General features: G+C 67.3%; 104 protein-coding genes and 1 pseudogene (1 of these 105 cut by a window edge). 40 read left to right on the top strand and 65 right to left on the bottom strand.

Going from position 1 to position 113,409, the window contains the following annotated elements; all coding sequences use genetic code 11:
• Positions 1-636: 636 nt before the first annotated feature.
• The 4 genes from ACN22W_RS31355 to ACN22W_RS31340 form a co-directional block, all read right to left on the bottom strand.
• Positions 637-1,074 carry a hypothetical protein gene (locus ACN22W_RS31355; protein ID WP_343494678.1) on the bottom strand — a complete coding sequence of 146 codons (438 nt, stop codon included), beginning with the start codon at positions 1,072-1,074 and terminating at the stop codon, positions 637-639.
• Positions 1,075-1,451: 377 nt separating this feature from the next.
• Positions 1,452-2,111: a methyltransferase family protein gene (locus tag ACN22W_RS31350; RefSeq protein ID WP_419688379.1), complete on the bottom strand. Its 660-nt coding sequence runs from the start codon at positions 2,109-2,111 to the stop codon at positions 1,452-1,454.
• 140 nt (positions 2,112-2,251) lie between these two features.
• Positions 2,252-2,410: a hypothetical protein gene (locus ACN22W_RS31345; protein WP_164992061.1), complete on the bottom strand. Its 159-nt coding sequence runs from the start codon at positions 2,408-2,410 to the stop codon at positions 2,252-2,254.
• Positions 2,411-2,663: 253 nt separating this feature from the next.
• Positions 2,664-3,083: an HIT family protein gene (locus ACN22W_RS31340; RefSeq protein WP_343494676.1), complete on the bottom strand. Its 420-nt coding sequence runs from the start codon at positions 3,081-3,083 to the stop codon at positions 2,664-2,666.
• A 284-nt stretch (positions 3,084-3,367) separates the two neighbouring features.
• On the opposite strand from ACN22W_RS31340, the gene ACN22W_RS31335 reads away from it, so the two are divergent.
• Both ACN22W_RS31335 and ACN22W_RS31330 read left to right on the top strand, forming a co-directional pair.
• Positions 3,368-4,525: a hypothetical protein gene (locus ACN22W_RS31335; RefSeq protein WP_193099665.1), complete on the top strand. Its 1,158-nt coding sequence runs from the start codon at positions 3,368-3,370 to the stop codon at positions 4,523-4,525.
• A gap of 192 nt (positions 4,526-4,717) precedes the next feature.
• Positions 4,718-6,130: a serine hydrolase domain-containing protein gene (locus ACN22W_RS31330; protein WP_419688378.1), complete on the top strand. Its 1,413-nt coding sequence runs from the start codon at positions 4,718-4,720 to the stop codon at positions 6,128-6,130.
• Positions 6,131-6,187: 57 nt separating this feature from the next.
• Here the strand turns inward: ACN22W_RS31330 and ACN22W_RS31325 are convergent, their stop codons facing one another.
• Positions 6,188-6,811, bottom strand: coding sequence for a glutathione S-transferase family protein (locus tag ACN22W_RS31325; RefSeq protein WP_419688377.1), 624 nt, complete (start codon positions 6,809-6,811; stop codon positions 6,188-6,190).
• Between the two features lie 216 nt (positions 6,812-7,027).
• Here ACN22W_RS31325 and ACN22W_RS31320 point away from each other — a divergent pair, with 216 nt between their 5' ends.
• Entirely contained in the window at positions 7,028-8,161 is a 1,134-nt protein-coding gene (locus tag ACN22W_RS31320) for an RNA-guided endonuclease InsQ/TnpB family protein (protein ID WP_419688376.1), read from the top strand.
• 58 nt (positions 8,162-8,219) lie between these two features.
• Here ACN22W_RS31320 and ACN22W_RS31315 read toward each other — a convergent pair whose 3' ends face one another.
• The 5 genes from ACN22W_RS31315 to ACN22W_RS31295 all read right to left on the bottom strand — a co-directional run bounded on the left by ACN22W_RS31315 (position 8,220) and on the right by ACN22W_RS31295 (position 13,078).
• Positions 8,220-9,719, bottom strand: coding sequence for a TIGR01777 family oxidoreductase (locus tag ACN22W_RS31315; protein WP_419688375.1), 1,500 nt, complete (start codon positions 9,717-9,719; stop codon positions 8,220-8,222).
• Positions 9,716-10,585, bottom strand: coding sequence for a thiol-disulfide oxidoreductase DCC family protein (locus ACN22W_RS31310; RefSeq protein ID WP_419688374.1), 870 nt, complete (start codon positions 10,583-10,585; stop codon positions 9,716-9,718). Before ACN22W_RS31310 ends, ACN22W_RS31315 begins: the two co-directional genes overlap by 4 nt.
• A 96-nt stretch (positions 10,586-10,681) precedes the next feature.
• A complete protein-coding gene (locus ACN22W_RS31305) occupies positions 10,682-11,152 on the bottom strand; it encodes a DUF2269 family protein (RefSeq protein WP_419688373.1) in 471 nt (156 codons plus the stop codon).
• A complete protein-coding gene (locus ACN22W_RS31300; RefSeq protein ID WP_419688372.1) occupies positions 11,149-12,456 on the bottom strand; it encodes an SDR family oxidoreductase in 1,308 nt (435 codons plus the stop codon). Before ACN22W_RS31300 ends, ACN22W_RS31305 begins: the two co-directional genes overlap by 4 nt.
• Before the next feature lie 88 nt (positions 12,457-12,544).
• Positions 12,545-13,078, bottom strand: a complete 534-nt coding sequence (locus ACN22W_RS31295) for a GbsR/MarR family transcriptional regulator (RefSeq protein ID WP_048245976.1) — start codon at positions 13,076-13,078, stop codon at positions 12,545-12,547.
• A 161-nt stretch (positions 13,079-13,239) separates the two neighbouring features.
• Between ACN22W_RS31295 and fabV the strand changes: the two genes are divergently transcribed.
• Entirely contained in the window at positions 13,240-14,442 is a 1,203-nt protein-coding gene (gene fabV, locus ACN22W_RS31290) for an enoyl-ACP reductase FabV (protein WP_343494670.1), read from the top strand.
• A gap of 62 nt (positions 14,443-14,504) precedes the next feature.
• On the opposite strand, the gene ACN22W_RS31285 is transcribed toward fabV, so the two are convergent.
• Positions 14,505-15,209, bottom strand: a complete 705-nt coding sequence (locus ACN22W_RS31285) for an SDR family oxidoreductase (protein WP_419688371.1) — start codon at positions 15,207-15,209, stop codon at positions 14,505-14,507.
• Positions 15,210-15,544: 335 nt separating this feature from the next.
• On the opposite strand from ACN22W_RS31285, the gene ACN22W_RS31280 reads away from it, so the two are divergent.
• Entirely contained in the window at positions 15,545-16,129 is a 585-nt protein-coding gene (locus tag ACN22W_RS31280; RefSeq protein ID WP_419688370.1) for a TetR/AcrR family transcriptional regulator, read from the top strand.
• A 33-nt stretch (positions 16,130-16,162) separates the two neighbouring features.
• Here ACN22W_RS31280 and ACN22W_RS31275 read toward each other — a convergent pair whose 3' ends face one another.
• The 3 genes from ACN22W_RS31275 to ACN22W_RS31265 all read right to left on the bottom strand — a co-directional run bounded on the left by ACN22W_RS31275 (position 16,163) and on the right by ACN22W_RS31265 (position 18,326).
• Positions 16,163-16,741, bottom strand: a complete 579-nt coding sequence (locus ACN22W_RS31275; RefSeq protein WP_419688369.1) for a hypothetical protein — start codon at positions 16,739-16,741, stop codon at positions 16,163-16,165.
• Between the two features lie 257 nt (positions 16,742-16,998).
• Positions 16,999-17,784, bottom strand: a complete 786-nt coding sequence (locus ACN22W_RS31270; protein WP_419688368.1) for a YhfC family intramembrane metalloprotease — start codon at positions 17,782-17,784, stop codon at positions 16,999-17,001.
• An 11-nt stretch (positions 17,785-17,795) separates the two neighbouring features.
• Positions 17,796-18,326, bottom strand: a complete 531-nt coding sequence (locus ACN22W_RS31265; protein WP_419688367.1) for an N-acetyltransferase family protein — start codon at positions 18,324-18,326, stop codon at positions 17,796-17,798.
• A gap of 193 nt (positions 18,327-18,519) precedes the next feature.
• Between ACN22W_RS31265 and ACN22W_RS31260 the strand changes: the two genes are divergently transcribed.
• From ACN22W_RS31260 to ACN22W_RS31250, 3 genes are all read left to right on the top strand, one after another.
• Positions 18,520-18,885: an ArsR/SmtB family transcription factor gene (locus tag ACN22W_RS31260; protein ID WP_129515941.1), complete on the top strand. Its 366-nt coding sequence runs from the start codon at positions 18,520-18,522 to the stop codon at positions 18,883-18,885.
• Positions 18,857-19,342 carry an SRPBCC family protein gene (locus ACN22W_RS31255; RefSeq protein WP_129515942.1) on the top strand — a complete coding sequence of 162 codons (486 nt, stop codon included), beginning with the start codon at positions 18,857-18,859 and terminating at the stop codon, positions 19,340-19,342. The genes ACN22W_RS31260 and ACN22W_RS31255 overlap by 29 nt, the downstream gene beginning before the upstream one ends.
• 125 nt (positions 19,343-19,467) lie before the next feature.
• Positions 19,468-19,944, top strand: coding sequence for an SRPBCC family protein (locus tag ACN22W_RS31250; protein ID WP_047902268.1), 477 nt, complete (start codon positions 19,468-19,470; stop codon positions 19,942-19,944).
• A 30-nt stretch (positions 19,945-19,974) separates the two neighbouring features.
• On the opposite strand, the gene ACN22W_RS31245 is transcribed toward ACN22W_RS31250, so the two are convergent.
• The 4 genes from ACN22W_RS31245 to ACN22W_RS31230 all read right to left on the bottom strand — a co-directional run bounded on the left by ACN22W_RS31245 (position 19,975) and on the right by ACN22W_RS31230 (position 24,773).
• The gene (locus ACN22W_RS31245) at positions 19,975-21,105 is read right to left on the bottom strand and encodes an amidohydrolase family protein (protein WP_419688366.1); all 1,131 of its coding nucleotides are present in this window, start codon (positions 21,103-21,105) and stop codon (positions 19,975-19,977) included.
• Between the two features lies 1 nt (position 21,106).
• Complete coding sequence (locus tag ACN22W_RS31240) at positions 21,107-22,414, bottom strand: MFS transporter (RefSeq protein ID WP_419688365.1); 1,308 nt, start codon at positions 22,412-22,414, stop codon at positions 21,107-21,109.
• Positions 22,415-22,497: 83 nt separating this feature from the next.
• Entirely contained in the window at positions 22,498-23,790 is a 1,293-nt protein-coding gene (locus tag ACN22W_RS31235) for a CaiB/BaiF CoA transferase family protein (RefSeq protein ID WP_419688364.1), read from the bottom strand.
• Positions 23,787-24,773, bottom strand: a complete 987-nt coding sequence (locus ACN22W_RS31230; protein ID WP_419688363.1) for a hydroxymethylglutaryl-CoA lyase — start codon at positions 24,771-24,773, stop codon at positions 23,787-23,789. Before ACN22W_RS31230 ends, ACN22W_RS31235 begins: the two co-directional genes overlap by 4 nt.
• A gap of 172 nt (positions 24,774-24,945) precedes the next feature.
• Between ACN22W_RS31230 and ACN22W_RS31225 the strand changes: the two genes are divergently transcribed.
• The 3 genes and pseudogenes from ACN22W_RS31225 to ACN22W_RS31215 all read left to right on the top strand — a co-directional run bounded on the left by ACN22W_RS31225 (position 24,946) and on the right by ACN22W_RS31215 (position 27,713).
• On the top strand, positions 24,946-25,758 hold the full coding sequence (locus tag ACN22W_RS31225) for an IclR family transcriptional regulator (protein WP_419688362.1): 813 nt from the start codon (positions 24,946-24,948) through the stop codon (positions 25,756-25,758).
• A 119-nt stretch (positions 25,759-25,877) separates the two neighbouring features.
• Positions 25,878-26,536 (top strand): annotated as a pseudogene (locus tag ACN22W_RS31220) (2-hydroxychromene-2-carboxylate isomerase).
• 484 nt (positions 26,537-27,020) lie between these two features.
• On the top strand, positions 27,021-27,713 hold the full coding sequence (locus ACN22W_RS31215; RefSeq protein ID WP_419688361.1) for a phosphatase PAP2 family protein: 693 nt from the start codon (positions 27,021-27,023) through the stop codon (positions 27,711-27,713).
• A gap of 100 nt (positions 27,714-27,813) precedes the next feature.
• Here ACN22W_RS31215 and ACN22W_RS31210 read toward each other — a convergent pair whose 3' ends face one another.
• Positions 27,814-28,473 carry a glutathione S-transferase family protein gene (locus ACN22W_RS31210; RefSeq protein WP_419688360.1) on the bottom strand — a complete coding sequence of 220 codons (660 nt, stop codon included), beginning with the start codon at positions 28,471-28,473 and terminating at the stop codon, positions 27,814-27,816.
• A gap of 127 nt (positions 28,474-28,600) precedes the next feature.
• Positions 28,601-29,671, bottom strand: coding sequence for a rhodanese-like domain-containing protein (locus ACN22W_RS31205; protein ID WP_193099642.1), 1,071 nt, complete (start codon positions 29,669-29,671; stop codon positions 28,601-28,603).
• A 1,550-nt stretch (positions 29,672-31,221) separates the two neighbouring features.
• Here ACN22W_RS31205 and ACN22W_RS31200 point away from each other — a divergent pair.
• The 3 genes from ACN22W_RS31200 to ACN22W_RS31190 all read left to right on the top strand — a co-directional run bounded on the left by ACN22W_RS31200 (position 31,222) and on the right by ACN22W_RS31190 (position 33,327).
• The gene (locus ACN22W_RS31200) at positions 31,222-31,824 is read left to right on the top strand and encodes a hypothetical protein (RefSeq protein WP_412023621.1); all 603 of its coding nucleotides are present in this window, start codon (positions 31,222-31,224) and stop codon (positions 31,822-31,824) included.
• 264 nt (positions 31,825-32,088) lie between these two features.
• Positions 32,089-32,346, top strand: coding sequence for a tyrosine-type recombinase/integrase (locus ACN22W_RS31195; RefSeq protein WP_419688359.1), 258 nt, complete (start codon positions 32,089-32,091; stop codon positions 32,344-32,346).
• Positions 32,347-32,424: 78 nt separating this feature from the next.
• Entirely contained in the window at positions 32,425-33,327 is a 903-nt protein-coding gene (locus ACN22W_RS31190) for an HTH-type transcriptional regulator ArgP (protein ID WP_415927176.1), read from the top strand.
• A gap of 32 nt (positions 33,328-33,359) precedes the next feature.
• Here the strand turns inward: ACN22W_RS31190 and ltaE are convergent, their stop codons facing one another.
• From ltaE to ACN22W_RS31175, 3 genes are all read right to left on the bottom strand, one after another.
• Positions 33,360-34,373, bottom strand: coding sequence for a low-specificity L-threonine aldolase (ltaE, locus tag ACN22W_RS31185; RefSeq protein WP_129515954.1), 1,014 nt, complete (start codon positions 34,371-34,373; stop codon positions 33,360-33,362).
• Positions 34,374-34,536: 163 nt separating this feature from the next.
• Positions 34,537-35,076 (bottom strand): hypothetical protein, encoded by a 540-nt coding sequence (locus ACN22W_RS31180; RefSeq protein WP_419688358.1) that lies wholly within the window; start codon positions 35,074-35,076, stop codon positions 34,537-34,539.
• 13 nt (positions 35,077-35,089) lie between these two features.
• Complete coding sequence (locus ACN22W_RS31175) at positions 35,090-35,422, bottom strand: hypothetical protein (protein WP_419688357.1); 333 nt, start codon at positions 35,420-35,422, stop codon at positions 35,090-35,092.
• Between the two features lie 503 nt (positions 35,423-35,925).
• On the opposite strand from ACN22W_RS31175, the gene ACN22W_RS31170 reads away from it, so the two are divergent.
• From ACN22W_RS31170 to ACN22W_RS31160, 3 genes are read left to right on the top strand one after another with little or no spacing between them, the layout of a single operon-like run.
• Positions 35,926-37,338, top strand: a complete 1,413-nt coding sequence (locus tag ACN22W_RS31170) for a cytochrome ubiquinol oxidase subunit I (protein WP_193099629.1) — start codon at positions 35,926-35,928, stop codon at positions 37,336-37,338.
• A 29-nt stretch (positions 37,339-37,367) separates the two neighbouring features.
• A complete protein-coding gene (cydB, locus tag ACN22W_RS31165) occupies positions 37,368-38,375 on the top strand; it encodes a cytochrome d ubiquinol oxidase subunit II (protein ID WP_419688356.1) in 1,008 nt (335 codons plus the stop codon).
• Entirely contained in the window at positions 38,347-38,526 is a 180-nt protein-coding gene (locus ACN22W_RS31160) for a hypothetical protein (protein ID WP_034187692.1), read from the top strand. The genes cydB and ACN22W_RS31160 overlap by 29 nt, the downstream gene beginning before the upstream one ends.
• Positions 38,527-38,632: 106 nt before the next feature.
• Here the strand turns inward: ACN22W_RS31160 and ACN22W_RS31155 are convergent, their stop codons facing one another.
• A complete protein-coding gene (locus tag ACN22W_RS31155; RefSeq protein ID WP_419688355.1) occupies positions 38,633-39,232 on the bottom strand; it encodes a hypothetical protein in 600 nt (199 codons plus the stop codon).
• A 176-nt stretch (positions 39,233-39,408) separates the two neighbouring features.
• Here ACN22W_RS31155 and ACN22W_RS31150 point away from each other — a divergent pair, with 176 nt between their 5' ends.
• The gene (locus ACN22W_RS31150; RefSeq protein ID WP_419688354.1) at positions 39,409-40,314 is read left to right on the top strand and encodes a LysR substrate-binding domain-containing protein; all 906 of its coding nucleotides are present in this window, start codon (positions 39,409-39,411) and stop codon (positions 40,312-40,314) included.
• A 39-nt stretch (positions 40,315-40,353) separates the two neighbouring features.
• Here ACN22W_RS31150 and ACN22W_RS31145 read toward each other — a convergent pair whose 3' ends face one another.
• The 6 genes from ACN22W_RS31145 to ACN22W_RS31120 form a co-directional block, all read right to left on the bottom strand.
• Positions 40,354-40,548, bottom strand: coding sequence for a YqaE/Pmp3 family membrane protein (locus ACN22W_RS31145; RefSeq protein WP_419688353.1), 195 nt, complete (start codon positions 40,546-40,548; stop codon positions 40,354-40,356).
• Positions 40,549-40,801: 253 nt separating this feature from the next.
• On the bottom strand, positions 40,802-41,257 hold the full coding sequence (locus tag ACN22W_RS31140) for a TIGR00725 family protein (protein ID WP_419689859.1): 456 nt from the start codon (positions 41,255-41,257) through the stop codon (positions 40,802-40,804).
• A gap of 70 nt (positions 41,258-41,327) precedes the next feature.
• The gene (locus ACN22W_RS31135) at positions 41,328-42,158 is read right to left on the bottom strand and encodes an ABC transporter permease (RefSeq protein ID WP_419688352.1); all 831 of its coding nucleotides are present in this window, start codon (positions 42,156-42,158) and stop codon (positions 41,328-41,330) included.
• Positions 42,159-42,168: 10 nt separating this feature from the next.
• Positions 42,169-43,257: an extracellular solute-binding protein gene (locus ACN22W_RS31130; RefSeq protein WP_412023615.1), complete on the bottom strand. Its 1,089-nt coding sequence runs from the start codon at positions 43,255-43,257 to the stop codon at positions 42,169-42,171.
• Positions 43,258-43,291: 34 nt separating this feature from the next.
• Complete coding sequence (locus tag ACN22W_RS31125; protein WP_343495616.1) at positions 43,292-44,323, bottom strand: ABC transporter ATP-binding protein; 1,032 nt, start codon at positions 44,321-44,323, stop codon at positions 43,292-43,294.
• Positions 44,324-44,330: 7 nt separating this feature from the next.
• Entirely contained in the window at positions 44,331-45,182 is an 852-nt protein-coding gene (locus tag ACN22W_RS31120; protein ID WP_129515964.1) for an ABC transporter permease, read from the bottom strand.
• 162 nt (positions 45,183-45,344) lie between these two features.
• Between ACN22W_RS31120 and ACN22W_RS31115 the strand changes: the two genes are divergently transcribed.
• Complete coding sequence (locus ACN22W_RS31115) at positions 45,345-46,241, top strand: LysR family transcriptional regulator (RefSeq protein ID WP_419688351.1); 897 nt, start codon at positions 45,345-45,347, stop codon at positions 46,239-46,241.
• A gap of 118 nt (positions 46,242-46,359) precedes the next feature.
• On the opposite strand, the gene ACN22W_RS31110 is transcribed toward ACN22W_RS31115, so the two are convergent.
• Complete coding sequence (locus ACN22W_RS31110; RefSeq protein ID WP_419688350.1) at positions 46,360-48,036, bottom strand: alkaline phosphatase family protein; 1,677 nt, start codon at positions 48,034-48,036, stop codon at positions 46,360-46,362.
• 249 nt (positions 48,037-48,285) lie between these two features.
• Here ACN22W_RS31110 and ACN22W_RS31105 point away from each other — a divergent pair, with 249 nt between their 5' ends.
• On the top strand, positions 48,286-48,507 hold the full coding sequence (locus ACN22W_RS31105; protein ID WP_048246048.1) for a hypothetical protein: 222 nt from the start codon (positions 48,286-48,288) through the stop codon (positions 48,505-48,507).
• A gap of 57 nt (positions 48,508-48,564) precedes the next feature.
• Here ACN22W_RS31105 and ACN22W_RS31100 read toward each other — a convergent pair whose 3' ends face one another.
• Positions 48,565-52,326 (bottom strand): DUF748 domain-containing protein, encoded by a 3,762-nt coding sequence (locus tag ACN22W_RS31100; RefSeq protein ID WP_419688349.1) that lies wholly within the window; start codon positions 52,324-52,326, stop codon positions 48,565-48,567.
• A 148-nt stretch (positions 52,327-52,474) separates the two neighbouring features.
• Complete coding sequence (locus tag ACN22W_RS31095; RefSeq protein ID WP_419688348.1) at positions 52,475-53,911, bottom strand: DUF1254 domain-containing protein; 1,437 nt, start codon at positions 53,909-53,911, stop codon at positions 52,475-52,477.
• Positions 53,912-54,237: 326 nt separating this feature from the next.
• Here ACN22W_RS31095 and ACN22W_RS31090 point away from each other — a divergent pair, with 326 nt between their 5' ends.
• The 3 genes from ACN22W_RS31090 to ACN22W_RS31080 all read left to right on the top strand — a co-directional run bounded on the left by ACN22W_RS31090 (position 54,238) and on the right by ACN22W_RS31080 (position 58,040).
• Positions 54,238-54,489: a toxin HicA gene (locus tag ACN22W_RS31090; RefSeq protein ID WP_419688347.1), complete on the top strand. Its 252-nt coding sequence runs from the start codon at positions 54,238-54,240 to the stop codon at positions 54,487-54,489.
• Entirely contained in the window at positions 54,486-54,809 is a 324-nt protein-coding gene (locus tag ACN22W_RS31085) for a type II toxin-antitoxin system HicB family antitoxin (RefSeq protein ID WP_047902238.1), read from the top strand. Before ACN22W_RS31090 ends, ACN22W_RS31085 begins: the two co-directional genes overlap by 4 nt.
• Positions 54,810-54,992: 183 nt before the next feature.
• Positions 54,993-58,040, top strand: coding sequence for a heavy metal translocating P-type ATPase (locus tag ACN22W_RS31080; RefSeq protein WP_419688346.1), 3,048 nt, complete (start codon positions 54,993-54,995; stop codon positions 58,038-58,040).
• A 130-nt stretch (positions 58,041-58,170) separates the two neighbouring features.
• Here the strand turns inward: ACN22W_RS31080 and ACN22W_RS31075 are convergent, their stop codons facing one another.
• From ACN22W_RS31075 to ACN22W_RS31065, 3 genes are all read right to left on the bottom strand, one after another.
• Positions 58,171-58,650 (bottom strand): GNAT family N-acetyltransferase, encoded by a 480-nt coding sequence (locus tag ACN22W_RS31075; protein ID WP_419688345.1) that lies wholly within the window; start codon positions 58,648-58,650, stop codon positions 58,171-58,173.
• Between the two features lie 159 nt (positions 58,651-58,809).
• The gene (locus ACN22W_RS31070) at positions 58,810-58,965 is read right to left on the bottom strand and encodes a hypothetical protein (RefSeq protein WP_164992063.1); all 156 of its coding nucleotides are present in this window, start codon (positions 58,963-58,965) and stop codon (positions 58,810-58,812) included.
• A gap of 175 nt (positions 58,966-59,140) precedes the next feature.
• Positions 59,141-60,562, bottom strand: coding sequence for a flagellar hook-length control protein FliK (locus tag ACN22W_RS31065; RefSeq protein WP_419688344.1), 1,422 nt, complete (start codon positions 60,560-60,562; stop codon positions 59,141-59,143).
• Positions 60,563-60,977: 415 nt separating this feature from the next.
• Between ACN22W_RS31065 and ACN22W_RS31060 the strand changes: the two genes are divergently transcribed.
• Complete coding sequence (locus ACN22W_RS31060; protein ID WP_419688343.1) at positions 60,978-61,184, top strand: hypothetical protein; 207 nt, start codon at positions 60,978-60,980, stop codon at positions 61,182-61,184.
• A 463-nt stretch (positions 61,185-61,647) separates the two neighbouring features.
• Here ACN22W_RS31060 and ACN22W_RS31055 read toward each other — a convergent pair whose 3' ends face one another.
• Positions 61,648-61,893, bottom strand: a complete 246-nt coding sequence (locus ACN22W_RS31055) for a hypothetical protein (protein ID WP_419688342.1) — start codon at positions 61,891-61,893, stop codon at positions 61,648-61,650.
• Between ACN22W_RS31055 and ACN22W_RS31050 the strand changes: the two genes are divergently transcribed.
• Together ACN22W_RS31050 and ACN22W_RS31045 are read left to right on the top strand one after the other, a co-directional pair.
• A complete protein-coding gene (locus ACN22W_RS31050; protein WP_419688341.1) occupies positions 61,885-63,726 on the top strand; it encodes an amidohydrolase in 1,842 nt (613 codons plus the stop codon). The two genes, ACN22W_RS31055 and ACN22W_RS31050, sit on opposite strands and share 9 nt — an antisense overlap.
• Before the next feature lie 67 nt (positions 63,727-63,793).
• A complete protein-coding gene (locus ACN22W_RS31045) occupies positions 63,794-64,783 on the top strand; it encodes a patatin-like phospholipase family protein (protein ID WP_419688340.1) in 990 nt (329 codons plus the stop codon).
• Positions 64,784-65,121: 338 nt separating this feature from the next.
• Here ACN22W_RS31045 and ACN22W_RS31040 read toward each other — a convergent pair whose 3' ends face one another.
• Entirely contained in the window at positions 65,122-65,820 is a 699-nt protein-coding gene (locus tag ACN22W_RS31040) for an MgtC/SapB family protein (protein WP_129515979.1), read from the bottom strand.
• A 114-nt stretch (positions 65,821-65,934) separates the two neighbouring features.
• On the opposite strand from ACN22W_RS31040, the gene ACN22W_RS31035 reads away from it, so the two are divergent.
• Entirely contained in the window at positions 65,935-67,044 is a 1,110-nt protein-coding gene (locus tag ACN22W_RS31035) for an AGE family epimerase/isomerase (protein ID WP_419688339.1), read from the top strand.
• Here the strand turns inward: ACN22W_RS31035 and ACN22W_RS31030 are convergent.
• The gene (locus ACN22W_RS31030; protein ID WP_419688338.1) at positions 67,017-68,636 is read right to left on the bottom strand and encodes a methyl-accepting chemotaxis protein; all 1,620 of its coding nucleotides are present in this window, start codon (positions 68,634-68,636) and stop codon (positions 67,017-67,019) included. The two genes, ACN22W_RS31035 and ACN22W_RS31030, sit on opposite strands and share 28 nt — an antisense overlap.
• 278 nt (positions 68,637-68,914) lie before the next feature.
• Between ACN22W_RS31030 and ACN22W_RS31025 the strand changes: the two genes are divergently transcribed.
• Entirely contained in the window at positions 68,915-69,358 is a 444-nt protein-coding gene (locus ACN22W_RS31025) for a PaaI family thioesterase (protein WP_129515982.1), read from the top strand.
• 56 nt (positions 69,359-69,414) lie between these two features.
• Here the strand turns inward: ACN22W_RS31025 and ACN22W_RS31020 are convergent, their stop codons facing one another.
• The 7 genes from ACN22W_RS31020 to prpB all read right to left on the bottom strand — a co-directional run bounded on the left by ACN22W_RS31020 (position 69,415) and on the right by prpB (position 77,603).
• Positions 69,415-69,696, bottom strand: coding sequence for a type II toxin-antitoxin system RelE family toxin (locus ACN22W_RS31020; protein WP_193099612.1), 282 nt, complete (start codon positions 69,694-69,696; stop codon positions 69,415-69,417).
• Entirely contained in the window at positions 69,686-69,934 is a 249-nt protein-coding gene (locus tag ACN22W_RS31015; RefSeq protein WP_193099611.1) for a type II toxin-antitoxin system Phd/YefM family antitoxin, read from the bottom strand. The genes ACN22W_RS31020 and ACN22W_RS31015 overlap by 11 nt, the downstream gene beginning before the upstream one ends.
• Before the next feature lie 118 nt (positions 69,935-70,052).
• Positions 70,053-71,105: a CaiB/BaiF CoA transferase family protein gene (locus ACN22W_RS31010; protein ID WP_419688337.1), complete on the bottom strand. Its 1,053-nt coding sequence runs from the start codon at positions 71,103-71,105 to the stop codon at positions 70,053-70,055.
• 484 nt (positions 71,106-71,589) lie between these two features.
• Positions 71,590-72,783 carry a 2-methylaconitate cis-trans isomerase PrpF gene (gene prpF, locus ACN22W_RS31005; RefSeq protein ID WP_343491246.1) on the bottom strand — a complete coding sequence of 398 codons (1,194 nt, stop codon included), beginning with the start codon at positions 72,781-72,783 and terminating at the stop codon, positions 71,590-71,592.
• Positions 72,784-72,807: 24 nt separating this feature from the next.
• The gene (gene acnD / locus ACN22W_RS31000; protein WP_419689858.1) at positions 72,808-75,405 is read right to left on the bottom strand and encodes a Fe/S-dependent 2-methylisocitrate dehydratase AcnD; all 2,598 of its coding nucleotides are present in this window, start codon (positions 75,403-75,405) and stop codon (positions 72,808-72,810) included.
• A 79-nt stretch (positions 75,406-75,484) separates the two neighbouring features.
• Complete coding sequence (prpC, locus tag ACN22W_RS30995; protein WP_419688336.1) at positions 75,485-76,657, bottom strand: bifunctional 2-methylcitrate synthase/citrate synthase; 1,173 nt, start codon at positions 76,655-76,657, stop codon at positions 75,485-75,487.
• A 52-nt stretch (positions 76,658-76,709) separates the two neighbouring features.
• Positions 76,710-77,603, bottom strand: coding sequence for a methylisocitrate lyase (gene prpB, locus ACN22W_RS30990; RefSeq protein ID WP_419688335.1), 894 nt, complete (start codon positions 77,601-77,603; stop codon positions 76,710-76,712).
• Between the two features lie 170 nt (positions 77,604-77,773).
• Between prpB and prpR the strand changes: the two genes are divergently transcribed.
• Complete coding sequence (prpR, locus tag ACN22W_RS30985) at positions 77,774-79,756, top strand: propionate catabolism operon regulatory protein PrpR (RefSeq protein WP_419688334.1); 1,983 nt, start codon at positions 77,774-77,776, stop codon at positions 79,754-79,756.
• Positions 79,757-79,804: 48 nt separating this feature from the next.
• Here the strand turns inward: prpR and ACN22W_RS30980 are convergent, their stop codons facing one another.
• On the bottom strand, positions 79,805-80,425 hold the full coding sequence (locus tag ACN22W_RS30980; RefSeq protein WP_226800283.1) for a CGNR zinc finger domain-containing protein: 621 nt from the start codon (positions 80,423-80,425) through the stop codon (positions 79,805-79,807).
• A 281-nt stretch (positions 80,426-80,706) separates the two neighbouring features.
• Between ACN22W_RS30980 and ACN22W_RS30975 the strand changes: the two genes are divergently transcribed.
• Entirely contained in the window at positions 80,707-81,090 is a 384-nt protein-coding gene (locus ACN22W_RS30975) for a VOC family protein (RefSeq protein ID WP_048246227.1), read from the top strand.
• A gap of 131 nt (positions 81,091-81,221) precedes the next feature.
• Here ACN22W_RS30975 and ACN22W_RS30970 read toward each other — a convergent pair whose 3' ends face one another.
• Positions 81,222-82,070 carry an ureidoglycolate lyase gene (locus ACN22W_RS30970; protein WP_048246084.1) on the bottom strand — a complete coding sequence of 283 codons (849 nt, stop codon included), beginning with the start codon at positions 82,068-82,070 and terminating at the stop codon, positions 81,222-81,224.
• A gap of 664 nt (positions 82,071-82,734) precedes the next feature.
• Here ACN22W_RS30970 and ACN22W_RS30965 point away from each other — a divergent pair.
• Positions 82,735-83,556 (top strand): IclR family transcriptional regulator, encoded by an 822-nt coding sequence (locus ACN22W_RS30965; protein WP_419688333.1) that lies wholly within the window; start codon positions 82,735-82,737, stop codon positions 83,554-83,556.
• A 173-nt stretch (positions 83,557-83,729) separates the two neighbouring features.
• Positions 83,730-84,281 carry a hypothetical protein gene (locus ACN22W_RS30960; RefSeq protein ID WP_129515993.1) on the top strand — a complete coding sequence of 184 codons (552 nt, stop codon included), beginning with the start codon at positions 83,730-83,732 and terminating at the stop codon, positions 84,279-84,281.
• Between the two features lie 652 nt (positions 84,282-84,933).
• Here the strand turns inward: ACN22W_RS30960 and ACN22W_RS30955 are convergent.
• From ACN22W_RS30955 to ACN22W_RS30935, 5 genes are all read right to left on the bottom strand, one after another.
• The gene (locus tag ACN22W_RS30955) at positions 84,934-87,291 is read right to left on the bottom strand and encodes a GNAT family N-acetyltransferase (RefSeq protein ID WP_419688332.1); all 2,358 of its coding nucleotides are present in this window, start codon (positions 87,289-87,291) and stop codon (positions 84,934-84,936) included.
• A 604-nt stretch (positions 87,292-87,895) separates the two neighbouring features.
• The gene (locus ACN22W_RS30950; RefSeq protein WP_193099602.1) at positions 87,896-88,195 is read right to left on the bottom strand and encodes an H-NS family nucleoid-associated regulatory protein; all 300 of its coding nucleotides are present in this window, start codon (positions 88,193-88,195) and stop codon (positions 87,896-87,898) included.
• 103 nt (positions 88,196-88,298) lie between these two features.
• Positions 88,299-88,571 carry a hypothetical protein gene (locus ACN22W_RS30945; protein ID WP_226800279.1) on the bottom strand — a complete coding sequence of 91 codons (273 nt, stop codon included), beginning with the start codon at positions 88,569-88,571 and terminating at the stop codon, positions 88,299-88,301.
• Between the two features lie 61 nt (positions 88,572-88,632).
• Positions 88,633-89,160 (bottom strand): BON domain-containing protein, encoded by a 528-nt coding sequence (locus tag ACN22W_RS30940; protein ID WP_129515997.1) that lies wholly within the window; start codon positions 89,158-89,160, stop codon positions 88,633-88,635.
• A gap of 54 nt (positions 89,161-89,214) precedes the next feature.
• Positions 89,215-90,702: a sigma-54 interaction domain-containing protein gene (locus tag ACN22W_RS30935; RefSeq protein WP_419688331.1), complete on the bottom strand. Its 1,488-nt coding sequence runs from the start codon at positions 90,700-90,702 to the stop codon at positions 89,215-89,217.
• 316 nt (positions 90,703-91,018) lie between these two features.
• Between ACN22W_RS30935 and ACN22W_RS30930 the strand changes: the two genes are divergently transcribed.
• Both ACN22W_RS30930 and ACN22W_RS30925 read left to right on the top strand, forming a co-directional pair.
• Complete coding sequence (locus tag ACN22W_RS30930; protein ID WP_412023589.1) at positions 91,019-92,422, top strand: GntP family permease; 1,404 nt, start codon at positions 91,019-91,021, stop codon at positions 92,420-92,422.
• A 386-nt stretch (positions 92,423-92,808) separates the two neighbouring features.
• Positions 92,809-93,060: a DUF4148 domain-containing protein gene (locus ACN22W_RS30925; protein ID WP_129516000.1), complete on the top strand. Its 252-nt coding sequence runs from the start codon at positions 92,809-92,811 to the stop codon at positions 93,058-93,060.
• A 39-nt stretch (positions 93,061-93,099) separates the two neighbouring features.
• On the opposite strand, the gene ACN22W_RS30920 is transcribed toward ACN22W_RS30925, so the two are convergent.
• Positions 93,100-94,695, bottom strand: a complete 1,596-nt coding sequence (locus ACN22W_RS30920) for a thioredoxin family protein (RefSeq protein WP_419688330.1) — start codon at positions 94,693-94,695, stop codon at positions 93,100-93,102.
• 273 nt (positions 94,696-94,968) lie between these two features.
• Entirely contained in the window at positions 94,969-95,469 is a 501-nt protein-coding gene (locus ACN22W_RS30915) for a GNAT family N-acetyltransferase (protein ID WP_419688329.1), read from the bottom strand.
• Positions 95,470-96,290: 821 nt separating this feature from the next.
• On the opposite strand from ACN22W_RS30915, the gene ACN22W_RS30910 reads away from it, so the two are divergent.
• Complete coding sequence (locus ACN22W_RS30910; RefSeq protein ID WP_129516003.1) at positions 96,291-96,560, top strand: hypothetical protein; 270 nt, start codon at positions 96,291-96,293, stop codon at positions 96,558-96,560.
• A gap of 154 nt (positions 96,561-96,714) precedes the next feature.
• Entirely contained in the window at positions 96,715-97,707 is a 993-nt protein-coding gene (locus tag ACN22W_RS30905) for a DedA family protein/thiosulfate sulfurtransferase GlpE (RefSeq protein WP_193099595.1), read from the top strand.
• Between the two features lie 55 nt (positions 97,708-97,762).
• Here the strand turns inward: ACN22W_RS30905 and ACN22W_RS30900 are convergent, their stop codons facing one another.
• The 7 genes from ACN22W_RS30900 to ACN22W_RS30870 all read right to left on the bottom strand — a co-directional run bounded on the left by ACN22W_RS30900 (position 97,763) and on the right by ACN22W_RS30870 (position 105,719).
• Positions 97,763-99,220 (bottom strand): OprD family porin, encoded by a 1,458-nt coding sequence (locus ACN22W_RS30900; RefSeq protein ID WP_129516005.1) that lies wholly within the window; start codon positions 99,218-99,220, stop codon positions 97,763-97,765.
• A gap of 165 nt (positions 99,221-99,385) precedes the next feature.
• The gene (locus ACN22W_RS30895; RefSeq protein ID WP_164992065.1) at positions 99,386-100,405 is read right to left on the bottom strand and encodes an ABC transporter ATP-binding protein; all 1,020 of its coding nucleotides are present in this window, start codon (positions 100,403-100,405) and stop codon (positions 99,386-99,388) included.
• Positions 100,402-101,394 carry an ABC transporter ATP-binding protein gene (locus ACN22W_RS30890; protein WP_129516007.1) on the bottom strand — a complete coding sequence of 331 codons (993 nt, stop codon included), beginning with the start codon at positions 101,392-101,394 and terminating at the stop codon, positions 100,402-100,404. The genes ACN22W_RS30895 and ACN22W_RS30890 overlap by 4 nt, the downstream gene beginning before the upstream one ends.
• Positions 101,395-101,478: 84 nt before the next feature.
• Positions 101,479-102,381, bottom strand: coding sequence for an ABC transporter permease (locus tag ACN22W_RS30885; protein WP_129516008.1), 903 nt, complete (start codon positions 102,379-102,381; stop codon positions 101,479-101,481).
• Between the two features lie 13 nt (positions 102,382-102,394).
• Positions 102,395-103,333 carry an ABC transporter permease subunit gene (locus ACN22W_RS30880; RefSeq protein ID WP_129516009.1) on the bottom strand — a complete coding sequence of 313 codons (939 nt, stop codon included), beginning with the start codon at positions 103,331-103,333 and terminating at the stop codon, positions 102,395-102,397.
• An 11-nt stretch (positions 103,334-103,344) separates the two neighbouring features.
• The gene (locus ACN22W_RS30875) at positions 103,345-104,958 is read right to left on the bottom strand and encodes a peptide ABC transporter substrate-binding protein (protein ID WP_412023585.1); all 1,614 of its coding nucleotides are present in this window, start codon (positions 104,956-104,958) and stop codon (positions 103,345-103,347) included.
• A 179-nt stretch (positions 104,959-105,137) separates the two neighbouring features.
• Positions 105,138-105,719, bottom strand: coding sequence for a cupin domain-containing protein (locus tag ACN22W_RS30870; protein ID WP_129516011.1), 582 nt, complete (start codon positions 105,717-105,719; stop codon positions 105,138-105,140).
• 789 nt (positions 105,720-106,508) lie between these two features.
• Between ACN22W_RS30870 and ACN22W_RS30865 the strand changes: the two genes are divergently transcribed.
• A complete protein-coding gene (locus ACN22W_RS30865; protein ID WP_419688328.1) occupies positions 106,509-108,029 on the top strand; it encodes a peptide MFS transporter in 1,521 nt (506 codons plus the stop codon).
• A 117-nt stretch (positions 108,030-108,146) separates the two neighbouring features.
• On the top strand, positions 108,147-108,353 hold the full coding sequence (locus ACN22W_RS30860) for a hypothetical protein (protein WP_419688327.1): 207 nt from the start codon (positions 108,147-108,149) through the stop codon (positions 108,351-108,353).
• A 46-nt stretch (positions 108,354-108,399) separates the two neighbouring features.
• Here ACN22W_RS30860 and ACN22W_RS30855 read toward each other — a convergent pair whose 3' ends face one another.
• From ACN22W_RS30855 to ACN22W_RS30845, 3 genes are all read right to left on the bottom strand, one after another.
• The gene (locus ACN22W_RS30855; RefSeq protein WP_419688326.1) at positions 108,400-109,524 is read right to left on the bottom strand and encodes an OpgC domain-containing protein; all 1,125 of its coding nucleotides are present in this window, start codon (positions 109,522-109,524) and stop codon (positions 108,400-108,402) included.
• 407 nt (positions 109,525-109,931) lie between these two features.
• The gene (gene rarD / locus ACN22W_RS30850; RefSeq protein WP_412023583.1) at positions 109,932-110,831 is read right to left on the bottom strand and encodes an EamA family transporter RarD; all 900 of its coding nucleotides are present in this window, start codon (positions 110,829-110,831) and stop codon (positions 109,932-109,934) included.
• A gap of 15 nt (positions 110,832-110,846) precedes the next feature.
• The gene (locus ACN22W_RS30845) at positions 110,847-111,143 is read right to left on the bottom strand and encodes an acylphosphatase (RefSeq protein WP_034187849.1); all 297 of its coding nucleotides are present in this window, start codon (positions 111,141-111,143) and stop codon (positions 110,847-110,849) included.
• A gap of 191 nt (positions 111,144-111,334) precedes the next feature.
• Between ACN22W_RS30845 and hpnA the strand changes: the two genes are divergently transcribed.
• Positions 111,335-112,342, top strand: coding sequence for a hopanoid-associated sugar epimerase (hpnA, locus tag ACN22W_RS30840; RefSeq protein ID WP_048246118.1), 1,008 nt, complete (start codon positions 111,335-111,337; stop codon positions 112,340-112,342).
• A gap of 108 nt (positions 112,343-112,450) precedes the next feature.
• Positions 112,451-113,409 carry the 5' portion of a phage tail protein gene (locus tag ACN22W_RS30835; RefSeq protein WP_419688325.1) on the top strand. The gene runs 373 nt beyond the window's last position, so 959 of the gene's 1,332 nt are visible here — the first part of the coding sequence; its start codon is at positions 112,451-112,453; the stop codon falls past the right edge of the window.

The following is a 113,409-nucleotide window of genomic DNA, read 5'->3' as shown; positions in this document are numbered from 1 at the left end:
TCGCGACAGGCGGCGAGGTGTGCGGCTGACGGCACGGTTCGACTCCGTACGCGGGCATCGTTGACGATAGCGAAGTCGATCGCCAGCGACCAATTAAATGTTGCGATGATATCCATTCGATTTCCCACTACCTGCGGGCACCCACGATGCGCGGTGACGCGGTGTTGCGCGGCGGTCTGCCTATCAGGGAAATCCTGACGGTCGCGGCAACACGAACGATCGCCCCGACGCCGGATGCGACGTATCCGGTCGCGGCAACACGGTTTGCGCGTGCGGTTCGCGATACATCTGGTTACGCGGATTGCAGGCGGTCGATGCGCGCGTGGCCCCGCGAGCCCTCGTCAGGCCGGAGCCGGCGGACGTGTCGAACAGAATCTGAGTCGTGGCGTTCGCCGATCCTGCGCTGACGCGTTCACGCGCAACAGGCGATGTAGTCGGGAAGCGGGGAATTACGTCGAGGAGGGAAATTGCCGGCCCATCGATCGGGCGTATGGCAGCGGCTGATGAAGCCGGAAAGGGTCGCCGGGCTGGCCGGCGATGGCGGCCCGGCAGGCCGCCGGGCCGAATCTCGCGTCGGGTGCCGACGCCGTCGGCGCGCCGGTGCGCTGTTCGCGCACCGTGCCGCGCCAGCGGCAATCAGTCCCAGTCGCGGTGGTGATGATGCTTGCGGTGACGGTAGTAACCGCCGCCGTGATCGCGCTCGTACGAGCTGCGCGACATGTTGCCGCCGAGTGCCGCGCCGGCGCCGCCGCCGACCGCTGCGCCCAGCAGGCCGCCCGTGCGGCCGCCCATCGCGTTGCCTGCCGCGGTGCCTGCGCCGCCGCCGAGTGCGCCGCCGATGATCGCGCCGGTGCGCTCGCGACGATTCGACGTCACCGCGCCACCCGCGCCGCCGCCGATGGCGCCGCCGATGACCGAGCCCGTGCTGCCGCCGAGCGCACCGCCGACTGCTGCGCCGGCTACCCCGCCGAGCGCGCCGCCAAGCGCATTGTTCATGTCACCGGCCAGGGCCGGCAGCGCAGTCGCGCCGGTCAGCGCGGCGACGACGAGAGCGGGGGCGATTTTCTTCCACATTCCCGTATTCTTCCTTGTTCGCAATCTGGTTATCGAGGGTCCGCTCGGTACGGCGATCTGAATCGATCGACGTCGGTTCAGGCATTGTGCCGAACCCCGGACCAATTCATTTCATTGAGCTTGCGGTGAAGAATAGCACCGGTCCCACACCGTTGCCGTGGACATTCTGGTAACAAGTTGTTTACGAATAACAGACGTCGAACGGTGGCCCCGGGATTCCCGGAAACCCGCGCCGGCATTGGCTTCGGCAGAAATCCGGCGGTGCGGAACGGCAGGCCGGCGACACGTGGCGTCGCACGTTTGAGACACACGTGGCAACACATCGGGCACGCGCCGTGAGCGCGCGCCGAAACGCCAGTCGGGAAGAGTCGAGAGGGTCAGTACACGCCGGGCAGCAGCCGCCAGGTCCGCGCGCAATACGCGTCGTATTCGGCCCCGAATTGGGAGCGCAGCAGCGCCTCTTCGGAACGGATGCGCGCGACGAGCGGCACCATCATCAGCACGACCAGCAGCACGCCGACACTGGAGCGGAACGCCAGCGCCCAGCCGACCGAATTGACGAGCAGGCCGAGATAGCTCGGATTGCGGATGCGGCGGTAGATGCCGCCGGTCACGAGCGTATGGCCCGGCTGGATCGCGACCAGCCCGCTGAAGCGCTTGCCGAGCACGAACACGGGCCAGATGCGCAGCGCACCGCCCGCGATGTACAGCACGACGCCGAACCATCGCACCGCATCGCCGCCGAAGGTCCAGAAACCGAGCCGGTCGGTCAGCGCGGGCAGGTACGCGAGCAGGAACCCGCTCACCGCGAACGCCGCGAGCACCCAGCGGTTGTCGCGGTTCTCGCGCTCGCCGGCGCTCAGGTTGCCTTCGGTGAACATCGCGACGGCGGCCATCACGAACGTCGCGACGACCACCACGGTCAGCGGCGGATGCGAGAAGAACGCGGCGAACCCGCCGCTGCCGAGCACGGCGAGCCCGAGATAGACGAGCGTGGATACGCCCGACACGACTGCGACCTTGCGGGTGACTGACATGGCTGCCTCGCCGGGATGCGCTTTCCTGTGAAGTATAGGAACCGCGCGCACGCCGCGCAGCGCGCCGTCGTCATGCGGCGCGCGAACCCGCGCGACTCGTCCGGCGCAAGGCGGCGGCCCGGGCCACGCCCGGTGCCGGATCAGCGGATGCGGAAGTTGCCGCCGATCCCGACGCTGACGGGCGGCGCGTAATACGCCGGCGCGTAACCGTAGTAGGCCGGCGCGTAGCCGTACGGCGGCGCGACATAGCAGCCGGACAGGCCGCCGATCAGGGCAAGCGTGATGAGAAGTCTGGACATGGCTCGATTCCCGGCGCGTAAGACGAATGGCACCTCGCGAAGACCCCGCCGCCGCGATGTGCGACGGCCGGCACGAAGAGGCGATCCGCCCTTCCTGTCGCTCGATGTAGCAATGCGCCGAGTCTAGCGCCGGGCTTGCCGGGCCGAGTTTCGCGGGCGGTTACACGTGTTACCTCGCGTGACCGCCGAAACAAGCGATGACGACGCCGCGGCAAGCCGGTTCCCATCCGTCGTGCCGCGTGCCGTCGATCCGTTACACGAAGCGCGCGCGAATGCGCTGTGCGATCGCTTCGAGCGTCGCCGCGTCGGCGATGTCGCGTGCATGCATCCGCAGCTCGGCGCCTTCCCAGCGCGGGATCACGTGGAAGTGCACGTGCGGGACCGTCTGGCCGGCCGCCGCGCCGTTGAACTGGCCGATGAACACGCCGTCCGGCTCGAGCGCCGCGCGCACTGCCGCCGCGACGCGCTGCGTCATGCGGATGCCGGCCGCGGCCGCGTCGCCGGACAGATCGAAGATCTGCGCGGCCGGCTCCTTCGGGATCACGAGCACGTGACCGTCGGCCTGCGGCATCAGATCCATGATCGCGAGGGTCGCGTCGTCTTCCGCGACTTTCACGCACGGCAGTTCGCCGCGCAGGATTTTCGCGAACGGGTTGTTGTTGTCGTAGGACATGGCGTTTTCCGATAACGGTTGGATTGGGTGAGCGTTCGATGCCGGACGATTATCGGCCGACGGCGGCCGTCATTTCAACTTGTCGGGCCGTGTCGTCATCGCGGCGAACCATCGCTGCCGGCACGCATGCGACGACGCAACCGGATGGAATAAGCGGCCGTCGCCATCCGTTTATTTCGAGCGTGGGTGCGCGCGGCACGATCGCGAACCCGCGCCGGACACCCGTCGGCTGCGCTGGCCGGCAGCCGGGATGACTGCTCGCGCTCATCAACCGGAGTCATGCCATGGACCCTCTCCCCACCTGTCGTTCCCCCGCCACGCCCGTCTTCGCACGCACTTCCCGCGCGATCGCGCGCACGCTATGCCGCGCGCTTTGCGGCGCCGGGCTGGCCGCGTTGTCGTCGACCTTCGCATGGGCCGGCAGCAGCGACATCATCCTGCCACCAGCGTCGGTCACTGCATCGACCGTGCCCGCCAACGGCGATCTCAACCCGTACGGCATCGCGTTCGTACCGCCCGGCGTGCCGTCCTGGAGCACGCTGAAACCCGGCGACGTCGTCGTGTCAAACTTCAACGCGGCGTCGAACGCGCAAGGCACCGGCACGACGATCGTGAAGCTGTCGCCCGGCAATACGCCGGCGACGTTCTTCCAGGGCCACAATCTCGGCCTGACGACCGCGCTCGCGGTGCTGCGCAGCGGCTTCGTGCTGGTCGGCAACGTGCCGGCGCCGGACGGCAAGACCGTGGTCGCGCCGGGCTCGCTGCTCGTCATCGGTCCGCAAGGCAATCTCGTCACGCAACTGGTCAGCGCCACGCTGCTCGACGGGCCATGGGACATGACCGTGATCGATCGCGGCCCGCGCGTGACCGCGTTCGTGTCGAACGTGCTGAACGGGACGGTCGCGCGGATCGACCTGACGATCGACACCAACGGCGTCACGATGCTGCCGAGTTCGCGCATCATCGCGTCGGGCTACGTGAACCGGACCGATCCCAATGCACTCGTCGTCGGCCCGACCGGCCTCGCGTACGACCCGAACATCGACGTCCTGTATGTCGCTTCCACCGGCGACAACGCGGTGTTCGCGATCCAGAACGCCGCGTCGACGAACCGCAACGGCGGCGTCGGACGGATGATCTACTTCGACACGAAGCACCTGCACGGCCCGCTCGCGCTGGCACTCGCGTCGAACGGCCATCTCGTGACCGCGAACGGCGACGCGGTCAACGCCGACCCGCTGCATCCGAGCGAGATCGTCGAATTCACGGTGGACGGGCGCTTCGTCGCGCAGATGCAGGTCGATACCGCGCCGGGGTCGGCCTTCGGCCTGGCATTCGGGCGAGGCAGCAAAGGCCAGCCGCAATTCGCGGCCGTCGACGACAACACGAATACCGCGACAGTCTGGACCCTGCGTCCGGACAACGACAACAACGCGCAATGACGCGCCACGGGAACGGGCCGCTTGCGGCCCGTTCGACCATGGCGATCGACACGTACGATTCGCACATGCCGGGCACTATGCGTCCGAGCGGCACCACCCGGCGCCGCATGCACCCGCGATTGCCAGCGCTCGCCGGAACCTGCGACACTGCCGGTTCATGGCCCGCCTGCAGACAACCGAGGACGCTCGCGCATGACGACACCCATCAAGACGTTGATCCTGCGCGGCGCGGCCGTCGTGCTGCTCGCCGCGGTCGGCTATGCCGGTTACATGCTGTCGCGGCTCGCGCCGATCGCCACCGGCTACGCCGCGAAGGCATTGTGTTCGGGCGTGTTCGTATCGGGCCGCCCGGCCGCCTCCGTGATCGACATCGACATCATGGCCGGCGTGCATCCGCTGCTGAAACTGGTGCGTCCGTCGCTCGATCCCGACCATCACCGCACCACGGCGACCTTCGCCGGCTTCGCCGAGCGCGAAGCCGACTTCCGGCCCGGGCTCGGCTGCACGCTCGCGCTCGGGCCGTCGCCCGGCGCGTTGCCAGCCACCTTACCGGCCGCGTTGCCGACTCTCCCCGATCCGCCGCCCGCGCAACCGGCACCGGCTGTGCCGCCCACCGGCATCGACGCGCACAAGCTGCAGACCGCGCTCGACCGCGCGTTCGACGAGCCCGATCCGGCACGGCCGCGACGCACGCGCGCGGTCGTCGTGATGTGGCGCGGCCAAGTGATCGCCGAACGCTACGCACCCGGCTTCACGGCCGACACGCCGCTGCCCGGCTGGTCGATGACGAAGACCGTGACGGCCGCGCTGGTCGGCACGCTCGTCGCGCAGCACAAGCTGTCGCCCGATGCATCGGCGCTGTTGCCGGAATGGCGCGGCAGCGGCGACCCGCGCGCGGCCATCACGCTCGACGAGCTGCTGCGGATGACGAGCGGCCTGCAATTCAACGAGGACTACGACGACCCGCTGTCCGACGTCGCCGTGATGCTGTTCACGCAACCCGATACCGCGCGGTTCGCATCGGCGAAGCCGCTCGCCGCGACACCCGGCACGCGGTGGTACTACTCGAGCGGCACGAGCGCGATCGTCGCGCGCGTGATGCGCGAGGCGCTGGGCGGCAGCGAGGACGACTACCTCGCGTTTCCGCGCCGCGCGCTGTTCGCGCCGCTCGACATGCGCAGCGCGGTGTTCGAGCCCGACGCGTCCGGCACGCTCGTCAGCCCGTCGTACATGTATGCGAGCGCGCGCGACTGGGCGCGCTTCGGGCAGTTTCTGCTGCAGGACGGTGTGTGGAACGGGCAGCGGCGGCTGCCGGCGGGCTGGGTGCACTACCTGACGCGTGCGACGCCGCTATCGACGCGCCAGGAATTCGGCGCGCAGCTGTGGGTCAAGGTACCGGAGCCGTTCAACGATCGCGATCCGCATGCGGCCGCGATGCCGGCCGACGCGTTTCATGCGGTCGGCCATGAAGGCCAGTTCGTCAGCGTGGTGCCGAGCCGCCAGCTGGTGGTCGTGCGGCTCGGGCTGTCGCGGCCGGAATCCGCGTGGAATCACGAGGCGTTTCTCGCGCGCGTGCTCGACGCCGTGCCGGCGCCCGGCGCGTGACGGCCGCGACGCGGCGGCGGCCATCGCGCCGCCGCGTCGCGCATTACCTGCGATGCATCACGGATTCGCGCTGCCCGCGTAGGTCTTGAAGCCTTCGCGCGTCGCAAGGCGTTCGATATAGCGCGACACCGCCGGGAAATCCGGATGCTCGAACGGCGTGCCGAACCAGCGGTTCGCCGACAGGCCGATCGGAATGTCCGCGAGCGTGAAGCTGTCGCCGGCCACGAACGCACCGGTCGATTCGAGATGCGCGTTCAGCACGCGCATGTGCTTCGTCCAGCCCGCGATCGACTGCGCGATCGTCGCCGGATCCTGATGATCGGGCGATTTCCGCACGAGGCCGAGGAACGCGCCGATCCACGAACGGTTCAGGTCCGCGCCCTGCCAGTCGATCCATTGATCGACCCGTGCGCGCGCCCGCGGCTCGGCCGGATAGAGCGCGTCGTCGCCATAGCGGTTCGCGAGGTAGCGGATGATCGTGTTCGATTCCCAGAGCACGAAATCGTCGTCCTTGATGACGGGCACGAGCGCGTTCGGATTCAGCGCGAGATAGGCCGGATCGTTGGTCGTACGAAAGCCCGCGCCCCAGTCTTCCTGTTCGAACGGCAGGTTCAGCTCGGTGCACAGCCACAGCACCTTGCGAACGTTGATGGACGGGATCTTGCCGAGGATGTGCAGCATGCAGTCTCCTTGTGAGGTCGGATGCGGAGCGTCCGGGACGTACGAAACGTCCCGGACGCGTTCACGTCGAATTTATCAGGTTTGCTCCGAGAACCCTCGTGCTTTTCCCCAAAGGGACTTCCTTCGGGGCGCCGGGCGGGGAGTGAAAGGAGTGCGGCCGCACTGCCGCTTCTCCCAAGGCTTGAGGCAAACGCAAGCCTATGACATGTTCAAGGCATGGACATCAAGCGCGCCTACCGATTCCGGTTCTACCCGACGCCCGAGCAAGAAGCGATTCTTGCCCGGACGTTTGGGTGCGCGCGCTTTATGTATAACCACATGCTGAGAATGCGCACCGACGCATGGCAGCAGCGTCAGGTGCGTGTTGGTTATCACGAGACTTCCGCCGCGCTCACCGCGCTGAAGAAAACCCCCGAGCACGCGTGGCTGAACGAGGTCAGTTCGGTTCCGCTCCAGCAGGCGCTGCGCCATTTGCAGACAGCATTCGCGAACTTCTTCGCCAAGCGGGCGAAGTATCCAAACTTCCGGCGCAAAGACGGCGCGCAGTCGGCCACGTACACGGCAAGCGCCTTCAGGTGGGACGGCACTTCGCTGAAGCTGGCGAAGATGGATACGCCGCTCGCGATCCGCTGGTCGCGTACGATTCCCAAAGGCGCGAAAGTGACGACCGTCACAGTGTCGAGAGACGCTGTCGACCGATACCACGTGTCCATGCTTTGCGACGACGTGGTCTCCGCAAAATCTGAATCGACAAACAAGATCGGCATCGACTTCGGGTTGACAGATTTTGTCGTTCTTTCGACGGGCGAGAAGGTCGCTGCACTGAACGAGTTTCGCAAGAACGAAGCCAGGCTCGCCAAGTTGCAACGGCGGTTGGCGAAGAAACAAATAGGCTCGGCCAATCGCAGGAAGGCCAGGCTCAAAATCGCCCGCATGCATGCTCGGATAACGGACCGCCGCAGGGATTTCCTGCACAAGCTTTCGACCCGGCTGATCAACGAAAACCAAGTGATCGCCATCGAAAGCCTTGCCGTCAGCCACATGCTGAAGAATCGAAGACTCGCGAAATCGATCAGCGATGCAGGCTGGTCGGAATTCGTGCGGCAACTGACGTACAAAGCCAAATGGTACGGCCGCGTACTGATCGGCATCGATCGCTGGTATCCGTCCAGCAAGCGATGTTCCGGCTGCGGGCATATCGTAGCCGAGCTGCCGTTGAAGGTGCGCGCGTGGGTTTGCCCCGAATGCGGGACGCCCCACGACCGCGACATCAACGCAGCGCGTAACGTTTTGGCCGCCGGGCTGGCGGCGTCAGCCCATGGAGAAAGCGTAAGTCCCATGTCTCTTTGAGGCGATGTCGGGTTGCATTCAGTGAAGTGGGAATCTCCTTCTCTCAGGGGGAGAGCAGTCAAACACGACCCTGCGGCAAACGACAGGCCGGGTGCGCAAAATCGCCATGCGGCCGATGCGTCAGGTCGCGCAGTGCATGCTCGGCCGTCGGGAACCGGAACATGAATCCGTCCTGATGCAGCCGCGCGGGCATCACGCGTTGCCCGTCCAGCAGCAGCTCGGCCATCTCGCCCATCGCGACGCGCAGCGGCGCGGCCGGCACGTGCAGCCATGCGGGACGGCGCAGCACCTTCGTCACGACCTGCACGAACTCGCGCTGGGTCAATGCGCCGGGCGCCACCGCGTTGTACACGCCGTGCATGACCGGGTTCGACATCGCGCGCGCGATGATCCGCAGCACGTCGTCCCGGTGAATCCAGCTCATCACCTGCGCGCCGTCGCCGAATCGTCCGCCCATCCCGAAGTAATGCGGCAGCAGCATCGGGCGCAACGCGCCGCCGGGGCCGAACACGACACCCAGCCGCAGCACCACCGAGCGCACCCCATGGCGCTCGAGCGGCTGCGCGGACCGTTCCCACTGCCGGCACAGCTCGGACATGAAGCCGGTGCCGGCGCTGCTGCCCTCGTCGAGCCGTTCGTCGGCCGGACGCACGCCGTAATAGCCGATCGCGGAGGCCTGGATCCACGTGCGCGGCTTGACGTCGGCGGTCTCGACCCAGCGCATCAGCGACTGCGTGACGCCGACGCGGCTGGCGAGCAGCAGTGCGCGACGGCGCTTGCTCCAACGCGCGCCCAGCACCGGCGCACCCGCAAGATTGATCACCGTGTCGAAACGCTCGTGCGGCTGCAACTGTTCGACGGACGTCACGCTACGCACGCGGCCGTGAAACTGGTAAGCCACGCGCAGCGGATCGCGCGCCAGCAGCGTGACCACATGCCCCGCATCGAGCAGCTGGTTCACGAGGGTTTCGCCGATGAAGCCCGTGCCGCCGGTGACGAGCACGCTACCGGGCGGCTGCCCCGCGAACGGATTGGCGGCCGGAACGCGTCGCGCGATACGGCAGGCGGCCATCCCGTCGCGGAGACCCGACACCGTCACGCCGACGGCAAACAGGCTGAGCAGCCAGCCGCGCCAGCCGAGGTCGATCGCATGCAGCCCGGTCGGTTCGTGCGCCCAGACGGCCCACTGCATCGCGAGCATCCCGAACAGCGCACCACCGTTGACGGCCAGCAGCGTGTGCAGCACGCGCTCGGTCGCCGGCAGCTTGCGGCTTTGGTCCTCGACGACGAAGTCCCACAACGTCAGCACCACTTCGACGAGGACCACCGCCGCGATGGCCGCGACCCATGCGCCGTGAAAGGCGACGTTCGCGATCGACGCGAACACGAGACCGTAGAGCACGGAACGCACCGCATGAATCGCCAGTTCGAGCCGCGCGCGCGGACTGTGCGGCAGGTCCTGCGTGAGTTCGTGGTGATAGAGCGTATCGAATGCGCCCATCGCGCCCTGCACGATCAGCAGGTTGAGCGCCCAATTGAAGGCAGGCAAGGTGTTCATACGGTATCCCTCTTCCACAGCCAGACAAGCGGCGGAACCATCGCGACGAGTGCGGCCGCGTCGATCGCCACGTGGCCCCATACACGGGCCTGAAATGAAAACAGCAGGTCCTGCGGCGCCCAGATCAACAGGCCGGCCAGCAGCCATCCCCACACTTCGCGCATGCGCAGCCGGTTGCCGAGATGAACGAGCGCCAGCATCCAGACCGACGCGCACTGCACCGTCGCGCCGATCAGCGACATCCACCAGATCTGCTGGGCGCGCGCCGGTTCGGGCGCCGCGCCGGCCCAGAAATGCAGTTCGACGGCGCGGTGATACGCGTCGACGAACGACGCGCCGGCGATCCACGGAACGGCCACGCCGACGAACAGATGCACGATCGCCGCGCCGTACATCCAGCTCACGACGATGCGGCGCGCGTTGTCGTGCGCGGAGCGATCCGCCGCCGTGCTTTCGGCGGCCGTGCCGATGCCGCACGCCTGCCCGTCGCAATGCGCTTCGGCGTGATAGCCAAGCCAGCGCGAAACGGCATGCCGGTTGCGTGCGACGCATCGATACAGCGGCGCCAGCGCGTCGCGCATGGCCGGCACGCGCAACGGCCACACGAGCCAGCTGCGCCCGACCAGCGCATAGGCGGCGAAGACGCTGTCCACGCCGGTCAGCATGCGTCCGTCAGGCAGCCGCGCATGCAGTTCGCGGTTCAGCGCGCGCAGGTCGGCCCCCAGCGGGGCGGGATCGAAACCCGGCTCGGCGATATCGACGAAAGCCAGCTGGTGTCGCGTATTCCAGGCCTCGAGACGCCGCATTTCCGCGACGCATAACGGACACCGCCCGTCGAAGTACAGCACCAGTTCACTTGTGTTCATGATTTGCACTCCTTCTTTTTATCTCAAGCATCATGAATCGATCGGTCGACTGCTTTCGGATGTACCGCATGCCACTCCCGCGCGGCGCCGCCGCCCCTACATCGGCTTGAGCACCATCAGGAAGTAGACGGACAGCATCGCGAAAAACGCCGGATAACCGAGCAGTTCCCAACGCTTCGCATAGCGCCAGTACCGCTCCGGCAACGCGGCGGCGCCGTTCGCATGCGCGAGCTTCGCCATCGCCGCGAGTTCGATCTGCAGCCACACGACCGGCAGCCAGCACGCGCCGGCGATCGCATACAGCACGATCGACGCGACGAGCCACGGCGTATGCCACGGCCAGCCGGCCGTGTGCGCGAGCCACAGCCCGGATGCCGGCTGGAAGATCACGGCCGGCGTCGTGAACCACCAGTCCGCGCGCACCACGAGCCGCGACACGGCCGCGATCGCGGGCACCGACCGCGTGCGGTTCGCGAAGAACAGGTAGAACGCGGTGCCGAACCCCGTGCCGACCAGCAGCACCGAGGACAGGATATGCAGCGCCTTGATGACGAGATAGGTATTCATGCGTGTTCTTCTTCTGAAAACAGGATCAACAGGATCGCGAGAATCGGCGCGTTCTTGAGCACGGGGCCGAACGGTTCGGCCAGCAGGCCGGGCATCGTGACCGCGATGACGGCCGAGTACGCGACGATCAGCGCGGCTTGCGCGACCCACAGGCGACGCGACGGCGCGACGACGGTCGCGATGCCGAATGCGAAGTCCAGCGCGCTCGCCGCGTAGAGCGCGATCAGCGCAGGCAGCCCCGTCAGGTGCGCGGGAGCGAGCAGCGCGAGGCTCGCGTCAAGCGGATGGATGAACGCGCTGGCGATGGCCGTCCAGATCCAGACGATCGCGAGTGCGCCCAGCAGCAACGGGCGCCGCCACATCGCGAGCGCATCGCTGCGCAGCCGGGCGGCGTCCGCGCCGATGAAGCCGTCGATGCCGCGCGGCGGCCGGCCGAGCACGGCCGTGGCGGCCGCCGGATCGCCGGTGTTCCCGCCGCGCAGCATCGTCCACGTGTCGCGCGTGAATATCGCGCCCGGCAGCGCGCCGAGCAGCACGGCCGCCGCGCCGGCCAGCGGGCCCGGCAGCGTCACGCCGGCAGCCGGCGGAAACCCCAGCGCGGTGCGATAGCGCGCCAGCATCCCGCGGTATTCGACTTCGTCGCTGCCAACCACGTCGATCACCGGGCTGCCGGCCGCCGGCGAATCGACGAGCCGCGCGACCAGTTCGGCGAGATCGTCGATGTGCACGGGGCGCAGCCGCTGATGACCGCCCGCCGGCAAGACATGCACGGGCAGGCTCGCGAGCATCCGGAAAAACCGCGCCGACGTGCCGGACGCACCGTAGACGAGCGCGGGACGCACGATCCGCGAATCGATCGGCAGCGTCTGCAGGAAACGATCGGCCGCGTACTTGCTTGCGAAGTAGCGCGTATCGCCGCGCTCGACGCCGAGTGCCGAAATCTGGATCACGCGCCGTACGCGCGCACGGCAGCACGCGGTGAAGAGCGCGCACGGCGCGGCGCGATGCACGGCGTCGAGCGTCGCGCCGCGTTGATCGGCAAGGATGCCGACCGCGTTGATCACCACGTCGACGCCATCCAGCCGCGCGCGCCACGATTCGGGATCGACGTCCTTCGCGAAGTCGATCGCGACGTCGCGCGGGCCGGCCGCATGACGCACGCCGCGCAGCACGCGATGGCCGCCGGCTTCGAGCTGCGTGCACACCGCCCGCCCGATGAAGCCGTTCGCACCGCACACGAGGACGGTCATGCTGCGTTCCCCGGTGCGGCCGCGCTGGCCGGTCGACGGCAGGACTGCGTTCATTTTCATCCTCTCTTTACAGTTATTTCTGTAACGACAGAAATAACAACCCCAAAAAAAGCGGGCTGCCTGCCCGCATTCCCTGTCGCGCTTACTTCGACGACTTGCGCCTGACCGTCTGGCTGATCTTCGCGCCGATGCCGAGCGCCTTCATCAGCGTATCGGGCTTGAGCCGCAGCATCTCGTCCGACCAGGTCGTGAGCGTCTCGACGAACTGCAGCGTGTCGCGGATGCGCTGTTCGGTCTCGCGGCTCTCGTTGGCGATCTCGGGGCTCGTCAGGCAATCGCGCAGCACCGTGAGCGTCGGTTCGATCTCGCGCTGCCGCCGCCCTTCGACGATCAGCTTGAACAGTTCCCAGATGTCGGTCGACGTCTCGAAATGGTCGCGGCGGTCGCCCAGCACATGCACGACTTTCGCGAGCCGCCACGCCTGCAGCTCCTTCAGGCTCGTGCTGACGTTGGAGCGCGCGACGTTGAGCGTCTCGGCGATCTCGTCGGCCGCGATCGGCCGGCCGGCCAGATAGAGCAGCGCGTGAATCTGCGAGACGGTTCGGTTGACGCCCCACCGCGAGCCCATTTCGCCCCAGTGGAGAATGAATCGTTCGGCAATCGGTGTGAGTTCCATGTCCAGAAATTTAGTTATTTCAGTTATTTCTGTCAAGAGAGAAATAACCGGACGATCCGGCAGGTTCCGCCCGTGCCCGCCCGCGATCGGCCGCTTCCTTTACAATGCGCGGGAATTTTCCGATTTCAGGCTGTTTCTGCCTTTCTGACAAGAGGGTCTCCATGATCATCAAACCGCGCGTGCGTGGCTTCATCTGCGTGACGACTCACCCCGTCGGCTGCGAAGCCAACGTCAAGGAACAGATCGACTACGTGACTTCGCACGGCCCGATCGCCAACGGCCCGAAAAAGGTGCTCGTGATCGGCGCGTCGACCGGCTACGGCCTCGCCGCCCGGATCTCGGCCGCCTTCGGCTCGGGCGCGGACACGCTCGGCGTGTTCTTCGAGCGCGCCGGCAGCGAATCGAAGCCCGGCACGGCCGGCTGGTACAACAGCGCCGCGTTCGAGAAATTCGCGGCGGAAAAGGGGCTCTATGCGCGCAGCATCAACGGCGACGCATTCTCCGACAAGGTCAAGCAGGTCACGATCGACACCATCAAGCAGGATCTCGGCAAGGTCGATCTCGTCGTCTACAGCCTCGCGGCACCGCGCCGCACGCATCCGAAGACGGGCGAAACCATCAGCTCGACGCTCAAGCCGATCGGCAAGGCGGTGACGTTCCGCGGCCTCGACACCGACAAGGAAGTGATTCGCGACGTCGCGCTCGAACCGGCGACGCAGGAAGAGATCGACGGCACCGTCGCCGTGATGGGCGGCGAGGACTGGCAGATGTGGATCGACGCGCTGGCTGAAGCCGGCGTGCTGGCCGACGGTGCGAAGACGACCGCGTTCACGTATCTCGGCGAGCAGATCACGCACGACATCTACTGGAACGGCTCGATCGGCGAAGCGAAGAAGGATCTCGACAAGAAGGTGCTGTCGATCCGCGACAAGCTGGCCGCGCACGGCGGCGATGCCCGCGTGTCGGTGCTGAAGGCCGTCGTCACGCAGGCAAGCTCGGCGATCCCGATGATGCCGCTCTACCTGTCGCTGCTGTTCAAGGTGATGAAGGAAACCGGCACGCACGAAGGCTGCATCGAGCAGGTGTACGGGCTCCTCAAGGACAGCCTGTACGGCGCGACGCCGCACGTCGACGAAGAAGGCCGCCTGCGCGCGGACTACAAGGAACTCGATCCGCAGGTGCAGGGGAAGGTCGTCGCGCAGTGGGATCACGTGACGAACGAGAACCTGTACGAGCTGACCGACTTCGCCGGCTACAAGACCGACTTCCTGCGGCTGTTCGGTTTCGAGATCGCCGGCGTCGACTACGACGCGGACGTGAACCCGGACGTGAAGATCCCGGGCATCATCGACACGACGGTCTGACGGCCTGAGGACCGGACCCGCCGCGCGCGAGCGCGGGCGGCGGGCCGTGCCGCCCGGCGGCGTCAGCGCGGCGCCGGCGCTTCCAGATAGACACCCGCCGACAGCGTGGCCTTCACTTGCCGCGTGAACTCGTCGGTGGACACTTCCTCCGCCCCCGCTTCGATCGCTTCATAGGCCTGGCGCACGACGTCGGCCGGCGTTGCCTTCGGCACGTCGAGGCCGCGCGTCAGATCGGTGTCGATGAAACCGGCATGCAGCCCGACGACCTGCGTGTGCTGTTCGCGCAGAGAATGGCGCAAGCCGTTGGTCAGCGCCCACGCGGCCGATTTCGACACGCCGTAACCCGACAGGATCGGCCGGTTCACCCAGCTCGCGACGGACAGGATGTTCAGGATCGCGCCGCCGCCATGGCCGGCGAGGGTTCCTGCAAACGCCCGCGACATCGCCAGCATCCCGAACACATTGGTTTCCAGGTGATCGCGCAACGCGTCGAGCGCACCGTCGTCCGTCAGGCTGCCGAGCCGCGCGATGCCGGCGTTGTTGATCAGCAGCGTGACGTCGCGCGCCGCGTCGGCAGCCGCGGCGACGGCCGCCGGATCGGTCACGTCGAGCTTCACGGGCACGACGCCCGGCAGCGTCACGGTGGCCGGGTCACGCGCGGCCGCATAAACCTTCCGCGCGCCTCTTTCGAGCGCCTGCTTCGCGAACTCGAGCCCGAGCCCGCGGTTCGCGCCCGTCACGAAAACGACTGCACCTTCGATCTTCATGATCCTTCCTTTCGCATGATGAATCGCATGCGCGCCGGCTCGCCGCGCGCGTGAAATCCGGTGAAAAAACAGGCTGCCATTGCATGGCGTATCGAACCGTTGCGCCCCGGGTGAGCCGTCCGCTGCCCGCCTCCCCGCGGCGCCAAAGACGCCGACCGATCTCCATCCGTGCTCCGGCAGTCGCTTCGCACCGCCCGCCAAGTCGGCTACACTGGATATCAATGTCGATCACCATTGTCTTTGCGGTGCATTGTGTTCGCGCAGTTCGACCATGTCAATGGTGATCGACATTGTGTTTTTCAATCGACGCGATCAGCAAAATCAGGGAGGGATCGATGGGCGTGTCAAGACAGCAGGCTGCCGAGAACCGGAGCGCGATCGTCGCGGCCGCCGAGCGGCTGTTCCGCGTGCGCGGCGTCGACGCCGTGGGGTTGACGGAGCTGATGAAGGAAGCCGGCTTCACGCAGGGCGGCTTCTACAACCACTTCAAGTCGAAAGACGCGCTGGTCGCCGCGGTGATGGAAAAAGCGATGCAGGACCGCGCGGATTCGCCGAACGCCGGCAGTGTCGCTGCGCAGGTGGCGTCCTATCTGTCGGTCTCGCATCGCGACAACGTCGAGGCCGGGTGCCCGCTGTCGGGCTTCGCGGGCGACGCGCCTCGACTGACCGATGCGGCGCGCGCGTGTTATGCGCACGGCGTCGCCGCGTATCTCGACCGGCTGGAGCGGATGGTGGCCACGGACGGCGCGACGTCGGCGCAGACGCGTCGCGATGCGCTCGCGGTCTTCAGCCAGATGGTCGGCGCGCTGGTGTTGTCGCGCGCGATCGCCGGCACCGATCCCGCGCTGGCCGACGAGATCCTCGACGCGGGACGGGATACGCTGACCGGCACACGCGCCGATCCGGTCGCGCCGGCGTAACGGTGCGCGCGGTGGCGCGCCACCGTTGCCGCGCTACTCGACCGCCCGCGCGGCCTCCCACAGCGGCTGCCCGCCCAGCGCCGCATGCCACGTGTCGAAACGCGTGCGCCACGCTTCGAACGGCTCGGTCAGCGGATGGCGCGGATCTTCGCTAAGCGAATACGCCATCCCTTCGATCAGCCAGCGCGGCTTGGTCACGACGGCCAGGTTGCCGAGCACTTCCGCCTGGCGGTGATGGATCAGTTCATGCGCGAGAAAGTAGGTCTGCCAGCCGCGCGGCGCGATGACCACGCCGAAATTCCCGAGCGTCAGCGCCGCGCGCGTGCCGAGGCCGAATGCGTCGGCGCACGCGCGCGTCGAGCAGAACACGACGTGCGGCGCGTCGCGGAACGCGCCGACGGCGGCCGCTGCGCGCGCATAACCGTCGCGATAGAGTTGCTGCGCGTCGCCGAGCTTCGCGGCATCGTCCGTGCAAATGTCGGCGCTCGGGCAGGACACGCCGGGGATCAGTGCGGGCGCGACGACGCGCAGCGGCTTGACGAGCGCATACGCGGCAATCGGCAGCGCGACGAGCAGCCCCGTGAGGGCGAAAGCGACGTGGGAGCGTTTCATCGAGGCGGCGGTTCCGTGGCGTTCGGTGGGAGTCTTCCTGCGAGAATATATCGGACCGGCGACGCGCCCGGCCCTGCTTTTCTTTCCGGCCGCCTGCTGGCGCTCATCGCGATCGGGGAGCCGTCCCGACGCTCGCCGGCATCGCGATCGTCACGGCCGGCATGGCCGTCAGCCTCGCCAACCGGTGGCGCGCGGGAGAACAGCCGGCCATCCGGCAGCCGAACTCCGCCGCGCCTGGCTGAAACGGGCGACACGCGTCACGCGGCGTGCTCCGGGCGCGTGCCGCCGGCACCCGTCCCCCAGCGGCTCCGACGAATGCCAAACCACAGGAGCGCGGCGCTGCACGCGCACAGGATCGCCTCGATCAGCACGGTATCGACGTGCCAGTACCGCGACAGCAGCACCGCGACGAGGTCGAACAGGAAATGGAACGCGATCGCATACACGAGCCAGCGCTTCGTGCCGCGCACGAACGCCTGCAGCACGATCAGCGACAAGCCGACATGCGCGGCCAGCGCGCTCACGCGTTCGAGCAGCGCGAAAAACGGCGACGCGAGCGTCATGCCCGCGAACTGCGACCCGATCAACGACTGCACGCCGGCAGGCACGACGACGCCCGCGTGCGCGAGCAGGTAGCCCGTGCCGATCGCGAGAAACCCGACGCCGACGAGCAGCATCGCCTCCAGCCCGCCGTGCCCGAGCCCGAGCATCACGGCCGTCTGCGCGTCGCGTCGCTTCGGCAGCAGATACCGGAATGCGACCCAACGCCCGCATTCCTCGAAGAGCCCTGCCGTCAACGCCGCGAACACGAGCATCGGCAGATGCCAGCGCGGGTCGGTCCCGAGCCAGTGGAACAGCGGCGCCTGCCACGACAGGCGCAACACCGGCTGGAACACGAAGAACGTCAGCATGCCGTAGCAAAACACCCGCAACGGCACCTGCGTGCGGCGTCGCCACGCAGCCGCGAGCAACACCGGAGCGAGCAGCGCGACGACACCGGCCGCGAGCGTGGCGAACAGGAGCGCCGGGGTGACGGGATGCATGACGCCCGCCGCTATGCGAGCTGCTTGTGGAAAAACGTCGTCGCGCAGAGCGCGCCGTCGGGCATCAGCGCAAAGTTCGGCACGACGCCGACGCGCTGCCAGCCGGCCCGCTCGTAAAGCCGCTCGGCGTCGCCGCCCGTCACGGTGTCGAGCACGAGCACGGTCTTGCCGGCGTCGCGCGCGGCCGCGTCGGCCGCCGCCATCAGCTGCGCGGCGACGCCCTGCCGGCGCGCGTGCCGCGACACGAGCATCTTCGCGATATCGGCGCGATGCGGCTGGTTCTCGGGCTGCGAGGTCACGACCTGCACGGTGCCGACGATCCGGCCGGCCGCGTCCTCGGCGACGAGCAGGATGCGCTCGCCGTTCTGGACGCCCTCGGCCACGCGCGTCCAGAACGCAACGGCGGTCGTGCGCTCGATCGGCAACATGAAACTGACGGATGCGCCGCCCTCGACGCAGTCGATCAGCACATCGGCCAGCGCGTCGACGCAGGCGCTCGCATCGCTCGCGCCGACGCGGCGGACGGTAACGGGTTCAGTCATGCCATCTCCGGTAGTCAGGCGTACCGCACCGCGTGAGCGCGGCGTGCGCCTGGATCGAAAGGAACACCGGCCGATCGTCGCGGCTCACGCGACGGCGGCAGGCTTTCGGCAACGCGGCGCCCGGTCGGCGCGTGTTGCCGCCCCATCATCGTACGCGACGAAAATTCCCGCTGCATCGCCTATACTTAGCCACATGGCTAACTTTCAACCCGGCATCAGCGACGTCTTCCACGCACTCGCCGATCCGACGCGCTGCGCGATCGTCAGCGCGCTCGGCCAGGGCGAGCGGACCGTCTCCGCGCTGGCCGCGCCGTTCGACATGGCGCTGCCGTCGTTCATGAAGCATGTGGCCGTGCTCGAGCGCAGCGGCCTCGTCCAGACCCGCAAAACCGGCCGCTCGCGCACCTGCGCGCTGGTCGGCAGCCGGCTGACGGAGGCCGAGCAATGGCTCGCCGCGCAGCGCGCGCTGTGGGAAGCGCGATCCGATCGTCTCGTCGAATTCGTCGAACGCCGTCACCAGGAGGTCCAAGATGTCAGCAAGCCACGTCGAACCCGCTGAAGCCCACGATCTCGTGATCACGCGCACGCTGCGCGCGCCGCGCCACGCGCTGTGGCGTGCCTGGACCGACCCCGAGCTATTGAAGGAATGGTGGTGCCCGAAACCGTGGACCACCGAAGTGCGCGCGTTCGACCTGCGGCCGGGCGGCGCTTTCCACACGTTCATGCGCGGCCCCGATGGCGGCACCAGCGACAATCCCGGCTGCTTCGTCGAAATCGTGCCGGAGTCGCGCATCGCGTTCACGTCGATGCTCGCCGGCGGCTGGCGGCCACAGGTGCCGTGGATGGGCTTCACGGCGATCATCACGATGGCCGACGACGAAGCGGGCAGCCGCTACGAGGCGCGCGTGATGCATCCGGATGCCGCGACGCGCGAGCGCCACGAAGCGCTCGGCTTCTTCGAGGGCTGGAACACCTGCATCACGCAACTCGACGCGTTCGCGGCCGCGCTGCGCTGAACGCGGGCGCGTGCGCGTGCGCGGTCATTGCGTGCCGCCCCGCCCGCGCCTACGATTCCTGAAGGAAGCACGACGACACGCCGGCATCCGGCGTGCACCGTCGCGCGCGCTCCGCGGGAGGCGACATGTTGCACACGCACACGCATTCGACCCGGGTCAGCCGGCACCTGAACGCCCCGCGCGGGCGCGTCTACCGCGCGCTGCTCGATCCGCACGCGGTCGAGCAATGGAAGGTGCCCGACGGCATGACGTGCCGCGTGGACGCGTTCGATGCGCGCGAAGGCGGCGCGCTGCGCGTGTCGCTGAGCTACGACGTGCCGTCAGCCGGCACCGGCAAGACCACCACGCACACCGATACCTATCACGGCCGCTTCGTCACGCTCGTGCCGGACGAGCGGATCGTCGAGATCGACGTGTTCGAGACCGACGATCCGATGCTGCGCGGCGCCATGACGATCACGATCACGCTGTCCGACGAAGCGGGCGGCACGCGCGTGGACGCCGTGCACGACGGGGTGCCGCCCGGCGTGCCGGCCGCCGACAACGAGACCGGCTGGCGCATGGCGCTGGCGAAGCTCGCGGCGCTGGTGGAAGCGGGGTGAGCACGCACAAACCTGTTGTCGCGATACGCGTCAGCCGAGCCGGTATGCGCGCGTGACCGTGCCCCGGAACAGCGCGTCGCGCTCGTCCGGGCTCGCCTGCGCGGTCAGCCGCTTGAACGCATTCCAGCCGTTCACGTACGAATACGAGCCCTTGTCGACCGGGAAATTGCTCTCGAACATGCAGCGCTCGGCGCCGAACGCGTCGATGCAGGTCAGCATCCACGGCTTCCACGCGTCGGCAAGCTGCACGGAAGACGGCGGCCGCGCGCCCTTGTCGAAATCGAAGCCGTTGATGCGCATCCCGAGCCCGCCGACCTTCACGTACACGTTCGGCAGCCGCGCGAGCGCGCGCATCGACGCCGACCAGCGCTCGAACACCTCCGGCCGCCGATCCGCATAGCTCGCGATCCGCACGACACCGCCGCAGTGATTGACGATGATCCGCGTATCGGGGTTGGCCTTCGCGAGATCGAACAGTTCGGGCAGTTGCGGAAAGAACAGCCACGCGTCATACGACAGCCCGAGCGGCGCGAGCTGCGCGACGCCGGCCCGGTACGCGGGATCGAGCAGCAGCCCGCGCGGCACCGCCGACAGCGGATTGGCGAGCGTCGGATCGGCGTCCCACGTGGTCAGGTGCCGAACCCCGCGAAACCGCCCGCGCCCCGCTTCGAGATGCGCTTCCAGCACCTCGCGCACGCGCTCGCCGCGGCGCAGGTCCGCGTGGCCGACGATGCCTTTCGCGACCGCCGGATGGCCATGCTGGAGCGGCTCGGTCACGCCGGCGACATAGGCCGTTTCACCCACCGGCTTCAGTTCGGCCGGGCCGGCATCGCGATAACGCGTCTGCGCCTGCATGTAGACGGATGCCTGGATGTTGTGGCCCGACCGCGCGTCCTGCAGATAGTCGTCGAGCATGTAGATCCAGCCCGGCCGTTCATAGAAGTGATGATGCGCGTCGACGATCGGCAGGTCGGGCTCGAGCGCGGGTTCGAGCGCCGACGCGAGCCAGTCGGGCCGGACCGCGAGATAGTTGCCTTGCGTGGTCATGCGGGAAGCTCCATCGTGGGCCGGTGCGTGCGTATCGACGCACGCGGGCAGCGCGAGCGACGCGGCGGCCGCGCCGAGCAGCCGGCGCCGCTTGATCGAAATCGTCGTGTCCATGTCACTCGCTCCGGTCGAACGCATACAGCGACAGCGTGAGCAGCGTCGTGATCGCCAGCACGATCGCCAGGCCCAGCATGCCGGCCGTAAAGGTGCCGAAGCTGTCCTTCAGGTAGCCGACGAGATAGGGGCCCGCGAAGCCGCCGAGCGCACCGATCGAGTTGATCAGCGCCAGCCCGCCGGCCGCGGCCTGGCCGGACAGGAAGCGCGACGGCAACGTGTAGAAGATCGTGCGGCCGGCAATCGTGCCGATCAGCGCGAGCGTGATGCCGACGAGCGCCGGCCCGAGCGTCAGGAAATGCGTCGACACGCCGAGCGCCACCGCGCCGATGAACAGCCCGATGGCGAGGTTCGCGACCGGGCCGCCGCGACGGTCCACCCGCTTCGCCCACCACAGCAGCGCGATCGTCGCAAAGAAGTACGGCACCGCGGACAGCCAGCCCGTCTGCATCGTCGTCATGCCGTGCGCCTTCAGCATCTGCGGCAGCCAGATGCCGATCCCGTACGAACCCATCGTGAAGCCGAACGAGATCAGTGCGAGCAGGTACACGCGCACGTCGCGCAGCGCGACGCCGAAGCGCTTCTTCCGGCCGGCGGCCGCGCCCTCGCGCTCGAACGCACGGCGCAATGCGGCGCGCTCGTCGTCCGACAGCCACGCGGCATCCGCCGGCGAATCGGACAACAGCTTCAGCACGAAGAAACCGAGCGCGCACGCGGGCAGCCCTTCGACGATGAACATCCACTTCCAGCCGGCGAGCCCGAGCACGCCGTCGAGCTGCAGCAGCCATGTCGACAGCGGGCCGCCGATCAGCGACGACAGCGGCGTCGACACGGTGAACCACGCCAGCACGCGCGTGCGGTAGCTCGCCGGAAACCAGACGGCGAGGAAGAAGATCACGCCCGGAAAGAAGCCGGCCTCGCCGATGCCGAGCAGCAGCCGGATCGCGTAGAAACTCGTCGGCCCGGTCGCGAGCGCGGTCGCGGCCGCCATCAGCCCCCACGTGATCATGATGCGGGCGAGCCAGCGGCGCGCGCCGAAGCGGTACAGCGCGAGATTGCTCGGCACCTCGAACACGCAGTAGCCCGCGAACATGATCCCCGCACCCCAGCCGAACTGCGTCGCGGTCAGCCCGAGATCGCGGTTCATCGTGAGGGCCGCGAACCCGACGCTCGTGCGATCCAGATAGTTGAAGAAATATGCGAGCGCGAGCAGCGGGATGAAGCGCCACGCGGCCTTGCGCACGGCCCGTTGCTCGATCGACGCGTCGGTCTCGCGATCGGCGGCCATCGCCGGGGAAGCGGATGTCATGGTTGTCTCCGTGGATACGGCGATCCGTGTCCGCGCGGTGCGCGCCCCGGTCGCCTTTGTTCGTTCGATGGATCGCGACCGCGCTACGCGCTCGCCACTTCGTTCGGCGACGGCGCGCCACCCGGCCCGTCGCCGTGCGCCGCGTCGTCCGCGCCGTGCCGCCCCGCGACGACACCGGCGTCGATCAGCGCACGCGCTTCGTCCGGTGTGTAGCCGAGCTCGCCGAGCAGCGCGCGCGTGTCCTGGCCGAGTGCGGGCGGCGCCGAGCGCAGCCGCAGGCGCTCGCCCGCGAGCGTCAGCGGCAGCAGCGCGGTGCGCGTGTCGACCGGACGTCCGGCGCTGCTCGCGTCGGCCGGCAGCGTCACGGCTTCGAGGCCGCCCGTCGCGAGCAGATGCGGATCGTCGAACAGGTCCTGCGGCTTCGTGATCGGCGCATAGGGCAAGCCGATCGATTCGAAGATCGCGCCGATCTCCGCGGCCGAATGCGGCGCGAGCCGCGAACGCAACGCGGGCAGCAGCCACTCCCTCGCCTGCACGCGCAGGTTGTTGGTCGCGAGGCGCGGATCGTCCTTCAGCGCCGCAAAGCCGAACGCATCGCAGAACAGCGCCCACTGCGTGTCCGACACCACCGCGAGAAAGATCTGCTCGCCGTCTTTCACGGCGAACACGTCGTAGACGGCCCACGCGGAAATCCGGCTCGGCATCGGCGACGCGGCCTGCCCCGTCACCGCGAACTGCATCATGTGCTGCGCGACGAGGAACACGTTGTTCTCGAACAGCGAACTCTGCACCTGCTGGCCGTGGCCGGTGCGCTCGCGCTGCGCGAGCGCGGCCATCGCGCCGATCGCGCCGAACATGCCGCCCATGATGTCGTTCACGCTCGAGCCCGCGCGCAGCGGCCGGCCCTCGGGGCCCGTCATGTAGGCCAGCCCGCCCATCATCTGCACGACTTCGTCGAGCGCGGTGCGATGCTCGTACGGCCCCGGCAGGAAGCCCTTGTGCGACACGTACACGAGGCGCGGATTCAGCGAATGCAGCGCGGGATAACCGAGGCCCAGCCGGTCCATCGTGCCGCTCTTGAAGTTCTCGCTGAAGACATCCGCCGTCGCGACGAGCCGCAGCACGATCTCCAGCCCGCGCGGGTCCTTCACGTCGACCGCGAGGCTCTTCTTGTTGCGGTTGAACATCCCGAAGAAGCCCGCGCCGGAACCGCGCAGCGCACGCGTGCTGTCGCCCGCGATCGGCTCGATCTTGATGACTTCCGCGCCGAGATCCGCGAGCAGCATCCCGCAGGTCGGGCCCATCACCATGTGCGTCATCTCGATCACACGCACGCCTTCGTACGGCAGCGTCGAAGCAGGTAGCCGGTCGTTCATTGCGCGACTCCCGTCAGGCAGCCTTCCGGTTGAGGCGCCGTCGGCACGCGGCCGTCCGCGTAGCGAAAGCCCTTCGGCAACCCGGCGTCCGGTACATGGCCATACAGCGCCTCGGACGGCAGCGCGTCGTGCAGGATCGCGCGCGCGGCGAGCAGCGCGTCGACGTCGACGCCCGTGTCGAGCCCCATCGATTCGAGGAGGAACACGAGATCCTCCGTGACGATATTGCCGGTCGCGCCCGGCGCATATGGACAACCGCCGAGGCCGCCCTGGCTCGCGTCGATCGTCGTCACGCCCGCGTCGAGCGCCGCGACGACGTTCGCGAGCCCTTGCCCGCGCGTGTTGTGGAAATGCGCGCCGCCGGCCTTGTCGCCGACCTCACGACGCAGACGCGCGAACAGCCGGCGCACCTGTGCCGGATTCGCATAACCGCTCGTATCGGACAGCCCGATCTCGTCGACGCCGCACTCGGCCATCGCGACGGCCATCGCGATCGTCTCGTCGTCGCTGACGGCGCCCGCGATCGTGCAGCCGAACGCGACCGACACGCCCGCCTCGATCTGTATCGACGGATACCGCGCATCGCGCAGCGCGACGATCGCGCGCACCTCGTCGATCATCTGCGCGGGCGTCTTGCGGATGTTCGCCAGCGAGTGCGCTTCCGTCACCGAGACCGGCAGCGTCAGCTTGTGCACACCCGCCACGAACGCGTGTTCGGCGCCGCGCAGGTTCGGCGCCAGTGCGGCGACGTGCAGCCCGGGAATCGCCAGCGCGTGCACGACGACATCGGATACATCGGCCATCTGCGGCAACAGCCTGGCCGGCACGAACGACCCCACCTCGATCTCGCGCAGGCCGGCCGCGGCCAGCGCGGTGATCCAGCGCAGCTTGCCGGCCGTCGGCATCACGGTCCGGATGCTCTGCAGGCCATCGCGCGGCCCGACCTCGCTGACCAGCACCTTCGGATATTCGGAAACGCTCATTCGACACCTCATCGTTCTATCTGAAAGAACATCGTTCTATTTGATAGAACTTTAGGCGCACGTCGAACGAGCAGTAAGCGGGGTATACCCGTGAAAACGTGATTTTCTGGAACTTGAGTTCTGCCAGACAGAACGATATAGTCGACCGCACATCATTCGAAGGAAGCAGGCAGTGCCTACGACTCCAGCAGATCACGCCGACGACGGGCCCGATGCGGCGACCGAAGCCTCCAGCGGCGTCGCCGTTCTCGATCGCGCGTTCGCGATCCTCCGTGCGTTCGGACCGACCGACGACCGGCTGTCGCTTGCCGAGCTGTCGCGCCGCACCGGGCTGTACAAGAGCACGATCCTGCGCCTGCTCGCCGCGCTCGAGCATGGCGGCTTCATGCGCAAGCTCGACGACGGCCAGTACGCGGTCGGACACGAGCCGCTGCGGCTCGCCGCGCTGTACCAGCGTTCGTTCCGGGTCGGCCCGGTGGTCGAGCCGCTGCTCGAGACGCTGAGCCGCGAACTCGGGGAAACCGCGTCGTTCTACGTGCGCCAGGGCGACACACGCTCGGTGCTCTACCGCGTCGAGCCCGCACGCGCGGTGCGCGTGTCGATTCGCGTCGGCGAGGAATTTCCGGTTCGCCAGGGCGCGTCCGGGAAGGTGCTGCTGGCGTTCACCGATGCGCAGGACGCACGCTGGGACGACGTGCGCGAACAGATGTGGGCCGCGTCGTACGGCGAGCGCGACCCCGAGACGGCGTCGGCCTCCGTGCCCGTGTTCGGCGCGGCCGGCGAATGCGTCGGCGCGCTGACGGTGTCGGGCCCGAAATCGCGGCTCGCCGCCGCGCCCGCGATGGCGGCGGCGCTCGCGATGCTGCTGCCGCTCGCGCAAAAGGCGACCGTTGCACTCGGTGGCGCGGGTGCCCGCTACGACGCGGCCGCCGTGCGCGACAGTCTCGAGCGGCTTGCGTCGGCAGCGGACGACGCCCGGTCGTAGCCGGCCGCGCGCGGGCGGCAGTGCGGCAGCGCGAAAGGCGGCCGCATGCGACACTGGCCGCCGATGCACGCATCGCGCGCCGCCCGTGGGCGCACCCTGCGCGCAACCGCCAACCCGACATGCATGAGGGGCATCCGCCATGAACGCCGCGCGCACCGCCACCTGGTATTTCGATTTCGTTTCGCCGTTCGCGTACCTGCAGCAGGAACAGTTCGACCGGTTGCCGCCCGCGGCCGCGTTCGACGCGCGGCCGATCGTGCTCGGCGCGCTGCTCACGCACTGGGGCCAGAAAGCGCCGGCCGAGATCGCGGCGAAACGCGTCTTCACCTATCGCCACGCGCAATACCGCGCTGACAAGCTCGGCATTGCGTTCCGGATGCCGCCCGCGCACCCGTTCAACCCGATCAAGCCGCTGCGCCTCGCGATCGCGATGGGCAGTACGCCCGATGCGATCCGGCGGATCTTCCGGCATATCTGGCGCGACGGCCAGGACGTGTCGACGCCGGAAGGCTTCGCCGCGCTGTGCGAAGCCGTCGGTTTTCCGGAAGGCGTGACGGCCGTCGAAGCACAGCCGGTGAAGGACGCACTGCGCGCGAACACGGATCAAGCGATCGCGCACGGCGTATTCGGCGTGCCGACCTTCGAACTCGACGGCGACCTGTTCTGGGGCGAGGATGCGACCGACATGTTCGCCGACTGCGCCGCGTCGCGCGCGTGGCTCGACTCGCCCGAGGTGCGCCGCATCAGCGCGCTGCCCGAAGGGATCCGGCGCGGCTGACCGCGCGGCCTTCGACACGCGTCGGCGCGGCCTCGCGCATCGGCGCGACGAACCGCACGAACGCGTCGCGCACGCAAAACGGGCAGGCTCACAGGGCTTGCCCGCCTTTTCTTTTATTTTCGATCGGCGCACGCATCGCGCTGCGCGGCCCGGCAGATTCGCGCGGTCGGCAACCCGCATTCGTGCATCCGGCGCAAGGTCCGCACCGGCCCGCCGAATTGTCCAGTTGAACCAAATATTTTTCCGGCGGCCGTGCCAATGCGCACGCAAACGTCGGACGATTCGACCCTGCCGCGCCGCACGGCGCGCTCCCATCCGGCCCCGCCACGCAGCCCCGTTTTATCAGGGGATTCCCGGTATTTTTTCGGATTTTCTTCGAAATAACGGGTGACATACTTGCCCCCCGTTGCGCTCCGGTGCGAGCGCGCTTTCAGATCCTGCCGGCCGCATGTCTTGCGCTGCGCATCCGTCGGGGTCGCAGAACATGAACCATTTCGACACCACGATCCAGATCTTCCTCACCCACGTGACGTTCGGCCCGCTGATGAATCATGCGATCCGCGTGGTCGCGGGCCTGTACACGTTCAAGGGCTTCGTGCTCGTTCCCGTGCTGTGCTGGCTGTGGTTCCAGCCGGGCCCGAACCGCGAGCGGCAACGCGAGCTGGTCGTCGCGACGATCGCGAGCGGACTCGTCGCGCTCGCGATCGGCCGGCTGCTCGCGCAGGTGCTGCCGTTCCGCGTGCGGCCGATCTACAACCCCGACCTGCACCTGCAGTTTCCGTCGGCTGGGCTGCGCGCGGCGACGTTGCAGGCATGGAGTTCGTTTCCGAGCGATCACGCGATGCTGTGGATGGCGATCGCGACCGGCATCTTCATCATCGCGCGCCGCGCCGGCGTGTTCGCGCTGCTTTATTCGGCCGTATTCATTTGCCTGCCGCGCGCGTATCTCGGCTTTCACTACCCGACCGACCTGATCGCGGGCGCCGCGATCGGCATCGCGATCGCCTGGCTGCTGACGCGCGACGCGGTCCGGTCGCGCTTCGCGCCGCAGGTGCTGGAGATGATCCGGCGCTTCCCCGCGCCGGCCTATACGCTCGCGTTCCTGCTGTGCTTCGAGTTGATCACGCAGTTCGACGAACTGCTGACGCTCGCGCAGTCGGCCACGCACACGATGTGACGGACGGGCGCCGCGATGCTGCCGTTACTGTCCTTCCGTCGGCCGGGCTCGCGCTGCCGGCCATGCGCGGCCGCGGCACGCCGCGCGACGGCCGCGCATGTCAGTCTCGATCCGGCGCGCCGAGCGGAAAGAACGAGCGAAACGGCCGCGCCTCGTCGACCGCGCGCGCGAACGACGGCCGCGCCAGCAGACGCTTGCGATACGCAATCACGTTCGCGAACGACGGATCGATCCGGTGGGTCCAGTCCGCGTAGAACAGGAACGGCGCCGCGCCGCAATCGGCGAGGCTGAAGCGGTCGCCGGCCGCCCATTCGCGATCGGCCATCTTCTTGTCCAGCCACGCATACGACGTGTCGAGCATCGCGCGCGCATCGGCGACGCCGCGTGCATCGCGCTCGGCTTCCCGGCGCAGCGCGTCGTGCACGACCTTCTGCTGCGGCGTCGACACGTAGTTGTCGAAGAAACGATCCATCATCCGCACCTCGAGCGCGGCGAGCGGATCGTCGGGCAGCAGACGCACGGGGCCCGGATGGTTCAGGCCGAGATACTCGATGATGATCGACGCCTCGACCACGGTGCGGCCCGCATCGACGAGCACCGGAAAGCGCTTCAGCGGCCACAGCGCGGTCAGTTCCTGCATCGGCTTCGGATCGTCGTGCGCGAGCAGGCGATACTCGAACGGCGTGCCGTTCTCGTACAACGCGGTCAGCACCTTCTGGCAGTAGGACGAAAAGGGATGGGCGTAAAGCGTCGGCATCATCGCGTGACCTCTCAGGGGTTTCGGCGCCGCGCCATGCGGCACCCTATGAACGGATACCTTGACGACGAACGGCGCCGGGCCGTTTCGACATCGGTCCGGATTTTTTTTGTCGCGCAACCTCGGGCCGCTACGACCGGCCGTCCATCACGACGCGCCCTTCCGCGCGCCAGCGCAGCATCCCGCCGCCGAGGTTCGCGACCGCGTCGAAGCCGGCCTTCAGCAGGATCACGTTCGCTTGCGCGGACCGTCCGCCGGCCCGGCACACGGTCACGACCGGCCGGTCGCGCGCGATCTCGCCGGCGCGCGCGGCCAGTTCGCCGAGCGGGATCGGCGTCGCGCCGGGCAGGTGGCCGAGCGGGCCCGTGAATTCGTCCGGTTCGCGCACGTCGACGACCTGCACAGCCTGCAGATGATCCTCGAGCCATTGCGGATCGATTTCCCAGAAGCCGGCGAACGTGTAGACGAGCGGCGCCCAGTCGGGCGCCGCCTGCGCTTCGGGTGCGTTCGCGGCGACGCCGCATTGCAGGTTCGCCGGCACCGCGACGTCGATCTGGCGCGGGTGCGCGAGGCCGAGGTTGTGCATGTAGCCGGCGAAATCGTCTTCGCTGAGATCGCCGCCGAGCCGCGGATTGAAACGCCGCTCCTCGCCGACGCTCGTCACCGTGAGCCCGCGATAGTCGTGCGCCGGATACAGCAGGCACGCGGCCGGCAGCGTGAAGAGCCGGCCGTGCACCGCACGATACAGCGCGCGCGGGTCGCCCTGCTGGAAGTCGGTGCGGCCCGTGCCGCGGATCAGCAGGCAATCGCCGGTGAACGCCATCGATTCGTCGTCGAGCACGAGGCTGATGCAGCCGCTCGTGTGGCCGGGCGTCGTGCGCACGGTCACGTAGCGCGCGCCGAAGGTGCAGCGGTCGCCGTCGTTCAGGTAGCGGTCGGCACCCTGCGCGCCGCTCGCGGCCGAGATCGCGATCGCGCTGCCCGTGCGCTGCTTCAGCAGCCACGCGCCCGTCACGTGATCGGCGTGCACGTGCGTGTCGACGGTCGCGACGAGCCGCAGCCCGAGCTCGTCGAGCAGCGCCACGTCGCGGCGCACCTGCTCGAACACGGGATCGATCAGCAGCGCTTCGCGCGACCCGCGGTCGGCGAGCAGATAGGTGTAGGTTGACGATTGCGGGTCGAAAAGTTGCCGGAAGATCATCGCGAAATTGCTCCGTCGCCTGTTCAGGTGGATGGTGTACGGCCCACGTGCCGTGCGTCGCCGACGCGCGTGCAAGTGGGTGCGAGTGCCGCCCCGTTCGTATGCCGGCCGCGCCGCATGATCCGGACGTTCACGGCTGCGTCTGCTGCGCATCGACGTCCGGCATCGACGTCGGCATGATGACATCGCCGCCGGGCAACCGGCATCGTGCCTGCTGCGTTTCACACATCCATATAGCGTAGATCAAAATGCACACGCCGCCGGCGTCCCATACACGGCAACCGATTCCGATGACGAATGTCGCGCGGCGGGACGGTTCGCCGGGCCCGGACGGTGGCGTGCTCTGCCTTGTACTACGGCCTGTTCTCGTCCCCGTTCACAGGAATTCCGTCGACGTGTCGCTGACGATCGATCACGGACAAAGACGTGTGAACAAGGGACCAAGGATCGGCTCGTCGCGAATGAAGCTCGACTTCTTCAGCCGCCATCAACGACAAATCCGGATCCGGCGGGATCTCTCGATTTTTATCGAATTTATCCACAAATCGTTGGCTTGACTTCGGGCGATCAGAGTGTTTTGCATTTTTTGACGTCTGCAATTTTCACCTGTTGCCAGTCGTCAGCGATCTTCTTCCAATCGACCGCACGATCCACTTCGATTTCTTGTTCTGTTTTTTTCAATCACTTGCCGAACCATACCCAAAAAAATCCGGGGCATCCGATTTTGGCCGTTTCGACTCGGGCATTTTCTTCATTTCCACCAGTACCGGTAGTTCCGACGCTCAACCCGGCAAAGCGGCGTGACGCGAAGGAGGAGGCGCGATATCGCTCGGCAAACCGCGCAGATTTTCAGGTACCAGTCGGTGCATCAATGCCCGATGCTGTCGGCGTTTCGTCTGAAAATATCGATATTCGATATTATTTCGAGTGGCCGAAATTTCTCTATTCCACATATGAAATTTTCGCAACGTGCATTGTGAACTGCGACCCCGTTAGTATTTACCGATCAAATGTAAAAGGAAGCGACCCATCAATCAGTGCCCGAATCCAAGTCAGAACAATTCTGCATACTCCAGCTTGGCGGAATTCGCGCCCGGGTCGGACCCTTCTCCCACCCCATTTCTCGCTCGTTACGCTCTTTGCATTTCGTAACAAGTCGAGTTGATTCGTCAGGGCGTGCTGTTTTAAATTTCGCCGGTCGCCCAGCAGCATCCGGCAGTCGGGCGACGTTTCATTCTACAAATCGCAACATGCCGGATACCTGGGTGGCCAGCCATCCGACACTACAAGTCTGCGCGCTGTGCGGGCTTGATCAAGCGGTCGAACTCGCAATGGGTATCGATTCGACTACGTACAGCCCGTTGGAACCCGACGCGCCGTAGTGGGCTCGCCGAGTTGTTCATGTCATGCCGAACTGGAGCCAGCTTGATAGTGGAATCCACGATCGAATTTTGATATTTGCATCGTACTCCTGAACGTATCGCCGGGATTCACCCAGATTTTCGACGGTACGACTTAACTTTGCGCAATGCGCCGAAAGAGGACAGAAAATGGAATTCGTACGAATGGGAATCGTCTTTGTTCATCTCATAGCCTGCTGTGTCGCGATTGGTCTCGTGCTGACCAGCGACATTGCCATGGTCAGGCAACTTTTGGATTCTGACGCACCTACCGATTCTGCCCAGGTCCACCTGGCCAGCCTGCAGCGCACCGTCACGTTGGCGCTGACGGTGCTTTGGATCACCGGTATCGCGATCATTGCGTTCGATATGCGGACTCAAGGTCTCGGGTATCTCGGCAATCCCAAGCTGCAGGCCAAGATAGGCATCGTCGCCTTGCTGACCTTCAACGGTATCGCTTTGCACTCCGCGGTCCTCCCGGCAATGCAGAAAGCGGGATCCTTGCTGAAGCTTTCCTTCGAACGACGCATGGTTGCCATTTTCGCGGGCGTGATTTCCGCCGTTTCGTGGTTCTACGCGGCAATGCTTGGCGTCGGTCGCCCGTTGAGCTGGAAGTATTCGTTGATCCAGATCCTGGCGGCTTACCCGGCACTGATTGCGGGTGGAATCGCCACCATGTTGCTTATCACGGCAGTGGCGAAATCCAGGGCGCCCGTTGAACGACGGAATACTGAAAAGGTGGCGGCCTATTGAGCGCCGACACCCGAGGGATGCGCACTGCTCGCGGCAGTGCGCATCCTGTCGTCGCACATTCCGCGCTTTGGCCAGCGTCGGATCCCGAATTTTCGGGCGCACGCGAGCACTTGCCGGAGTGACCTGCCTGATTTCTGCGGGTCATTTCAATCTTGTGGAACGGCCTCGGTTGATCCGCTTGGGTTTTCCGGACCAGATCCAGAGCGAGTTTTGTGGCGTTTTGATCCGATACGGCAAGCGGATCACGTCGTGAGATCGAGAGCAATGGCTCGCCGCATGTGCGCGGGGAACGTCGAGAATTTTCGATTCCACGAAGTGCGGCACATTTGGGCCAGCTGGCACGTTCAGAGCGGCACACCGCTTGAGCAACCGAAGGAACCGGGTGGATGGTCGAGTGACGACTTGGTTCTCCGGTATGCGCACCTTGCACCAGACCATCCGGCACAACCTGCGGAATCAGTCGCGGTTTGGTCCCAAGGCGGGACCGATTTCGATGTCACAATCGATCGCCACGCGTCATAATCGGCCGCAACGCCATGACTAGCAGGGCTTCATCGTTTTGAACATCACAATCTGTCTCAGTCCTCCTGATCCATGTCGCTGACGATCGATCCGAAGCAGGCCGCCGCGCTGCTGGCCGTCGCCGACACCGGCAGCTTCGAGCAGGCGGCCGTGCGCCTGCACGTGACCGCGTCCGCCGTCACGCAGCGGGTCCGTGCGCTGGAAGCGAGCCTCGGCACGCCGCTCGTACTGCGCACGCGCCCGTGCCGCCCGACGGTGGCCGGGCAGCGCGTGCTGCAGCACCTGCGCCGCGTCGCGCTGCTGCAGGCCGACCTGCAAAGCACGCTCGCGACCGAGCGCGCATCGCCGATCTCCGTGACGATCGCTCTGAACGCCGACAGCCTCGGCACGTGGTTCCTGCCCGCGCTGACCTCCGTGCTCGCGGGCGAGCGCATCCTGTTCGAGCTGATCGTCGAGGACCAGGACCACACGTTCGCGCTGCTCGAAAGCGGGATGGCCGTGGGTTGCGTGACGACCGAGCCGAAGCCGATGCGCGGCTGCATCGCGACGCCGCTCGGCACGATGCGCTACCGGCTGCTCGCGGCCGCCGCGTTCGCGGTGCGCTGGTTTCCGCGCGGGCTGAACCGCACGAGCGCGCGCAAGGCGCCCGTCGTCGCGTATTCGCGGCGCGATACGCTGCAGTCGTCGTTCCTGAAGGAGAAGTTCGGATTGCCCGAAGGCGCCTACCCGTGCCACTACGTGCCGGGCACCCATTCGCATTTTGCGGCGGTGCGGCACGGGCTCGGTTACGCGATGGTGCCGGAGCCGCTGATCGGCACCGCGCCGCTCGACGCGCAGGGGCTCGTCGATCTCGCGCCCGCGCATCCAACCGACGTCACGCTGTACTGGCACGCATGGACCGTGCAGTCGCCGACGATGGCGTCACTGTCCGCGCGGGTCGTCGAAGCGGCGCGCCGGTTGCTCGCACCGCTGCCGAAATGACATGAGCCGGTGACGGGCCCGGCCCGCGGCCGTTACGCGCGACGCTGCGAGAAATACGCGCCAACCGCGTCGAGGAACGTGTCGATGTCCGCGCGCGACACGTCGCAGTGGGTGACGAAGCGCGACGCGTACAGCATCTGCGTGAGGATCCCGCGCGCCTTGAGCCACGCCTCGAGCGGCGCGCAATCGGCTTCGGGGAATTGCGCGAACACCATGTTCGTCGCATGCGACATCACCTTCACGCCTTCGATGCGCGCGAGGCCTGCCGCGAGATGCGCGGCATTCGCGTGATCGTCCGCGAGCCGCTCGACGTTGTGGTCGAGCGCATACAGGCACGCCGCCGCGAGAATGCCCGACTGCCGCATCCCGCCACCGAGCACCTTGCGCCAGCGCGCCGCGCGCTCGATCAACGCAGGGCTGCCGACCAGCACCGAGCCGACCGGTGCGCCGAGCCCTTTCGAGAAGCAGATCGACACGCTGTCGAACGGCGCGCACAGCTCGGCGATCGGACGGCCCGATGCGACGGCCGCGTTGCACACGCGCGCGCCGTCGAGGTGCGCGGACAGCCCGCGGCTGCGCGCGAACGCGACGGCTTCCTCGACATAAGCTTCCGGCAAGACCTGGCCGCCGATCGTATTCTCGAGCGCGAGCAGGCGCGTGCGGGCAAAGTGATTGTCGATCGGCTTGATCGCCGCGGCGATCTTCGCGAGCGGCAGCGTGCCGTCCGGCGCGTTCTCGATCGGCTGCGGCTGGATGCTGCCCAGCACGGCCGCGCCGCCGCCTTCGTACTTGTAGGTGTGCGCGAGCTGGCCGACGATGTATTCGTCGCCGCGCTCGCAATGGGCCATCAGTGCGGCCAGGTTGCTCTGCGTGCCGCTCGGGAAGAACAGGCCTGCTTCCTTGCCCGCGCGCTCGGCCGTGACCGACTGCAGGCGCAGCACGGTCGGGTCGTCGCCCCACACGTCGTCGCCGACTTCGGCGGCAGTCATCGCGGCCAGCATGGCCTGGCTGGGACGTGTCACGGTATCGCTGCGTAAATCGATCATCGCTGTGCCCTGAGTAAACGCGGACCGGAACCGATGCGCCCGGCCCTGCCGAAACGAGACTCAAAGTGTACGCAATTCACGCAGCGCCTGCCCACGGTCGATCGTCGATCGCGCCCCGGCGCGTGCGGTACGCCCACGCCGGCGCCCCCGGCGAACGCCGCCGTCAATACCGCGGCGGCGGCGGTTGGACACCCGCCGGAGGCATCGGCGGCGCCGCGCGCGGCGCGCCCCCGCCATATCCGCCGCCACCGCCGCCGCTCATCCCGCCCGGCACCGGCACCCGGTTGCCCGTCGCATACATGCACTGCAGGTACGCGTAGTCGTAGCGGCGCTGGATGTCGTAGGCCGAGCCCTGCGCGGCGCCCGCGCCGACGACGCTGCCCGCGAGCAGCCCCGCACCGGCGCCGACGGCCGCACCGGTACCGCCGTTGAACGCGGCGCCGGCCGCGGCACCCAGCGCGGTGCCGACGGCCGCGCTGCCGACCGCGCTCGCGGTCGCGGCCTGCCCGGCGCTCACGCCGCCCGATTGCTGGAATGCGTACTGGCGGCAGCTTCCGTCGTCGGCGCGGAACTGGTCGAACGACTTGCCGGTGCCGGGCAGCGCCATCACGCTCGGCCCGGTCGGCATGTATGCGCATGCGCCAAGGAGGCCGGCCAGCGCCAGCGCGGCCGGCATGCGCACGAATCGAAATGCGGATTTCATCGTCGCGCCTCCGTCACTGCGGCCGCGCCGGCACCGATCGCCAGCCCGACTTGCAGGTCTTTACGTACGGGTAGTAATGCCTCGACGCGTCGCAGTAGTACCAGAGGTTCGCGTCGCCGTTGTCCTGCGGTTGCCCCTTCTCGACGTACTCGGGCGGCGGAGGCGGATCGACCGGCACCGCGACGACGGGCGGCGGGTAGTAGTAAGGCGCGGGAACGACAGGGTAGTAATACGGGTAGCCGAAGCCGGGGCCGACATAGACCCCGACCCGGGCGGCATGCGCCACGCCGCCCGTCGCGAGCGCCGCCGCGGCTGCCGCGCCCAGCGCGAGCTTCAATCCATTCACGTCACGTTCTCCGACAGGCCGGTTCGCCGATGCGAACCCGATACCCCGCACGCTACGCCGCGCGCGATGCGGCATCCATTACCGGCGAACACGCGAATGTTGCGCGACGTTACCAATGTGACAGACCCCACCCGCGACGCCCCTTCCGCGCGGTCGTCCGCATTACGCGGCTAACGCAACGAAACGGATCGGCCGCACCTGGCGCCGCGCGCCGGCCGCCCGGCGCGCCACTTCCGCACACGCGAATCCGTTCCGTTGACGCGACGCGCCATATTGACGCACGTGCGTCAGACCGCCGCGCCGCGGCCGCGCGCGCGGCGGACAGCCTTCTTGATACGAATCAACGATTTATCCCGAAATCGCGCGCGGCGGGCTGGACATCTGCGACGAGTTGGCACATTTCGCGGTGCAACATCGCGGCACATACTCCAGCCAACCCCGACGCCTGTCCGCCGGGGTCCGCCGGCACCCGTCGGCGGGTATCGTCAGCTTCGGTCAACTGTATGGACACCGCACTTTCGGCCCTCGATCTGGCCCGCCTGCAATTCGCGTTCACCGTCTCCTTTCACATCGTCTTCCCGGCGCTGAGCATTGGCCTCGCCAGCTTCATCGCCGTACTCGAATATCGCTGGCTCAAGACCGGCAAGCAGTACTACAAAACCCTCTGTCTGTTCTGGTCGAAGATCTTCGCGGTCGCGTTCGGGATGGGCGTCGTCTCCGGCGTCGTGATGAGCTACCAGTTCGGTACCAACTGGTCGGGCTTCTCGAGCTTCGCCGGCGCCGTCACCGGCCCGCTGCTGATGTACGAGGTGATGACCGCGTTCTTCCTCGAGGCCGGCTTCCTCGGCATCATGCTGTTCGGCTGGAACCGCGTGAGCCCGCGCGCACACTTCGGCGCGACGCTGATGGTCGCGATCGGCACGCTGATCTCGACGTTCTGGATCCTCGCGTCGAACAGCTGGATGCAGACGCCGCAGGGCTTCGAGATCGTCGACGGCCGCGTCGTGCCGACCGACTGGTTCGCGATCATCTTCAACCCGTCGTTCCCGTACCGCCTGTTCCACATGGCGATCGCCGCGTTCATCGTCGCCGCGCTGGTCGTGGCCGCAACCGCCGCATGGCACCTGCTGAAGGGCCGCCGCGACAAGAGCGTGAAGAAGATGTTCTCGATGGCGCTGTGGCTGCTGCTCGTGCTCGCGCCGCTGCAGGCCGTGATCGGCGACCAGCACGGCATCAACACGCTGAAGCACCAGCCCGCGAAGATCGCCGCGATCGAAGGGCTGTGGGAAACCGAGAAGGGCGGCACGCCGCTGAACCTGTTCGGCATTCCGGACATGAAGGCGGAAACGACGCACTACGCGCTGAAGGTGCCGCACCTCGGCAGCCTGATCCTCACGCACAGCTGGGACGGCGAGATCCGCGGGCTGAAGGATTTCCCGCCCGAAGACCGCCCGAACTCGACGGTCGTGTTCTGGAGCTTCCGGATCATGGTCGGCCTCGGCTTCGCGATGATCGGCCTCGCCGCGCTCGCGTGGCTGCTGCGCCGCCGCGGCCGCCTGTATGAATCGAAGGCGTTCCAGCGCTTCGTGCTCGTGATGGGGCCGACCGGCTTCGTGTCGCTGCTCGCGGGCTGGGTGACGACCGAAGCGGGCCGCCAGCCGTGGGTCGTGTATGGCGTGATGCGCACCGCGCAGGCCGTGTCGCCGCTGTCGGTGCAGCAGGTCAGCCTGTCGATGATGACGTTCGTGATCGTGTACTTCCTCGTGTTCGGCACCGGCGTGTACTACATGCTGAAGCTGATGAAGGCCGGCCCCGCGCTGCCCGACGTGAAGCACGACGACACGCCCGACACGCGCCCCGATCACACCGCGCGCCGCCCGATGTCGGCCGTCGACGAGCTGATCGAGACCGTCTGAGCCCACCCCATCCGCATACGAGAAAACCTATGGACGTCACCGTAATCTGGGCCGCGATCATCGCATTGGGGCTCTTCATGTACGTCGTGCTCGACGGCTTCGACCTCGGCATCGGCATCGTCTTCCCGTTCTTCCCGGACGAGAAGGAACGCGACCTGATGATGAACACGGTCGCCCCCGTGTGGGACGGCAACGAGACGTGGCTCGTGCTCGGCGGCGCCGGGCTGTTCGCGGTGTTCCCGATCGTCTATTCGACCGTGCTGTCGGCGCTGTACCTGCCGCTGATCTTCATGCTGGTCTGCCTGATCTTCCGCGGCGTGTCGTTCGAGATCCGCGCGAAGGCGCGGCGCACGAAACACCTGTGGGATCTCGCGTTCATCGGCGGCTCGGCCGGCGCGACGCTGTTTCAGGGGATCGCGCTCGGCGCGTTCCTGCAGGGCATCGACGTGAAGGACGGCGTGTTCGCGGGCGACGCGTTCGACTGGCTGACGCCGTTCAGCCTGCTGACCGGCCTCGGCCTGATCGTGACCTATGCGCTGCTCGGCTGCTGCTGGCTCGTCGCGAAGACCGAAGGCGACCTGCAGCGCCGGCTGCATCGCGTCGTGTGGCCGCTGACCATCGTGCTGCTCGGCTTCATCGCGGTCGTCAGCCTGTGGACGCCGCTGCAGGATCCCGCCATCGCGCAGCGCTGGTTCGATTCGGGGCTGTTCTGGCGCCTGCTGCCGGTGCCGTTCCTGGTCGCCGGGTGCGCGGTGTGGATGCGGCGCGCGGTGCGCGACCGGCACGACATGACGCCGTTCGTGCTCGCGCTGGCGCTCGTGCTGCTCGGCTACGTCGGCCTGCTCGTCACGCTGTTCCCGTACGCGATTCCTCAAACGATGACGATCTGGGAAGCGGCGGCGCCGCGTTCCAGCCAGACCTTCACACTGGTCGGCGCAGCGGTTATCCTCCCGATCATCATCGCCTACACGACGATGGGTTACTGGGTATTCCGAGGCAAGGTGCGCCATGAAGACCAGCATTACTACCACCACTGATTCCGCCGACCGCCCGCCCGAGGCACCACGGCCGCGGATGCGCGGCTGGATGTGGTTCGTCGTGCTGTGGGCGGGCGGCGTGATCGGCGCCGTCACGCTCGGTTATGCGTTCAAGATTTTCATGAACCTGACGCTGTTTGCGGTGAAATAAGCCTTTCGGCCGGGCACGGTGCCCGGCCTCCCCTCCGTTCGTCACCGGGCGGCAGCCCTCCCCCTCCGTCCGTCCACGCTCCCCTGCGTCGGCGCACGCGCGCCACTCACCGCTCGCACGACGTCGTGCACATCGCCTTGTCCATGTCGCCGAAGAAGGTCTGGTAGTACGCGGGCTCGACGACGGTCTTCGTGCGCGAATCGCCGTTGCTGTCCCACACCGTGCGGTCGAACCGCGCGCGCACGATCGCACCGCGCGTGTCCGGCGCCGTGCGGACCGTCACGACGGCGGCCACGCGCTCGTGGTCCGGCTTCGCGGGCAACGCGCCGATGCGCGCCTTCAGCGCGCCGCGCAGCAGTTGCCGCCACTTCGGGATCAGCGTGTCGCTGCGCCCGCCTTCGATCAGCCCCACGTCCCGATCGACCGTCACCGGCGCGTAGCCCTGCGCGCGCAGCACGCCGGCCACCGCGTCGAGCGCGCGCGCCTGCGAGATGCCCGCATAACGACGGTCGCTCAACATGCGCAGCGTCTGCTGTTCGGTCTCCGTCAGGTCGACCTCGGTCTGGCTCGAGCTGTAGCGCACCAGCGACCCGCCGCTGCCGATCTGGCGCTCGGTGTCCGGCTTCGCCGCACACCCGGTCAGCGCCGCGAACAACCCGGCACAGGCAAGCGTCAGTGCGCCGCGACCGCGCGCCGCCGGCAGCACGGCGCGCCGCGCTCGTCGTTGGCGAAGGCGGTGGCGAATTCCAGTTGATCGGCAATCGGGCGGCGCTATGATCGTCATCGGGGCATTCTCCTGTCGGCGCCATGATAGGGAGACGCCCGGGCCGCCACAAACGACATTTTTTGACCCACTGTTTAGCTTTTCTTCGCGATCTCACGATGCGCCGATTACCGCCCCTGAACGCGCTGCGCAGCTTCGAAGCCGCCGGCCGCCTGCAGAGCCTTACCCTCGCCGCCGAGGAACTGAACGTGACCCAGAGCGCGATCGCGCAGCAGATCCGCGTGCTCGAATCGTTCTTCGGGCAGAAGCTGTTCGAACGCGACGGGCGTTCGCTGCGGCTCACGCCGCGCGCGCGGCATTACCTCGTCGACGTCGCGAGTTGCCTCGGCCGGCTCGCGCAGGCGACCGGGCAGATGTTCGAGCCGGAGGGCGGCCAGCCGGTGCGGATCAATGCATCGGTGTCGTTCGCGCACGGCTGGTTGCTCACGCAACTGGCCGTATTCGAGGCCGCGCATCCGGAGATCGACGTGCAGCTCGTCACGACCGCCGACGCCGAACGCGACCAGATCGACGAATCGTGCGACATCGTGATCCGCCGCTATACGCCGGAGCTGCGCCGCAAGGGCTTCATGTCGCGCCCGCTGCTCGCGACCGTCGCGGTGCCCGTGTGCGCGCCCGGCCATCCGGTGCTCGAACGGGTACGCGTGCCGGCGGACCTGCGCAACGCGCCGCTGCTGCACTTCGCGGGCATGCCGCAGGCGTGGCAATACTGGTTCCATCAGGCCGGCTCGGACGTCACCGAGACATTGCGCGGGCCGTTCTATCGCGAGTTCTTTCTGATGGTGAAGGCCGCCGCGAGCGGGCTCGGCGTGTGCCTCGCGCCGCGCGCGGTCGTCAGCGACGACATCGCGAACGGCCGGCTCGTCGCGCTGTTTCCCGAGGTCCACCTCGAAGGGCCGCCGTTTCATTGCCTGTATCGCAACGACGACGATCCGTCGCTGCGCACGTTCGTCGACTGGCTGTTCGCGCGGGCCGAGGAACTGGACGGGCCGCCACCGCAGTAACCGGCGACGGGCGGGCAACGTGGCCCGTTGTCGTTTGCGTCAGCGCCGCTCGCGCAGCGCCGCTTCGATCTTGCGATCGGTCTTGTACTGGCTCAGCGCGTACACCGACCAGATCGCGGCCGGCAGCCAGCCGATGATCGTGATTTGCAGGATCAGGCAGATGACCCCGGCGATCGGGCGACCGATCGTGAAAAACTGGAACCAGGGCAGCAGCAGGGCAAGCAGAAGGCGCATCGAGAATCCCTTTCGATTTCGTTGAAACGAAGCATACGCGGCCAATATGGCGCGTCGTGCGCGTCATTTCAAGCCCCGCTCCGCGAACGCGCGCCCCGCTTGCCATGGAACGTGACGGTACGTTGCGCATGCGCCGCCGCGCAGAGACCGCCGGCCGCGCAACGCGCGGCCGTGATCTTCGTCATGCAGAGGATTCCTGCTCATTCGGCCGATGCCGTTCGAACCCATGCATCGCGTCAACCGGCACGCCGCCCTACCCCGGACCGCACAGCCAGCGCGCGACCCGCGCGACGAGCGCGTCCGCTTCGTCGAAGCGCTCGACACCCGCCACCTGCGGTGCGTCGCAAATCGCGAACACCGGCTTGCCCCATTGCAGCCCCAGCGCGATTTCGGACAGCGTGCCGAGGCCACCGCCCACCGCGACGAGGCAAAGCGACGCACGCGCGATCAGCGCGTTGCGCGTGATGCCGAGCCCGGTCGGCAGCGCAACCGACAGATAGGGATTCGCTTCGCGCGCATCGTCCTCGGGCAGCAGCCCGATCGCGCATCCGCCCGCCGCGTGCGCGCCGCGCGCGGCAGCCTCCATCACGCCCTGCTTGCCGCCGCCGACGATAACGACGCCCGCCCCCGCGAGCCCGTGCGCGATCCGTTCGGCCGCTGCAAGCTGGGCCGCCGTCGCATCGCGCGGCCCGATCACGCCGACCGGCATCCGGTGCCGGGTCGCGCCACGCTGCCGTTGCGCGAGTTGCGCCAGCGCGTCGCGCGCGTCGTTCGACCATTCAATGATGCCGTTGCCGTACAAGTCCTTCCCCCAATGCAAGCACACAGGTGCAGAGCGCCGTCAGCACGATCGACAGCACGGCGGCCTGCGAGAAATCGGTCTGCCCGTCGGACAGCTTCAGGTACATCAGCAGCGGCAGGATGTTGATCTGCGTACCGGCCAGCGCGAGCGCCGTGCCGTACGTGCCGAGCGCGATCGCGGCGACGAGGCACCAGGCCGACGCGATCGACGGCCACAGCTCGCGCCACGCGACGTCGAACCAGGCGCGCCACGGCCGCGCGCCGAGCGTCAGCGCCGCCTCGAGCGGCCGCCGGTCGAGATTCGCGAGCGCCGGGTAAAGCATCAGCGCGACGCGCGGAATCAGGTAGTACGCGTAGGCGAACGCGAGCCCCGGCATGGTGTAGATCGCGCCGCCGACCACGGCCGGATCGGCGCCGAGCGACGCGAGCAGCATCGTCACGAAACCGGCGCGGCCGAACACGAGAATGAAGCCGTACGCGATCACGAGACCGGAAAACGCCAGCGGCACGCCGAGCAGCGCGAGCGACCAGCGGCGCCGCGCCGGCGACTGCGCGGCCAGCACGAACGCGACCGGCACGCCGACCGCGACGGACAGCGTGCCGGCGGCGATCGCGAGCGCCACCGAGCGCACGATCGCGTCGGCGACGAGCGGATCGCCGAATACCGCGGCGAAAGCACGGCCGCCGCCGTCGAACGCGGCGCCGACGAGCGCGGCGAGCGGCAGCGCGAAGCACACCGCGAACAGCGCGGCGGCCGGCACCGCGCCGTAGCGACGCAGGATGCCGCGCTGCATGGACGAGACCCGCATCGTGCGCCCCTTATTTGCCGAGCGTGGCCTGCGACCAGAGCTGGTCGACCTCGGCCTTGCGCGTCGCGGCCTTCGCGACGTCGAGCGGACGCACCTGCGGCGCGTTCGGCAGCTTCGCGGCGACGTCCTGCGCGACCGGCGTGCCGGGCACGGCCGGCCGCACGTAGCCCTGCGCGAACAGCGCCTGGCCGACATCGCTCATCACGAGGTTGAGCCACAACTGCGCGGCGGCCGGATTCGGGCCGTTCTTCACGAGGCTCATCGCGTACGGCGCCGACACGCTGCCGTCCTGCGGAATCACGACGTCGGCCGCGTCGCCCATGCCGTCCGTGTACTTGGCCTTGAGGCCGTCGTTCTCATAGCCGATCAGGATCGGAATCTCGCCCTTGACGAACTTCGCGTACGGCGTCGTGCCCTCGACGCGCAACACGTTGCCCGCCTGCTTCAGCTTGCCGAAGAAATCCGCGCCCGGTTTCGGGTTGTCGACGCTGCCGCCGTTCGCATAGGCGGCCGCGAACACCGCGACCTGCCCCTGCCCGGTCGAGCGCGGGTCGAGATAGACGACCGCGTTGCGGTACTCGGGCTTCAGCAGGTCGGACCAGCGCTGCGGCACGTTCTTCACGAGCTTCCGGTTGACGAGGAACGCGATGTTCAGCGAATGCACCGCGAACCAGCGCGCGTCCGGCGCGCGGAACACCGTCGGCAGCTTGTCGAAATTGACCGGCTTGAACGGCGCGACGACGTCCTTGGCCGTCGCGTCGAGCGCCGATGCGGCGAAGTAATACGCGGTGTCGGCCTGCGGGCGCCGGCGCGACTTGTCGAGCGCGACGACCGTCGCCGCCGAGCCGATGTCGTTGTACGTGATCTCGACCTTCGGGTAGCGCTTGCGGAATTCGGCGAACAGCGATTTCCAGTTTGCCCATTCCGGGCCCGTGTCGAACGATACGACGAGCCCTTCGTCGGCGGCCTTCTCGTACAGCGCGTCCTCGCCGGGGTACAGCGGCGCGGCATGGGCGAGCGCCGGCGCGAGCATCGCGAACGCACCGAGCGCCAGCAGGCGGCGGCGCATGGCATGGAGGAACAGGCGGCGTGCAGACATCGTGATTCTCCGTTGAATGAATGGGGTAACGCGCTTACGCGGCGGGCAGCACGAGCAGATGGCGCGGTTCGATCGACACGCAGCGCGCGGGCAGTTCGCGCCCTTCGCCGAGCAGCGCGTCGGTCGCGCCCGCCGGCATGAAATCGAAGCGCTGCGTCGCGCCGAAATAGCGGACCTCGCCGACCCGGCCGTCGATGCGGTTCGCGGCCTGCTCGGGCGGATCGGGCTGCAGGTGTTCCGGCCGGACCAGCACGTCGACCGTATCGCCCGGCCGGTGCGTGCCCGTATCCGCGCGCAGCATCGCGAAGCGCACGTCGACGGTGCCGTGCGCGAGCACGCGGCCGCGCAGCAACGTCGAGTGGCCGACGAAACGGGCGACCTGCGCGGTCGCCGGACGCTCGTACAGTTCGCGCGGGGTGCCGGCCTGCAGCACGCGTCCGCCGTCGACGATCGCCACGCGATCGGCCATGCTGAGCGCCTCGTCCTGGTCGTGCGTGACGAGCAGCGTCGTCGCACCGCACGCACGCTGCAGCGCGCGGATCTCGTCGCGCAACTGGTGCCGAATCCCGGCATCGAGCGCCGCGAGCGGCTCGTCGAGCAGCAGCAGCTTCGGTTCGATCACGAGCGCGCGGGCCAGCGCGACGCGCTGCTGCTGGCCGCCGGACAGCATCGCCGTGCCGCGCTCGGCCTGCGCCGCGAGGCCGACGCGTTCGAGCATCTCGAGCGCACGGCGCCGCCGCGGCGCTGCCGCCACGCCGCGCATCTTCAGCCCGTAGCCGACGTTGTCGACGACCGACAGGTTCGGGAACAGCGCGTAGTGCTGGAACACCATGCCGACCTCGCGCCGCCACACCGGCACGCCGGCCATGTCGCCGCCGCCGATCGCGATGCGGCCGGCGTAACCGTCGAGCAACCCGGCGGCAAGGCGCAGCAGCGTCGATTTGCCGGAGCCGCTGCGGCCCATCACCGCGAGCAGTTCGCCCTGGGTCGCGGACAGCGTGACCGCGTCGACGCCGTGACGGGCGCCCGGATACTGGAAGCTGACGTTTTCGAAATCGAGGCTCATGACGGTTTCACTTCAGGCGTTGCACGGTGCAGACGGACACAAGCGTCGCGAGCACGGCGAGGACGAGCAGCACGACGGTCGCCGCGCACGCCATCCCCGACGCGCCGTAGAACGCCTGCAGCAGCACGATCGGATAGTTGCGATAGCGGAAGCCCGCGATCAGGTTCGAGATCTGGAATTCGCCGATCGACAGCGCGGCGACCATCACGAGCCCGGAAAACAGGCTGTGCCGCAGGTTCGGCAGCACGATCGTGAAGAACTGGCGCAGCGGCGTCGCGCCGAGCGTCGCCGCGCACGCTTCGAGACGCTCGAGGCCGAGATGGCGCAGGTCGCTCAGCAGCGTTTGCAGCAGATAAGGCAGCGTCAGCACCGCGTGGGCCGCGACCATCAGCGGCAGCGTGCCGAGCCACGGCAGCGTGTCGCCGCTGAAGATCGCGATGTAGCCGAAGCCGAGCGTCAGCGCCGGCACCGCGATCGGCATCAGCATCACGACGCGCGCCGCGAAGCCGCGGCCCGCCACCGCACGGTGATGCAGCGCATACGCGAGCGGCAATCCCAGCGCGGCATTGATCGCACAGCACGCGAGTGCGACCACGAGGCTCACGCCGAATGCCCGCGTGAAGCTGCGGTTCGCCGCGAGATCCGCGAACCAGTGCGACGTGATGCCGGTCGGCAGCAGCGTGTTCGTCCACGACCCGCCGACCGAGCCGATCAGCAGCAGCGCGATCGGCAGCGCGAGGTACAGCGCGAAGGCCGCGACGAATGCGTGCAACAGCAGGCGTCCCGCCAGCGCGCGCGGTCGTTTGTTACGACGAATCGGAACACCTGCGGCTGCGGCAGGCGCGGTTGACGGATGCATGGACGGGCTCGCTGACGGAAACGGAACGGGCCGCGCAAGGTCCGCCGGACGTGACCGGCGGACCTTGTCGTGACAGGCGCAGTGTGCGGACGCGACATGGCATCGTCATGAAAAAAACGTACAACGCCCGCATCGATCTGTGCGCGCAAGGAATAGTTCGCCATGAAGCACCTGTTTCCGAACGTCGCGGAACTGCACGCGTTCGCGACTTCCGTGAAGTACCTGAACTTCTCGTATGCGGCCCGCGAGCTGGGGCTGACGCCGAGCGCGGTCAGCCGGCAGATCGCGAATCTCGAGGCGCTGTTCGGCGTGAAGCTGTTCGTGCGCGAAGGGCGCAATCTCGCGCTGACACGGGCCGGACAGGTCTATCACGCGCGCGTGATCGGTCCGTTGCGCGAGATCGGCAACGCGTCGATCGAACTGCTGAGCGCGCGCGAGAACAGCGACCTGCTGACGATCGCGAGCGTGCCGACCTTCACGACGAAATGGCTGGTGCCGCGGCTCGCGCGTTTCCTGGCCGACGCGCCGGGCGTCACTTTGAGCTTTCGCCGCCATCTGGCGCACGGCGACGTGTTTCCGTTCGGGCTCGACGCGGCGATCCGTTATGGCGACGGTGCATGGGAAGGCGTCCGGTGCGATTACCTGGACGGCCGCACGTTCGTGCCGGTCTGCTCCCGCGAATTCGCGGCACGGCATGCGCTGCGCGCGCCCGCCGACGCGGTGTCCGCGCCGCGGCTCGTGCACGAGCAGGCGGAGATCGCGTGGTCGATGTGGGCGGAGCGCCATCGCGCGGCCCACATGAACGCGCTGGCGGGGCCGCGCTTCGAACAGTATTCGGTGCTGATCCAGGCCGCGCAGGCCGGGCTCGGACTCGCGCTCGTGCCGCGCTTCCTGATCGCCGACAATCTCGCGGCCGGCACGCTCGTCGAACCGTTCGACGCGCCCGTCGACGTCGACGCGCAGGGGCACTACCTGTGCTACGCGCCGGAGCGCCTGGAGACGAGCGTCGCGTTGCGGCGCTTCAGGGAATGGATGCTCGGCGAGTGCGCGAGCGCGTGAGCGTCGGCGTAGCCGGCATCGTCATGCAAAAAAAGCGCGGCGCCGCCGGCCATCGGCCGAACGGCACCGCGCGTCCGGTACCGGAAGCCGCCGCGAAGGCGGCCACCGGCACGCTCCATCAGCGCCCGATACCGAGCCCCGGCAGCACGCGCGTGTTCTCGGCCACGACCGCATGCAGCAGACGCGGTTCAGCACCGAGCAGTTCGAGGATCGTCGGCGCGACCTGCTTCGTGCCGACCAGATCGTTCACGGTACGCGCGCGATGGATGCCCGGGTACGACACGAGCAGGCCGAGGTGGCTGTCGTCCGGCGCGTTGCCGCCGTGCTCCTCGTCCTTCTTCGTGCTCGACGTATAGATCACGCCCGGATTCGGCTGGACGATGATGTCCGGCGTGCGGCCGTTGGCCGGATCGCCGAAGCGGTCGGCGAGCGCCGCGCCGTACAGGATGTACGCCTGCGAGCCGTCCGCGCAGATCCCCGGCGCATTGCAGCTCAGGTTCGCCTTCAGCGTCTGCACGACGGCCGTGCGCTGGTTGCGGTCGCGCAGCCAGATCAGGCCGACGTCGTCGGTCTGCACGAAGCCCGTGCCGACCAGGCCCGAACCGTCGTTCAGGTTGCCCGTCGTCGTGTTGTTCTGGCCGAAGTTGCCGTTCGGGTCGAGGTAGTTGTTCGCTTCGAGCAGCTTCGTCAGCGTGTCGCCGTTCTTCACGAGCTTCGTGTGATCGGTCGGCGACTGGCCGTGCTTCGACGTGACGATCACGGCCGTCGACGAGTACAGGTTGGCCTGCTTCAGCGCCGCGACGATATGGCCGATCGAGTTGTCGACGTACGTGATCGCGTTCGCGACCTGCCCGCTCGGCGTGAAGTTCGCGTCGAGATAACCGCCGCCCGTCGCGACCGTCGCCTTCTGCGCGACGCTGAGCGTCTGGAAGTCGGCGCCGAACAGCGTCGGCACCGGCGCGCTCTTCATGCCCGTCGAATCGCGGCCTTCGATCTGGTTGATCAGCGCCTGCACGTGGAGGTTGTCGAAGCGCGCGGTATGCGAGTAGACGTCCGTGTAGTTCGTGCCCGTCGCCGGATCGATCGAGTTGATCTCGGTGCGCGCCAGATCGTCGACGCCGGTGCCCGACGGCCCGTTCAGCCAGTCGTAGCCCCACGCGTGCTTGTCGGCCCACGCCGTATGCGCATTCGGGATCCCCGCCTTCACGGCCTCGAACACCGTGTTGGTCTTCACGTAGTTGTGCGGGTAGACCGGCACGCACTGGCCGCCCACGCGCGCATGCGGGATCGCCTGCGGGTTGAACGCGCCGCCGCCGTTCAGGTGGATCAGCGCGCCGCCGTTCTGGGCGTCGATGCCCGTGGTTTCGTCGAACACGACGTTCCAGCCCTGCTTGCCCGAACACGTCGTGTCGCTCGGCGCATACAGGTTGCGGTCATACGACACGTCGTAGAACAGGCCGGCCGTCTTCGGCGAGCCGCCCGTCACGAGCGCCGCGAGGCCCGGGAACGAATCCGACAGGCCGGGCGTGTACGCGTTCGTGTACGTCACGCCGTGCTGCGCGAGCACCGCGATGTTCGGACACGTGTTCGCGCCGATGCAGCGCGCGAGATCCTGCTCGTGCAGACCGTCGACGCTGATCAGCAGCACGTGCTTCACGACGCGGCTCGCGTGGCCACGGTCCTCGCCCTGACTGTCGCCGTCCTGCTGCGCCGCGTGCGCACCCATGCTTGCGAGCGCCAGCGCGCCCGCCACCATCACGGCCATCTTCCGCTGCTTACCGAAAAACGAAATCATCACCCCACCTCATCGATTGATGTTGAACTGCGTGACTTGCCATCAGGCGCGCAAAATATCGCCGGATCGTGCGGCGGTCGGATGAAGCGGGGCTTTCTGTTCTCTGTCAAACGTAACCAATCGCAAGTGACATGAAGTCGTCGCAATGCGTTGGCGCGCCAGGCATCGGCGCGCGCCCGGAATTTTTTTCGGCTTGGCCCGCGACTATTGGCGTGTGATAAAGGGTTTTCCCTGACCCGGAGCACGAGTATGTCGACCCTGGAAGCTCTCCGGTTCGTGCTGGACGATGCACGCACCCCCGAAATCATTCGCCATCACGTCGTCGACGCGCTGCAGTACGCGCTGCGCAATTACGGACAGGTGTTCACGGCGAAGGAAGTCGAATGGCTGACGCACTGGGATGATGCGCGTCTGCCGTTGGCCGCGAAGAAGGAGCTGGACAAGCGCGAACCGGCGATCGCCGCGCGCTGAAAAAAAGCCGCCGCGCCCGGCAGGTGCGGGCGCGGCGGCAGCAGATGAAACGACGCGTTACTGGAGCCCGAAGTCGACGCGGGTCGTCGCGCCCTTGTCCTCGATGCCCTTCGCATCGAGCTTCGGTGCGACGACGAACACACGGCTCGAATCGATCTTGCCGTCGAGGTACTGGCGCACCGACTCGGCACGCTGCTGCGCGAGCGCGCGCAGCGCGTTGTCGTCGGCCGGCGCGTGATCGGCCAGCGCCTGCTTCATGTCCGCATCGGGCAGCGTCTTCTGCAGGCCGACCAGATTGCGTGGCTTCTTGAAGTCCGCGGCCTTGTACGCACGCGTCAGGTACTTGCTGTATTCGGCCGGCTCGACCTTCACCGACATCGGATCGATGCTCTCGCCCTGGCCGACCACGTCCTTCAGCTTCTGCTGGCGCACCAGCCGGTCGACGTACGCGTCGCGCAGCCCCGGCGTGTCCTTCGCCGGATCGACGCGGCCGATCAGGTCGAGGCGGATCGACGGCTTCTCGGTCAGCATCTTCACGACGGTGTCGAGCTTCTTCTGCTGCGTGTCGGTCAGCGCGTAGGTACCCGGCGCGAACTCGACGTAACCGAGATCCTCGCCGCCGCCGCCGAACGCGTTCGCGAGCAGCGTGAACGGCGACGTGACGGCCTTCGCGATCAGGTTCAGCACCGCATGCCAGATCAGCCCGCCGACGCTGAACTCCGGATTCGCCAGCGAACCCGACACCGGCAGGTTCACGTCGATCTGGCCGCGCGTGTTCTTCAGCAGCGAGATCGCGAGCTTCACCGGCAGCTTCGTCGCCGTGTCGTTTTCGACGCGATCGCCGAACGTGAGCTGGTCGATGAAGATGTGGTTGTTCGCCTGCAGTTGGTCGTTCACAAGCTGGTAGTGCAGATCGACGTTGAGCTTGCCCTTCGTGATCGGATAACCCGCGTACTTCGCCGAATACGGCGTCAGGTTGGTCAGCTCGATGTCGTGCGCGGTCGCCGTGAGGTCGAGCGCCGGCTTCTCGATCAGCGGGTTCACCGAGCCCTTGATCGAGATCGGCCCGTTGCCCGACAGGTTCGCGGCGACGTCGACCGGCGCGGACGTCGTCGAATCCGTGCCGAACGCGCCGATCGTGCCCGTGATCGCGACGAGGTTCGCCGTGTAGTTCGGCTTGATGAAGTTGTCGGTGTACGTGACGCGGCCGTTCTGCAGCAGCAGCTCGCCGAAATGCATCCGCACCGGGTTCTGCGGCGGCGTCGCGGCCTTTACGACCACCGTCGCGGACGCGGCCGATGCGGGCTGCGCCACCGCCGGTGCCGACGCGGCCTGCGGCGACAGCGGCACCGGCTCGCCCTTGCTCGCGTCGCGCGTGAGCGACTGCGCGGGGCCCGTCTCCTTCGCGACGACGTCCTTCAGGTTCAGGCGCCCCTGCGCGTCGAGCAGCACGCGGCCGTAGAAGTTCGAGAACGTCACGCGCGCGGCATCGACGTCGGTGCCCTTCTCGTCGTAGTTCGCCTTCAGGTTCGTCAGCGCGAGCGAGCGCCAGCCCGCGAACGGGTCGGAGGTCGCCTTGTCGAGCATCCGCACGTCGACCAGCGCGACGTCGCCGCGATAGGTCGCGCGCGGCGCGTCCTTCACCTGCGTGAACGTCAGGTTGCCCTGCGCGTTGAGCAGCGCGCTTGCGATCGTCGCGTTCAGCGCGCTGCCGAAGTACGGCTCGAACGCGGCCGCGTCGAGGCGGTTGCCGTTGATCTTCAGGCCGAGCTTCAGCGGCTGCGCGGTCACGTCGCCCGTCACGTTCAGCGAGCCCTTGCGGTTCAGCGTCGCCTTCAGCTGCACGGGCAGCGGCTTCGTCATGTCGTCGCTGAGCTTCTGCACCGACAGTTCCAGCGGCTTGATCGCCAGCTTCACCGGGCGCGGCGTCGACAGGTCGGTGAAGTTCGCGGACGAATCCTTCACGTTCAGCGCGTCGATCCGGTAATGCCACGACGGCGCGGCCACCGCGGCCTTGTGCGCGACCGTGCGCTTGGGCACCGACGCCTGCGCCGGTCCGGCCAGCGCCGCGAGGTCGATGTTGCCGTCCTTCAGGCGCTTCACGTCGAGCGCGAGCCCGCTCGCGTCGACGCTCGCGATCTCCGCGTTGCGCGTGGCGACGTCGACCTTCGCGATCTTCGCGCTCGCATCGGGCAGCACGATCGCGGGCGTCTTGCTATCGGGCGTCGCGATCTTCAGCGATTTCAGGCTCACCGTGCTGTCGGCGACCTGCGCTTCGAGCGGCGTCTTGCCCCAGTCGGTCTTCGCGTTGATCGTCGCGCCAAGCGTGCCGTCGAGCACACGCGCGCGCGTCGCTTCGCCGAGATACGGCTGCAACGCCGGCAGCGCGAGCGCGTCGATCGTCAGCTTCGTGTCGGCCTGCTTCTCCGCGAGCGTGAACGCGCCTTCGGCCCGCACGTCGCCGCCGCGCGACAGCGACGTCGACAGCGTGTATTTGGCGGGCGTCTTGCCCTGCAGCGAGAAACCGTCGAGCGTCGCGGCGAGCTTCGTCAGCGAGACCGCGTTCGGCGTGGCCGGCACGCGGTCGTCGACGTTGATCGTGCCGCCGTCGATCGCGAAATGACGGATCGTCAGGTCGAGCGGCGGCGCTTCCTTCGCATCGGCCTCGGCCTTCGCGCCGCTCGCGGCATCGGCGGAGGACGCCGCCGCGCCCGATGCCGCCGGCTTGCCCTCGGCGGCCTTCGGTGCGGCGGCCGGCTGCGCGGCGAGCTTCTCGACGTTCAGCACGCCTTGCTTGTCGCGCGACAGGTCGACGACGGGCTGGTCGATCCGGATCTCGTCGAAATGCAGCGCATTGCGCAGCGGTTCGAGGCTGGTCGCCGCGACGTGCACGCCGCGCGCGGCGAACAGCGGCTCGGACGCCGGGCTCGTCACCTTCGCGTCGTTCAGGTCGACGGTGCCCGACACGCGCAGCGCGGGCGTTTCGCCGTTCATCGCGAAGTTGAGCGTGAGGTTGCTGCTCAGCAAGCCGCTCGCCACGGCCACCGGCAGCTTGGTCGGCGCATACGAGATCAGCTTCGGCACGTCGAGCCGGTCGAATTTCAGCGCGATTTCCGATTCACGCGACTGCGCGAACGGCTTGGTCTTGCCGTCGATCGCGATCGGGCTGCCGTCGAAACGCATCCGCAGCGTCGGCTGGACGAAGATGTCGGTCTTCGACGCCAGCGTCGCGATATACGGGATGCCGAGCATCCAGTTGTCGACGACGTGCTTTTCGTTCAGCAGGCGGTCGTCGAAATCGATCCGGCCGTCGTTGACCTGGATGTTCGACACCGAGAATTGCGTCGGCTTGCTCGCCGGCTTGGACGGTGTGGAGAACTTCTCGATCAGGTCGGTGAAGTTGAAGCGCTGCGCGTCGTAGCGAACGATATGAAAGCGCGGCGAATCGAGCAGGATTTCGTTGACGATCGGCGCGCCGCGGAACAGCGACGACCACGACGGCCTCACGACGAGCTTGCCGATGTCGATGAAGTCGCCCTGGCCGCCGCGCTCGCCGACGTGAATGCCGTCGGCTTCGAGATTCAGCGTGTACGGGTTCAGCGCGATGCGCTGGATCGTGGCTGGCCGGTCGAGCTGTTGGCTCAGTTGCTGTTCGGCGATATGGCGGATCAGCGGCGGCGCCGCGAAGAACCCGAGCAGTCCGAACAAAACGAGGAAGATCAGCACGCCGATGCCGATACGCCGGGTCCGGCGCGAGCGTGCAACGCCGCCGAGGGCATGGAGGGTCGAGGATACGGTTTTTTTGTCTGCGCTTGCCATGCTTGAATGCCTCGGGAACGGATGCATGGCCGCACCGGAGAACCGGGCGGCCATGCACGCTATCCCGAAAGTATAGGCTCAGGAGGTGACGGTACGGAATCGGGGCGCCACCGCGCCCGCCGGTCGGACAACGGCGGCGGTCATCCGTTCATTTCCGGACCACGACGGGCGGCATCCACGACCCGTCGCTCGCCTGCGGCTTCGGCGCGTACAGGCGCAACGCGAGCGCGAAATCGGTGCGCGGCGCCGGCAGCCAGTTGGCCGCATTCGTGCCGCTAGGTGACGCCGACACGACGATGTCGATCGAGCCGTCGTGGTTGCGGCGCAGCCGGTCGCGATCGCCGAGCGAGCGACGTGCCGCTCCGACGTCGGGCAGTGCGCCGTTCGTCGTGTAGGGCGTGAGCGTCCAGAACGCGCGCACCGGCGGCAGCGCACCCGGCGCGAAATGCAGCACGTAGCGGTTCGCGCCGTTCAGCGCATGACCGTCGCTGTCGACGCGCACGACCGCGAGCGTCTCGTCGTCGCGCGTCGCGGTGCCGAACTGCGTGTAGGCCGCATACGCGCGCAGCGCGTAGTCCTGGCCGTACTTGCCGGCCGCGTCGCCGATCCAGCTCCAGCCGTTCGCGTTCAGCAGGTTCGACGGCGGCGCCGCGAGCCGCGCGCGCGCCTCGGCCACGCCGGCCGTCGCGGCTGTCAGGCGGTCGCCCGTCCACAGCACCGGGTAGCCGGCCGATACACCGATGTCGCCGAGCAGTTCCTGCGCGTGCGCGTCGTCGGCCGGCGCCGGGTTGTCCTGCTGCGCTTGCGCGAAGCGTGCGAAGAACGCCTTCGGGTCGAGCGCGGCCACCTGCTCGGCCGGCGTGCCGCCGCTCAGCGCTTCGGCCGGCGCGCTGCCCGCATGGACCGCGACCGACGCGCCGCGCGTGGCGCCTGTGTAAACGGACAGCGGCACCACGCGGATCGCACGCTGCAATTTCTTCACGTTCGTGAGGTCGCGCCCGCCGCTCGTCTGCAGCCGCACTTCGAGCCACGCATTGGCCGACGGCACGTCGACACGCAGCGCGCCCTTCGGCAGCGTGCCCTGCCAATCCTTCGCGGCGAAGGCAATCGTTTGCGATCGCGCGCCGCCGCGAGCACCGCGTGCGGCCACGCTCGACGACGACCACAGCACGTTCGTCCACATGTCGAGCGCACGCGCGTCCCAGTAGCGGCCGCGCGTGTCGGGCAGCGTGACGATCACGGGTTCGGCGGCGACGTCGAGCCAGCCGGTCGAGTCGAGCGTGTCGACGCCCGGCAGCGGCGGATTGACCGCGCCGACGGGCGGCAGCGCCTGCGCGTGGCGCAGCGTGTTGAGCGGCGCCTGCCCCGGTTGCGCGCCGTCGCCGCCCGTCGCCGCTTCCTTCGCGACGTCCATCAGCACGAGCGGATACGCATAGACATAGGAGTCGGCGACTTCCGTGCGCATCCAGCCGGTTTTCCGCTGGATTGCATCCGGTTGCGACGCGCACCCCGCGAGCAACGCCGCCATGGCGAGCGACGCGCACGCGCGCCGCAGAGAAACTGCTTCCTGCTGGTTTTCAATCATCGATTACTGGCCGAATATCGTTCTTTTCAGTCAACGCCTTGTTCGTCTCGCGAACGGCGAAAGCAAGGCACCCCAGCCTGCCCGGATCGCCGTTTCGCTACGATGGGCGCTGATGTCAGGCCGGTATCATAGCGCCTCGGGGCAATCCCTAATATGCCGAATAGCGGGGAGAACGCTGGCCGCACTGTCGACGAATTCGAAATAGTTCGCGAGATTCGCCACAAAATCGGAGATATCGGAACGACACGCGCACGCGCCGAAACAATCGCGGATGGAAGGGGCGAATTCCGGGTTGACGAATGGTGTCAATATTGACACCATTCTGTATGGCTAGCGTATCGAAGATCCTCGAACTGATGAGGCGCGAGCCCGCGAATGTGCGATTCGACGATCTGTTCAAGGTCTGCGAGACACACTTCGGAGCGGCCCGCCAATCCGGTTCGAGCCACGCTATTTTCAAGACACCGTGGCAAGGCGATCCTCGAGTGAATATCCAGAATGATCGCGGGAAAGCAAAGGCCTATCAGGTGCGGCAGGTTCTCGACGCGATCGATCGACTGAAGGAACAGCAATCATGACCCAAGACCACTTTACGTACCGCGTAACGTGGTCCCCGGAGGACGGGGAGCACGTCGGCCTGTGCGCGGAGTTCCCGTCTCTTTCGTGGCTCGACGAAACGCCGGAAGGCGCGCTGGCCGGCATTCGCCGGCTCGTCGCCGATGTCGTGCGCGACATGGCCGCGAACGGGGAGAAGGTGCCCGAGCCGATCGCCGACCGGACCTACAGCGGCGAATTCAAGGTTCGCATCCCACCGCAGGCGCACCGCGCGCTGGTGATCCAGGCCGCCGAGCAAGGCGTCAGCCTGAATCGCCTCGCGAGCGCCAAGCTCTGCGCCTGAACGCGTAGTCGAGCGCAAAAATACGACCCGCCCGGCTCTCCGTCTGGAAGCCGGGCGTCTGCTTTTTCCGCGTTGTGACAACCGGTGTGCTTCAACAGCGTGATCGCCGCTTGACCTTACCACCATGGGAATGTTGATACTGGATTCATTCGCGGCATGAACCGCGCTTTTGGGGAATCCGACATGACTGAACCACTTGCCTCCGCAGCGCTGCAAACGATCGAACTGAGCGTCGACGGCATGCATTGCGGCGGCTGCACGGGCCGCGTGCAGCGCGCGCTGGCCGCCGTGCCGGGCGTCGTCGAGGCGACGGTCGATCTCGATGCGCACGCGGCGACGGTGATCGCGCAGGAAACGGTCGAGCCCGGCCAGCTCGTCGACGCGGTCGGCGCGGCCGGGTACCGTGCGGCCGTGCGGGAAGCGGCGGTCGAGGCCGTCGCGACCCCGCATGCGTTGCTCGACGAAGCGCCGCCTGTCGCAGTGCCGGCGCTTCCCGCAGCCGGTGCCACGATCGAACTCGACATCGACGGGATGACCTGTGCGTCCTGCGTGTCGCGCGTCGAAAAGGCGCTCGCGAAGGTGCCGGGCGTCACGCGTGCGTCGGTCAACCTGGCAACCGAACGGGCCACGATCGACGCCGCGGCTGACGTTTCCGCGTCTCAACTGGCGGACGCCGTGAAACAGGCCGGCTATGGCGCGACGCCAACTACGCCGGATACGACCATCGCGGCCACCTTGCCTGCTGCCTCGATCGAACTCGACATCGACGGGATGACCTGCGCGTCCTGCGTGTCGCGCGTCGAGAAGGCGCTCGCGAAAGTACCGGGCGTCACGCGCGCGTCGGTCAACCTCGCGACCGAACGGGCCACGATCGACGCCGCGGCGGACGTTTCCGCCGCGCAACTCGCCGACGCCGTCAAGCAGGCCGGCTATGGCGCGACACCGGTCGCCGACGCCGCCACCCCACCCGCAGCATCCACCGGCTCCACCGATCTCGAACTCGACATCGGCGGCATGACCTGCGCATCCTGCGCCGGCCGCGTCGAAAAAGCGCTGGCCGCCGTGCCGGGCGTCGCGCGTGCGTCGGTCAATCTCGCGACCGAGCGCGCGTCGGTGCATGGCGCCGACGCACTCGACGCCGCCACGCTGATCGCGGCGGTCACGACGGCCGGCTACCGTGCGTCGCTCGCTGCCGCGCCCGCGGCCGGCGCCGACGCGCAACCGGCCAGCCCCGCGCAGGACCCCGATGCCCGCAAGCGCCGCGAAGCGGTTCGCGAACGCAACCTCGTGATCTGGTCCGCCGTGCTGAGCACGCCGCTCGTCGCACCAATGCTCGTCGCGCCGTTCGGCTTCGACCTGATGCTGCCCGGCTGGCTCCAACTCGTGCTCGCGTCGATCGTCCAGTTCGGCTTCGGCGCGCGCTTCTACCGCGCGGCCTGGCATGCGGTGAAGGCGCGCGCCGGCAACATGGACCTGCTCGTCGCGCTCGGCACGTCGGCCGCGTACGGGCTGAGCCTGTGGATGCTGCTGCGCGATCCCGCGCATCCCGGCCATCTGTATTTCGAGGCGTCGGCCGTCATCGTCACGCTCGTGCGCTTCGGCAAATGGCTCGAATCGCGCGCGAAGCGCCAAACCACCGACGCGATCCGCGCGCTGAACGCGCTGCGTCCCGACCGTGCGCGCGTCGTCGAGCACGGCGTCGAACGCGACGTGCCGCTGTCGCAGGTGCGCGTCGGCACGAAGGTCGGCATCCGCCCCGGCGAGCGCGTGCCCGTCGACGGCCGGATCGTGTCGGGCCGCTCGCATATCGACGAATCGCTGATCACCGGCGAAAGCCTGCCGGTGCCGAAGGACGGCGGCGATCCCGTCACGGCCGGCTCGATCAACGGCGAAGGCGCACTCGTCGTCGAAACCACCGCGATCGGCGCGGAGACGACGCTCGCACGCATCATCCGCCTCGTCGAATCCGCGCAGGCCGAGAAGGCGCCGATTCAGCGGCTCGTCGATCGCGTCAGCGAAGTGTTCGTGCCGGCGATCCTCGGCATCGCGCTGCTGACGCTGGTCGGCTGGCTGATTGCCGGCGCCGGCATGGAAACGGCGATCCTCAATGCGGTCGCGGTGCTCGTCATCGCGTGCCCGTGCGCGCTCGGCCTCGCGACGCCCGCCGCGATCATGGCCGGCACCGGCGTCGCGGCGCGGCATGGCGTGCTGATCAAGGATGCACAAGCGCTCGAACTCGCGCAGCGCGCGACCGTGATCGCATTTGACAAGACCGGCACGCTGACCGAAGGCAAGCCGTCCGTGACGGCGTTCGAGGCCGTCGGCGTGCCGCGCGACGAAGCGCTCGCGCTCGCGGCGGCGGTGCAGCGTCAGAGTGACCATCCGCTCGCGCGTGCGGTGGTCGCCGCACACGATGCGGACGTTGCCGCGCGCGGTAACACGGCGCCGGCGGCCGCTGCGGTCGCTGCCGCCGATGCCCGCGCGGTAGCCGGGCGCGGCGTGGAGGCGCGCGTCGGCGCGCAGTTGCTCGCGCTCGGCAGCACGCGCTGGCGCGACGAACTCGGCATCGCGGTGCCGCCCGCACTCGACGCGCGCGCGGCCGAACTCGAGCGCGCGGGCAATACGATCTCGTGGCTGATGCGCGCCGACGCGCCGCGCGCGTTGCTCGCGCTGATCGCGTTCGGCGACACCGTGAAGCCCGGCGCCCGCGATGCGATCGCGGCGCTGTCGGCGCGCGGCGTCGCAAGCGTGCTCGTGACGGGCGACAACCGCGGCAGCGCCGCGGCCGTCGCGGCGTCGCTCGGCATCGGCGAGGTGCATGCGCAGGTGTTGCCCGACGACAAGGCACGCGTCGTCGCCGAACTGAAGCGCACGCACGGCGGAATCGTCGCAATGGTCGGCGACGGGATCAACGATGCGCCCGCGCTCGCCGCGGCCGATGTCGGCATCGCGATGGCGACCGGCACGGACGTCGCGATGCACACAGCCGGCATCACGCTGATGCGCGGCGATCCGGCGCTCGTCGCCGACGCGATCGACATCTCCCGGCGCACGTACCGGAAGATCCAGCAGAACCTGTTCTGGGCGTTCGTCTACAACCTGGTCGGCGTGCCGCTCGCGGCGCTCGGCTGGCTGAACCCGGTGATCGCGGGCGCGGCGATGGCGTTTTCCAGCGTCAGCGTCGTGACCAACGCGCTGCTGCTGCGGAGATGGAAAGGCCGCGCGCGCTGACGCGGCCGGCCGTGATGGCCGGGCGGCCGAACGGCCGTTCGGCGCTCAGCGGACAGGAAGGATCGGGAGGATTGCCGGCGTTGGCGGCAGCGGCGTGCCGAATCGCCGGCACATCGCAACGCAGATGGATTCAGCCCGGGATAACCGGCTTGATCAAGGTCGTCGTGATCGGCGCAAAGCCGCACGCGCGATACAGCGCGCGGGCCGCCGCGTTGTGATTGAAGACCGACAGCCCGATCTCGGTGACACCGTACCGGCGCGCCTCGGCGTCGAGCGCATCGAGCGTACGCGTGGCCCATCCCTGGCGGCGTCGGGACGGGACGATGTCGAGGTCGTAGATGAACAGCGTGCGGTTCGGCCCTTCGGGCACGATCGCGTACCAGAGGTCGCCCACCGCGTCGCCGCTGGCGCCGTCGATCAGCACGACGAGTGTCTGGCCGGATGTCCGCAGGCCGTCCGGCAGCAGCGTGTCGAAACAGGCGCGCGCACGATCGGCCGCGTCTTCGACAGCATTTTGTCCGGATGAAACAAGATCGCGCGCGTAGCCGTCGATGGCTCGCGTGCGGTACGCGTGGAATTCGCCGGCTGTCATCGGCCGCATCTGCAGCATGGCCCGGTCACCGTGAGGGAAATCGAACTTCCAGTGTAGCGGGACGGTCGCGCCGGCGCGCGATGCAGCGGCGGAAAACGGGCAGGCAGGTGCGGCGGGCGCCGCGCCGAATCAGCGAATCAGCGAATCAGCGAATCAGCGAATCAGCGAATCAGCGAATCAGCGACGATACAGGACGATCGGCACGAGATGCGCACGGCGCACGCGCTCGGCTTCGGCGCGACGCGCAGCGTACGAGTAGTCGGCGTCGAGCGGGAGGTGCGGCGACACGAACAGGTCGTCGATCTTTTGCAGCAGGGCGAAGATGAAGCTCATGTGAGACTCCTGACAGATGTTTCTAGGGTTTTCCCTTAGACAGACTTCATTCTAAGGGTTTTCCCTGAATTCTGCCAGTGCGCCGCATCAGTTTGCCGCACGCGTGTTGTCGCCAGTCGCGGGCTCGGAACGACAATCCTTGCCCCGCCGGGCTTTCAGGATAGGGTCTGAACAATCAACGGGTGCGGCGGGCGCGCTTGGCCACGGCCGCCTCGCGGTTCGCACTGCGCTGAAGCCGGTCGACCTGCGACAGCAGCGCTTCGTGGTGCTCCTCGAGCGTCATCAGCGTCGCCTGCTGCGTCGACAGATCGGCCGCGAGGCGATCGATCCGCTGTTGCTTGGCTGCCGCGTCCTGCTTCAGGTGCGCGATCTGCCGCGTTTGCAGCATCAGCGCGACGAGCCCCGCCAGCACGACGACGGCCAGCGCCAGCAGCAGGCGGTTGACGCGGCGCATCTCGCGATCGGCCGCGCGCGTCAGACCGTCCACGTCGGACTGCAGCACCGCGAGCCGGTCGGTCAGCGGGCGCAGGTGCGTGTCCGGATCGAAGGCCGGCGCGGCCGGTTGCGCGCGTTCCACCGACGGCTTGGTCACGAAGGACGCGGCGGAAGCGACGGGCTGTGCGACGGGCGACGGTGAGGCGTCGGCGGGGGCAGCGTCACGGGGGTTCGCGGTGTTCGCGGTGTTCGCGGTGTTCGCGGTGTTCGCCGCCTCGACCAGCAGTGCCGGCGTCTGCGGCTCGACCGTCGAAACAGCGTCCGGCGTCGGGTTCGATCCGGCCGTTTCCGGCGGCGTGTCGACGCTCGCCGCAACCGGCACGGATTGCACCGCCGTCGCTTCGCTCGCACCGGCAGCCGCCCGGCGTTTGCCACCCGACGACGAGCGGCGCTCCTTCACGGCGTCGCCGGAAGATCGCCCTTCGCGAGACTTGACGGCCGCGGCTTCGACAACAGGCTTCGCGACTTCGCTATCTGCCGCTTGCAGTTCGGACGTCTTCGCCGAAGCGGCGTCGGCCGCTTGCAGTTCGGACATCTTCGCCGAAGCGGCGTCGGCCGCTTGCCGCTCGGTTGCCGACACCGTAGCGCCATCGACCGCAGGCACATCGGCCAGCTTGATTGCAACACCATCGACCACAGGCACATCGCCGGCGTTCGAGGCATCACCGCCTTCAGACGCCGAAACGCCATCGGCGGCCACCGCGACATCCGGCGTTACCGGGCGCTCAGCTTCCGCATGCCCCGCCGCACTCGCGGCCTCCGGCACGCTGAACCCGTCCAGCGCCGCTTGCCGCCCTGCGGCCACGTCATCGGCGACACTCGCCGCCGTCTCGGCTTCCGCAACCGCTTCGTCGCGCGCGGCGGCCGGCAGACGCTCACCCGGCTCAAGCACCGGATCGCCGAACAGGTCGAACGTCCGCTCGTCCCGCGACGCATCGCCGGCCGGCGCGCTACCGGACCGCGCCGTCGCCCTCGCGGACGTACTGCCCGCGGCAGCAGCCGAGCGCTGGCGGGCACGGGTCGACGAACGGTTGGAACGGGAGGGGGAGCGAGGCGTGGAAACGAATTCGGTCACGTCTGCGAAATCATCGTCCGAGAACATCAATCGATAGCCCAATTATCTTCAAACAAATCAATAATTTGCATAACAAATTCGCCCACTATGCGCTCACGCCATCCAGCGCTATCCGTTGATTCCCGATGGGCTGCATGATGGGCTGAAAAGCGATGCTAACCGACAAACAAGCCAAAACGCTCAAACCAGCCGACAAACCCGTCTTCGACGGGAAAGTGACTGGACGGCGGCCAACCCCGACCAGGTCTTCGCCCAATGCGTGCGCGATCTGGTCGATATCACTATCACTACCTTCGGGACACCGCGCATCCGGGGCGCGCCGGACGATCCGTGATCCACACGCCAGCTACGCTCTACCGAGCCCTGCCACCAGCGGAGGCTCGCTACATCCCGCAGCAAATCGAATGCCGCTGGCACGCCCAAACACGCCAGTTGGCTCAACATGGTCGAGATCGAAATCGGCGTGCTGCAAAGCCAATGTCTGGATCGCCGCATCGGCTGCCGCGATCGGCTGATCACGGAGATCGCGGCCTGGAAGCAACTGCGGCACGCCATCGGCACTCGCATCAACTCGATATTCTCTACCGAAACGGCCCGGCGAGAATTGGACAAAGCCCAACCAGCATCGACCTTTGATAAACCGTCATAACATCTGTGCGAAGGTACTGGTGCTGTCGCCACTGCCCTGACGTTCGAGAAAGCTGCTCGCCAATTTCATGAAGAGCTGAAACCAGGCTGGAAAAGCGAGAAGCACGCAATCCAATAGATCAGCAGTCTTGAAACTGATGTCTTTCCCAAGCCAGGCAATCGCAAGCTCGATGCAATTCGCCGTGATGACTGTGCTGACATCCTGCGCCCATTCCGGCTGACGAAGACTGCTACAGCCAGCTGCACGTGTCGACGTATTCAGCAGTCATGCAGTGGGCCTGGACACACGGGCACATCGCAGCGAACCCTGTCACGGTCGTCGACCGGAGCTTGCTCCATTTCCATTCAACGCATATACATATGATTGCGCTCGAACGTTTCACCTGATTCACGCCGTCACATTGATTTCGGAATCCGCATCATTCGTAAAACAGGCTTTATAAAACAGCATTGCCGCTTCTGCATCACGATATTCGACGCATTATCCCTCTCGGCGTTTTTATATCAGAAACAATCCGCAGCGGATATTGACAGCGACGCGGCACCGTTATCCTCGCGAAACCGATACGCAGGCATGCATCGATTTCGTCGCTTCCTGCGCGCAACGATTCACGGATTCCACGTACTGCCTCGCCGGTCAACTTGATGCTCCTTTTGATAACAATTTCGGGTAATGCAATAAAACTGAAAAGGATCTGAATATGTTCCATCGACACCAGCTCGGATGTGCATGCTGCAGCCCCCATTTGTTGGCGGGCGCCCTTGGACAAAACGAGAGCGAATGGCAGGAACTGCTCAAGGAATTGAGCCAGCTTGAAGCGCAAAGCGCGCCCGAGGCCGTCATCTTTCACGGCGGGCACATCTACCCGGACCCGGAGGATTGCAACACGCGCGTCGAAGCACTGGGTATCGCCGAGCACAAGGTCATCGCCACCGGTACGCTCGACGAGGTGCGCCGACGCATGCGGGACAGCTACCCCGACGCACGCGAGCAGGGGCTCGAACCCGGTCAGACCTTGCTTCCCGGCTTGATCGAACCGCACGCACATCTGCTGCCCAGCGCGGTTTTCCTTACCCCGCCCTGGCACAACCTGTCACCGTTCGACGGTCAAAAACTGAATCCCGACTACAGCGCCGAGGCTATCCGTGACAAGCTCAAGGAATTGGTCCGCGACGCGCAAGGCAGGGGGGAAAAGTGGGTATGCGGCAGCGGCGTCGACCCGTCGCTGATGCGCGATTGGGTGGATATCGACCGTGACTGGCTGGATGGGATCAGCAAGGACGTGTGCCTGTTCCTGATCAACGCCTCCGGGCATCTCGGCTATGCCAACGGCGCCGCGTTGCAGGCCGCCGGCCTCGAAAACAGTTTCCCCAAGGGCGTGCTGACCGAATCGCAAGTCACCCTGATGACGAACACCGTCCCGCGCGCGCAGCCAGCCGATCTGCTGATCGCCATGCGGCAGGTGATGTCGACCGCGAACCAGTACGGCATTACCACCCTGTTCGACGCCGGCGTCGGGATGGGTCTGGGGTTCTATGAAGTCGTCCTGTTGCAGGCGCTGGCGAGCACGCCATGGATGACGGTTCGCATGGGCGGGGCGTTGTTCGGCAATAACGACCTCTGGCCGTTGTGGCTCAACCAATTCAAACCGCAACTGAACAGCCCGCCCGAGTCGTTATTTACCATCCGCGCGATGAAACTGATTGCCGATGGCTCCAACCAAGGCTTGACCGGCTTGCAAAGTACGCCATACAAATGCTGCGCCGAGCACAGCGTTCCCGGCGTCGGGCCGAATGGTCTTTTCAACTTCACGCCGATCGAATCGCTGGCGCAGATCATGCAGCAGGTCGATGCGGCGGGATGGCCGATCATGGTCCATGCGAATGGCGACGAGGGAATCGCCAATGTATTGGCCGCATACCAGCTGGTGCTGAGCCAGGTTCCCGAGCCCGTCTCGTGCCCGCCCGGGCCGGAGGCGAAACGGGAGCCGTTGCGCCATCGGCTCGAGCATGCGTCGCTGCTGGACGACGACGATCTCCGCACCATGAAGCGGCTGGACATCTCGCCCAGTTTCCTGATCGGCCACGTGGGCTATTGGGGACGCGCGTTCCGGAACACCATTCTGGGTGAAGAACGCGCGCAGAAGCTCGATCGATGCAAGTCGGCGCTGCGCGAGGGCCTGCGTGTCAGCCTGCACAGCGATCACTTCGTCTCTCCGCTGGGGCCGTTGCGCTATATGGATCAGGCAATGTGGCGGGTAATGGAAGCCGACCCGGAGCTTGCGGTACTCAACGAAGCCGAATGCCTGAGCGCGCCCGAGGCGCTGCGCGCGGTGACCATCGACGCGGCGTGGCAATGCCACCTCGATGATCAGGTCGGTTCCCTGAAAGAGGGGAAACAGGCCGACCTCGTGATTCTGCAACAGGATCCGCTGCACGTTGAACCGGCCGGTCCTTATCAACTGCGCGAAATCGACGTGCACGAAACATGGGTCAGCGGGCGCAAGGTTTACGCAGCCCCCAAGCCGGCGGAAAACAAATAGGCGGTCGCGCCCTGTGCGCGGCCCGAAGCGACATTCGTATCCCTCTTACTGGACAAGGAGAAGCACGATGACCTTCAAAATTCTCAGTTGCGACGGCGGCGGTATTCGCGGGTTGATCACCGCCCTGCTCATCCAGGACCTCGACAAGCGAAGCCAGATCATCGCGAAAGCGGACGGCTTTGCCGGCACGTCCACGGGCGGCCTGATCGCCCTGGGGCTCGCGCGTGGCGCACCCATTGCGGAAATCGTCGACATCTACCGCACGCAGGGCTCGGCGATCTTCAAGGAAAACGACGCGTGGTTGACGCAACAGCAAGCGCCCGGGCAGGACGCCGAGCTGGCCGGACCGGGCCTGTTCGCGTGCCAGTATGTCAACACCGGGCTTCTGCAGATCGCCGGGAAGCTGCTCGGCACCGGCAAGCTGGCCGATCTGTCCCGCTTCGTCGTGGTCAACTCGGCGCGCTTGTGGGATCCGTCCGCGAAAAGCTGGGCGCCCTGCACATTCTCCAACGGCAGCAAGAACCCCTATCGGGACATCCGCATGCTCGACGCCGCGCTTGCGACATCGGCCGCGCCGTCCTATTTCCCGCCGTACGAAGTCAACGGCCTCGGCTACTTTGCCGACGGCGGCGTGTTCGCGAACAATCCTTCCGTGGCCGCCATTGCCGAAGCGTTGGGCAACGGGCAGGCAGGCAACCTGAACGACATTCGCCTGCTGTCCCTCGGCACCGGGATGAGCCCGCAAGGCATTGCGCCGGATGCGATCGGCACCCCGCTGAACTGGGGCGTGTCGAAGTGGCTGTGGCCGGCCGCGAGCGAGAACGTTCCAGCCGCGGCGTTGCTCGGGCTGACGATGGACACCACGGCGGCGATTGCCGCACGCCAGGTCGAACAGATACTGAACAGCGGCTATCAGCGCGGAAATTTCCTGCTCGGACAACCCATCGGTTTGGACGAGTGGGAAAAGGTGCCGGCGATGGAGAAGGAAACCCGGGCGTACATGAATTCCCCCGCGTGGCAACACGTTTGCGATTGGGTGGAGACGAACTGGCGTTGATCGCGCGTTGATCACCGGCCGTCGCTCGCGACTGGTGACGGCCGGTGTCGCCGACGCCGGCACTGCTCGACACGCACTTCAACCGAATCCCTGGGCACCGTCAGCCGCGTGCGGCCGGGCTGCCATTGGGGGTCAACGGCCGCAATGCCGCCCATCACCGATCATGAGATCGCTTGGGCGGCTGAACTGATTATTGATTGACGGGCCTGGCGAGCCCCCCAAAAAACCATCGAAATCCATTGAATTTACGTGAATTTCCGTCAAATCACGGCGAAAGTCATGGGAATCGAACGGAATCGGCGGTCGGCGATTGCCGCACGCCCCGCAACCGATTCAGCCTATTCGTCGCCCGACAGCCCGTTCCCCTCTTCGAAGCGCGTGACGCCCCGCAGCCCGCGCAGCTTGTCGCAGATCGCCCGGTATTCGAGTTCCGACACCCGCGCGAGCGCAATGCGCACCTCGTCGTGCTCGCCGGTGTCGTCGGCACGCTGCAGGATGAACTGCTTCACCCGCGCGCTGTCGGCACCGAGCGCCGCGTGCAGCGAATCGAACGTCAGCGCGCCGCTTACGACCGTCAGCGCGAGCTGGCGCCGCTGGCGTACCGTGAAATAGCGCCGCTCGAGCGGCTTGATGCCGGCCAGGATGATCAGGATGATGATCGTCGCCGAAATCGACGCGACGTAGAGCCCGCCGCCCACCGCGAGGCCAATCGCGGCGACCGACCACAGGCTCGCGGCGGTCGTCAGCCCGCGCACGATCTCGCCGCGCAGCAGGATCGAGCCCGCGCCGAGGAAGCCGATGCCCGACACGACCTGCGCGGCGATCCGCGACGGATCGAGCACGATGTGGTCGCTGCTGCCGAGCACGTCGGCGAAACCGAACGCCGACACGATCATGATCAGCGTCGAGCCGACGCACACCAGCATGTGCGTGCGCAGGCCGGCCGCCCACGACAGGCGCTCGCGCTCGAAGCCGATGACGCTGCCGAGCGCCGCCGCGAGAACGAGCCGCATCACGAGTTCCAGGTTGCTGAGCATCCGATTTCTCTCCTTTTTTTGTGCCGGCCGCGCGGAATGTTTTATCCTTGGCCCCGGCCGCGCCGATCCCCCGGGCCGCGCCGACACGTTTCGATCCAAGCGCTCAACCCCGTCATGTCCGTTTCCGACTCCGCTTCCGCCCAGGCCGCCCAGCTGCGCCACCATTTCGCGCACGTCGTCTTGCCGATCTGGCGGGGTTCAGGGTTCGACCACACATTGCGATTGCCGTTCGAGGCCGTCGATCCGGCCAGCCACGCGCCGCTGCCCGCCACCCGTTATCGCGCAATGGCCTGCGCTCGGCAACTGTTCGTGTTCGCGCAGGCCGGCGACACCGCGCATGCGGCCACGCTGTTCGACGCGCTGTGCAGCCGCTTCCGCGACACGCGCCACGGCGGCTGGATCTACAGCGTCGACGCGCACGGCGCGCCGCTCGATACGACCAAGGATCTCTATACGCACGCATTCATCGTGTTCGCATGCGCCGCGTGGCATGCGGCGTCGGGCGATGCCGCCGCGCGCAAGGTGGCCGAGGAGACCGCCGCGCTGATCCAGGAACGCTTCGCGCCGCACCGCGGCGACGCGCTGCTCGATGCGGCACGCCACGCCGATTTCTCGTCATCCGGCAGCGGCGCGCTGCAGAATCCGCTGATGCACCTGACCGAAGCGTGGCTCGCGGCCGCCGACGCGTTCGGCGACGCGGCGTTCGACGATGCGCTCGTCAGCACCGCGCAGGCCGTCGAGCGCACCTTCGTCGATGCGGCGACCGGATGCGTGGCCGAGCTGCCGCTCGGCGCGGCCGACAACCGTTTCGAGCCCGGCCATCAATTCGAGTGGTTCTATCTGGTCGATGCGGCCGGCGCGCGGCTCGCGCAAACCGGGCTCCCCGGCGCGCTGTCGCGCGCGTTCACGTTCGCGGAGCAATACGGCGTCGATGTGCGGACGGGCGGCGTCTGCGCGGCGCTCGATGCGCAAGGCGCGTGCGTCGATGGCACGCAGCGGATCTGGGCGCAGACCGAATACCTGCGCGCGCTCGCGACGCACGGCGGCACGCCGGCCTCCGCGCCGCTCGCGCAGCAGATCGAGCGGTTCGCCGCGCGCTTCCTGCACCCGCGCGGCTGGTTCGAGTGCAAGACGGCCGACGGGCAAGTGTCGCGCGCCGACATGCCGTCGACGACGCCCTACCACCTCGCGACCGCCTACGCGGCGTTGCCGACCGGCGCGTAACCCGTATCGGCAAACGACGGCGCCGCGCGTTCGCCGCGTGCGGCACGTCCATCGCCCAGTTCGAACACCGACACCGCCTGCATCAGGTGCGCGGTCTGGTCGTTCAGCGACGCGGCCGCCGCCGCGACTTCCTCGACCAGCGCCGCGTTCTGCTGCGTCAGCTGATCCATCTGCGTGACGGCCTGGTTCACCTGTTCGATCCCGACGCTCTGCTCGACCGATGCCGACGTGATCTCGGACATCGTCTGCACGACACGCGTGATCGACGTCGACACCGTCCGCATCGCTTCGCCGGCGCGCTCGACGAGCTCCGCGCCGCCGTTGATCTGCGCGACCGAATCCTCGATCAGCGCCTTGATCTCCTTGGCCGATTGCGCGCTGCGCTGCGCAAGCGAGCGCACTTCGCCCGCAACCACCGCGAAACCGCGGCCCTGCTCACCGGCCCGCGCGGCTTCGACCGCCGCGTTCAGCGCGAGGATGTTGGTCTGGAACGCGATGCCGTCGATCACCGAGATGATTTCCGCGATCCGCCCCGAGCTCTGCGCGATGCCGCGCATCCGGTCGATCACGCTGTCGACCACGCCGCCGCCGTGGCTCGTCGCTTCGAGCGCCGCGTCGGCGAGTGCGCTGGCCGCGCGGGCGCTGTCGGTGTTCTGCCGGACGGTCGCGGTCAATTCCTCCATGCTCGCGGCCGTTTCCTCGAGCGACGCGGCCTGCGTGCCCGTGCGCGCCGACAGGTCGGCATTGCCGCCCGCGATCTCGCCCGCGCCGAGGTGGATCGCATCGGACGCGTGGCGCACCGTGCGCACGGTGCCCGCGATGCTCGTCTGCATCGTGGCGAGGCCGCGCAGCATCCGGTCGATCTCGTACACGCCGCCGGCCCGCACGGCTTCGTCGAGCCGGCCCTGCGCGATCCGCTCGAAATGGCGGCCGGCTTCGTCCAGCGGCGCGACGACCGCGCGCCGCGCGGCCGCGTAGATGGCCGCGCTCGCCGCGAGCATCGCCACCAGCAGCACGATGCCGACCGACTTGAACCAGAGCATGCCGCCGTCGATCGTGTCGAGCGCCGTGCGGCTCGACGCGCTGCCGTAGTCGGCGAATCGATGCAGTTCGGCGATGTAGGCGTCCTGGATGCCTTGCGTCGGTTGGTCGAGGAATGCCTGGATGTTGTCCGCGTCGAGGAACTGCACGAGTTCCCCGAGTGCACCGCGCAGCGCGCGATAGCGCTCGGCGAGCGCCGCGACGCGCGCACGGTTCGTGTCGTCGACCGGCGGCGCGGCCGTCAGCGCGGCGAACGCCTTGTCCGCTTCGGCAAGCGAAGCGCCGGCATGGCGGATGATGTCTTCCGGCTTCGGGCCGCCGCGCACCATCCGCGTGCCGGCGCGCGACAGGTTGATGCGCGCGTCGAGCAGGTGCTCGGTCGCCTGGTTGGCCGCGTTGACCTGCGCGATCGCGACGTTCGACAGATCGTCGACGCCGCTGCGCGTCGACGCGAGCGCCCAGAAGCCGAGCGCTTCGATCGCGAACAGGAAGAGGCAAAACACGGTCAACACGCCGAGCAGACCCGACGCGAGCTTGATTTTTCCGAACATGGGGAGATTCCTGGAGAGCGAGATGAGGCAATGCCCCGGCATTAGCGGCATTTCTTCGTCGGACTTTAGGCGCAGCCGGCGACGAGGCTGCCTAATAACGCGCGTCGCTCGCGCATTCCCGCCGAATCGCCCGTAAACAAGGACAACTCCCGCGTTCGACGCAACAATCGCGTCGCATCGCGCCGTAAATTGCAGGAAACGTGGACGAATTTCCTTGCTTATCCGCAGCCCCCTTCCTAGAGTTCAGCGCAAGCGGGCACTCATTTCGAGGAAAGCGGATGACCGACTTCACGGACCACGCGCGCGGCGCATTGCGTGCGCAACCGTTCAGCATGCTGCTGGGCACGGAGCTGATGCATATCGGCGACAACGAGGTGTCGCTGTGCCTGCACGTGCGCGAGGAACTGCGGCAGCAGCACGGTTTCGTGCACGGTGGCGTCATCAGCTATCTCGCCGACAACGCGCTGACGTTCGCCGGCGCGCTCGTGCTCGGCCCGCGCGTGATCACGGCCGAATACAAGATCAACTACCTGCGGCCGGCGGTGAACGGCACGCTCGTCGCCCGCGCGAAGCTCGTTTACGCGGGCCGGCACCAGGCGACCTGCCAGTGTCACGTGTTCGTCATCGACGGCGATCACGAGCGGCTCGTCGCGATCGCGCAAGGCACGATCAACCGCGTCGGCGACGGCAAGGCACCGGATATGCCGGAGGAAACGGCCTGAGCGGCTGCCCGGCCCGAGGTCGATGAGCGAACGCCGAATACGCAGCGTGTGTCGCGCTAGCGTTTCATCGCGGCAAGATAGACCGCATCGCGCTCGCGACGCCCCACCGCCACCACGAGTACGACGACCTCCGCGTCGCGCACTTCGTACACGAGGCGATAGCCGACACCGCGCAGCTTGATCTTGTAGCGGTCCGGATGACCGTGCAGCTTCGCCGAAGGAATGCGCGGATTCTCGAGCCGTTCGGCAAGTCTGGCCTTGAACTGATCGCGAATCGTGCGATCGAGCTTCTTCCACTCCTTCAACGCAGGTTCGAGAAAAGCGAGCTCAAAGGTCATTCAGCTTGACCTTGACGACTTTCTCCTTGGCGCGCGAGTCGGCCAGCGCGTTGTCTTCGATATCTTCGAGACGTTCGACCATCGCCTCCCATGTCTTCGCCGGGACGCAATAGAACGCGGGTTCGTTGTGATTCAGGATCGCGACCGGGAAGCCCTCTCCCGCCGCCACGGTTCCCATCGGGTTCCGCTTCAGCTCCGAGACGCTCGCCGTCACGCTGGCCAGGATGGTGTGGGGCATGTCCGCTCCTTGTTCGATCGAATTTTTATTGTACTTTATTTGGCACCATATTTAGCTCTATTCAGAGTGCCATACAGGCCATGCCGAATTCGCTCCCGGCCGTGAAGTTCGACGCGCGTTACTCGGTCCCACCGCCCGTCAATGGCAGGAAACGCGGCGCCACGCGCGCCCGCACGTTTCCGTGCTCGTCGGTGCGATAGATCCCGCGTGCCGCGTTGTGCGGATGCGTCACCGCGTCGGCCACGCTCAGCAGCGGCGCGAAACATGCGTCCGTGCCTTCGAGCAGCGCGCGCCAGTGCGCGGACGGCTGCCCGGCGAACACGTCGGCGAAACGCGCCTTCAGCGCGGGCCAGCGCGTGCGGTCGTACTGCGACGCCGGATCGACGTCGGTCAGCCCGAGCCGTTCGACCAGCAGCGCATAGAACGGCGGTTCGAGCGCGCCGATCGTCACGCATGCGCCGTCCGCGCAGCGATACACGTCGTAGAACGGCGCGTCGTGAAACAGGCTCGGCTGTGCGCCGTCGAGCTGTCCGTTCGCGCGCGCCCACAGCGCGAGCGAACCGAGCATCGACACGATGTCGACGATCGCACCGTCGACCACGCGCCCCGGCCCGCCGCCGCGCACGTCGAACAGCGCGCAGACGATCCCGAACGCGAGCCCGAGCGCGCCGCCCGCATCGCCGACGACGGTCGGCGGCAAACCCGGCCGGCCGTCGCGCGGCGCGGACAGCGACAGCAGCCCCGTCAGCGCGACGTAGTTCAGGTCGTGCCCGGCCGCGGCCGCGAGCGGGCCGTGCTGGCCCCAGCCCGTCATCCGCCCGTACACGAGCGTCGGATTGCGGCGCGCGCAGTCGTCGGGCCCGAGGCCGAGCCGTTCCATCACGCCGGGCCGCAGCCCTTCGACCAGCGCATCGGCCTGCGCGATCAGTTCGAGCGCCGCGTCGCGGCCGGCCGGTGCCTTCAGGTCGAGTTCGACGATCGTCTTGCCTTCGCGCAGCAGGTCGCCGTCGCGGCTCCGCAGCGCGTCCGGCGCGCTCGTGCGGCCGGACGGGCGCGCGATCAGCGTGATCCGCGCCCCCATCCCGGCGAGCATCCAGCCCGCGAGCGGGCCGGGGCCAAGGCCTTCGAATTCGACGATGTGGATGCCGGAAAGCGGCGCATCAAGCGACATGCGATTCTCCTGTCGATCAGCGTTACCGCTTTAGCGGTTACGCTGATCCCATGGCGTGGCTGGATGGAGTTAGCGCTTCAGCGCTTACTCCATCCCCACGGCGGTCGACCAGCGTTAGCGCTTTAGCGCTTACGTGGGTCCCATGGCGTGGCTGGATGGAGTTAGCGCTTCAGCGCTTACTCTATCCCCACGGCGGTCGACCTACGTTAGCGCTTCAGCGCTTACTCCATCCCCACGGCGGTCGACCAGCGTTAGCGCTTCAGTGCTTACTCCATCCCCACGGCGGTCGACCCACGTTAGCGCTTTAGCGCTTACGCGGGCCCCATGCTTCGCGGTCGACCCGCGTTAGCGGGTTAGCGCCTACGCCGATCCCATGCATAGCGCACCAAGCGCATCAAACAAAAAATCCCTGCGCGGCAGACTCCGCTTCGCAGGGATCGGGGCAAACAACACGTACCGCCTGGCACGCCGGAACCGGCATGCGTCAGAACGCATCCCCCGGCACCCGCACCCAGCCTTCCATCAGCACACGCGCACTGCGGCTCATGATCGCCTTCGTGACGGTCCACTCGCCGTTCTCCTGCTGCTGCGCTTCCGCGCCGACGCGCAGCGTGCCCGACGGATGCCCGAAGCGCACCGCGTTGCGTGCGCCGCCGCCCGCCGCCAGATTGACGAGCGTGCCGGGGATCGCCGCGGCCGTGCCAATCGCAACCGCCGCCGTGCCCATCATCGCGTGGTGCAGCTTGCCCATCGACATCGCGCGCACCAGCAGGTCGACATCGCCCGCGTTCACGCGCTTGCCGCTCGATGCGACGTAATCGGCCGGCTTCGCGACGAACGCGATCTTCGGCGTGTGCTGCCGCGTCGCGATTTCATCGAGCGTGTCGATCAGCCCCATGCGCAACGCGCCGTGCGCGCGGATCGTCTCGAACTTCTCGAGCGCCTTCGCGTCGCCGTTGATCGCGTCCTGCAGTTCGGTGCCCGTATAGCCGATCGCCTCGGCCTCGACGAAGATCGTCGGGATCCCCGCGTTGATCATCGTCGCCTTCAGCGTGCCGACGCCCGGCACCGCGAGATCGTCGACGAGGTTGCCGGTCGGGAACATCGACCCGCCCGCGCCCTCTTCCTCGGCGGCCGGGTCCATGAATTCGAGCTGCACCTCGGCGGCCGGGAACGTGACGCCGTCCAGTTCGAAGTCGCCCGTCTCCTGCACCGCGCCGTTCGTGACCGGCACATGCGCGACGATCGTCTTGCCGATGTTCGCCTGCCAGATCCGCACGGTCGCGACGCCGTCGCGCGGCACGCGCGCCGGGTCGACGAGACCACCGCTGATCGCGAACGGGCCGACCGCCGCCGACAGGTTGCCGCAGTTGCCGGTCCAGTCGACGAAGGCCTTGTCGATCGCGACCTGCCCGAACAGGTAGTCGACGTCGTGGCCGGGCCGCGTGCTCTTCGACACGATCACCGTCTTGCTGGTGGACGACGTCGCGCCGCCCATCCCGTCGATCTGCTTGCCGTACGGATCGGGGCTGCCGATCACGCGCAGCAGCAGCGCGTCGCGCGCGGCGCCCGGCGCCTGCGCCGCATCGGGCAGGTCCTGCAGCCGGAAGAACACGCCCTTGCTGGTGCCGCCGCGGATGTAGGTCGCGGGAATCCTGATTTGAGAAATGTGAGCCATGTCCGTGTTCTCGATGTGACCGTGTCAAGCCGCCTGCGACGATTCGAGGAAGTCCTGCGCGAAGCGCTGCAGCACGCCGCCCGCTTCGTAGATCGACACTTCCTCGGCCGTATCGAGGCGGCACGTCATCGGCACCTCGACACGCTCGCCGTTTTTGCGGTGAATCACGAGCGTCAGGTCGGCGCGCGGCGTGCGCTCGCCGATCACGTCGAAGGTCTCGGTGCCGTCGATGCCGAGCGTCGTCCGGTTCGTGCCGGGCTTGAACTCCAGCGGCAGCACGCCCATCCCGATCAGGTTCGTGCGGTGGATCCGCTCGAACCCTTCGGCGGCGATCGCTTCGACGCCCGCGAGCCGCACGCCCTTCGCGGCCCAGTCGCGCGACGAGCCCTGGCCGTAGTCGGCGCCGGCAACGACGATCAGCGGCTGCTTGCGATTCATGTACGTCTCGATCGCTTCCCACATCCGCATGACCTTGCCTTCCGGCTCGACGCGCGCGAGCGAGCCCTTCTTCACCGCGCCGTCGACCACCGCCATCTCGTTGATCAGCGTCGGGTTCGCGAAGGTCGCGCGCTGCGCGGTCAGGTGGTCTCCCCGGTGCGTCGCGTACGAGTTGAAGTCTTCTTCCGGCAGGCCCATCTTCGCGAGGTATTCGCCGGCCGCGCTGTCCAGCAGGATCGCGTTCGACGGCGACAGGTGGTCGGTCGTGACGTTGTCGCCGAGCACCGCGAGCGGACGCATCCCATGCAGCGTGCGTTCGCCGGCCAGCGCGCCTTCCCAGTACGGCGGACGGCGGATGTACGTGCTCTGCGCGCGCCAGTCGTACAGCGGCGCCGCGCGTTCGCCCGCATCGGCGCTGCGCGCGAACATCGGCTCGTAGACCTTGCGGAACTGCTCGGGCTTCACGCTCGACGCGACGATCGCATCGATCTCCTCGTCGGTCGGCCAGATGTCCTTCAGCGTGACGGGCTTGCCGTCCTGATCGTGGCCGAGCACGTCCTTCTCGATGTCGAAGCGGATCGTGCCGGCGATCGCATACGCGACGACGAGCGGCGGCGACGCGAGGAACGCCTGCTTCGCATACGGATGGATGCGGCCGTCGAAGTTGCGGTTGCCGGACAGCACGGCCGTCGCGTACAGGTCGCGATCGACGATCTCCTGCTGGATCTTCGGGTCGAGCGCGCCGGACATCCCGTTGCAGGTCGTGCACGCGAACGCGACGATGCCGAAGCCGAGCTTCTCGAGTTCCGGCAGCAGGTTCGCTTCTTCCAGGTACAGCTCGACCGCCTTCGAGCCGGGCGCGAGCGAGCTCTTCACCCACGGCTTGCGCACGAGGCCGCGCGCGTTCGCGTTGCGCGCGAGCAAGGCCGCGGCGATCACGTTGCGCGGGTTGCTGGTGTTCGTGCAGCTCGTGATCGCGGCGATGATCACCGCGCCGTCGGGCATCTCGCCCGCCTTCTCTTCCCACTGGCCGGCAATGCCGCGCGCGGCGAGATCGGACGTCGGCAGCCGCTTGTGCGGGTTCGACGGGCCGGCCATGTTGCGCACGACGCTCGACAGGTCGAACGTTAGCGTGCGCTCGTACTGCGCGCCGTCCAGCGTGTCGGCCCACAGGCCGGCTACCTTCGCATAGGTCTCGACGAGCTTCACCTGCTCGTCGCTGCGGCCGGTGAGGCGCAGGTAGTCGGTCGTCTGGCCGTCGATGAAGAACATCGCGGCCGTCGCGCCGTATTCGGGCGCCATGTTCGAGATCGTCGCGCGATCGCCGAGCGTGAGGCTCGCCGCGCCCGCACCGCGGAATTCCAGGTACGCGCCGACCACCTTTTCCTTGCGCAGGAACTCGGTCAGCGCGAGCACGACGTCGGTCGCGGTGATGCCGGGCTGGCGCTTGCCGGTCAGCTCGACGCCAACGATGTCGGGCAGGCGCATCCACGATGCGCGGCCGAGCATCACGTTCTCGGCTTCGAGCCCGCCGACGCCGATCGCGATCACGCCGAGCGCGTCGACGTGCGGCGTGTGGCTGTCGGTGCCGACGCAGGTGTCCGGGTACGCGACGCCGTCGCCGCTGACCTGGATCACCGGCGACATTTTCTCGAGGTTGATCTGGTGCATGATGCCGTTGCCCGGCGGGATCACGTCGACGTTCTCGAACGCCTTCTTGGTCCACTCGATGAAGTGGAAGCGATCCTCATTGCGGCGATCCTCGATCGCGCGGTTCTTCGCGAACGCGTCCGGATCGAAGCCGCCGCATTCGACGGCGAGCGAGTGGTCGACGATCAGTTGCACCGGCACGACCGGGTTCACTTTCGCCGGGTCGCCGCCGCCGTCGGCGATCGCGTCGCGCAGGCCGGCGAGATCGACGAGCGCCGTCTGCCCGAGGATGTCGTGGCACACGACGCGTGCCGGGAACCACGGGAAGTCGCGCTCGCGCTTGCGCTCGATGATCTGCTTCAGCGATTCGGCGAGGAGTGCCGGATCGCAGCGGCGCACGAGGTTTTCGGCGAGCACGCGCGACGTGTACGGCAGCGTGTCGTAGGCGCCGGGCGCGATCGCGTCGACCGCGGCGCGCGCGTCGAAGTAATCCAGCGACGTGCCGGGTAGGGGTTTGCGGTTGGCGGTATTCATCATGTGGGGAACTCGGGTATGACGTCCGGCGCGCGCCGGCCCCGCATCACGCGGGCGGCCGGTGCGCGCGGCTGGCGTTTCAGCGCTTCTCGATCGGCACGAACTGCAGGTCTTCCGGGCCCGTGTAGTTCGCGCTCGGGCGGATGATCTTGTTGTCGACGCGCTGCTCGATGATGTGCGCGCTCCAGCCCGACGTGCGCGAGATCACGAACAGCGGCGTGAACATCGCGGTCGGCACGCCCATCATGTGATACGACACCGCGCTGAACCAGTCGAGGTTCGGGAACATCTTCTTCGCGTCCCACATCACCGATTCGAGGCGTTCTGCAATGTTGTACAGCTTCAGGTCGCCCGCTTCCTTCGACAGCTTGTGCGCGACGCCCTTGATCACCTTGTTGCGCGGATCGGAGATCGTGTAGACCGGGTGGCCGAAGCCGATCACGACTTCCTTGTTCTCGACGCGGCGGCGGATGTCGGCCTCGGCGTCGTCCGGCGAGCTGTAGCGGCTCTGGATTTCATACGCGACTTCGTTCGCACCGCCGTGCTTCGGCCCGCGCAGCGCACCGATCGCGCCGGTGATCGCCGAGTAGATGTCGGAGCCCGTGCCCGCGATCACGCGGCCGGTGAACGTCGACGCGTTGAATTCGTGCTCCGCGTACAGGATCAGCGACGTGTGCATCGCCTCGACCCACGACTTCGACGGCGTCTTGCCGTGCAGCAGGTGCAGGAAGTGGCCGCCGATCGAGTCGTCGTCGGTTTCCGTCTCGATACGCTTGCCGTTGTGCGAGAAGTGATACCAGTACAGCAGCATCGAGCCGAGCGACGCCATCAGGCGGTCGGCGATGTCGCGCGCGCCCGGCAGGTTGTGGTCGTCCTTCTCCGGCAGCACGGTGCCGAGCACCGACACGCCCGTGCGCATCACGTCCATCGGGTGCGCGGACGCCGGGATCTGCTCGAGCGCCGCCTTCAGCGCGTTCGGCAGGCCGCGCATCGCGCGCAGCTTGGTCTTGTACGCGGCCAGTTCGGTCAGGTTCGGCAGCGTTTCGTGCACGAGCAGGTGCGCGACTTCCTCGAATTCGCACGACTCGGCGACGTCGAGAATGTCGTAGCCGCGGTAGTGCAGGTCGTTGCCGGTCTTGCCGACCGTGCACAGCGCCGTGTTGCCGGCCGTCACGCCCGACAGCGCCACCGACTTCTTCGGCTTGAATGCGCCTGCGGCGGCCGGTGCTGCTGCGTCTTTCGTCTCGCTCATGTTTCCGTTCTCCAATTTTCGAGATGCATGTATCGGGGGGGGGCGGGCCGCGTTACTTCTTGCCCTGCGCGAACAGCTCGTCGAGCTTGCGCTCGTATTCGTGATAACCGAGGAAGTCGTACAGCTCGGCGCGCGTCTGCATCGTCGGCACGGCCGCCTTCTGCGTGCCGTCGCGGCGCAACGTCTCGTAGAAGTTCAGCGCGGCCTTGTTCATCGCGCGATACGCACCGCAGCAGTACAGCGCGATGTCGACGTTCGCCTCGCGCAGCTCGTCGGTCGTGAAGAACGGTGTCGAGCCGAACTCGGTCAGGTTCGCGAGGATCGGCACCTTCACGGCCGCCTTGAAGCGGCGATAGTCGTCGAGCGTCTTCATCGCTTCCGGGAAGATCATGTCCGCGCCGGCTTCGACATAGGCCACCGCGCGCTCGATCGCCGAATCGATCCCTTCGGCCGCGGCCGCATCGGTACGCGCCATGATCACGAACTGGTCGTCGGTGCGCGCGTCGACCGCGGCCTTGATGCGATCGACCATTTCGTCGGTCGGCACGACTTCCTTGCCGGGACGATGGCCGCAACGTTTCTGGCCGACCTGGTCTTCCATGTGCACGGCGGCGACGCCGGCCTTGATGAACGAGCGGACCGTGCGCGCGATGTTGAACGCGCCGCCCCAGCCGGTATCGATGTCGACCAGCAGCGGCAGGTCGGTCGCGTTGGTGATCCGGCTCGCGTCGATCAGCACGTCTTCCATCGTGCTGATGCCGAGGTCGGGAATGCCGAGCGAGTTCGCGGCGACGCCGCCACCCGACAGGTACACGGCCTTGAAGCCGACGGCTTGCGCCATCTTGGCCGCGTACGCGGTGATTGCGCCGACCACCTGCAGCGGCTGCTCGGCCGCGACTGCCGCGCGGAATTTCGCGCCGGCGCTCTGAAGATGCGTGTTGCTCATGAACGGCCTCCTGAAGGAATGCCCGATAACAGCAAGGACCGGGCCAGCTCGCGAAACGCCGCTAACCCACTGATTCTTAAGCAACCGGCGCGGGCGCTGCAGTGCCCGTCGATTTCAATTCGGCAATTTCATGTTTCAAAAATGAAATCGAGCGCGCATAATCGACCGTCATGGACCTCTCCTCGACCAAGCCCGTCGGGCCAGCCGATCGCGCGGTGCGCCCGCGCATCTGGGCGATGGGCATCAGCCGCCTGCGCGAGCTGTTTCGCGAGATCGCCGGCGAATTCGACGAACGCGCGGACGTGCGTATCGTGACGCGCGCGTATGAGGATGCGCTCAGCGCGATCGCCGAGGCCGGCACGATGCGGCCCGACGTGATCGTCGCGGCCGGCTCGAACGGCGGCTTCCTGAAGACGCGTGCGCAGGTGCCGGTCGTGGTCGTGTCGCCGACCGGCTTCGACGTGATGCAGGCGCTCGCTCGCGCGCGGCGCGACGCGTCGCGGATCGCGCTCGTCAGCGCCGGGGAAACGCCGCCGGAGGTGCGCCGCTTCGTCGCCGCATACGGCCTCGACGTGCAGTTTGCGTCATATCAGTCCGCGCAGGAAGCGGAAGCCTGCGTGCACGACCTGCGCGACCGCGGCATCGAGACGATCGTCGGCCCCGGCCTCGTCACCGATCTCGCGGCCAGCGCCGGCATGGGCGCGGTGTTCCTGTATTCGCATGCGTCGGTGCGCAAGGCCGTCGATACGGCACTCGAAGTCGCGTATGCGACGCACGCCGAGGCGTTCCGCCGCCAGCGGCTCGACAACCTGCTGCAGCACCTGCGCGACGGCGTGGTCGCGCTCGATGCGCGCGGTCGCGTCGAAGCGATCAACGAGCGGCTCGCGTCGGCGCTTGGGGTCGAACCCGCCGCGGCCGTCGGCCGTGCGCTGGTCGACCTGCGGCCCGAGCTGCGCACGCTGCGCGGCGAGGATGGCGACGCGCTCGCGACCGTGCGCGGCGTGCGCTACGTCGTGCATCGCGGGCCACTCGTCGATCGCGGCGTGACGTCGGGCAGCGTGCTGACGTTCCAGGAATCGCGCGCGGTCGAACGGCTCGACCGCGCATTGCGTTCGCAGCCGACCACGCAGCAATTCGCGGCGCGTTATGCACTCGACGACGTGGTCGGCGCATCGGCGCCGATGGCGCGCGTGCGCGACCTCGTGCGCCGCTACGCGAAATCCGACGCGACCGTGCTCGTGCTCGGCGAAAGCGGCACCGGCAAGGAAATGATCGCGCAAAGCCTGCACGCGCTGTCCGCGCGGCGCAGCTATCCGTTCGTCGCGGTCAATTGCGGCGCGTTTCCGGAAGCGCTGCTCGAAAGCGAGCTGTTCGGCTATGAAGAAGGCGCGTTCACCGGCGCGCGGCGCGGCGGCAAGACCGGCCTGTTCGAGGCCGCACACCGCGGCACGCTGTTTCTCGACGAGATCGGCGAGATGCCGCCGTCGCTGCAGAGCCGGCTGCTGCGCGTGCTGCAGGAGCGCGAGGTGATCCGCCTCGGCTCGACCGAGCCGATCCGCATCGACGTGCGCGTGATCGCCGCGACGCACCGTCCGCTGCTCGCGGCCGTCGAGGCCGGCACGTTCCGTGCGGATCTCTATTACCGGCTCAACATCCTGAACGTCGGCCTGCCGCCGTTGCGCGAGCGCGCGGCCGACATTCCCGCGCTCGCGGCCACGCTGCTCGTGCAGGCCGCGCGGCGCGAACCGCGCCTCGCCGAACGCCTGCGCGACGCCGATGACGCGGCGCGCGTGCTCGGCGCAACCCGGGCGACGCTCGCGCGCTACCGGTGGCCCGGCAACGTGCGCGAACTGCAGAACGTGATCGAACGGATCGCGGTGGAGCTGGCCGAGGAAGTCGACGAAAACGATCCGGCCGCCGCGTGCGGCGCGCTCGATCCCGACGCGCTGCAGGCGATCGCGCCCGAGCTGTTCGCCGCACCGCCCGACGCGGCCGACCCCGACGATGCGCAGACGCTGCACGCGCGCCGCCGCCGCGCGGAGGCCGACGAGATCCGCGCGGTGCTCGACGCCTGCGGCGGCGATCGCGACCGCGCGTGCGCGATGCTCGGCATCAGCAAGACGACGCTGTGGCGAAAGCTGTCGGCGAAATAGGCCGGCTCGGGTTCGACGCGCCGGTACGCGCGCGGCAGAACGAGCCCGTCAGTCGGCCTTGTGATAGTGGCGGTACGCCTTCGCGCGATTGCCGCACGACGACATCGAGCACCAGCGGCGACTGCCGTTCTTGCTGTCGTCGATGAACAGCCACTGGCATGCGTCGTTCGCGCAACGCTTGACCTTCGCGAGCCGCGCGCCGCCGAGCAGGTCGATCGCCGACCACAGCACCGGGCTCAGCAGCCCCGCGAGCGTCGCGCCCGTTTCGCCGATCCGCCACGCATAACCGCCGTCGACGCGCGCCAGCGCGACGCGCGGCGACGCTTCCGCCAGGAAACCGCCGAGCAGCGCAAGATCGTCGGCCTGCGGCTCGCGCCGCTCGGCCTGCGCATGAAAGAGCCGATACAGCGCCTCGCGCAACGCGAGCGCGCGCGCCAGCATCGCCGGCTCGTCTTCCTCCACGCCACGGGCGCGGCACCGGTCGGCCAGGCCGGCCGGCACGCGGGCCTGCTCGCGGCACCACGCCAGCAGGTCGTCCATCGTTCCGAAGGTTTCCGTCGGCGGATCGCTGCCGCGCCAGTACAGCGTGTTCGCGAAATCGATGCTCAGGGTTTCGGGCGGTGCCGGAATCAGGCAGTCCATCGTGACGGAAGGTTGCGTATTGCTCATGCACGCATCGTATCTAACCACCATGCCGGTTGACAAGCTCGTGGACGCTTCCTAACATAACCAGCATGGTGGTTAAAAACAGATTGACTGCACTGACGCCCCCTTTCAGTTCAAGGAGCCACAGATGATCGATCGCCTTTCCTGCAGAGTTATCCACAACGACGGCAGCCGCCCGTTCCACGACAGCATGCTCGGCGCGCTCCGCTACAAGCGGCTGGCATGGTGCCTGTAAGCAGGTTTGCCGCACTGACGTTCCCTTTCAGTTCAAGGAGCCAATGCACATGATTGATCACCTCTCCTTCGGCGTGGCCCACATCGGCCGCAGCCGCACCTTCTACGACAGCACGCTCGGCGCACTCGGCTACAAGCGGCTGTACAGCGACGACGGCTCGATCGGATACGGCACGGCCGAACCGGTGCTCTGGCTGCAGCATGCCGCCCGCCCCGTCGCCGCCGATCCCGATTCGGGGCTGCACCTGTCGTTCAAGGCCGCGTCGCCCGTCGAGGTCGACGCGTTCTACCGCGCCGCGCTCGAGCACGGCGGCCAGGACAACGGCGGGCCCGGCAAACGCGAGCACTACGGCCCCGGCTATTACGCGGCGTTCGTCGTCGATCCCGACGGATACCGGCTGGAAGCGCATTGCGAACTGGACAACATCGTGTGACCCGTTCGCGTACAAACACCAAGGGCCCGATTCCGCGTTGCGCGGAATCGGGCCCTTGCTTTTGAATCATCGCCGTCCGGTTGCCGACGACCGCCGCAGGCGGTCGTTCAGCGGGATCGCGGCATGCGCGGTTATTGCGCGCCGCGCGTGCGCTGCAACTGCTCGCCGAGCCCTTCGATGCCGAGGCGCACCACCTGGCCGGCCTTCAGGAACACCGGCGACGGCTTGATGCCCATGCCGACGCCCGGCGGCGTGCCGGTCGTGATCACGTCGCCCGGCTGCAGGCGCATGCAGCTCGACAGATAGGCGATCAGCTGCGCGACGGTGAACACCATCGTGCGCGTGTTGCCGTTCTGATAGCGGTGGCCATCGACTTCGAGCCACAGGTCGAGACGCTGCGGATCGGGCACTTCGTCGCGCGTGACGAGCCACGGACCGATCGGGCCGAACGTGTCGAAGCCCTTGCCCTTGTCCCACTGGCCGCCGCGCTCGATCTGCCATTCGCGCTCGGACACGTCGTTGACGACGCAGTAGCCCGCGACGTAATCGAGCGCGTGCGCTTCGTCGACGTCCTTGCACGTCGCGCCGATCACGACGCCCAGCTCGACTTCCCAGTCCGTCTTGACCGAACCCTTCGGGATGTCGATGCCGTCGTTCGGGCCGCAGATCGAACTCGTCCACTTGCCGAACACGACCGGCTCCTTCGGGACCGGCATGCCGGCTTCGGCCGCGTGATCGGCATAGTTCAGGCCGATGCCGATGAACTTGCCGACATGCCCGACACATGCGCCGATGCGCGGTTCGCCGGACACGAGCGGCAGCGTGGCCGGATCGATCGCACGCAGCCGCGCGAGACCCGCGTCGGACAGCGCATCGCCGGCAAGATCCGGCACATGCGCGGACAGGTCGCGAATCCGGCCGTCTGCGTCGAGGATGCCGGGCTTTTCCTGGCCGGACGGGCCATAGCGAAGCAGTTTCATCGTGCTCAACCTCTGTTGTCGAATGGGACAGGATACCGGCCGACGCGGCCATTCGCGGCCGCGCGCCAGACTGATTGTCGATCGTCGATTGCGCGCGCCGGCGCCGCATCCAGGATGGGCTTCGACGTGCGAGGGTCGCGCGGGCGCAGCGATCGAGGCGCCGCACGCAAGTACGGCACGCATCGAACGGGCGGCCGCCGGTCTGCGCATCGGCGACGACGGCCCGGCACCCGCGACATGGTCCGGCCTGTGCCGGCCGGCTTCACGCGCGGCCACGCCGTCGCTGGCCCGCACGCCTTTGTACCATCGGCCGCGCACCGTGAAATGACGCGCGACGGATACCGACTATTGGTGCGCCCGCGGACGTTGCAGCGCAGCATCGGACGCGCTCGCGCGGCCTGATCCGTCACGAATACCGGCATCGCCTGCCATCGGCACATGAATACTGGCTATTCGGGGTGCCCCTGTCATCGAGAACGTTTGCCAATCCGTTCTTGTCCGGTAATGATCGGTAAAAAGACGCTGCATTGCACACTGAATGTTTATTGCTAAGCTCGTACGAATGGCTTTCATTGCCATACGCGGGCCCGATTTATGCGCGTGCAGAACCGGCCAGCGTGCGTCGCCAACCGATCGACGGTAATCCCCCAACCTCACACCTAAAATGCAGACAACCAACGACCCGCTTCCCGGCTGCGACGCTCGGGAATCGATGGCCGCAATCGACCGCTATCGCGCACCCGCGCTCGACAAGGGCCTCGACATTCTCGAACTCCTGTCGGAACAGAAGGAAGGACTCACCCGCACCGAAATCACGAAGGAACTCGGCCGCAACGCGAGCGAAATCTACCGGATGCTCGAACGCCTCGTCGCACGCCGCTACGTGATGCGCTCGACCGGCGGCGACCGCTACACGCTCAGCCTCAAGCTGTTCGCGCTCGCGCATCGGCATCCGCCGATGAACCGGTTGATTGCCGAGGCACTGCCGCTGATGCAGCGCTTCGCCGACGCCGCCGAACAGTCGTGCCACCTGTCCGTCTACGATCGCGGCAACCTGCTCGTGATCGCGCAGGTCGACGGGCCCGGCCCGTGGGGTGTGTCGGTCCGGCTCGGCTCGCGCGTCGGACTCGCCGACACGGCGTCGGGGCGCGTGATGCTGGCCTTCCAGGGCCCCGAGCAGCGCGCACACATGCTGACCGAGCATCGCAACATCCAGGGCGAAGCGCCGCTGAACGAGCAGGAACTCGCGAATGCATGCCTGTCCATCCGACAGTCCGGCTACCTGCGCCAGGACAGCCGCCAGGCATACGGCGTGACCGACCTGACCGCACCGATCCTCGGGCCGTCCGGCCACGCGATCGGGGTGCTGACCTGCCCGTACATGCGCCGGATCGATGCGCACATGGCGTCGACCGTCGACACGGTCGTCGAAGGGCTGCGCGACACGGCCGCCCATCTGTCGATGTGCCGCACCGAAACCTGCTGAACCCGGGTTCACCGACGCGCGCCGCGTGCAACCGCGGCCGCGCCGGCCGAGATCGCGCACGCCCCCCGTGCGATGCGCGATACACGGTGCCATATCGCGCGCTTCCGGCGCTACGCTAAAATAGCGGCCCTCTCAAAAACTACGGCGGCCGGCTGTCGCGGCCGTCGTGTCCGATGGATGTCATGGCCAAACTTCTGAACGATCAAGAATTCCAGCGTTTCTCCGAACTTCAGCAGAAGCAGGCAAGCTTCACGATCACGCCCGAAGAGGCGGACGAACTGCGCGATATCGTCGCGCGCGCGCAGAAGAAGCGCGACGATCGTGCCGCCGCGATGCAGGCAATCGAGAACTACATCGAGCAGTTCGACATCACGCCCGACGAGCTCTTTTCGCCCGAGCAGATCGGCGACGCGGCACGCACCTACGGGCTGATCACGGCAACCAAGAAGGAACGTGCGCTGCCGCCGTCGATCACGTTCAACGGCAAGCCGTACCAGTGGACCAAGACGCTTCCGGACGACGTGCGCGGCGCGCTGTTCGACGCGTTCACGTCCGGCGAGTCGGTCAAGCGCTTCATCGCGATGCCGAAAGACATCGCACGTTGCGCACTGACGATCGCCCGCCTCGAGCGCGAAACCGGCGCTGTCTATGCCGATCCGCACCTCGAGGAACTCGCGATTTCGCGCGACCTGGTGAACGACGCGGCATCGAAACTCGCTGCCTGAATGTGATCACGGGCACGGTTCATGCGTGCCCGCACCTCCGCGTGACGCCGGCATTGGCCGGCGCCGCGCTCGCGGAAACCATGCGTCCGCACGCTCCCGAAAAGTCTCACCTTGGCGTCCCGCAAGCGCTCACCCGCACCTCCCGAAAAAGCTCACCCAACGCTCCTGGAGACCCTCACCAAGGCCTCCCGAATGTCCTCACCGACACCTCCCGCAGGCCCTCACCAATGCGTCCCGGAAAGGCTCACCGGCGCCTCCCGCAGGTGCTCACCGACTGCTCCCGGGAAGGCTCACCGAACGCTCCCGTATCGCCTCACCACACGTTCCCGAAGAAGCTCACTCGCGGCTCCCGAAAAATCTCACCTTTGTCGCGATTTCGAATTTGCGACGCTGAATGGCGGTGGCAAATGCGTGCGAGCGCCTTGTGTGAAACGGACGCGCGGGACGGATATCGGGCACGTGGCAGGCATTTCCCGGCGCCATGAGCGTGTCGATATCTCGATGGCGAACAGGTTCGATGCGTTTGAAGTGTTTCGCACAGGAAGCGGACTCGAATAATCTGCATTCCTGACGGTACACGTTCGCGATACGCCAGGTATCGGGACCATCGACTTCAATGCGACGGCTCCGCGCTTCGGGCACCCGACAGTCGCTACGGCTGCAACTTCATCCTGAAGCCCACGACGCCGGGCTCCTCCGTCGTCGACACCGCAAAACCGCACGCCTTCGCGAGCGAGATCATCGCCGAATTCTCGCGTAGCGCTTCACCGATCATCCATGCGGTTCCCCGCGATCGCGCGTAGTCGATGATGCGGGCCATCATCAGCCGGCCGAGCCCCTTGCCTTTCTGATCGGGCCGCACCGCGATCGCGAACTCAGCCGTCTCGTTGTCGGGATCGGCAACCGCGCGCGCCACCGCGAGCGTGTGGTCCCGCCCCGACACATCGGTGTACGACACGATGAAGGCCATCTCGCGGTCGTAGTCGATCTGCGTCATGCGGGCCACCTGCGAATGATCGAAGCTGCGCACCGCGCCGAAAAAACGCATCCGCAGATCCTCCGGCGTCATCGCGCCGAGCAGTTCGTTGTGCGCGGCCTCGTCTTCCGGACGGATCGGACGGATCGTCACCGTCTCGCCGCGCCACTCGAGCGTTTGTTCAAGGTGGCGCGGATACGGCATGATCGCCAGCCGGCTGCGCCCTGCAGCTACCGTGATGCGCGGCGCGATCACCAGCGCGCGGTCGGACAGCACGCGCAGTGTGACGGACATCGCAACGACTTCGCGCACGTCGCAGACGACCTGCGACAGCGCCGTCAGCGCGTCGAGCGTGGGCTCGACGGGCGTGCTGCGCGCATACGGCGAGCGCTCCATCACCGCGCGCGCGAGCACGGTGTTCAGCGGCGGCAGCCCGTAGACGACGAACGGCGCGGATACGCCGTCCGCAGGCGGCACCGCATAACGAAACACCGGACCGAAATTCGAATCGTCGTACATCTCGACCGTGACATCGACGACTTTCTCGCCGGCTGGCGCGTCAGCCTGCTCGCCCTGCAGACCGAAATGGGCCAGCCAGCGCAGCGCGGCTTCGCCGGCCAGTTCGTGCTGGCCGGCTTCGACCATCCGGCGCGCGTCGGCCTGCGCGGATGCAACGCACTCGGCCGGCTGCAGCGGCGTGCCCTCGGGCGTCTGCATCAGCAGTTGCCGCCCGAGGTTGTAGTCGACGAGACGCGCATACGCGCGCGCAAGCCGCTGCGGCGTCGTGTGTACGGGAATGCCGTTCGCGTGCAGCGCATCGCGCGTCGCCGCGTCGACCGCGCCGAAGAAACACGCGAGGATGCCGCGGTGCGCGAACTGCCGCGATTCGATGAGCGTGCGCGCAACCGAATCGGCCGGCGCGCTGTGGGAAGTCGAATGGACGACGAACAGCGTGCCTGTTTGCGGGAATGGCGCGAGCGCCTTGATCGCCGCGGCAAAGTGCTCGGGGCGCGCATCGTCGCCCAGCGTCAGCGGATTGCCGGGCGCCGCGAGATGCGGCAGCGCGGCCGACACGGCCGACGTGGCCGCCGGCGACCAGCCGGTCAGCACGTCGCGCACCTCGGCAACCGCATCGACCGCGAGTTTCGCGACGCCCGCATCGCTTGTCACGAGCGTCGCCGCGCCGCGCGCCGTGACGCGGCCGACGCCGAGCGTCTCGATCTCGTCGAGCAGATCGTCGAGCGCATCGACGCGCACCATCCCCGCGCGCTGGAACGCCGCCGTATAGAGTGCGTCGCCGGGATCGGCGCGCCCGGTGCGCAACGCGAGCACCGGCTTGTTGCGTGCGGCCGCGCGCGCGGCCGACATGAACTTGCGTGCGGCACGCACGGTATCGAGTTCGAGCAGGATCGCGCGCGTGCCGGGATCGCTCGCCAGATAGTCGAGCACGTCGCCCGCATCGACGTCGGATTCGCTGCCGAGCGCGACGACATGCGAGAAGCCGAGACCGCGCGCATCGGCCCAGCCGAGCACCGCGTTCGTCAGTGCATTCGATTGCGAGACCCACGCGACGCCACCCGATCGCGCCGTATAGGCCGGCGCGCCGAAATGCGCATGCCGTGCGGGCGACAGCACGCCGAGGCTGCCGGGCCCGACGATACGGAGCACGAACGGCTTCGCCGCCTTGAGCGTGCGATCGAGCGCAACGCGATCGGCATCCGTGCGCGCCTCGCCGACGATCACCGCGACGCGCGTGCCGAGTTCGCCGAGCTTGCGCACGATGCCGGCCCAGGTCGCGGGCGGCGTGCAGATCAAGGCAATCGACGGCGGTGCCGGCAGCCTGTCGACATCGGAGACGACCGCATGCCCGTTCAGCTCGCGATACTTCGGGTTGACGGGCCACACGGGCCCCTGGAACGCGCCATCGAGCACGCGCGACCACACCATCGCGCCGATACTGCCCGCACGCGATGACGCGCCGACGACCGCAACGGACTTGGGCTGGAACAACGCATCGAGATGGCGAACGGTCACATCGGCTCCCTGCGGTAACGAAAGACGACCCGATCGGCTTGCGGCCGGACAGGCCCCGCGCCGATCGACGCGAACCCCAAGCATAGGCGAAGCGCATGCGGCTGCCTATATGCCATACGGCCGACTATCCGACGCGCGTCAACGCTCGCACCATGGACCTGCAACACCAGTGCGGCAGGGCATCGCCGCACGCCGGCCGCGCACGTTCGCACGGCGCGTACAACGCAAGCAACGCGGCACAACGCTGCGACCGCTTCCTCAAAGGTGAGGATTTACAGGAGCCATGGTGAGTATTTTCGGGAATTGCACGACGCAGCGCGCAAACGCGCGAAAGGTGATGAGAATCCGTGGCACGCGTGCACCGCGGAAATCGCGAATACCAATGCGCATGCGCTGCGCAATTGCACGGTTGTTTACCGGAATTCGCCGCTATAGGCAGTCGAATCGCGGCGAATTCGCAAAACGCGATCCGTTAATCGCGTGGCATTTCACGTCAATTCGTCAGCGGGAATCGCGCGGCGACTGCGCAAAAACAAAACGGTGCGACGGCCGCATGGCCGTTCGCACCGTCGGTCGGCGCACGAAAGGTGAGGATTTTCGGGAGTCAGTCCTTGATCAGGAAACGCGCGCGGTTCTTGCCGAGCCATGTCGGCGACCGCCCGCGGCCACTCCAGGTTTCACCCGTCTTCGGGTTCAGGTATTTCGGCGGCAGCGTACGCTTCGGTTTCGCGGCAGCAGCGGCGCTACCTGCCGGACGAAAACCGAGCTCTTCCGGCGTAATGTCGTATTCCTCGATTTTCGCGCGGATATCGGCAATCGCATCGGAAATCGCTTTTTCGCGTTCCTTGTCGATCTTTTGCTGAAGCCGTTCGAGCTGCGCGCTCAGTTGCCTGTAGGTCGCCATATGGATGGGACTCCGTGAGTGTTATTCGTAAAAAATAGGTGACTCTAAGCAAACAGAAAAGCACTTCGCCCGATCGAGGTCTCCTCGGCCGGTCATTTCAGGATCAGTAACCGCTTTTCTTCTTGCATGCGAAGAGAAGCTTTCGCGTGGCGTCATCACTCGATTGCTGAAGCACTTCGAAATCCCCGTTGCAGATGGCGCGGGCATTGTCCGTGCAATTGCTCCAGTCGCTGCCGGTGCATTGCACCTGCGTAGTCGGACGCCCGTCCGAAGTGAACAACGGCGCCGAGCCGCCGCACCCGCCGAGCCCCGCAACCAGAGCCAACACTACGGCCGCCCGAGGCCGCCGACAGACCGACGCAAGCATGTGTTTCATTGTTGTTCCCGTCAACCTTTTTTTGAATGTCGCGAGTATGCCATGCGCGGCCCGCCAGCCGTCAGTTCGGCGTACGCTCCGGTTGCCCGCGCGCCTTGTACGGCAGGCTCCGGCGCGGATCGTCGGTGATGCGAACGAACACCTGCTCGACGTCCGGAAGCGCCTCGAGTTCGCGCTGCAGCGCCTGGCGATCGAACGCCGCATCCGCGCATCCTTCGACGTAAATGAAACGCCGCTGCACGGTGATCCACAGGCTCGTGCCGCGCAGGTGATCGGAGCCGGCAAAGTGCGCCTTCGCGGCGTCGGCGATCGGCGCGTCATACATATACGAGTTCGGCTTCGTGCAGCGGTGGGCGAGCCAGCAGGTGGTGCCGCGTTCGGCGCGGTAATGCGCGTCGTCCGTCATCTCGGCCCGGGTCATCCACGGGCCGAGCGGCAACGGGCATTCGGCCAGGTCCTGCGACAGCGCGACGAACGGATCGTTGTACCAGTTGCGCCGCGCCTCGGGCGCGTCGGCGTCGCCCGACTGCGCGAGCGCGGAGGTCGCCAGCAACATGGTCAGCCATCCTGCGATGCCGATCCGCTTCATCGTGATCTCCTGTTCGAGGCTTTACGCCCGGCCGCATCGGCATCGCCGATCGGCCTACCGGTCGATTCCCAGCGCCGCCAGCTTCTTGTACAGCGTCGCGCGGCCGATCCCGATGCGCGCGGCCGCCTCCACGACCTTCCCGTCACAGGCTGCCAGCGCATCGGTCAGGAACTGGCGCTCCCACGCCGCCAATGCATCGGCATACGAAGCGACCGGCGCACCGGCCGCACCAGCTACATCCCCCGCGCGCCGCTCACCCGGCGAGGTGGCCACCCGCTGCGCCGGCAACGCGCCGTCCGTCGAGACGCGCACGGGCCCGAGGAACGGTGCGAGCGCACGCGCATCGATCACCGAACGGTCCGACAGCATCAGCGCGCGTTCGAGCGTGTTGCGCAACTCGCGCACGTTGCCGGGCCACGGATACGCGCACAGCATCCGCAGCGCATCGTCGGTCAGCTCGCAGTGCGCGGCGCGCCCGTGCTGGGCGGCCAGTTCCTCGAGCGTCGCGTAGACGAGCGCCGCGATGTCGGACGCCCGGTCGCGCAGCGGCGGCGCGTGGATCGTCAGCACGTTCAGCCGGTAATAGAGATCCGCGCGAAAACGCCCGGCCTCCACGAGCGCCGGCAGGTCGGCCGATGTCGCGGCGATGATCCGGACGTCCGCGCGCACGATCCGGTTCGAGCCGACCGGCTCGAACTCCTTGTCCTGCAGCACGCGCAGCAGCTTGCCCTGCAACGGCAGCGGCATGTCGCCGATCTCGTCGAGAAACAGCGTGCCGCGATCGGCCAGCTCGAACTTGCCGATGCGCCCCTTGCGGTCGGCACCCGTGTACGCGCCGGGCGCCGCGCCGAAGAATTCGGTTTCGAGCAGCGTGTCGGGAATCGCGGCGACGTTGACGGTCACGAGCGGCTGGAGCGCCCGCGCCGACGCCGCGTGGATCGCATGTGCGAGCAGTTCCTTGCCGGTACCCGTCTCGCCGAGCAGCAGCACCGGCGAATCGACTTGCGCGGCCCGCCGCGCCTGGCGCTTGGTTTCGAGACTCGCGGCACTCGTGCCGACGAAGCTCGCGAACGTGTATTTCGCACGGCGTGCCTGCGCGAGCGAACGCTGCGTCGCGATCAGTTGCTGCTGAAGCTGTGCGTAGCGGGAAAAGATCGGCGTGAGCGTCTTCAACTGATCGAACAGCGCGAAGCCGATCGCGCCGATCGTCTCGCCGGCCTCGTTCTTCAGCGGCAGGCGCGTGACGACGAGCGGTTCGCGGCCCGTCTCCATGATGTCGAGCAGGATCGGCTGCCCGGTCGACACGACCTCGCGCATCAGGCTGTTCGGGATCACGGCCTCGCAGTCGAGGCCGACCGCCTGCTGCGGATCGGCGAAACCGAAGCGCGCCGCGTATCGCTCGTTCATCCACACGACACGCGCGTCGCGATCGACGACCACCGTACCCGCGCTCGAATCCTCGAAGGTCCGGAACAGCGACTCGGCGGCACGCCGCAGTACGTCGCCGTAGTTGACGGGCAGGCGGACCCAGTCGTTCATCATCGTGTCGTCGTCTCCGTGTACGCTGCGCCGGATGTCTCCGGATCGAGACGGATTATCTCACTCTGGAGACACGTCGCAATGCGTTGCCCGGGAAAGCCCTGTGCGATTTCACGGGCTGGCCGGACGGCCATCTCGTCTCCGGATCGAGACGTTTTATGTAGAATCGTCAGACATAGGCCGGCGCGGGCCCGCCAGCCTCCGGCGGACCCATGTCCGGCGGCGCAATCCGGCCGATGGCACGAAACATGCACGAACCTGAGCCGGTCCGCGGCGCGTCGCGCGATCGAACAACAACCAAAGCCATTAGGAGACTCCCTTGTCCTTCGTGATCGTCCTCGCCGCGCTGGCGTTCCTGATGTACGCCGCGTATCGCGGCTACAGCGTGATCCTGTTCGCGCCCATCGCCGCACTCGGCGCGGTGCTCCTCACCGAACCCGCCGCCGTCGCACCGGTCTTCTCCGGCATCTTCATGGACAAGATGGTCGGCTTCGTCAAACTGTATTTCCCGGTCTTCATGCTCGGCGCGGTGTTCGGCAAGGTCATCGAACTGTCCGGGTTCTCGGAGTCGATCGTCCATGCGGCGATCCGCTACATCGGCCGCTCGCGCGCGAATGCGGTGATCGTCGCGGTGTGTGCGCTGCTCACCTATGGTGGCGTCTCGCTGTTCGTCGTGGTGTTCGCGGTCTATCCGTTCGCGGCCGAGCTCTATCGCCAGAGCAACATCCCGAAACGGCTGATGCCCGGCGCGATCGCACTCGGCGCGTTCTCGTTCACGATGGATTCGCTGCCCGGCACGCCGCAGATCCAGAACATCATCCCGACCACGTTCTTCAAGACGACCGCGTGGGCCGCGCCCGCGCTCGGCACGATCGGCTCGCTGTTCATCATCGTCGTCGGCCTCACGTATCTCGAATGGCGCCGCCGTTCAGCGATGGCGAAGGGCGAAGGCTACGGCACGGCGCTCGTCAACGAGCCGGACCGCGTCGAGGCGACATCGCTGCCGCACCCGGCGCTCGCGATCCTGCCGCTGATCCTCGTCGGCGTGTCGAACTTCCTGTTCACGAAGCTGATCCCGCAGTGGTACGGCACCGCGTCGTACACGGTCGCGCCGGACGTGCTGCCGGGCGTGCACACGCCGGTGACGACGTCGATCAAGACGGTCGTCGCGATCTGGTCGGTCGAGGCCGCGCTGCTGCTCGGTATCGTGCTAGTCGTCCTGACCGCGTTCCGGCGCGTCAGCGACCGCTTCGCGGCCGGCTCGAAAGCCGCCGTCGCCGGCGCGCTGCTCGCCGCGATGAACACCGCGTCGGAATACGGCTTCGGCGGCGTGATCGCCGCGCTGCCGGGCTTCCTCGTCGTCGGCGACGCACTGAAGAGCATCCCGAACCCGCTCGTCAACGCGGCCGTGTCGGTCAGCTCGCTCGCCGGCATCACGGGCTCGGCGTCGGGCGGCATGAGCATCGCGCTCGCCGCGATGTCGGACCTGTTCATCAAGGGCGCGCAGGCAGCCAACATCCCGATGGACGTGCTGCACCGGGTCGTCGCGATGGCGAGCGGCGGCATGGACACGCTGCCGCACAACGGCGCGGTCATCACGCTGCTCGCGGTCACGGGCCTCACGCACCGCGAGTCGTATCGCGACATCTTCGCGGTCACCGTCATCAAGACGCTCGCGGTGTTCTTCGTGATCGCCGTGTACTACACGACGGGGCTCGTGTAAGCCGCTGCATGAGGCGGCGTTCGGTACGCCGCCGCTCCGCCTGCCGCATCGCCGCGGCAGGCCGCTTCAAGCCCGACCTGCGTTTCACGATCGGACCGCATGCGAACCGGAACGGATTCCGGATTTCGCATCCGGTCCGATTTCAATTCCCCGCTCGCCGGCTCCGGCCGAATCCACGCCACCGCGCCCTTGCCTGACGCCCGGGCCACCGCGCCGCCATCCGGCACCGCCCGCCACCGCCCACGCATTGTTGCCCGCAACAAAACACTGCGTTGGGCGCGATCGCATTTTTCGCGCACCCGCCCCGGCCTACACTGGTTCCAACGTCACCCGGCGCTTCAACGAACGAAGCGCCGCGATTCACCGGAATCCTGGAGGTCCCGATCATGAAGCGCCTGATTCACGCCGTTGCCATTGCCCTGGCCGTATCGGCCCCGCTCGCCGCGCAAGCGCAGTCGAACCAGCCGCTGACGCGCGCGCAGGTCCACGCCGAAGTGAAGGCGCTCAAGCAGGCCGGCTTCCAGTCGAGCGACTGGTTCTACCCGGCCAGTATCGTTTCCGCCGAAGCGAAGATTGCCCGTCAGCACGACGCCGGCTACGGCAGCGATCGCGGCGCGTCGTCGGAGTCGGGCCAGTAATCCGTCGTCCGGCCCGCTCGACGACGCCTACGTGCGTCGTTACGCCTTCACGGGCTGGATCAGCTTCGCGCAGGCCGCTGCCTGCGGATCGCCCGCGGGCAGCTTTCCGCATACGCCGTCGAACTGCTTCACGACCGACCTGACCGACGCATCGTGCGCGCCGCTGCTGCGCCAGTGATTCAACTGCGTGACGACCTTGGTCAACGCGCGCAGGTTCGCGCCGTAGAACGCATCGCGGGTCTTGTCGGCCTGGGCGAGCACACTCGCGGCAATCCCTTCGATGCGTGCCGAATCGTCCGGCGCCAGTTGCACTGCATTCGCAAAATAGGTCGCCCCCCAGCGCAGCTTCGTCGCCGGCCCGCTCGCCGACTCGTATGCCTTGCGATACCAGTCGAGTGCCGCGGCCTTGTCGCCGCGCGCTTTCGCATTCGCCGCCAGCCCGGACATGAAGTAATACGGCGTGGAAGAACGCGGCAACTCGGCCTTCAGCAACGCATCCGACTCGTCGTACAGCCCCGCATCGGTCAGCGTGTCCGCGCCTTCGCTGACGAGCGCCTGCCGCTCGTACGCATTCGCGGCGCCCTGCACCGACGCGGCGATCTGCTTGCGCACCGTGTCGGCCAGCGCCGGCGCGGCAAGCGGCGCACCCTTGCCCTCGTCTCCGCGCGCGAGCAGCACGCGGCCGTGCAGCGCCATCAGCCGGTCGATCGACGACAGCGTGGTATCGGTCGACAGACGCGCGAGCGCCGTGTCGTAGGCGCCGCGCAACTTCGCGCGCTGCGCGTCGTCGCCGCCGAGGTACGCGACCACGCGTGCGGGTGCCGCGACCAGCACATCCGAATCGGCCCGCGACAACACGGGATCGTGCAGCACCGTGCGCAGCGAATCGGCGAGCGCCGCCTTGTCGAGCGTGCCGGCCTGCGCCGGATCGTCCGACGCGGCGACGACCGCCGACTTCAGCGCGAACCGCGCCGAGTCGGCCTTCGCGCCGGCCGCCCGCGCGCGTTGCGCGAGCGACTGCAGCGTCTCGGCGACGCGATCGGCCGGCACCGGCAGCGCGCCGTCGGTGTCCCACGAGTAGTCGGCCAGCAGATGCCATTCGTCCGGTGTCAGCGACGCGCCGTTCTTCAGCGCGTTCGCGAGCGTCTGCCGCACCGGATGCGCGGCCGTCATCCCGAGCGACAGCGCCTGCATGTAGCGATCGAGATCGGCTTCGCCCGGCAGCCGCGTCACTTCGGTGCCGTCGGGGCGGAACAGGATCATCGTCGGATAGCCGTGCACCTTGAAACGCTCGCCGAGCTTCTGCGCGCTTTCGGTATCGCCGTCGAGATACACGGGCACGAAGAACGACGAGCGGGTCTTGAAGGCCTGCTGGCTGAAGATGGTCGACTTCACCTGGTTGCACGACGGGCACCATACCGCGCCCCAGTAGAGCAGCAGCGGCTTGCCGGTGCGCTTCGCGAGCGCGAACGCGGCATCGACGTCACCGTGTTGCCACGCGATGCCGGGCGGCAGATGCGCGCCGTCGGCCGATGCGCTCGATACCGCGGTACTCGAAGGCGCGGCAGCGGCAAACGCCGCACCCGCGGCGGCGAACAGGCAGGCGGCAGTCAGATTCCGGAGAGCGGTTTTCATCGAAGCGGTTCCGTTGAAAGAGACGGTTGCGGGAAGGTGCGGCGCGCGAAACGATGGCCATCAAGCGATGGCCAGGAGGCGATGACGATGAAACGCGCCGACGTGCGGTACGCCGCACGCATCGATACGGACAAACGAATACCGGCCGAAGCGACCGGCAAATCATTCAACGATACGATTGACGCAACCAGCGGGAAACGAACGAATTCTCGAATGGATATGACGCGCGGCACCACAGCCGCGCGTGCCGTCACATACGCGTCGGCCGGCCCTTTATTGCCGTTCCTTGATCCGCGCCATGTGATACACGGACGCATGCACGCCGTCGCGCAGCGCGTAGCCCGGCGATTCGCCTTCGATCCGGAAACCGTGCTTTTCATAGAGCGCGATCGCCGCGCGGTTGTCGGTGAACACGGTCAACTCGAGACGCGTGACGTTCAGCCAGTTTTCCGCGAGATCGATCGCGGCCGCGAGCAGCCGGCCGCCGACGCCGCGCCCGTGATGGGCCGCATCGACCATCATGCCGAGCCCCGCCGCATGGCGCCGGCGCGGATTCGGTTCGGATTCCAGGCCAAGATGGCCGACCACCGTGCCGTCGATTTCGGCGACGAGGCTCGCGCCGCGCTCGTGCGCGTTTTCGAGCCGCTTCCGCCATTTCTCAAGCGACGGAAACGGATACTGCAGCGTGTTCATGTACACCGCGGGATGCGCGGCGATCTGCCGGATCGCGTCGACGTCGTGCATCTCGCTGTGCCGGATCTTGATGTCGGTCATGGGTGGGCCGGTTCAGAAAAGTCGCGCCGATCGCGCAGACTGCGCACACGCGCAGCAACGTTTCGAGCTTAGCCGATTTCACGCATTTGAAACATGGGTGTCGCGTTGTCGCGGGATGCCGTTGTATCCGCAACGACACGCGATCACGCGCCCGCCGCGACCCGGAAAAACCTGACCGATTCCACGCGCGTCGATCGGAAATTCCTTACCCTCCGCCGCCACGCATCACGCTCCGCCAAATCGTTGCGCACACAACGTCACGCGCACGACTTGCGATGTCATGTCGCCCACCCAATCCGGCTTGCGCCGGGCCGATGCGTATCGATGTCCCGGCCATGCATCGCAACCGCGCGCACCGATGCAGCCACCGGCACGGTCACGCTGAACGAGCACGGGCCGCGCCGCCGCCGTGTTTCACGTCTGTGACAAGCCGCGCACGCCGACCATGGCGGTAAATATGACCTGTTGGTACTCGGCCCGGACGGCGAGCGCCGGCGACCACCCGGATGGCACTAGAGGATCGACTCGACAACGCGTGCCGACCGCCACTGACGCCGCCGCTGCGACGCACGTTGCAGCGCGTATCGCCGCCGACCGCGAACGCCGGTCGAACGCCGTCCGGGCGCCGGCCGCGGCCGCGCCCGATCCGGCTGAAACGCCCGCCCAGCACGGGTCAAACATCAGAAGGATCGGTGGTGTAACCCTCATTTCACCCCACGAAAATGCTCCGTATTGCCGCCCGTTCGCGTTAAACTGCGTCAAGCTGTGTTCAACAAAGACATCTTTGCCACTACGGCATCCACGATACGAGGATAGGTTCGATGCGCACTACCGGCTCATCCGGGGCAATGACCCTGCTCACCGAACACGACCCGGCCGACGGCCGCGAATTGCGCTCGCTCCGGCTCGAATCCACCGGCGACGGCAAGAGCGTGCTGCTGATCGAGATCGACGAACGCAAGCCCGGCATCCACCGCGAGATCCGCTACGAGATCACGCCGGCCGAACTCATCGCGGCGATCCGTTCGCACGGCGCCGAGCTGCCCGGCGAAAACCACGGCGCCGCATCGCTGGCCCGCACCACCTCCTGAATTCAAACGGTGAGCCGCGCGCAGCGCGCCGGCTCACCGACATCTCCCTGCCGCCGTCAGGCGCTTTGCGTCATTCCCGCCGCTGTCTTGAAAATGGCCGATAATCGGCCCATCTGCGTTTCCTGCTCACGCATTCCCTTTTCGGCCAGCCGTCATGCTCCGTGACCTCGTCGCCCAGTACGGGCCGCTTCTCGTCTTCGCCAACGTGCTCGCGGCGGCCATCGGCCTGCCGGTGCCCGCGATGCCGACGCTCGTGCTGTTCGGCGCGATGGCCGGGATGCACCCGGAAATGATCGGCTCGCAGCTCTTGACGGTGGTGGCGCTGTCGGTGTTCGGCGCACTGATCGGCGACACCGTCTGGTACGTCGCCGGACGGCGTTACGGCGGCGCGACGCTGAAGACGATCTGCCGGCTGTCGCTGTCGCGCGATACCTGCGTGAGAAAGACCGAACGCTTCTTCGGCCGCTACGGCGTGCGCGTGCTCGCGGTCGCCCGTTTCATTCCCGGGCTGTCGCTCGTATCGGTGCCGATGGCCGGCGCGCTCGGCACGCGCTATCGCACGTTCGCCGGTTACGACGCGCTCGGCGCCGCGCTGTGGACGATCGTCGGGCTGGTGGCCGGAATCGTGTTCTACCGGCAGATCGACTGGCTGTTCGCCGGCGCGAGCCGCCTCGGCCGTGCGGTGCTGGTGGTGATCGTCGCGCTGCTGGCCGTGTATGCGGCGATCCGCTGGATGCGCCGCCGCGCGCTGATCCGCCAGCTCGCCCACGCGCGGATCGGCGTCGACGAACTCGACGATCTGCTGCGCGACGCCGCCGCACCGGTGGTGCTCGACGTGCGCTCGCCCGAGCACCGCAAGCTCGACCCGTTCACGATTCCCGGTGCGCAGTTCGCCGACGAGCGGCAGATCGCCGACATCGTCGCGCGCTATCCGTTCTCGCAGAAGTTCGTCGTGTACTGCTCGTGCCCGAACGAAGTGACGGCCGCGCTGATGGCGAAGCGCCTGCTCGACGCAGGCTTCACCGATGCGCTCGCGCTGCGCGGCGGCCTCGACGCCTGGCGCGATACGGGCCGCCAGCTGACGTCGCTCGTGGAAGAAATGCCCGCAGCGAACGATCCGGTCGCGGGGTTGCACCGACCGGCCTGATCGCACCGATCACAGGCCGGCCGCGCAATGCGGGGGACCACGCGTCCCCCTTCGATCAGAACGCGTGCAGCGGCAGGTTCACGACCAAACGGTACTCGCGGTTCGTCGCGTCCGAGTAGTGTGCCGAACCGTTGTGCCACATCGCGATGAACGTGACCTTCGTGTCCTTCAGCTTGCCGCTCTGGAACGTGTACGACGGGATGAAGCCGAACTCGTGGTGACGGCCCTGCACCGGCGCGCCGTTGCTCCAGTAGATGCTCGACTTGGTCGGGTCGTTCGCCGCGCCCGCGCTGCCATCCGCACCCCAGCCCGTCACGCCCCAGACCATCGCCTTGAAGCCCGGCAGGCCCGCTTCCTTGCCGTAGAACGTGTAACGCAGCTGCAGCGACTTTTCGTGCGGCGCGTTGTAGTCGACGTCCATCGAGTTGGTCAGGAAGATGCCGTTCGTTTCGTTCAGGTAGTCGAAGAACTGGTCGCCGAGCACCTGCTGGAAGCCGAGCAGCAGCTCGTGCGGGCCGTGCTGCGCGGCCACCGACAGGCTGTATGCGTTGTTGTCGATCTTGCCCTGCAGCGCATCGCCCGTGTCGTGCGTCGAGTAGACGTTGCCGAAGCCCGTCCACTTGATCGTCTGCGGGCTGCCGATGCTGTGCTTCACCGACGCGTAGTACTGGTGCCACACGTCGTCGGCCTGGTTCGCGTACAGCGCGACTTCGCCGTTCGGCGAGTAGTCCCACGTGCCGCCGACATACGACAGGCGATTGATGCGCGTGCCGCCGTATTGCGTCGTCAGGTTGGTCAGCGTCGTGTGACCGCGCGCGTTGGTCTTCGTGAAGCTGCCGGCCTCGAGCATCACGTTCTTGAATTCATTGCTGACGATCGTCGTGCCGAGGAACGTCGGCGGCAGCGCACGGTTGTCGTGCTGCTCCATGAACGGGTTGTCGACGGCCTGCAGACCGTACTTGATCACCGTGTTCGAGATGCGCGCCTTGATGTCGTAGATGCCCGGGTAAGCCCACGCGAGCTGGTTGCTGCCGCCGCCGCCCTTCGCGATGTGCACCATGCTGCCGGCGCCCTGGCCGCCGTCGAGCTTCAGCGCCGCATACAGCGATGCGTCGAAACCGATTCCGATCAGGCCCGTCGTATAGCCCGACTCGAAGTTCGCCATCGCGCCCTGCACCCATGCGTGGCGATGCGGGCCGCCCTTGCTGTCGAGCACGTCAGAATAGTTGCGGAACAGGAAGTCGAGATGGCTGTCGGCAATGAAGCCCTTCGACTTCGACTGGGCCGACGGCTCATCGGGCGGCGTGACGGCCTGGGTCGCTTCGGCATTGACAATGGCGTTCTGCGTCGGAGCACCCGTACCGTTGGCCGGTGCGGCCTGCGCGACCTGCAGCGGCGCGGGGGCCGCGTCGTCGGCGTGCGCCACGCCCGTCAGCGAGACACCGGCCAGCGCCGGCAGTCCCCATGCAAGCAGCATCTTCGATGCCGTCCCGATCGTCTTCTGTTTTTTCATCGTATTTCTCGTCTTGTGTTGATATCGTCCACGCCGGTCGCGATCCGCTCCCGGCCCCCCGGCGCGCCCGGTTAAGGACGCGCCTGTACCCGCGGCGCGAAGATCATTCGCGCCGCCCCTGCCCCTGTTGACCAGCCTTGGTTTTGTTTGCCGAGCTACTTCAAATCACGCCGCACCCGCACGAATGCACGCGACACGCGCCGCCGACCCCTGCCGCACTTCCGGCAGCGGCACGTCCTGCGCGCACGCATCGATCGCGACCGGGCAGCGCGTGCGGAACGCGCAGCCGGACGGCGGGTTGAGCGGCGAGGGCATCTCGCCCGCCAGCAGCATCGGACGGCGAGCACGCTCGCGCGCCGGCTCCGGCGTCGGCGCCGCATCGAGCAGCGCCTTCGTGTACGGGTGCTGCGGCACGCCGTACACGTCATGCCGCGTGCCGAACTCCATCACGCGGCCGAGATACATCACGAGCACACGCTGGCTGATCGCCTTCACCACGGCGAGATCGTGTGCAACGAACAGATAGGACAACGACAGTTCGCGTTGAAGATCGCGCAGCAGGTTCACGATCTGCGCCTGGATCGATACGTCGAGCGCCGACACGGGTTCATCGCAGATCACGAGCTTCGGCTCGCCGATCAGCGCGCGTGCGATGCCGACGCGCTGGCACTGCCCGCCGGAAAATTCGTGCGGGTAGCGCAGCAGGTGATGCGCGTTCAGGCCGACGCGTTCGAGCATCGCGACCACGCGACGGCGCACTTCGGTGCGGCCGAGGCCGGCCTGGTGCGTGACGAGCGGCTCGGCGACGACCTGCTCGATCGTCATGCGCGGATCGAGTGATGCGAGCGGATCCTGGAAGATCATCTGCACTTCGCGCCGCATCGCGTTGCCGCGCAGGTGATCGGGCGTGACGGCTTCGCCGCGCCATTTCACGGTGCCGGCCGTCATCGGCACGAGGCCGATCAGCGCGCGCGCGAGCGTCGATTTCCCGCAGCCCGATTCGCCGACGAGCCCGACCGTTTCGCCGCGCTTCACGTCGAACGACACGCCGTCGACCGCGCGCAGCGTGCCCTTCGGCGACCACGGATAACCGCCGAGCGGCACGCGGAAATGCACCTTCAGATCCTCGACGGACAGCAGCGTGTCGTCCGTCGCGCCGGCATTGCGGCGTTCATTGACGCTCATCGCAGACCTCCCGCCAGATCGGCGACGGGGCGGTGGCATGCGCGCACCGCGCCCACGGCGCCATAGGTTTCGAGCGCCGGGCGCGCGGCGCCACAGCGTTCTTCCGCATACGTGCAGCGCTTCGCGAACGCGCAGCCAGCCGGCGCGGTGCCGGGCATCGGCGGGTTGCCGGGAATCGCGACGAGCGGCGCATCGTGCGCGTCGGTCAGGCGCGGCAGCGCGTTGAGCAGGCCGATCGTGTACGGATGCGACGGCGTCGCGAAGATCGATTCGGCCGGCGCGTATTCGACGGTGCGGCCCGCATACATGACCATCACGTCGTCCGCGAGGCCGGCGACCACGCCCATGTCGTGCGTGATCAGCACGATCGCGGTGCCGCGTTCGCGATTCAGCTCGCGCAGCAGGTCAATGATCTGCGCCTGCACCGTCACGTCGAGCGCGGTGGTCGGCTCGTCGGCGATCAGGATTTCCGGCTCGGACAGCAGTGCCATCGCGATCATCACGCGCTGGCGCATGCCGCCGGAGAACTCGTGCGGATACATGCGGATGCGCCGCGCCGCGTCGGGAATGCGCACCGATTCGAGCGCCTCGATTGCACGCTTGGTCGCTTCCTTGCGCGACAGCTTGCGATGCAGCTGCAGCGTCTCGGTCATCTGCCGCTCGATCGTCAGGAACGGATTGAGCGACGTCATCGGATCCTGGAAGATCATCGCGATGCGGTCGCCGCGCACCCGGTTCAGCGCGCGCGTATCCATCTCGAGCAGGTTGTCGCCGCGGTAGTGTGCGGTGCCGGTCGTCGTGCCGTTGCCGGCCAGCAGGCCAAGCAGCGCCATCACGGTCTGGCTCTTGCCGGAGCCCGATTCGCCGACGATGCCGAGCGTCTTGCCGGCTTCGAGCGAGAACGACACGCCGCTCACGGCGTCGATCGGCGGCGCGTCCTTGCGCGTGAAGCGCACGCCGAGGTTGTCGACTTCTAGTAGTGCGCTCATGTCAGCCTCCGCCGGGCCGCCCCAAGGAGGCTGACCGCCCCCTCGGGGGGCAACGAACGAAGTGAGTGTGGGGGTCGTTTCATCTCAGCGATCCTTCGGGTCGAGCGCGTCACGCAGGCCGTCGCCAACGAAGTTCACGCAGTAGAGCGTCACGCACAGCATGACGGCCGGGGCCAGCAGCAGCCACGGCATCGATTCCAGTTTCTGCGCGCCGTCCTGGATCAGCACGCCCCAGCTCGTCATCGGCTCCTGCACGCCAAGGCCGAGGAACGACAGCACCGATTCGGTCAGCACGATGCCCGGCACCGAGACCGTCGCGTACACGACGACCACGCCGAGCAGGTTCGGCACGATGTGGCGCAGCACGATCGACGTGGGCGTCACGCCGATCGCGCGCGCCGCATCGACGAATTCGCGGCTGCGCAGCGACAGCGTCTGGCCGCGCACGACACGCGCCATGTCGATCCACGAGAACGCGCTGATGGTCAGCACGACCAGCATGAACGAGCGACCGAACAGGGTCATCATCAGGATCGCGATCAGCAGGTACGGGATCGCGTACATCATGTCGACGACGCGCATCATCACGGAGTCGACACGGCCGCCCGCGAAGCCCGCGGTCGCGCCCCACGCGACGCCGAACAGGCCCGACACGAGCGTGCCGAGCAGGCCGACCTCGATCGATACGCGGCCGCCGATCAGCGTGCGCACCAGCAGGTCGCGGCCGAGCTCGTCGGTGCCGAACCAGTGCTGGTTCGCCCAGGTTGGCGGTAGACTGATCGAACCCCAGTCGCTTGCGGCGGGATCGGCCGCGAGCAGCCACGGGCCGACGAAACACGCGAGCGTGATCAGCGCGAGCAGCACGAGGCTGAACACGGCCGCGCGGTTGTGAAGGAAGCGCGCCATCGCAAGCGCGAGCGGCGAGCGCGAACGCGGCGGCGAGTCGGTCTGCACGGGCAGGCCGACGACGGGAGTAGTCGGGGTCATCGCGGGGCCTCGCTCAATAACGGATACGCGGATCGAGCCACGCGTACGCGAGGTCGACCAGCAGGTTGAACAGCACGGCGCAGACGGTGGTCAGCACGACGAGGCCGAGCACGAGCGTGTAGTCGCGGTTGATCGCGCCGTTCACGACGAGTTGCCCGAGGCCCGGCAGCGCGAACACCGATTCGGTGACGACGGCCGCCGTGATCGACGAGATGCAGACCGTGCCGAACAGCGACACGACCGGCATCAGCGCGGGCTTCAGCGCGTGGCGCAGCACGATCGTCGAGCCCGGCAGGCCCTTCGCGCGCGCGGTGCGGATGTAGTTGCTCGACAGCGTCTCGATCATCGAGCCGCGCATCACGCGCGCGAGCAGCGACATGTTGATGAAGGTCAGCAGCACGATCGGCAGCAGCCGGTACTGCCAGCCGCCGTCGCCCCAGCCGCCCGCCGGCAGCCAGCCGTTGCCGGCCGACGTCTTCAGCAGGATCGCGAAGATCCACACCAGCACCGGGCCGAGCACGAACGGCGGCACGACGTTGCCGATGTTGCCGATCAGCATCACGATGCGGTCGATGAAACTGTCGCGGCGGACCGCCGCGACGGTGCCGAGCAGCACGCCGAGCCCGATCGAGATCGGGATCGACACGCCGCCTACGCCGAGACTCACCGGCAACGCCTTGCGCACGAGATCGTTCACGGACCAGTCGACGTAGCGGAACGACGGACCGAGGTCACCGTGCAGCAGCGCGTCGAGATACATCAGGTACTGCTTCCACAGCGGCTGATCGAGGTGGTACTTCGCGTTCAGGTTCGCGAGCGTCGCCGCGGAAAGCTGCTTCTCCGTATCGAACGGACCGCCGGGTGTGAAGTGCAGCAGCAGGTAGCAGACGGTGACGACCGCGAGGATCGTCGGCACCGCCCACAACGTGCGCCTCAGTGCGTAGGCCAGCATGATCGCTCCGCTCAGTGCTTGATCAGGTACATGTCCTGCGAAGCACGCATGTCGATCACGTTCTTCAGCGAGTAGCCGCCCACATAGGGCTTCACGAGACGGTCGGCCGAGTACTGGAACAGCGGCACCATCGGCGTGTCGTTCAGTGCGAGGTCGTGCGCCTGCGTGAGCAGCGTGGCACGCGCCTTGTCGTCGAGCTTCTGGTTGCCTTCGTCGACGAGCGCGTCGGCCTGCTTGTTGCAGTAGCCGACGGTGTTCTGCGCGCTGCCGCAACGGAGCAGGTCGAAGAACGTCATCGCGTCGTTGTAGTCGGCGAACCAGCCGTCGCGCGCGATCTGCACCTTGCCGTCATGCCGCTCCTTCATCAGCACCTTGAACTCGACGTTCTCGAGCTTGGTGTTGACGCCGAGCTTCGTGCGCCATTCCGACGCGGCGAACAGCGCGACCTTCTTGTGCAGGTCGTTGGTGTTGTAGGTCAGCGTGAACGCCAGCGGCTTCGCATCCGAATAGCCGGCCTGCTTCAGCAGGTCCTTCGCGGCCGAGACGCGCTTGGCCATCGGCCACGACGCCCAGTCCGGCGTGAACGGCTGCACGCCCTTCGTGCCGTTCGGCATCAGGCCGTACATCGGCTTCTCGCCGGCCTGCGTGAGCTTTTGCGTCAGCACGTCGCGATCGAGCACCATCGACAGCGCCTGGCGCACGCGCTTGTCCTTCAGCGCCGGATCGTTGTTGTTCAGGTAGTAGTAATAGGTCGCGAGCTGCAGGCCCTGGCGCAGTTCGCCGCCGAACTGCTTGCTGACCTGCTGGAAGATCCCCGACGGGATCGAGTAGCTGTAGTCGATCTGGCCGGCCTGGTACATGCGCATCGCCGTCTCGTCGCTCTCGATTGGCAGGTACGTGACCTTGTTGATCACGACCTTCGGCGCGTTCCAGTACTTCGCGTCCTTGGTGATCACGATGCGGTTGTTCGGCTGCCAGTCGGCCAGCTGGAACGGGCCGTTGCTGACGATGTTGCCCGGGCGCGTCCACGCGTCGCCGAGCTTCGTCACCGTGTCCTTGTTCACCGGCGCGAGCGGCACCATCGCGGTCAGTTCCGGGAAGAACGCGACCGGCACGTCGGTCGTCACCTCGAGCGTGTACGGATCGACGGCGCGCACGCCGAGCGTCGACGGCGCGGCCTTGCCCGCGATGATGTCCTTCGAGTTCTTCACGAACTCGACGAGGATCGTGTATTTCGAGCCCGTCTTCGGATCGACGAGGCGCTGCCAGGCATAGACGAAATCGGCGGCCGTCACCGGCTGACCGTTGCTCCACTTCGCGTCGTGGCGAAGCTTGAAGATCCACGTCTGCGGCGTCTTGCGTTCCCACGACAGCGCGACGCCCGGCACGACCTGGCCGGCCGCATCGATACGGGCGAGCCCTTCGAACAGGTCGAGGCCGATCGTGTTGCCGGTCCACGATTCGATGTGCGCCGGGTCGAGCGACTCGACTTCGGCGGGCACCTGTCGCGTCAGGTCCTGTTGCGCGGCGAGCGCGACGTTCGACGGAACGGTAACGGCGTGGGCGGCGGGCGTCGTCAGGGCGAGCGCGGCCAGCACGGCCGACATGGCATGCAAGGATTTCATCGTGGCAGTCTTGAGAAGGTTTGTTCGGTGAGCGTCGCGCGGCGAATGCCGCGGCTTACGCGTGAGACGCTGACGGGGGCAGCGATTGAGGAGGCCCGTGATTCTCGTATAGCATTTTAGTATTCCTTACGTTTCTTTCGACAGGCATCCCGTCTTGGAAACGAAGGAATACCCGTGCGTTAGAACAGCCGCGGTGTACCGACCCAGACCACCACCGACTCGACCTTCGCGGTGTTGGCCCAGCTGTGCGGGACCGTCGACTGATAGTGCGAACTGTCGCCGGCCTGCAGGACGAACGTCTTGCCTTCCAGCGTCAGCGACACTTCCCCTTCAATCACATACAGGAACTCCTCTCCTGCATGGGTCGTCACCTCCGACCGTTTCTGCCCCGGCGGCAGCCTCACGAGGATCGCCTCGAGCTGTCGCCCTTCGGATACGTTCGTCAGCCGCGCGAACAGGTTCGCCGAATCGGCAAACCCGAAGAAGCGCAGCTGCTCGCCTCGGCAGACCGAGCGTTCCTCGCTCGGCGTATCCACGAAGTACTGCACCGTCACACCGAGCGCGTGCGCGATACCGGCCAGCGACGTCAAGGACGGCGACGCGAGCCCGCGCTCGACTTGAGACAGAAACGGCTTCGAAATCCCCGCGGCGGTAGCGGTGTCGTCGAGCGTGCGCTTGAGTCGTTGGCGCAACGCGCGAATCTTGCTGCCCAGTGCGGCGGCAGCGTCTGCGGACCGCGAGTTTTCAGTGGGGGGAACCATAGCAGGCCGAAAAGTGATCGTCAAAAAATGTTTGATGGAAAATAACTAAGTTAGATCGATATAGCTTAGTCTTCGGGTTCGCGCACGCCTTCGGAGTTGAGCCCGGTGCACTAAACGGGGCGCGAAGCGAGAGAAACGACGCGCTATCTTGCCAGACTCGCCGGCTTCACAGGCAAGCTGCAAGCGGCTCTCCGGGAATCTTCGGAGGGCCGGCACGAAAGCTTACAAATAGATGATGAGACGAATGTTCCTGAAAGCTGCTGCCACATCGGGAGTTTCCCTGAGTGGCGCATACCTGACGCACCGGACCGGCGAACGTTACCATTCGCGCGCCGGTCGGGGCCACTCGCCGCCCTACCATGCGGCGTCAGACCCCGGCCCGGGCTAGGGCCCGTTCCTGCTAATAACGGGCTTGCGCTGGTCACCAGAAGGGCCGAGCGCAAGGAATGCGACGAAGCGAATACTCGACGTATTCGTGAGGAGCATGACGCGGCGATCGGCCCTTCTGGTGACCAGCCCGTGGGATGATTTTATTTTTAAGTTTGGGGAACGCTCCTTTCCGGCCGCATTGCGGCGTCGGACGTCGCTTGTTTGGCATGGCCAAACGGCGCTCCGCCCTCCTTGCACTGCAGCCGGAAAGGAGCGTTCGCAAGCCCGTTATTAGCAGGAACGGGCCCTGAGCCCGACTGTTCCATCGCCAGCGCATGACCTACCCGGCACATTGCGCACCGGCGCCAGTTCGACCCCAAGACGACGCGTGATCCGTGCCGTCCGTTTCAAACGAGATTGATGATGCATTCACCTGTTTCACAAACCCGATCGTTCACGACGGTCTTCCTCATCGAAATGTGGGAGCGTTTCGGCTACTACGGTATGGCCGCGCTTCTGGTCCTCTTCATGGTCGACCGGCTCGGTTTCACCGACAGCCATGCGAACCTGACCTGGGGTGCGTTCACCGCACTCGTCTATGCGGCACCGTCGATCGGCGGCTGGATCGGCGACAAGGTGCTCGGCGCCCGCCGCACGATGATCATCGGCGCGTCCGTGTTGTCCGCCGGCTACCTGATGCTCGCGGTACCGAACGAACACCTGACCTACATGTATGCGTCGCTCGGCGTGATCGTCGTCGGCAACGGCCTGTTCAAGGCCAACGCGGCGAACCTCGTGCGCCGCATCTATGAAGGCGACGACGCGCGCATCGACAGCGCGTTCACGATCTACTACATGGCGGTCAACATCGGCTCGACCGTGTCGATGCTCGCGACGCCGTGGATCAAGGATCACTGGGGCTGGCACGCCGCGTTCGCGGTCTGCTGCGGCGGCATGCTGCTCGCGATCCTCAACTTCATGCTGATGCATCGCACGCTCGCGCACGTCGGCTCGGTGCCGGACGACCAGCCGATCCGCTGGAAGCGCCTCGGCGCGGTCGCGCTGGGCGGCGTCGCGCTCGCGCTGATCACGCTGTACGTGCTGCAGCACAAGCAGCTCGCGGTGGCCAGCGTGTGGACGGCAGCGTTCGCGATCCTCGCGATCTTCGCGTACATGATCGCGAAGTCGGAGCGCTCGGAGCGCGCAGGCCTGATCGCGGCACTCGTGCTGATCGGCCAGGTCATCCTGTTCTTCATCTTCTACGTGCAGATGTCGACGTCGCTGACGCTGTTCGCGCTGCGCAACGTCGATCCGCGCTTCATCCTGTTCGGCACGACGCTGTTCACGTGGAGCGCCGCGCAGTTCCAGGCGCTGAACCCGATCTGGATCATGCTGCTGAGCCCGGTGCTCGTGTGGGTCTACAACGCGGTCGCGAAGGGTGGGCGTGACCTGCCGGTCGCCGCGAAGTATGCGCTCGGCTTCGGCGCGGTCGCCGCGGGCTACCTGGTGTTCACGATCAGCGGCCGCTTCGCGGTCGACGGCCGTGTGTCGTCGTGGTTCATGGTGTGGGGCTACGGCCTCTACTCGCTCGGCGAACTGCTGGTGAGCGGCCTCGGCCTCGCGATGATCGCCCGCTACGTGCCGGCGCGCATGAGCGGCTTCATGATGGGTGCGTATTTCGTCGCGACGGGTGTGTCGCAGTATCTCGGCAGCGTCGTCGCGAACTTCGCGCAGATGCCGTCGCATGACCTGCCGGCCACCGAATCGCTGCCCCTCTACCTGTCGCTGTTCGAGAAGCTCGGCTGGCTCGCCGCGATCGGCATGCTGCTCGCGCTGCTGCTGCTGCCGCTGATGAACCGCCTGTCGCGCCAGCACCAACGTTGTGCGGAAGAGCGCCGCGAGGAAGCACTGCAGGCGCAGGCCATCGCGTCGGCCCAGTAAGTACTATCCCTCGGCGTGCGGCATGCACGCCACATTCTCCCGCCGGGCACGCGAACGCGTCCTACACTGGTGGAAACGCATCCGCTCCGTCGCGATGCGCACTGGCGGGAGAAGATCATGAAAAGCAAGACCACGAGGATCCTGAGGATACTGTCGGACATCCGGCACGCGCAGCGCTGCACCGCGCTGCGCGCCGCCCGGGCCGCAGCCGAGGCCGACGCGGTACTCGCGGAACGCGACGATCCGGCTCAGGACGAACGCGACGACACCGAATCCGACGACGCCACCTCCACGCCCCGCTCCCGTATCGGCTCACCTCACTGACGCCGCGCGACACGTTCCGTGCCGCACGCGCCGTCTCCCATGCCGCTCACGCGGCCGCGCCGCGCCACCGCGCGATCCACGTTCCCGAACCGGCCACGGCCATCATCAGCCCGAGCGCGCACGCGTCGGCCACCAGGCCCACGCCGACATGCCGCAGATCGGCACCGTGCGCGACCGGATGCAGCAGCGAATCGATGACTAGCGAGATCGCCGCGCCCGCGACGAAGCAGATCAGCCCGCGCTGGCCGACGGCGACGACGGGGCGCACGGCCTGCGCGATCCGCGCGATCCAGCCGAAGCGCACGCAATCTGCCATCAGCCATGCGATGCCCGCGAAGCTCACGACGCGCGGCAGCGCGAGATCGCGCTTGAAGATGCCTTCGGGCAGCGGCAGCCCCGAGAACAGCTTGTAGCTCGCGCAACCGAGCACGACCGCGCACGCGACGCCGGTCGCCGCGGCGCCCCACCGCCCGAGCGCGATGCGCCGGTAGAACGGCTGGCAGCGCGCGAGCACGCCGGCCACGAACATCAGTTGCCAGGCGAACGGGTTGAAACTCCAGCGGAATCCGTCGGTGTCCAGCAGCTCGGGGCCGAGCCAGCCCGCCGTCATCCACGACGCGGCGCTGAGCGCGACGAGCAGCCACGGATGACGGCGCGCGAACGGCACGAGCACCGGCGACGCGAGCGCGAACAGCACGTACATCGGCAGCACCGACGCGAGATACGGCTGGCGCTGGAACGTCAGCAGCTCGGCGAGGCCCGTGAGCGGCGACGCGAGCATCACGCTGACGTCGTCGAGCGCGAGGTTCGGCGAATCGATCCCGTAGTGGTCGAGCACCGCCGACACGACGAGCATCAGCGTCGACGTCGCGAGAAACGCGCGGTAGATCTGCATCGCACGGCGCACGAATCGGCGCTGCGCGGCACGCGCGCCGTGCCGTTCGGCGATCGCGCCGTACGCGCTCGCGGTCGCGAAGCCACCGAGAAACACGAACACCTCGGCTGCGTCGCACAGCGCGAACGCGTGCAGCGTCACGCGCGACAGCACGCTCGCGCCGATGTGATCGACGACGATCATCAGCAGCACGAGCCCGCGGAAGAAATCGACTTCGATCAGGCGGCCGCCGCGCGACGGCTGAAGCGTGGCGGAAGACGGCAGGCTCAACGACATGAGCGCACCTGCGCAACGATGGTGCAACAGGCACCGGGGAAGGGATCGGGAAGAAGCAGGCGAGCGCGGTCAGCGGCGATACGCGTATGCTCGCATCGCGCCGACCCGGCCGGCCAGGCACGGGGATGACCGTTCATCGGAAAGCTGCATACGAAGGGAAGTCGGTCAGGTCAGTCTAATGGCCGATCCGGAGAGACCCTAAGTAACAAAGTGCAACCGAATCTTCTGTTCGATTACAACGCAGAGGAGCGGGATGCGAAGCGGGCAGCGCCGCCAGTTCGACGTCAGCGCGACGCCAGTTTGCGGTCAGCATCGATGCGTTTGGCCGCTGCTGGATCGCTGCTCGACCGTCGAGCGAGACGCGATGCGCGGCACGTTCCGTGCGGCCGCCGCATCGCGATCGGCGCTTATCCGCGCGTGGGCAGACGCCGCATCAGCATCGCGCTGTGCCACGCGGTCAGCGCGACGGCGACCCAGATCGGCCCGTACGTCGCGAGCTTCGCGACGCTCAGCGTCTCGCCGAGCAGCAGCAGCGACACCGCGACGAGCAGCACGGGCTCGACGTAGCCGAGAATCCCGAACAGCGCCATCGGCAGCATCCGGCTCGCCTTCAGGTAGCTCGCGAGCGCGAGCGTGCTGAGTACGCCGAGCCCCGGCAGCAGCACGCCCCACAGCAGCGGATGGCTGGCGACGCGCGTCGTGCTCGTCGCGACCATCGCGAATGCGATCGGACACAGCAGCGCGATCTCGACCGCGAACGCGGCGAGCGAATCGGCGTTGATCCGCCGGCGCAGCACAAAGTACGGCGGATAACCGAGCGCGACGACGAGCGTCGGCCATGCGAACGCGCGCGTCGCCCACACTTCGTGCGCGACGCCGAGCGCGGCGAACGCGACCGCCGCCCATTGCAGCGGATCGAGCCGCTCGTGATAGTAGAAGCGGCCGACGAGCACCATCGTCAGCGGCAGCAGGAAATAGCCGAGCGACACTTCGAGCATGCGCCCGTGCAGCGGCGCCCACAGGAACAGCCACAGCTGCACGCCGAGCAGCGCCGCGCTCACGGGCAGCGCGATCAGCAAGCGCCAGTCGCGCACGCTGCGCCGGACGAGTTCGACGAGCGCCGGCCAGCGGCCTCGCAGCGCGATCAGCGCGAGCGCGCCCGGCGCGGTCCACAATACGCGCCACGCGAAGATGTCGAGCCCCGTGAGCGGCGCGAGCAGTTTCGCGTAAGCCGACATCAGCGCGAACAACGTCGATGCCATCACCGACAGCATGAGGCCGCGCCCGGCTTCCGGATACCCCGTCATATCGTTCGGACCGCCTTACTGCTGCTGGAAGCGCTCGAAGCGCCGTTCGGTGCGGCGTTCCTCGAACGTCACCTCGGTCACGCGCGCGGCCGGCGGCCCATGACGCAGCCACGCGAGCATCCGGTCGATCTGCGCGCCGGGCCCCTGGATCATCGCCTCGACGCTGCCGTCCTCGAGATTCGCGACCCAGCCGCGCAGCTTCAGCGCATGCGCTTCGCGCACCGTCGCATGACGGAAGCCGACGCCCTGCACGACGCCGCGCACCCGCACGTAGTAGGTCTCGATCCGTTCGTCCAGTTCATTGCGGCTCATCGCGTCGCCCTCCCGTTGCATTCAAGCCCGGCATTGTAGTCGCGTCGGCCGCTTCATACACGCCGTGGCCGGTTCACGCCGATAACGGGCTTGCGCCGGCCCTGGCCTTGCGTCGCCGCGCGCGCCGACCACGTACAATCTCGCCGACGCTCAACCGCCGCGCCGCTCGCGCGCGGCCCTGAAGGAAACGCATGACTGATACCTCCCGCGATCTCGTTCTCGTCACCGGCGCGTCCGGTTTCGTCGGCTCGGCCGTCGCACGCATTGCGCAGCAGAAAGGCTATGCGGTGCGCGTCCTCGTGCGTCCGACCAGCCCGCGCACGAACGTCGCGGATCTCGACGCGGAGATCGTCACCGGCGACATGCGCGACGAGGCATCGATGCGCGCCGCGCTGCGCGGCGTGCGCTACCTGCTGCACGTGGCGGCCGACTACCGGTTGTGGGCGCCCGATCCCGACGAGATCGAACGCGCGAACCTCGAAGGTGCGGTCGCGACGATGCGCGCGGCACGCGCGGAAGGCGTCGAGCGGATCGTCTACACGAGCAGCGTCGCGACGCTGAAGGTGACGAGCGCCGGCGATCCGTCCGACGAGAACCGGCCGCTCACGCCCGAGCAGGCGATCGGCGTCTACAAGCGCAGCAAGGTGCTGGCGGAACGCGCGGTCGAGCGGATGATCGCCGACGAAGGGCTGCCGGCCGTGATCGTCAATCCGTCGACGCCGATCGGCCCGCGCGACGTGAAGCCGACGCCGACCGGCCGAATCATCGTCGAAGCCGCGCTCGGCAAGATTCCCGCCTTCGTCGACACGGGGCTGAACCTCGTGCACGTCGACGACGTCGCGCACGGCCACTTCCTCGCGCTCGAGCGCGGCCGGATCGGCGAGCGCTACATCCTCGGCGGCGAGAACCTGCCGCTGCAGCAGATGCTCGCCGACATCGCGCAGATGACGGGCCGCAAGGCACCGACGATCGCGCTGCCGCGCTGGCCGCTCTACCCGCTCGCGGTCGGCGCCGAAGCGGTCGCGAAGTTCACGAAGAAAGAACCGTTCGTCACCGTGGACGGGCTGCGGATGTCGAAGAACAAGATGTATTTCACGTCCGCGAAAGCCGAGCGCGAGCTCGGCTACCGTGCGCGTCCGTACCGCGAAGGACTGCGCGACGCGCTCGACTGGTTCGGCTCGGCGGGCTACCTGAAGTAACACAAAGCGGCGCGCTTCGCGCCGCATTGCGCACTTTGTTACACGTCGCGCACGGCCCCGCACCGGCGCAGCGGGTAAAATCGCGGGTCTTACGCAGAGAAGACACGCATGAACCTGAACGATCAGATCGATTCGCTCAACACGGGCGTCGATCAGCTGCTCCACGATCACCACGCCGCGCAGCAGGCGGCACGCAGCGCGGAAGCCTTCGCGCGCGCCGCGGCGACGGAAGCCCGGGCCGCCGCAGAACGTCACGCCGCCGCGGAAGCCGAAGCGCAGGCCGCCGCGCAGCGCCACACGGCCGCAGCGGCCGACGCCGAAGCCGCGCAGCAGCGCCACGCCGACGCGACCGCCGCCGCCGAAGCCGCCGCCCACCGTCATACGGATGCCACCGCGCAAGCCGAAGCCGCCGTGCAGCGCCATGCGGAAGCCACCGCGTTGACCGAAGCGCTCGCGCAACGTCACGCGGATGCGGAAGCCGCGTCGCAACGTCACGCGGCCGCGATCGCCGAAGCGGAGGCCGCCGCGCAGCGTCATCACGCCGCCGCGACCGAAGCCGATGCGGCCGCGCAGCGCCATGCGGTAGCAAGCGCCGAGGCCGAGGCCGCCGCGAAACGCCACGCTTCCGCGATCGCGGAAGCCGAAGCGCTCGCGCAGCAACACACGCAGGCGATCGCCGAAACGCTGGCCGCCGCGCAGCGTCACGCCGACGCGACCGCCGAGGCCGAAGCCGTCACGCGGCGCCACGCCGAAGCGATCGCGCAGGCCGAAGCTGCCGCGCAGCGCCACGCCGACGCCACCGCGCAGGCCGAGGCCGTCACGCAACGCCATACCGAAGCGATCGCGCAAGCCGAAGCCGCCGCGCAGCACCATGCGAAGGCCATCGCCGACGCCGAGGCGCTGGTCGAGGCCGTCGTCAAGGAAGCCGCGACGAACGCGGCTGCCGCAACGGCCGTTGCCGCCGACAGCGTCGAACCGGCGGACACGCCGGCGGCGGAGCCGGCCGTGAACGCGTCCGCGCCGGCTGCGGCGGAAGCGGCCGACGCCGAAACCGCGATCGTCGCGAC

Origin of the sequence: Burkholderia theae, assembly GCF_048565265.1 — a bacterium.
GTDB lineage: Bacteria > Pseudomonadota > Gammaproteobacteria > Burkholderiales > Burkholderiaceae > Burkholderia > Burkholderia theae.
Note: the sequence above shows the minus strand (reverse complement) of the source record. Positions and strands in the feature narration are given on the sequence as shown.

Coding starts and splice junctions, on each gene's coding strand:
- ACN22W_RS30950 (WP_193099602.1), bottom strand. CDS start 88,195: ATGGCGACCTACAGGCAACTGAGCGCGCAGCTCGAACGGCTTCAGCAA.
- ACN22W_RS30920 (WP_419688330.1), bottom strand. CDS start 94,695: ATGAAAACCGCTCTCCGGAATCTGACTGCCGCCTGCCTGTTCGCCGCC.
- ACN22W_RS30965 (WP_419688333.1), top strand. CDS start 82,735: ATGCAGACAACCAACGACCCGCTTCCCGGCTGCGACGCTCGGGAATCG.
- ACN22W_RS31055 (WP_419688342.1), bottom strand. CDS start 61,893: ATGGAACATATTCAGATCCTTTTCAGTTTTATTGCATTACCCGAAATT.
- ACN22W_RS31010 (WP_419688337.1), bottom strand. CDS start 71,105: ATGTCGCTTGATGCGCCGCTTTCCGGCATCCACATCGTCGAATTCGAA.
- ACN22W_RS31170 (WP_193099629.1), top strand. CDS start 35,926: ATGGACACCGCACTTTCGGCCCTCGATCTGGCCCGCCTGCAATTCGCG.
- ACN22W_RS31210 (WP_419688360.1), bottom strand. CDS start 28,473: ATGATGCCGACGCTTTACGCCCATCCCTTTTCGTCCTACTGCCAGAAG.
- ACN22W_RS30845 (WP_034187849.1), bottom strand. CDS start 111,143: ATGAGCCGCAATGAACTGGACGAACGGATCGAGACCTACTACGTGCGG.
- hpnA (WP_048246118.1), top strand. CDS start 111,335: ATGACTGATACCTCCCGCGATCTCGTTCTCGTCACCGGCGCGTCCGGT.
- ACN22W_RS31245 (WP_419688366.1), bottom strand. CDS start 21,105: ATGGACACGACGATTTCGATCAAGCGGCGCCGGCTGCTCGGCGCGGCC.
- ACN22W_RS31260 (WP_129515941.1), top strand. CDS start 18,520: ATGGCTAACTTTCAACCCGGCATCAGCGACGTCTTCCACGCACTCGCC.
- fabV (WP_343494670.1), top strand. CDS start 13,240: ATGATCATCAAACCGCGCGTGCGTGGCTTCATCTGCGTGACGACTCAC.
- ACN22W_RS31110 (WP_419688350.1), bottom strand. CDS start 48,036: ATGATTTCGTTTTTCGGTAAGCAGCGGAAGATGGCCGTGATGGTGGCG.
- ACN22W_RS31095 (WP_419688348.1), bottom strand. CDS start 53,911: ATGATTGAAAACCAGCAGGAAGCAGTTTCTCTGCGGCGCGCGTGCGCG.
- ACN22W_RS31330 (WP_419688378.1), top strand. CDS start 4,718: ATGACGACACCCATCAAGACGTTGATCCTGCGCGGCGCGGCCGTCGTG.
- ACN22W_RS31045 (WP_419688340.1), top strand. CDS start 63,794: ATGACCTTCAAAATTCTCAGTTGCGACGGCGGCGGTATTCGCGGGTTG.
- ACN22W_RS31160 (WP_034187692.1), top strand. CDS start 38,347: ATGAAGACCAGCATTACTACCACCACTGATTCCGCCGACCGCCCGCCC.
- ACN22W_RS31310 (WP_419688374.1), bottom strand. CDS start 10,585: ATGAACACAAGTGAACTGGTGCTGTACTTCGACGGGCGGTGTCCGTTA.
- acnD (WP_419689858.1), bottom strand. CDS start 75,405: ATGAATACCGCCAACCGCAAACCCCTACCCGGCACGTCGCTGGATTAC.
- ACN22W_RS30980 (WP_226800283.1), bottom strand. CDS start 80,425: ATGAGCAATACGCAACCTTCCGTCACGATGGACTGCCTGATTCCGGCA.
- ACN22W_RS30875 (WP_412023585.1), bottom strand. CDS start 104,958: ATGAAATCCTTGCATGCCATGTCGGCCGTGCTGGCCGCGCTCGCCCTG.
- ACN22W_RS31250 (WP_047902268.1), top strand. CDS start 19,468: ATGTTGCACACGCACACGCATTCGACCCGGGTCAGCCGGCACCTGAAC.
- rarD (WP_412023583.1), bottom strand. CDS start 110,831: ATGACGGGGTATCCGGAAGCCGGGCGCGGCCTCATGCTGTCGGTGATG.
- ACN22W_RS31085 (WP_047902238.1), top strand. CDS start 54,486: ATGACCCAAGACCACTTTACGTACCGCGTAACGTGGTCCCCGGAGGAC.
- ACN22W_RS31140 (WP_419689859.1), bottom strand. CDS start 41,257: ATGCCGGTCGGCGTGATCGGGCCGCGCGATGCGACGGCGGCCCAGCTT.
- ACN22W_RS31215 (WP_419688361.1), top strand. CDS start 27,021: ATGAACCATTTCGACACCACGATCCAGATCTTCCTCACCCACGTGACG.
- ACN22W_RS31150 (WP_419688354.1), top strand. CDS start 39,409: ATGCGCCGATTACCGCCCCTGAACGCGCTGCGCAGCTTCGAAGCCGCC.
- ACN22W_RS30885 (WP_129516008.1), bottom strand. CDS start 102,381: ATGACCCCGACTACTCCCGTCGTCGGCCTGCCCGTGCAGACCGACTCG.
- ACN22W_RS31315 (WP_419688375.1), bottom strand. CDS start 9,719: ATGAACACCTTGCCTGCCTTCAATTGGGCGCTCAACCTGCTGATCGTG.
- ACN22W_RS31120 (WP_129515964.1), bottom strand. CDS start 45,182: ATGCATCCGTCAACCGCGCCTGCCGCAGCCGCAGGTGTTCCGATTCGT.
- ACN22W_RS31265 (WP_419688367.1), bottom strand. CDS start 18,326: ATGACTGAACCCGTTACCGTCCGCCGCGTCGGCGCGAGCGATGCGAGC.
- ACN22W_RS31335 (WP_193099665.1), top strand. CDS start 3,368: ATGGACCCTCTCCCCACCTGTCGTTCCCCCGCCACGCCCGTCTTCGCA.
- ACN22W_RS30925 (WP_129516000.1), top strand. CDS start 92,809: ATGAAGCGCCTGATTCACGCCGTTGCCATTGCCCTGGCCGTATCGGCC.
- ACN22W_RS30890 (WP_129516007.1), bottom strand. CDS start 101,394: ATGAGCGCACTACTAGAAGTCGACAACCTCGGCGTGCGCTTCACGCGC.
- ACN22W_RS30860 (WP_419688327.1), top strand. CDS start 108,147: ATGAAAAGCAAGACCACGAGGATCCTGAGGATACTGTCGGACATCCGG.
- ACN22W_RS31035 (WP_419688339.1), top strand. CDS start 65,935: ATGTCCGTTTCCGACTCCGCTTCCGCCCAGGCCGCCCAGCTGCGCCAC.
- ACN22W_RS31025 (WP_129515982.1), top strand. CDS start 68,915: ATGACCGACTTCACGGACCACGCGCGCGGCGCATTGCGTGCGCAACCG.
- ACN22W_RS31130 (WP_412023615.1), bottom strand. CDS start 43,257: ATGTCTGCACGCCGCCTGTTCCTCCATGCCATGCGCCGCCGCCTGCTG.
- ACN22W_RS31030 (WP_419688338.1), bottom strand. CDS start 68,636: ATGTTCGGAAAAATCAAGCTCGCGTCGGGTCTGCTCGGCGTGTTGACC.
- ACN22W_RS31070 (WP_164992063.1), bottom strand. CDS start 58,965: ATGAGCTTCATCTTCGCCCTGCTGCAAAAGATCGACGACCTGTTCGTG.
- ACN22W_RS31255 (WP_129515942.1), top strand. CDS start 18,857: ATGTCAGCAAGCCACGTCGAACCCGCTGAAGCCCACGATCTCGTGATC.
- ACN22W_RS30935 (WP_419688331.1), bottom strand. CDS start 90,702: ATGATGAACGACTGGGTCCGCCTGCCCGTCAACTACGGCGACGTACTG.
- ACN22W_RS30870 (WP_129516011.1), bottom strand. CDS start 105,719: ATGGTTCCCCCCACTGAAAACTCGCGGTCCGCAGACGCTGCCGCCGCA.
- ACN22W_RS31345 (WP_164992061.1), bottom strand. CDS start 2,410: ATGTCCAGACTTCTCATCACGCTTGCCCTGATCGGCGGCCTGTCCGGC.
- ACN22W_RS31230 (WP_419688363.1), bottom strand. CDS start 24,773: ATGAGCGTTTCCGAATATCCGAAGGTGCTGGTCAGCGAGGTCGGGCCG.
- ACN22W_RS31235 (WP_419688364.1), bottom strand. CDS start 23,790: ATGAACGACCGGCTACCTGCTTCGACGCTGCCGTACGAAGGCGTGCGT.
- cydB (WP_419688356.1), top strand. CDS start 37,368: ATGGACGTCACCGTAATCTGGGCCGCGATCATCGCATTGGGGCTCTTC.
- ACN22W_RS31350 (WP_419688379.1), bottom strand. CDS start 2,111: ATGTCAGTCACCCGCAAGGTCGCAGTCGTGTCGGGCGTATCCACGCTC.
- ACN22W_RS30975 (WP_048246227.1), top strand. CDS start 80,707: ATGATTGATCACCTCTCCTTCGGCGTGGCCCACATCGGCCGCAGCCGC.
- prpC (WP_419688336.1), bottom strand. CDS start 76,657: ATGAGCGAGACGAAAGACGCAGCAGCACCGGCCGCCGCAGGCGCATTC.
- ACN22W_RS30880 (WP_129516009.1), bottom strand. CDS start 103,333: ATGCTGGCCTACGCACTGAGGCGCACGTTGTGGGCGGTGCCGACGATC.
- ACN22W_RS31180 (WP_419688358.1), bottom strand. CDS start 35,076: ATGAAATCCGCATTTCGATTCGTGCGCATGCCGGCCGCGCTGGCGCTG.
- ACN22W_RS31090 (WP_419688347.1), top strand. CDS start 54,238: ATGGCTAGCGTATCGAAGATCCTCGAACTGATGAGGCGCGAGCCCGCG.
- ACN22W_RS30960 (WP_129515993.1), top strand. CDS start 83,730: ATGGATGTCATGGCCAAACTTCTGAACGATCAAGAATTCCAGCGTTTC.
- ACN22W_RS30900 (WP_129516005.1), bottom strand. CDS start 99,220: ATGAAAAAACAGAAGACGATCGGGACGGCATCGAAGATGCTGCTTGCA.
- ACN22W_RS30940 (WP_129515997.1), bottom strand. CDS start 89,160: ATGAAGCGGATCGGCATCGCAGGATGGCTGACCATGTTGCTGGCGACC.
- ACN22W_RS30970 (WP_048246084.1), bottom strand. CDS start 82,070: ATGAAACTGCTTCGCTATGGCCCGTCCGGCCAGGAAAAGCCCGGCATC.
- ACN22W_RS31015 (WP_193099611.1), bottom strand. CDS start 69,934: ATGCCCCACACCATCCTGGCCAGCGTGACGGCGAGCGTCTCGGAGCTG.
- ACN22W_RS31105 (WP_048246048.1), top strand. CDS start 48,286: ATGTCGACCCTGGAAGCTCTCCGGTTCGTGCTGGACGATGCACGCACC.
- prpR (WP_419688334.1), top strand. CDS start 77,774: ATGGACCTCTCCTCGACCAAGCCCGTCGGGCCAGCCGATCGCGCGGTG.
- ACN22W_RS31050 (WP_419688341.1), top strand. CDS start 61,885: ATGTTCCATCGACACCAGCTCGGATGTGCATGCTGCAGCCCCCATTTG.
- ACN22W_RS31075 (WP_419688345.1), bottom strand. CDS start 58,650: ATGCTGCAGATGCGGCCGATGACAGCCGGCGAATTCCACGCGTACCGC.
- ACN22W_RS31295 (WP_048245976.1), bottom strand. CDS start 13,078: ATGGAACTCACACCGATTGCCGAACGATTCATTCTCCACTGGGGCGAA.
- ACN22W_RS31280 (WP_419688370.1), top strand. CDS start 15,545: ATGGGCGTGTCAAGACAGCAGGCTGCCGAGAACCGGAGCGCGATCGTC.
- ACN22W_RS31340 (WP_343494676.1), bottom strand. CDS start 3,083: ATGTCCTACGACAACAACAACCCGTTCGCGAAAATCCTGCGCGGCGAA.
- ACN22W_RS31320 (WP_419688376.1), top strand. CDS start 7,028: ATGGACATCAAGCGCGCCTACCGATTCCGGTTCTACCCGACGCCCGAG.
- ACN22W_RS31125 (WP_343495616.1), bottom strand. CDS start 44,323: ATGAGCCTCGATTTCGAAAACGTCAGCTTCCAGTATCCGGGCGCCCGT.
- ACN22W_RS31100 (WP_419688349.1), bottom strand. CDS start 52,326: ATGGCAAGCGCAGACAAAAAAACCGTATCCTCGACCCTCCATGCCCTC.
- ACN22W_RS31080 (WP_419688346.1), top strand. CDS start 54,993: ATGACTGAACCACTTGCCTCCGCAGCGCTGCAAACGATCGAACTGAGC.
- ACN22W_RS31065 (WP_419688344.1), bottom strand. CDS start 60,562: ATGTTCTCGGACGATGATTTCGCAGACGTGACCGAATTCGTTTCCACG.
- ACN22W_RS31200 (WP_412023621.1), top strand. CDS start 31,222: ATGGAATTCGTACGAATGGGAATCGTCTTTGTTCATCTCATAGCCTGC.
- ACN22W_RS31300 (WP_419688372.1), bottom strand. CDS start 12,456: ATGAACGCAGTCCTGCCGTCGACCGGCCAGCGCGGCCGCACCGGGGAA.
- ACN22W_RS30895 (WP_164992065.1), bottom strand. CDS start 100,405: ATGAGCGTCAATGAACGCCGCAATGCCGGCGCGACGGACGACACGCTG.
- ACN22W_RS31305 (WP_419688373.1), bottom strand. CDS start 11,152: ATGAATACCTATCTCGTCATCAAGGCGCTGCATATCCTGTCCTCGGTG.
- ACN22W_RS31040 (WP_129515979.1), bottom strand. CDS start 65,820: ATGCTCAGCAACCTGGAACTCGTGATGCGGCTCGTTCTCGCGGCGGCG.
- ACN22W_RS30855 (WP_419688326.1), bottom strand. CDS start 109,524: ATGTCGTTGAGCCTGCCGTCTTCCGCCACGCTTCAGCCGTCGCGCGGC.
- ACN22W_RS30915 (WP_419688329.1), bottom strand. CDS start 95,469: ATGACCGACATCAAGATCCGGCACAGCGAGATGCACGACGTCGACGCG.
- ACN22W_RS31270 (WP_419688368.1), bottom strand. CDS start 17,784: ATGCATCCCGTCACCCCGGCGCTCCTGTTCGCCACGCTCGCGGCCGGT.
- ACN22W_RS30910 (WP_129516003.1), top strand. CDS start 96,291: ATGCGCACTACCGGCTCATCCGGGGCAATGACCCTGCTCACCGAACAC.
- ACN22W_RS31195 (WP_419688359.1), top strand. CDS start 32,089: ATGGCTCGCCGCATGTGCGCGGGGAACGTCGAGAATTTTCGATTCCAC.
- ACN22W_RS31115 (WP_419688351.1), top strand. CDS start 45,345: ATGAAGCACCTGTTTCCGAACGTCGCGGAACTGCACGCGTTCGCGACT.
- ACN22W_RS30945 (WP_226800279.1), bottom strand. CDS start 88,571: ATGAAACACATGCTTGCGTCGGTCTGTCGGCGGCCTCGGGCGGCCGTA.
- ACN22W_RS30865 (WP_419688328.1), top strand. CDS start 106,509: ATGATGCATTCACCTGTTTCACAAACCCGATCGTTCACGACGGTCTTC.
- ACN22W_RS30905 (WP_193099595.1), top strand. CDS start 96,715: ATGCTCCGTGACCTCGTCGCCCAGTACGGGCCGCTTCTCGTCTTCGCC.
- ACN22W_RS31145 (WP_419688353.1), bottom strand. CDS start 40,548: ATGCGCCTTCTGCTTGCCCTGCTGCTGCCCTGGTTCCAGTTTTTCACG.
- ACN22W_RS31355 (WP_343494678.1), bottom strand. CDS start 1,074: ATGTGGAAGAAAATCGCCCCCGCTCTCGTCGTCGCCGCGCTGACCGGC.
- ACN22W_RS31020 (WP_193099612.1), bottom strand. CDS start 69,696: ATGACCTTTGAGCTCGCTTTTCTCGAACCTGCGTTGAAGGAGTGGAAG.
- ACN22W_RS31240 (WP_419688365.1), bottom strand. CDS start 22,414: ATGACATCCGCTTCCCCGGCGATGGCCGCCGATCGCGAGACCGACGCG.
- ACN22W_RS31285 (WP_419688371.1), bottom strand. CDS start 15,209: ATGAAGATCGAAGGTGCAGTCGTTTTCGTGACGGGCGCGAACCGCGGG.
- ACN22W_RS31325 (WP_419688377.1), bottom strand. CDS start 6,811: ATGCTGCACATCCTCGGCAAGATCCCGTCCATCAACGTTCGCAAGGTG.
- prpF (WP_343491246.1), bottom strand. CDS start 72,783: ATGGCTCACATTTCTCAAATCAGGATTCCCGCGACCTACATCCGCGGC.
- prpB (WP_419688335.1), bottom strand. CDS start 77,603: ATGAGCAACACGCATCTTCAGAGCGCCGGCGCGAAATTCCGCGCGGCA.
- ltaE (WP_129515954.1), bottom strand. CDS start 34,373: ATGATCGATTTACGCAGCGATACCGTGACACGTCCCAGCCAGGCCATG.
- ACN22W_RS31275 (WP_419688369.1), bottom strand. CDS start 16,741: ATGAAACGCTCCCACGTCGCTTTCGCCCTCACGGGGCTGCTCGTCGCG.
- ACN22W_RS31060 (WP_419688343.1), top strand. CDS start 60,978: ATGGTCGAGATCGAAATCGGCGTGCTGCAAAGCCAATGTCTGGATCGC.
- ACN22W_RS31135 (WP_419688352.1), bottom strand. CDS start 42,158: ATGCGGGTCTCGTCCATGCAGCGCGGCATCCTGCGTCGCTACGGCGCG.
- ACN22W_RS31205 (WP_193099642.1), bottom strand. CDS start 29,671: ATGATCTTCCGGCAACTTTTCGACCCGCAATCGTCAACCTACACCTAT.